Consider the following 113,229-nt stretch of genomic DNA (forward strand, 5'->3'; position numbering starts at 1 on the left):
GCCGCGACCTATCTCTGGGCCGCCGAAGTCCTCACAGGCGGCGCGATCGATCTCGGTGTTCCCTCCGACGCCTTTTCGCAGCCGGATGCGCGCGCCTATGACATGATCGCCAAATTCCCGCATCTGCCGTCGGAGATCGACGGCTCGCAGATGCAGGATGCCGTTCCCACCCTTGCCGTGCTTGCCGCCTTCAACGAGACGCCGGTTCGCTTCGTCGGCATCGCCAACCTGCGCGTCAAGGAATGCGACCGCATCCAGGCGCTCTCGACCGGCCTCAACCGCATTGTTTCAGGCCTTGCCCGCGAGGAGGGTGACGATCTGATCGTGCAGTCGGATCCCGCACTTGTGGGCCAACATCTGCCGGCGGAGATCGACAGCTTCGCCGACCACCGCATAGCTATGAGTTTCGCGCTGGCCGGCCTGAAGATCGACGGCATCACCATTCTCGATCCCGATTGCGTCGGCAAGACCTTCCCCGCCTATTGGCGGACGCTGGCCGCCCTCGGCGTGACCTATCAGGACAAAGATTGACGAAACGCGCAGCCGAGGCTGCCGGCGGGGAGACAGGGATGGGGCGTCGGTTTTTCGGATTTTGCTTTGCACTGCTGTTGATGCTCGCCGCCCCGGCGGCCTTTGCCGCCGAGGTGATCGACAGTTTTGCCTCCGACATTACGCTCGAAAAAAGCGGTGCGATGACGGTGACGGAAACGATCACCGTCAATGCCGAAGGCAATCAGATCAACCACGGCATCTTCCGTGATTTCCCGCTCTATTTCACCGATGCCGCGGGTCGCCGCCGCAGCGTCGATTTCGATATGGTGTCGGTCCAGCGCGACGGCGATAACGAGCCCTGGCACACTGAATCGATATCAGGCGGCATCCGCATCTATGCCGGTTCTGCCGACGTGACCGTGACGCCGGGCCGTCATCGATACGTCTTCACCTACAGGACCAATCGCCAGATCCGCTATTTCGACGATCATGACGAACTCTATTGGAACGTCACCGGCAACGGCTGGATCTTCCCGATCCGCTCGGCCACGGCGAGGGTGAAGCTGCCGCCTGATGTCGGCGCGACGGAGACGACCTTCTTCACCGGCCCTGAGGGAGCCACCGGAAAGAATGCCCGCGTCAGCGAGAGCGGCGCTGGCTTGGTCTTTTCCACCACCGCGCCGCTTGATGCCTACGAAGGCCTGACCTTTGCGATTCGCATGCCGAAGGGGTCTATCGATCCGCCGAGCGCGGATATGGAAAGCACCTGGTGGCTGAAGGACAACCGCAATTATTTCATCGGCTTCGGCGGTCTGCTCCTGGTTTTGGCATATTACACGCGCTCCTGGCTGAAGGTCGGCCGCGATCCTGCCCGTGGCGTCGTCGTGCCGCGCTGGGACGCGCCTGATGGTATCTCGCCGGCGCTGGTCAACTATATCGACAATAAGGGCTTCTCCGGCGAGGGCTGGACGGCGCTGTCCGCCACCGCGCTCAATCTTGCCGTCCGCGGTTACGTCAAGCTCGAAGACCTGAAGAATTCGATTGTCATCCAAGGCACCGGCAAGCCACTCGGCAAGGAGAAATTCCAGGCCGGCGAAATCGAATTGCTGAAGGTCGCCGGCGGCGCCGGTTCGACGCTGACGATCGACAAGGCCAATGGCGAGCGGGTGAAGTCCGTCGGCCAGGCCTTTCGCTCGGCGATCGAGAAAGAACATCGCGGCAAATATTACAATTCCAACCTCGGCTATACCGCCGGCGGCATCGTGCTCAGCGCCGCAGCCCTAGTGATCCTGTTCGTCTTCGGTTCGCTGGCGCCGGATACCATCGCGCTGATGCTGATCCCGATCGCCATTTCGGTCTTCGTTGCGGTGTTCGCCGCCGGCCTCGTCAGGTCGCTGCATCGCGGCAAGTCGCTGTTCGGTAAGATCATCGCCATCATCTCCGCCGCGATCGGCGTCTTCGTCGGCATCAGCATCCTGGCGACCATGGTGCTGGCGCTTGCCTCGTCGCTGGTGGAACTGCACGAAACGCCGATGCTGTTTGCCGTCGGCGGCATCGTGCTGCTCAACATCCTCTATGTCTTCATCATGGGTGCACCGACCCCGCTCGGCGCCAAGATGATGGATGGCATAGACGGCCTGCGCCAATATCTGACGCTTGCCGAGAAGGACCGGATGAACACGGCCGGCGCCCCGGAGATGTCGCCGCGGCATTTCGAGACGCTGCTGCCCTATGCGGTGGCGCTCGGCGTCGAAAAGCCCTGGTCGCGCACCTTCGAGATCTGGCTTGCGGCCGCCGCTGCCGGTGCGGCTGCAGCCTATGCGCCCGCCTGGTATGCCGGCAATTTCAACAGCGACAGCTTTTCCGATCGTATCGGTGGTTTTTCCTCGTCCATGGCCTCGACCATCGCGTCGACGATACCCGCGCCGCCGCCCTCAAGTTCATCCTCCGGTTTTTCCGGCGGCGGCTCGTCCGGCGGCGGTGGTGGAGGCGGGGGAGGCGGGGGCTGGTAAGCTTTCCCGCTTGACCTTTCGGCCCTTGGCCCTTAACCGCCAGACAGAAAAGGAAAGGGTCGCGCATGAAGGTTCTGTTGATCGGATCGGGCGGACGCGAGCACGCGCTCGCCTGGAAGCTGGCGCAATCGCCGCTGATGAGCGAATTCTACGCCGCACCCGGCAATCCCGGCATTGCCGAACACGCCGTGCTCGTGCCGGTTGACATCGAGGATCACGAAGCGGTCGTGGCCTTCTGCAAGGACAAGGCGATCGATTTCGTCGTCGTCGGCCCGGAAGCGCCGCTGGTTGCCGGCCTCGCCGACCGGCTGCGCGCCGATGGCCTGGCGGTCTTCGGTCCCTCCGCTGCCGCAGCCCAGCTCGAGGGTTCCAAAGGTTTCACCAAGGATATCTGCGCCCGCTACGGCATTCCGACGGGCGCCTACCAGCGCTTCAACAATGGACCGAAGGCCAAAGCCTATATCCGCGCCGAGGGCGTGCCGATCGTCGTCAAGGCCGATGGTCTTGCCGCCGGCAAGGGCGTGACGGTTGCGATGACGCTCGATGAAGCTTTGGCCGCGGTCGACGACTGCTTCGAGGGCGCCTTTGGTGCTGCCGGCGCCGAAGTCGTCGTCGAAGCTTATCTCGATGGCGAGGAAGCGAGCTTCTTCTGCCTCTGCGATGGCAAACATGCGCTGCCGCTTGCAACCGCCCAGGATCACAAGCGGGTGGGCGAGGGCGATACCGGCGTCAATACCGGCGGCATGGGCGCCTATTCGCCGGCGCCTGTGATGACCGCCGAAATGGTCGAGCGCACCATGAAAGAGATCATCGAACCGACGATGCGCGGCATGGCCGAGAGTGGTCATCCTTTCTCCGGTGTCTTTTTCGCCGGGCTGATGATCACCAAGAAGGGGCCGGAGCTGATCGAATACAATGTCCGCTTCGGCGATCCCGAATGCCAGGTGATGATGATGCGGTTGAAGAGCGATCTCCTGCCGCTGCTGCTCGCCACCGCCAACGGCACGCTCGATCAGGTCAAGGCCGAATGGAACGACGATCCGGCACTGACGGTGGTCATGGCCTCGAAGGGTTATCCGGGCGCCTACGACAAGAACACGCCGATCCTTTCCCTGCCGGACGCAGGCAAGGGCGAGAAGGTGTTTCATGCCGGCACGGGTCTGAAGGACGGCGCGCTGGTTGCGACCGGCGGCCGTGTGCTGAATGTCACCGCGTCAGGCGGCACGGTCGCCGAGGCGAAGAGCCGCGCATACGCGCTGCTTGACAGGGTGAGATGGGAAAACGGCTTCTGCCGGCGCGACATCGGCTGGCGGGCGATCGAGCGCGAAACTGGCTCGGTATGAGTATAAACCGGCCCGTTCTTTAAATTTTTACCCTTTCCCCTGACGGGATGGAAACAAAGCTGCGCTAATTTGCTCCCAAGATGAGACGGAGTGGCATTGATGCGTCAGATTTTCCTCGGTGCGGCAATCCTGCTGATGGCAGGCCCTGTGATGGCGTCCTCGATAGAGGTGGTCGGCAAGACCGCGCCGCGCGCTGAAAGCAGCATCGTCACCGAAAGCTGCGCCCATTGCCCGCCGCTCCAGGCCGAGTTGACCAAGAGGGACTATACGGTGCCGGAGCTGAAACCCGGCGTCCTCCAGGCGAGTGAAGTCCGCGATGTCGGCGGCGAAAAGAAGATCTATCGCACCGAAGGCTGGATGGGCGGCTCGCCGGTCGTCTTCGTCAGCAAGGCGACGCCTGAATCCATGATTGCGGCCGCGCCGCCGGCGGCGCCGGTAGACGGCATCGACATGAATGCGACGACCGCAGCCGTCATTGGCGGCGACGCCAGGCCTGTTGAAGCAGGCATGACGGAACAACCGGCAGCTCTTAACGCTTCCGAATTCAAGCTGCGTTTCTAGGAGCAACCTCCAGGAAAAGTGCGAAGCGATTTCCGTCCGGAATTGCCCAAAACAAATAAGTTCCCTGCCCCTGCCTGATCAAGTTTTCGATCGATTGGGGTTCCACCACCGGTGGACCGAATGCACCCTCGATGAGCAGCGAGGGTGCATTCTTGTTTATGCGCAATCACAAGCTGAATTATTGAAGTTGGATAGAAGAAATGCAACTTACGAAATTATTCGAGAAGTTATATTTCAATCGTCACAAGTCATGCAAATAGATGCCATGACCCGTTAAAACATAATTCAGCCATCCACTCTAATTTTACCAATCGAAAGGCCGGAGGACGCATGATTGCGCTAGCTGCGCGGGCGATATGAGACGTCCGCAGGTCGGGAGTTGCCCGATCCGGAATTGTTTCTAATTCAGCTGCTTTGCGAGGCAAATCATGAAAAAGCTCAAGATTGCGCATCAACTTTTTGCGCTGATCGGCGTCCTAATGGCTGCTTTTGCAGTCGCCACCTATTTCGAAATCCGCACCTCCGAACAGGCAATTTACGACGAGCGTTTCGACATGCTGCGCACACAGGTCGAATCGGGCATCTCCGTTCTCAATACCTTCTATGAGCGCGAGAAGGCCGGCCAGATGACGCATGAGGCCGCCCAGGCGGAAGCCTTCGAGATCCTGAAGCGCGTCAGCTTCCAGCCATCCGGTTACCTCTTCGGTTTCGACTACAACGTCGTTCAGCTTTTTCATCCGAGCCCGGTCAATCTCGGCAAGGACATGAGCGGCCAGGTCGACAAGACCGGCGCGAAATTCAGCCAGGCGCTGGTCGACAACGGCAAGGCCGGCGGCGGCCGCACCTTCTACTATTGGACCAAACCGGGCCAGCCGGAAGACCAGGTCTTCCTCAAGGGCGGTTATTCCAAGGCCTTCGAGCCCTGGAAGATCGTCGTCGGCACCGGCGTCTATCTCGATGACTTGCAGCAGAAGGTCAATGCGACGATCTGGAAGGCGCTGACCGCTTCGCTGATCGTCTTCGTCTGCGGCATCGCCGCCGCCGTCTTCTTCATCCGTGGCATCTCCCATCCGCTGAAGGACATCCACAATGCCCTGCAGTCGGTCGCCGAAGAGGATGTTTCGATCACCATCCCGCACACCGGCATGAACAACGAAGTCGGCATGATGGCGAAGGCAACGCAGTCGCTGCAGGAAAAGATCAGGGAGCGCCATGCGATGTCCGATCGCGAGGCGGCCCAGCAACTGGCGCTGGAAAGCGAGCGCGAAAACAATCTGCGTCAGCAGCAGGATGAAGCAACGCTCCAGGCACGCGTGGTGACGACGATCGGCCAGGCGCTGGAGATGATTGCCCGCGGTGATCTTACCGTCCGCTGCGCCGATCTAGGCCAGAAATACGCCGCCCTTCGCGACAACTTCAACGATGCGCTGTCGCATCTCGAGGCCGCCATGGCCAAGGTCAGCGCCAAGGGCACCGATATCGGCACCAGCAAGGAAGAGATCCGCCGCGCCTCCAACGAACTGTCGCAGCGCACCGAGCGCCAGGCCGCCAGCCTGGAAGAGACTTCGGCCGCCCTCGACGAACTCACCGTCGCCGTCCGTCAGACGGCTGACGGCGCCCATGAGGCGAGCAAGCGTGTCCATTCGGTCAGCACCGAAGCGACCCATAGCGATGCGATCGTCACCCAGGCGATCGAGGCGATGAGCGGCATCGAGAAATCGTCGTCGGAGATCACCAAGATCATCGGCGTCATCGACGAGATCGCCTTCCAGACCAACCTGCTTGCTCTCAACGCAGGCGTCGAGGCAGCCCGTGCCGGTGAATCCGGCAAGGGTTTTGCGGTTGTCGCCCAGGAAGTGCGTGAACTTGCCCAGCGCTCTGCCGCTGCGGCCAAGGAGATCAAGGACCAGATCGCCCGCTCCTCCAGCCAGGTCGACCATGGCGTCCGTCTGGTCGGCGAGGCAGGCGAGGCGCTGAAGCGGATCTCCGACCAGATCAAGGCCGCCAACGAGATCGTCGCCAAGATCGCCCACAGCGCTTCCGAACAGGATACGACGCTGCGCTCGATCTCCTCGTCGATGAACCAGCTCGACGCCGCCACCCAGCAGAACGCCGCCATGGCCGAAGAGACCACGGCATCGGCCGAGACGCTGGCCACCGATACCGACGAGCTGATCGACCTCATCCGCGGCTTCCGCGTCAGTGCGCCACAGCACCGCCAGGCCGAACCGATGCGCCGAGCCAGCTGAAAATTTGAAAACAAGCGATATTCGACCGCCGGATGAAAATCCGGCGGTTTTGCTTTGTAAGCACCCCCGGATTTTTAGGGAAATGCACGTCGCGAATAATAAAATTAAAGCTTTTTTATAGGGTGGGCATCAATTGTTACTTTACCCGGTCGCAGCATGTTTATTTTAGCAGCGGTAGACGCGTCTTCTTTTTCGGCGCGCTCGCACAGGCGGTAGAAAACCGCACCGGAATGTATTCACCCATTCCCGTTGCGAGGCGTCATGAAAAATTTGAAGATATCAAAACAGCTCATATTGCTGGTCGTCGGCCTGATGGTGGCGTTTGCAATCGCCACCTCCCTGCAGATCCGCTCCTCGGTCAATGCGATCTACAACGAACGCTATGACATGCTGCGGGCGGAGGTCCAGTCTGCGGTCTCTGTTCTCAAAATCTACCAGGCAAAGGTGACTGCCGGCGAAATGACGCTGGAAGATGCCCAGAAGCAGGCCTACGCCACGGTCAATGCAATGAAATACGACCCCGATGGTTATTTCTTCGGCTATAGCTACGACATCCAGATGATGTTCCACTACGATGCCGCGAAAATCGGTCAGGTCAACAAGGGTCAGCCGGACAGCAAAGGAAAGCTCTATCGCGAAGAGCTGGTCAAGCTCGGGCAGCAGGGCGGCGGTCTCGTCGAATATTATTCCACAGCCAAGCCAGGCCAGCCCGCCGGCGATTTTCGCAAGACGGCCTATGCACAGGCCTTCGATCCTTGGAAGGTCGTCGTCGTCACCGGCGTCTACATGGACGATCTCGATGCTCAGATAAACAGCACGATCCTGACCGCGCTCTCCGGCAGCATCGTCCTGTTCTTCCTTGCCATGGCCGCCGCCTACGTCGTCATCCGCGGCATATCGGGACCTCTCAATAACGTCCATGCCGCCCTGAAGGCTGTCGCCGAAGAGGATGTCTCCATTGCCATCCCGCATACCGGCATGAACAACGAAGTCGGCATGATGGCGAAGGCGACGCAGTCACTGCAGGAAAAGATCAGGGAGCGTCATGCGATGTCCGATCGCGAGGCGGCCCAGCAACTGGCGCTGGAAAGCGAGCGCGAAAACAATCTGCGCCAGCAGCAGGATGAAGCAACGCTCCAGACACGCGTAGTGACGACGATCGGCCAGGCGCTGGAGATGATTGCCCGCGGTGATCTTACCGTCCGCTGCGCCGATCTAGGCCAGAAATACGCCGCCCTTCGCGACAACTTCAACGATGCGCTGTCGCATCTCGAGGCCGCCATGGCCAAGGTCAGCGCCAAGGGCACCGATATCGGCACCAGCAAGGAAGAGATCCGCCGCGCCTCCAACGAACTGTCGCAGCGCACCGAGCGCCAGGCCGCCAGCCTGGAAGAAACCTCGGCCGCTCTCGATGAGCTCACCGTCGCCGTCCGTCAGACGGCCGATGGCGCCCATGAGGCGAGCAAGCGCGTCCATTCGGTCAGCACCGAAGCCACTCATAGCGATGCGATCGTCACCCAGGCGATCGAGGCGATGAGCGGCATCGAGAAGTCGTCCTCGGAGATCACCAAGATCATCGGCGTCATCGACGAGATCGCCTTCCAGACCAACCTCTTGGCGCTGAACGCCGGCGTCGAGGCAGCCCGTGCCGGTGAATCCGGCAAGGGTTTTGCGGTTGTCGCCCAGGAAGTGCGTGAACTTGCCCAGCGCTCTGCCGCTGCGGCCAAGGAGATCAAGGACCAGATCGCCCGCTCCTCCAGCCAGGTCGACCATGGCGTCCGTCTGGTCGGCGAGGCAGGCGAGGCGCTGAAGCGGATCTCCGACCAGATCAAGGCCGCCAACGAGATCGTCGCCAAGATCGCCCACAGCGCTTCCGAACAGGATACGACGCTGCGCTCGATCTCCTCGTCGATGAACCAGCTCGACGCCGCCACCCAGCAGAACGCCGCCATGGCCGAAGAGACCACGGCATCGGCCGAGACGCTGGCCACCGATACCGACGAGCTGATCGACCTCATCCGCGGCTTCCGCGTCGGTGGCGAAAGCGCTGCCCCGGCCATGCATCAGGGTCGCCGCGCCGCATAAACGGCGCGGGGACAAAAGCGTTTTTATCACCAAAATTAGCGGCCGTCGGTTCTCCGGCGGCCGTGCCTTTTGAGGCTCATTGCCCGATGCGTTCGATCAGCCGCTCGATCTCGCGATCGGAAAACACTTCAACGCCGGCTGCTTTCAGCGCAGCCGCCGTCACGCCGTTGCCGGCCTGCTTGCGGCCGGAAAACGTGCCGTCATAGATGAAACCGGAGCCGCAGGACGGGCTGCCGTCGATGAGCAGCGCATAGTGGCAGCCGGCTTGCCGCGCGAGCGCCACGGCATTTTCCGCCGCCAGCAGGAACTCTTCCGTTACGTCGGCGCCCGTCAGCTCGACAACCCGCGCCGTGCCGGCCAGCACATCCTCGCCGGTCGCCGCTTCTGCGATCTCCGCAGGCGGCCGCGGCACCGTCATGCCCGCCGACATCTCCGGACAGATCGTCACCAACCCGCCTTCGGCCCGCCAACGCTCGATCGCCGGATGAAGCAACGGCTTCGCCCGCCCGTCATAGCGGACGGCCTGGCCCATGAGACAGGCGCTGACGAGAATCTTGCTCTGCATATCTGCTTGAATACAGCCGGAGCCGCGGCAATGCCAGACCGCCGATGGCGGCCGAATATTAGCCCGAGATCTTCGAGAAATCGGCAACCGTTCCCGTCGCCTCGCGGATCAGCCGCAGCAGGGCGAGACGGTTGGCGCGGATGGCGGCGTCCTCGTCGTTGACGAGCACGTCTTCGAAGAAGCGGTCGACCGGGCCGCGCAGTTTGGAAAGCGCTTCCATCGCCGAGCGGAAATCCTCCCCGGCGACGGCGTCCGAGGCGTCCTTCGATGCGCCGGAGATTGCGGCGAATAGCTCCTTCTCGGCATCGAGCGTCAGAAGCGCTGGCGAAACGCCATCGGCGATCACGGTGCCCTTCTTTTCCTCGGCGGCAAGCAGCTGCGTCGCCCGCTTGGTGCCGGAAAGCAGGTTCTTGCCGTCTTCCGAGGTGATGAAGGCCGTCAGCGCTTCGACGCGGCGCGCCACCATCAACAGGTCGTCGGCATCTGAAGTCAGCACGGCGTCGATCAGATCGTGGCGGGCGCCCTGGTCGCGCAGATAGACCTTGAGACGGTCGTGGAAGAAGGAGAGCAGGTCGCCATCCTTGGTCGTTGCCAGCAGCGGCAGGCGGATCCTTCGCTCCAGCAGGATCCTGACGACACCGAGTGCCGCACGCCGCAGGGCGAACGGATCCTTCGACCCTGTCGGCTTTTCGTCGATCGCCCAGAAACCGATTAGCGTATCGAGCTTGTCGGCAAGGGCGATGGTGATCGCCACTCTGTCCTCCGGCACGCGGTCCGACGGACCCTGGGGCTTGTAGTGGTCCTCTATCGCTGCGGCAACGGAGGCGTCCTCACCCTGCAGCACCGCATATTTGCGGCCCATCAATCCCTGCAGTTCCGGGAATTCGCCAACGGCTTCGGTGCGCAGATCGGCCTTGGCGAGCACGGCGGCGCGATCGATGAGAGCCGCGTCGGCGCCGGTGATATCAGCCAATTCCTTGGCCAGCGTGCGGATGCGCGCAACACGCGCGCCCTGTGTGCCGAGCTTGGCATGGAAGGTCACATCAAGCGCATCGAGCTTGGCCATGCGCTGGTCGAGCGGCTTCTTCAGGTCGAGGCCGAACTTTGCTGCCGAAGCTTCCAGCGTCTCGAGATCCGGCAAGTTGCCCTGGTCGCGCTTCCAGAAATGCAGCGCATCCGAAAGCCGGGCCCGCACCACCTTGCCGTTGCCGTGGACGATTTCCTTGCCGCCGTCGCTTGCCTGGATGTTGGAGACGAGGATGAACTTGTTCGACAGCGTCTCGCTCCCGCTCGCGCGCGTCACAAAACACTTCTGGTTGGTCTTGATCGTCAGCCGGATGATTTCCGATGGGATCGAGAGATAATCCTCCTCGAAGCTGCCCATCAGCACCTGCGGCCATTCGACGAGGCCGGAGACTTCCTCCAGCAGGCCTTCGTCTTCCACCAGCTCCAGCCCGTTGGCAAAGGCGATATCGCGGGCGTCGTGCAGGATGATGTCCTTGCGCCGCTCGGCATCGAGGATGACCTTGGCCTTTTCCAGGTTCGCCGCATAATCGTCGAAGCGCCGCACGGTGATCGCCTCCGGCGCATGGAAACGGTGGCCGTAGGTGATGTTGGAGGCAGTGATGCCGTCGATCTCGAAGGGGATAACAATGGTCTCTTCATGCTCCGGGCCGAAGGTGCAGACGATCGACTGCAGCGGCCGCACCCAGCGCAGTGCGCCGGGCTTCGACGAGGCCTTGCCCCAGCGCATCGATTTCGGCCAGGGAAAATCGCGGATGATGCCGGGCATGACATCGCTGACGATCTCTTCCGTTGCGCGGCCGGGCTTGGAGATGACCGCGACGTAGAAATCGCCCTTCTTCGGATCGCTCACCACCTGTGCCTCGGAGACCGAGGAAAGCCCGGCGCCGCGCAAAAAGCCTTCGATCGCCTTCTCGTTGGCGTCGGTGCGCGGTCCCTTGCGTTCCTCACGCACATCGGCCGAGCGCGCCGTCAGGCCGTGGATGTCGAGCGCAAGCCGCCGCGGCGTCCAGTATTCGCGCGCGCCCTCGTAGGACAGACCCGCTTCGACAAGCGCATCGGTGACGAGCTTCTTCAGGTCGCCGGCAGCCTTGCGCTGCATGCGGGCCGGAATCTCTTCGGAGCGGAGTTCGAGAAGAAGGTTTGGCATGTCGAATTTCCTTGCCTCCCGCGACAGGGGAGGGATGGCATGGGCGCCGGGTCAAAACGTTGCTTCTGCTAGCAAAGAATGGCGCATCTGCACAACCGCAAAATCGCCGCCTTTCCGGCATGCTTATCCTGTGGATCGGCGCTCGGCCGTAAACTCCAACATTGCCTTGCCGCTTTTCGCCGCTATGGTCCCGCCACCTCTGACGAAACAGGAAATCCCATGGCCGCAGACCTCCGTTATCTCGCAGCCCGCATCTCCGCCGAAATCAACGCCCGGCCCGAACAGGCCAAAGCTGCCATCGAGCTGCTCGACGAAGGCTCTACCGTGCCCTTCATCGCCCGCTACCGCAAGGAAGTGACGGGCGGGCTGGATGATACGCAGCTGCGCAATCTCGCCGAGCGGCTGGTCTATCTGCGCGAACTCGAAGCTCGGCGCGACGCGATCGTCGAATCGATCACCGGCCAGGGCAAGATGACCGACGAGCTGATGACCAAGGTCGCAGGCGCCGAAACCAAGGCCGAGCTTGAGGATCTCTATCTGCCCTACAAGCCGAAGCGCCGCACGCGGGCCGAAATCGCCCGTGAACGTGGCCTCGGCCCGCTCGCCGAGACGATCCTCGCCGACCGCGCCAGGGAACCGGCGGTATTGGCGGAAGGCTTCGTCACGGCTGATGTGCCCGATGTGAAGACGGCGCTCGAAGGCGCGCGCGACATCATCGCCGAAGGCATTGCCGAAAATGCCGACCTGCTCGGCAGGTTGCGCGCCCATATGCGCCAGGCTTCGCTGTTGAAGGCGAAAGTCGTCGACGGCAAGCAGGCGACCGGCGAGAAGTTTTCCGATTATTTCGACCATTCCGAACGCTGGGCGACTGCCCCCGGTCACCGCGCGCTCGCCATGCTGCGCGGCTGGAACGAGGAGGTGCTGACGCTGACGATCGAGGCCGACGCCGAGACGACCTCTCCGAACAAGCCGGTCGAACGCATGATCGTGGCGGCCTACGAGATCGGCACGAGCCGTCCCGGCGACCGCTGGCTGATGGAGGTCGCAAGCTGGACCTGGCGCGTCAAGCTTTCCATGTCGCTCTCGCTCGACCTGATGCGGGAACTGCGCGAAAGGGCCGAAGAGGAGGCGATCCATGTCTTCGCCCGCAATCTCAAGGATCTGCTTTTGGCTGCACCCGCCGGCTCGCGCGCGACAATGGGTCTTGATCCCGGCATCCGCACCGGCGTCAAGGTCGCCGTCGTCGACGGCACCGGCAAGGTGGTGGCGACATCGACCGTCTATCCCTTCCAGCCGAGGAACGATGTGCGCGGCGCCCAGGTCGAGCTCGCATCGCTGATCCGCAAGCACAATGTCGAGCTGATCTCGATCGGCAACGGCACCGGCAGCCGCGAAACCGAAAAGCTGGTGGCCGACATGCTGGCCGAGTTGCCGGCGCCGAAGCCGACCAAGGTCATCGTGTCGGAAGCCGGCGCCTCGGTCTATTCCGCCTCGGCGACCGCCGCGGCTGAATTCCCCGATCTCGACGTGTCGCTGCGCGGCGCCGTCTCCATCGCGCGCCGGCTGCAGGATCCGCTGGCCGAACTCGTCAAGATCGAGCCGAAGTCGATCGGCGTCGGCCAGTATCAGCACGACGTCGACCAGCAGAAGCTGTCGCGTTCGCTCGATGCCGTGGTGGAAGATGCGGTGAATGCCGTCGGCGTCGATCTCAACACCGCGTCAGCGCCGCTGCTCTCGCGCGTCTCCGGCCTCGGCCCGTCGATCGCCGACGCTATCGTCCGCCACCGCGACAGCGAAGGCCGTTTCGAGACGCGAAAGGATCTGCTGAAGGTCGCCAGACTCGGCGGCCGCACTTTCGAGCAATGCGCCGGCTTCCTGCGCATCCCCAACGGCAAGGAGCCGCTCGACTCCTCCTCGGTCCACCCGGAGGCCTATGGCGTCGCCAAGAAGATCGTCGCTGCCTGCGGCCGCGATCTGCGCGCGTTGATGGGCGATAGCGCGGTGTTGAAATCGGTTGATCCGCGCCAGTTCATCGACGAGAAATTCGGCCTGCCGACGGTCAGGGACATCATTGCGGAGCTGGAAAAGCCCGGCCGCGACCCGCGTCCGAGCTTCAAGACGGCGACCTTCGCCGAGGGCGTCAACGAAATTTCCGACCTCAAGCCCGGCATGGTGCTGGAAGGCACGGTGACCAATGTTGCCGCCTTCGGCGCCTTCGTCGATATCGGCGTGCACCAGGATGGCCTGGTGCATGTGTCCCAACTTGCCGATCGCTTCGTCAAGGATCCCCACGAGGTCGTCAAGGCGGGTGATGTCGTCAAAGTGCGGGTTGTAGAAGTCGACGCCAAGCGCAAGCGCATCGCTCTTTCTATGAAACGCGATGACGGTTCTTCAGCGCCGCCGCCGCGGGGTGATTCTCGCGCGAACCAGGGTTCCCGGCCGCAGAACGAGCGCCGGCCCGCGGCCGCGAAACCGGAGAGCCAGGGCGCTTTCGGCGCAGCACTTGCCGAAGCGATGAAGCGAAAATAAGGGTTTAGCCGGCATTTCGGCAAAAATGCAACAGTTTGGCAGCGTTCTGAACAGAGTGCTAAATCCGGCGCTTGTAAGGCGAAAGAGAGCTACTAAGTTGATGTGACCATCCTGTCACATTTTCGAGGCGTCCATGGCGTCGGCATTCTTATCGATCGTCGAAAATATCATCCGCAAGGGTTCGTTGAAACTTACCATCGCCAATGGCGAAACCCACACTATCGGCGACGGCACCGGTGAAACCGTTGTCGCCCGCCTTGCCGATCAGGAGGCCGAGGACGCCATCCGGCGCGACCCGGCCATGAAACTCGGCGAAATGTACATGCAAGGCCGGTTCATTCTCGAACAGGGCAACATCTATGATTTCCTGTCGCTGGTGAAACAGAACACCACCAACGAGATTTTCGATTTCAAGATGGCGGCACTGCTCCTCGGCCGCATTGCCTGGCAGCAGCTGAAGAGCCGTGTGCCGGTCAATCGCAACAAGCACAACGTCGCCCATCATTACGATCTGTCGGCCAAGCTCTTCGATCTTTTCCTCGACGAGGACTGGCAATATTCCTGCGCCTATTTCGAGCCGCCGGGCATTGGTCTCGACGAGGCACAGCTCGCCAAGAAACGCCATATCGCCGCCAAGCTTCTGCTCGAGCCGAACCAGCGTATCCTGGAGATCGGCTCCGGCTGGGGCGGCATGGGCATGTACCTGACGGAGGCGACCGACAGTGCCGAGTTCACCGGCATCACACTGAGTGAGGAGCAGCTCAAGGTCTCGCGTACGCGCGCCGAAAAACGCGGCCTTGCCGACCGGGTGCGGTTCGAACTGCAGGACTACCGCACCATGACGGGCAGGAAGTTCGACCGTATCGTCTCGGTCGGCATGTTCGAACATGTCGGCATCGGCCACTACGGCAATTTCTTCCGCAAGGTATCGGATCTCCTCGACGACAACGGCGTCATGGTGCTGCATTCGATCGGCCGCCCGAAGCCGAGCTTCGGCACCAATGCGTTCATCGAGAAATACATCTTCCCGGGCGGCTACATCCCTTCCGTCGGCGAGGTCGTGCCGCCACTTGAGAAGGCCGGACTGCTGGTCAAGGATATCGAAATCCTGCCGCTGCATTATGCCTATACGCTGCGCCATTGGCGCGAGCGTTTCGTGGCGCGCAAGGCCGAAGCGGTGGCGCTTTACGACGAGCAGTTCTTCCGCATGTGGGAGTTCTATCTGGCCGGTTCCGAAATAGGGTTCCGCTGGGACGAGCTCTTCATCCTGCAGATCCAGATCGCCAAGAACCAGTTCGCCGTTCCCGACAATCGCAATTACATCGCGCGCAATGAAGCAAAGCTGAAGGAATTCGAGGCGGGGCGCGCTCCGCTCGAAAAGGTGACGTTCTGATCCCGCGGAAGTGCCGCTTCCGCTGGCGGTTTTGGACGGATTCTCATGAAAGGACGTGCCGATGAGCAGTGCGTTTCCCGAGATCTACCTGGTCCGCCACGGTGAAACCGAATGGAGCCTGTCCGGGCGCCATACCGGACGTAGCGATATTCCCCTGACGGCGAACGGCGAGGCCGCCGCTCGCAAGCTCGCCGACCGGCTGGCGGGCCTTAGCTTCTCCGCCGTCTGGTCGAGCCCGTCCGAGCGGGCCCGCAAGACCTGCGCGCTCGCCGGATTCGGATGGGGCGCGGTGATGAAGGACGATCTCGCCGAATGGGACTACGGCGCTTATGAAGGCATCACCACCAAGGCGATCCTTGCCGACCGCCCGGGGTGGCAGCTCTTTCGCGACGGTTGCCCGAAGGGCGAGTTCGCCGCCGATGTCGGCGCCCGCGCAGACGCCGTCATCCATGCGCTTCGCCAAACGGCCGGCACCATCCTGATCTTCTCGAGCTCGCATTTCCTGCGTGTGCTGGCCGCCCGCTGGCTTGGCCTTCCGCCGGAAGACGGCTCCCGTTTCGTGCTCGATACGGCCAGCATCAGCGTGCTCGGCTACGAGCACGATCTGACCGAGCCGGTCATCCGCCGCTGGAACCAGAGATAGCGCTGGCATCCGTCATTTTTGCCTGTGTCATCTCGCTGCCGTGGTTAACACTGGGGTAACGAGATCAGGATAAATGTAGCGAACGCCGCCCTCCGCGGCTTTGTTTTTGCGTTTTCTGGAGTGCGGATGTGTCTCATCGATCAGTCGTATCGATCTCTCTGGCTATTGCCCTTTTCTCTGCTGGATCGGCGGTCGCCCAGGAAAGCGGCCAGCACTTCTGGTCCGGCGACTGGTACCTGAGCGTCGGCGTTGCCGGCTTCTCCGCCCCGAAATTCGAGGGCTCGTCGCATAATGAATTCAAGTTCAGCCCGCTGATCTCCGTCGGCCGCCAGGGTGCTGGCCCGCGTTTTTCCTCGCGCAACGACAATCCCTCCTTCGCCCTCATCGACAAGGGCGCCTTCCGCGCCGGCATCGTCGGCAAATTCGTGCCGTCGCGCGATGACGGCGACAGCAGCCAGCTGAAGGGCTTGAAGAAGGTCAAATGGGGGGCGGAAGCCGGCGGTTTCGTCGAAGTCTACCCGACCGATTTCCTTCGCGCCCGCGCCGAAGTCCGCCAGGGCATCCGCTCGCATGACGGCATCGTCGCCGACCTCGCGGTCGATGCCTTTACCGATATTGCGCCCGACCTGCAACTATCAGGCGGCCCGCGCGCGACATTCGCCACCAGCGGCTATTACGACGCCTACTACGGCGTCAACGCCAAGCAGGCGGCGGCAAGCGGCCTTGATCCCTATAAGCCGTCGTCCGGCATCCAGTCCTATGGCGCCGGCACGGCGCTGACATGGAAGGCGACGGAAAACCTCTCGGCAAGTTCTTTCCTCGAATATAAGCGGCTGGCGGGTCCCGCCGCCGACAGCAGCCTCGTGCGCGACCGCGGCTCGAAAAACCAGGTCCTGATCGGCGTTTCGGCGACCTATAAGTTCAATTTTTCCCTGCAGTGATTGACAGCGCCGCGGGTCATTTCAGATGCGTGGCGCTGTAACCATTTGAATTGCAGTGTAATTTCATCCCGGGATCGATTCTGATCTAGGGATGATGCAAGTGGCAGCGCAATGATCGCTTCTTGACCGGATCGGCGGCCCGCCGCTAGATGAGCGGCATGCACGATACCGGCGACTTCAACGATCGCGTCTCCGACGCACCTTCCGATAACTGGGTCTACCGGATCCTGCCGCCATGGCTTTGGCCCTATGCGCAGCTGGCGCGCTGGGATCGCCCGATCGGCTGGCAGCTCTTGATGTGGCCGTGCTTCTGGTCGGCGACACTTGCCGCCAATGCGGCGATCGGCGAGGGGCTCTATTCCGGCAGCCTGCTGGTGTCTCACCTGTTCCTTTATTTCATCGGCGCGGTCGCCATGCGCGGCGCCGGCTGCACCTATAACGATCTCGTCGACCACGAGATCGATATGGAAGTGGCGCGTACGCGGTCACGTCCGCTGCCCTCCGGCCGCGTCACCCGCCGCCGGGCGAAGATCTTCATCGGCTTGCAGGCGCTGGTCGGCCTGTTCGTGCTGTTGCAGTTCAACTGGCTCAACGTCTTCCTCGGCGTGCTCTCGCTCGGGATCGTGGCATTTTATCCCTTTGCCAAACGCTTCACCGACTGGCCGCAATTCTACCTCGGGCTTGCCTTCTCCTGGGGCGCGTTGATGGGTTGGGCCGGGATTTTGGGCGGCCTCTCCTTTGCCGCCATCCTGCTCTACGCCGCCTCCGTCGCCTGGACGATCGGCTACGATACGATCTATGCGCATCAGGACAAGGAAGATGACGAGCTGATCGGCGTCCGCTCCACCGCGCGCCTATTCGGCGACAGGACGCGGCAGTGGCTGATCGGTCTTTACGGACTGACGCTAGCGCTGATGTTTATTGCTTTCGTTCTCGCCGGCGCCAATCTCATCGCCTTTCTGGGTCTGCTCGGTGCGGCCGGCATGTTCGCCTGGCAGATCGTCCGGCTCGATATCGATGATGCCGACCAGTGCCTGGCGCTCTTCAAGTCAAACAACCGCGTCGGCCTGATCATCTTCTTCGGCCTCTTCGTCTCGCTGCTGTTTGCCATTCCCTGATTGGGACGAACCGGGGCCCGGACGCCTGTCCCCAGATAGAAGGATTGGTCTAGCAGGCATTCGTGTTGTGCTTTATGGCAGATGGAAGCCATGCCTTGATCTGTTGATCCGTGAGGTTAGCACCACACAACATAGTCGCTACACGGCAGCCTTTCAGGGCAGATGCCTGCTCAAGAATAGCAGCGAGCCCCGCCGCTCCGGCTGGTTCGACGAGACGCTTCCATGTGTCATGAGCAAATCGCATTGCATCGAGAAGCTGATCGTCATCCACGAGAACGACGTCATCGATCGTGTCTTTAAGCCAGCCGACGGCCGACGGGACGGGAATCCGCACAGCAATTCCATCGGCAATCGTGCGTGCCTCCGGCGTTGAGATCACGTCACCCGCATTGTAGGACAGTGCCATGCAAGGTGCGCCCTTTGCGGCGACTGCGACGACCCTTGTTCGCGGTGATCGTGATTTGAACCAGCATCCTATTCCGGCCGCCAGAGCACCGTTGCCGAGCGGTATGAAAACGGCGTCGATATCTTCGACCTCTTCAGTCAGCTCCGCCGCAATCGTTCCTGCTCCTTCCGCAATGGCTGCGCTCGCTCCATCCTCGACGAACTGCAGCTTCCGTTCGGCGGCGTAGATTTTGGCGGCCTCCTTTGCAGCGTCAAAATCTTCTCCGGCGAGAAAGACTTCTGCCCCAAACCGGCGCATGGCTTCGATCTTCAACGGATTGGCGTTGATACTGGCGAACACGACCAGAGATCGCCGATGCCGCGCGGCATTGTAAGCAAGCCCCTGGCCGAAATTCCCGGCTGATGCCGTGACCAGAGGAGTTCTGTCTCCAACGACGTCGGCGAGAAAATACCCCGTCCCGCGCCCCTTGAAGCTGCGGATGGGATTTTCCGTTTCGTCCTTGGCGACGAGTGACAGCGCGAGCCTATCGGCACGCAACAAGTTGGTGTTCAGGAAAATCGGATCGATTTTATTGCGTGCATCGTCGATTTTGGCGGCTGAAAGAGGTGTTTGTTTTGTCATGGGCAGATGATAGGAATTTTCGGCGCGGAAAAACCGCGCTCGTGACAAATTTATAGCGGAATTTCTGCTTATGGGCTTGGTTATACGCTGTGGATGATATTGATCGAACTATTCTGTCGATGCTGCAGGAGAATGCCGACATTCCCGGCAAGGTCATTGCTGACGCGGTCAATCTCTCACCTTCGGCCGTCGAACGGCGGATCAGCAAACTGAAGCAGGATGGGATCATCGAGAGGATCGTTGCGGTGGTCAGTCCGAAAGCCGTCGACCGCACCCTGTCCGTTCTGGTTGAGCTCGAAATCCAGAACGAACATCGACACACGCTGGAGCAATTCCAGCGGTGGTTGGACCATGCGCCTGAAGTTCAGTCATGCTGGTATGTCACTGGCGACATGGACTATGTCCTGCTCGTGGCCGTCCGCAATCTTGAGGAATATAATATCTTCGTTGAGCGGCTTATGGGCGAGCAACAGGCGCTCGTGCGAAAATACAAGAGCCTGATCGCACTCAAAACGGTCAAGCACGGATTGGGACTTTCCGTCCTTGAATGAGGGGATTTTTACTGGCTACGCAGTGATCCTGTCAAAATTCATCCCGCGGTGCCGATTGAGATTGAAGCGACAGTTTGCGGCCGAGTTCGACAGCGTCGCAAAACGGGCATTCCGCGACAGATGAGTGCGCAGAATGCCCGCCAATGAGTGTCCGGTGTCGCGATTTCGGTCAGTTGCGGGCGATGATTTCCTTGCCCTCGATCTTCATGGCGACGCCCAGCCGGCCGGTGGTGCGGCGCACGAGGAAGCGCGGACGGCGATTGGCGAAGTAGGAATGACGGCGGCGCGGCTTGAGATCGCTGGTGCGTAAGGCGCCGATGTGGTCTTCGAGCGGCCGGGCAACGCCGTCGGCCTCGACCATCAGCATCGGAATGCGGAAGGCTTCCGACCAACTGCGCCAGTCGGCGGCGATATCGCTGAGATCATGGGCGACGAGCAGCGGAATGCAGAGCTCCGGATCGGTGTGGTGAAGCTCCAGCGTCACGGTGACTTCGCCGTCGCCATGGTCGATGGCGCGGGCGGCGACACCTTTGAAGACGCGCTTGGGCAGCGCAATCGAGAGCGGCAGGCCGCTGGAGGGGAGGACCTTGCGCAGGACCGCGCCGCGTTCGTCTATGGTGATATTGACGTCATCCGAACAATCATGGATGGCGTAGCTGACCTGTTGGGGAAAGCGGGACGGATCGAGACGTAACGTCGTGCCAGCCCAAGCGGGCTTCATAACGGGATTGTTCATTTCATTCTACCCTTGTCTTACCTGAGAGCCGATTTCCGGTCTTCTCCTTGGGACTTTTCGTCCTCTATGGCCGACAATAGGCAGCCGCCCTTCCGTACAGCTTAAAAATTGCGGTTAAGAAAACTTTGCCTCCTCTGATGGTTATCAAAACCGAATCCGGCAGGGTTTCCGGAAGGTGAACGGTGTGGTGTGCTGGAACGATGCATCCGGAGGTAAGCCTCAGGTAAGCTTTCCGTGGCAAAATGTGCTCACCAGCATTTCGTCGTTCTTTTAGAGATTTTGCCAAAAAGGGCGCTTTTCATGATCACGGCTTCCCTCGCTTACACGATCCTATCGCGGGATATGACGTCGAGCCTCAACAAGGTTGCGTCGCAGGCGACGGTCAAGAAGGATGCCCAATATTACGCCGACCATATCAACAAGGTCACATCCGTCGACGACTTCCTCGACGACTACAAGCTCTACAGCTATGCGATGAAGGCCTATGGCCTCGAGGACATGACCTACGCCAAGGCCTTCATGAAGAAGGTGCTCGAGAGCGATCTCACCGATCCCAACAGCTACGCCAACAAGCTTTCCGATACACGCTACCGCGAGTTCGCCGCCGCCTTCAATTTCAACGAGCCGGCCAAGGACGTGCAGACGGACGCTCAGGAGGACGATCTCATCGGCCTCTATAAGCAGTCCTTCATCGATGCCGACAAAGCCGCCAGCGCCGAGAGCAGCTATTACGGCACGGCGATCGACGGCGTGACGACCGTCGACGATCTGGTCAACAACACGCGGCTGCGCACCTATGTGCTGAAGACCTTCAAGATCGATCCGACCTATGCGTCGAAGGATTTTCTGCGGCAGGTGCTGACAAGCGATCTCAGCGACCCCACCAGCGTCGTCAATACGCAGGGCGGTGACAAGTACAAGGCGCTTGCCGCCCAGTTCAGTTTCAACGCCGACGGCACCGTCAACGGCACGGCGCAGACCGCTGCGCAGAAGGCCTCAGTCATCGAGACCTACACCCTGAATTCCCAGTCCGTCATCATCGACAATTCGGTCGGCTCGGATGTCTACTACGTCGGCAAGACAGCGGCAGACTACAACAAGGCCTATTACACGGCGAAGATCGGCACGATCACAAATGTCGACGATCTGGTCGCGGACAAGCGCCTGACCTCCTACATCACGACGGCCTACAGCATGGGCGCCGACTTCACCGCCGCAGCACTGCGCACGGTGCTGACCGACCCCGGTTATGCCCAGCTGATGGGCTTTACCAATGTTTACAATGCTTTCAACTTCAAGGCTGACGGGTCGACCTCCAGCACGGCGCGCGTCCAAACGGTCGATCAGGCAAACAGTCTGCAGGCGGCCGCATCGGGCACGAAGAACTATTATACCGTCACCTCGCAGTCGAGCGGCATCACCAATGTCGACGCCCTGCTGGCTGACAATGTGCTGGCCCGCTACATTAAGGATGCCTATGGTCTCGGCGCGAGTTTCAGCAATGCCGACCTGAAGAGCATCCTGACCGATTCGACCTATGCCGCCGCCCAGGGCCATGCCGATCTCAATGCCGACTTCAACTTCCAGGCAGATGGCTCGATCAACGGTTCCGTGATTCAGACTGCGGCGCAGCGGAAATCGACCACCGACAAGTCGGCGGCGAACGCAGCGCACTTCAACAGCATGATCGGCAATGTCACCAATGTCGATGACATCATGTCCGATGCTGTTGCGGTCAGCTATATCAGAAACAGCATGCAGATCGCCGATAGCGTCTCCGATGCGACGTTGAGGACTTTCCTCGTCGACCGCACGGCTGCCAGCGCCCAAGGCTACAGCGACGTTCACGATCTCTTCAATTTCAAATCGGATGGTTCGGTCGCGACCCTTTACGCCTCGCAAAGTGCGACGCAAAGTGCCAGCACCACCAGCAAGGCCAGCGATGCGGCGGTCTATTACCAGGCAACCATCGCCGGCATCTCAAACGTCGATCAGTTGCTGGCGGACCAGAAGCTGAACAATTTCGTGCGCAACGCCTTCGGCATCCCGTCGACCGTCACCGACGTCGCTCTTCGCAATATCCTGACCGATCAGAGCGGCACCGGCACCTATGCCGATGTCGCCGGCGCCTTCAACTTCAAGGCGGACGGCACGCTCGAAGACGGCTTGCAGGCGCAGACGGCCACCCAGATCAGCAGCACGAAATTTGCCGCCGAAGCGCGCACGGACGACTATTCCGCGCGGATGGCGACGATCGCCAATGTCGATGATCTGCTCGCCGATTCCGCCATCACCAATTTCCTGAAGAGCACCTACAATCTGCCTTTCGATATCTCGGACGCCGATCTGAAGAGCATCCTGACCGATGCGACGGCCGCTGCCGCCGCCGGCCATGCCGATCTCAATGCCGACTTCAACTTCGCCGCCGACGGATCGCTTCCTGTCGTCAGCTCGGTCCAGACGGCCGACCAGGCACAGACCACCAACGACAATTACGCGGCGCGTTATGACGACGAGCGCGACGAGGCGCTCGACGAGGTCGCATCCAACTACCAGAAGCTTATGGCCGACAGCAGCAGCCTGCTGAATTTCTCCGACGTCAAGAGCGTCAATGATTTCCTGCGCAGCAATTCGGCCGCCGATTTCAGCAAGAGCAATGACAATCTGCCGGATCTCTACCATGTGGCGCTGCAGGCCTTTGGCCTGACCGACCAGGACGTCCCGCGCTCGATGATGCGCAAGGTCCTGACGAGCGATGCCTATGATCCGGATGGCTATATCGCCTCGCTCAAGGATGAACGCATCACCAACCTTGCCCGCGCCTTCAACTTCGGCCCCGACGGCAAGGCGGCGTCACCCTTCCAGGCGCTTCCCGACGCGACCCTGGCCAAATACGCCACCGACTATAAGTCGCATATCACCATGCTGATGAAGGATGGACCGGTAAAGGACAAGGCAGCGAAGGATGCGACGGCCGAGGTCGACTATTTCGCCAAGGGCATGGCAAAGGTGAAGTCGCTCGACGATTTCCTGGATGACAGCCGCCTGACCGACCTGGTGCTGAAGGCGAACAACCTTGACCCGAAAGATTACGACAAGGCCACACTGAAGAAGATCTTCACCTCCGATCCTGACGACAAGAAGAGCTACCTCAACACCAAGGCCGATGCGCGTTTCCAGGATATCGTGGCCGCCTTCAACTTCGACAAGGACGGCAATCTGACCCGCGCCAAGATCGGCACGATCCAGAACAAGGCGGCCGAGGAGCACACCCAGGAACTCTACGTCCAGCAGACGATGGAAGCCCAGCAAGGCGAAAGCAACGACGGCGTCCGCCTGGCGCTCTATTTCGCCCGCAAAGCCCCGAGCATCACCTCGATCTATTCGATCCTCGGCGACAAGGCGCTCTATCAGGTCATCACCACAGCCTACAACCTGCCGTCGCAGATATCGGGCATGGACGTCACCAAGCAGCGTGATCTCCTCAGCCGCTTCGTCAAGCTCGAGGATCTCCAGGATCCGAAGAAGGTCGACAAGCTGCTGCGCCGATTCACCGCGATGTACGACGTCCAGAACGCTGCCCAGCAGTCGCCGGCGCTGATGATCCTGACCGGCGGCGGCACGCAGCAAAGCTGATCGCCCCAACCTGCTGCACGCAGCAGGTTTGATCGCTCTGACCGTCAACCTCACGGATCGAGGCTGACAACCTTTCCCGGGTTCATGATATTGGCGGGGTCGAAGGCGCGCTTGATGCGGCGCATCAGCTCGATTTCGATCACAGGCCGGATCGCCGCCAGTTCGTCGCGCTTCAGCTGGCCGATGCCGTGCTCGGCCGAGATCGAGCCGCCATGGGCAAGAACCCGTCCATGTACGATATGATTCATTTCGTGCCAGCGGGCGATGAAGGCGTCCTTGTCGGCACCGAGCGGTTGAGAAATATTGTAGTGAATATTGCCGTCGCCCATATGGCCGAAGGCGCAGATGCGGGCGCCCGGCATCGCCGCCATCACCGCTTCTTCGGCCTCGGCCATGAAATGCGGGATCTTCGACACCGGCACGGAAACATCGTGCTTGATCGATCCGCCTTCCGGCTTCTGGGCATCCGACATGCTCTCGCGCATGTGCCAGAGCGCCTTCTGCTGCGCTACCGATGCGGCGATTGCGGCATCCAGCACCAGCCCGGCCTCGAAACCCTGTTCCAGCACCCCGTTCATCATCCGCTCCGCCGTCTCGGCCGAATCCGACGTCGAGATGTCGATCAGCACATACCAGGGATAGGCCGTTTCCAGCGGATCGCGCACGCCGTCGATGTGGCGTGTGGTGATCTCGACCCCGAAACGCGGCATCAGCTCGAAACCGGTCAGCGAGGCGCCGCAGAGGCTGGAGGCCAGGTTGAAGAGGGCAAGCGCATCCGTCACCGAATTCAAGCCGGCGAAGGCCACCTGATGGCCGAGCGGCTGGGGAAAGAGCTTGAGCACCGCGCCGGTGATGATGCCGAGCGTGCCCTCGGCGCCGATGAAGAGATCGCGCAGGTCGTAACCGGTATTGTCCTTCTTCAGGCGGCGTAAACCGTCCCAGATCTCGCCGGTCGGCAACACCACTTCGAGGCCCAGGCAGAGCTGGCGCATATTGCCATAGGCAAGCACGGCCGTACCGCCGGCATTGGTGGAAAGGTTACCGCCGATGCGGCAAGAACCCTCCGAGCCGAGCGACAGCGGAAAAAGCCGCCCATGCGCCTCGGCTGCCTTCTGCACCTCGGCCAGGATGGCGCCGCCATCGGCCACCAGCACGTTCGCCACCGGATCGACATCTCGGATCTTGTTCATCCGCTCGAGCGACAGGATGATATCGGACTTGCCCTGACGCGGCGTCTGGCCGCCGACGAGGCCGGTATTGCCGGTCTGCGGCACGATCGCCGTTCCGGTCTCCGTCGCAAGCTTCATGATATCAGAGACCTCCTCGACCGAGCCGGGCTTCAGGAGGAGCGGGGAGGAGCCGTGATAAAGCCCGCGGTTTTCGATCAGATGCGGTGCAAGATCGGCCTCGCTACGCAGCGCGTATTTTTCGCCGACGATGGCAGCGAAGCGATCGAGGAGTTCGGTGGAAATGCTCATTCGGGCTCGGTCCTCCATCGTCATCTACAGCGCCGCGCGTCTTTTCAGACGCGCTTAGGACGCTGTAGCACTTTGAATTGCTGCATAATTCCTAAATCGATTCCGATTTAGGAATTATGCAGCAGGTCTTTTCAGTCGCGGGGTGCAGCTGCCCGCTGCAGCCGGTCGTTGATCGCCTCGCCCAGCCCCTCCTCGGGAATCGGCGAAAAGGCGATGCTCTGGGCGCCGCTGGCATCGGCCCGCTTCATGTAGTCGAAAAGGTTGGCCGCCGCCTCTGCCAGATCGCCGCGCGGGCTGAGATCAAGCACGATCCGTGCACTCTCCGCGCCGGAGACCGCAGCACTGCCGAAGGCAATCAGTGCCTCACCGGGTTCTACCGCCGTCGCATTGAGGCGCACGGACGCACCCGGCGCATAATGCGAGGCGAGCATGCCTGGCGCCTCGATCGCCGCCGATGCCGTTCTCGCCCGCAGCAGCGGTTGGCCTGCGACGCGCTCGATCTCGCGCGCCGCCAGTCCACCCGGGCGAAGCAGCCTCAGCCGGCCGCCCTCAGCCTTGACGATCGTCGATTCGACGCCGACGGCGCTTGGGCCCGCATCGAGGATCAATGGGATTCTTGCCCCGAGATCGGCTTCGACATGGGCGGCACTCGTGGCGCTGACCCCGCCTGAGGTGTTGGCGCTGGGGGCTGCGAGCGGCCGTCCGAAGGCGCCGATCAACGCGCCTGCGAAACCCTTCGGCACACGGATGCCGACGCTGTCGAGCCCGGCGGTCGCCAGCGAATGGATCGAACTCAGAGGCTTCAGCGGCAGTACCAGGGTCAGCGGCCCGGGCCAGAAGGCTCTGGCGAGCGCCCGTGAGACCGGGTCGAATTCGGCATGCTCTTCGGCCATGGCGAGGTCGGCCATATGGCAGATCAGCGGATTGAAGCGCGGCCGTCCTTTTGTCTCGTAGATGCGGGTGATGGCTGCAGGATTTGTGGCGTCGGCCGCCAGGCCGTAGACGGTCTCTGTCGGGATGGCGATGGCAAAGCCGTCGGCAAGGGCGGCGGAGGCCGCCTCCAGCGCTGCCTGCCTGTCTGCCGTGATATCGATCGTGCGTGCCATGTCCTGCCCGTGTTAGTCTTGGCAGTCATTAGGCTTTCCGCCGCCCGCGATCAATCGCTTAAAGCTGCCGGATGATTTCGCGCAGCTGTTCGTTGCGGGCGCCGAGCAAGAGGATGTTGCGGATCGCTGCCTGCGGATCATGGGTGCGGAAGAGCAGGCCGTTGCCGCGCACCGACCGGTCGATGGTCATCTTTTCGGCGGAGTTTTCGCCGGGTTTGATCGCGACGGCGAAATACATGCGGGAATAACCGACATCGATGCGCTCGAAGAAATTATCGTTCTCGCCGATGTCGGAATAGAAATTGGAGATGTAGAAGGCCCAGCTGACCTCTTCGAAATGGGCGAATTTCGTCCGCGCGGCGGTGACGTGGCAATAGCCGAGATGCGGGCTGTCCTCCAGCGTCCGGTGAAAGATCATCTTCGGAAACTGGATCGAGTGGTGAAAGCCGTTGATGTGCTGATGCGTCTTTTCGCCGGCCACCTGCAGCTTGCGGCCGGTCTTTGCCGCGACCTCATCATGGGTGAAATAGCGTTTTTCCTCGGCCAGCCAGTGCCGCCTCTCGCGGGGGATGCGGCCGGTGCGCAAAAATTCGGAATGCGCGGCAATCAGCTGCGGCTCTTGCAGTTTACCTGCTTCTTTCGCGTCGAAATAACGGAGTTTGGCCATGGTTCGCGTTCTTCGGTCGGTCTGAATCAGCAGCAGGATAGGACCGTATGCTTAAGGCGATGTTAAAAAACGGCCGCGGCAGCCGGATGCCTGAGGGGCAAATGCCGGCAGGTGTCGCAAACGCGACTGATATCGATATCAGGCAGCCGACCTCTTTGCGGAGCGGGTCTTTACGCCATGTCGCAATTGACGATAATTGCCCGGAGAGTCGGGCGATGTCATCGACGGGGATGGGCAGCCTTAAGCCTTGCCGCATCCTGTCGTCAATTTCGAAGCCGATGTCGCATTACAACCAAGCGGCAGGCAAGCTCGGTGCTTAAATGACGCCATGAACAATTCTCCCGAAGGAGAAGGAAGCGGGCGCGCTTCCGCCGGCCTTCCCACTCGAAGGCGGCACCGGGTGCACGAGGACATGAAGATGGATATTCGCAGCAACGTTTTGCGTCAGCTCAAGAGCCGCCGTGAGGGCTTCAGCCTCGAACAGCCGTTCTATATCGACGAGGATTATTTCCAGCTCGACATGGAGATGATCTATTATCGCGATTGGCTGTTCATCGGCCATGATTGCGAGCTGCCGAAGCCGGGCGCTTATTTCACCGTTCAGATCGGCAGCTATCCTGTCGTCATCGTCCGCGGCCGCGACAATGTCATCCGCGCCTTCCACAACAGCTGCCGCCATCGCGGCTCGCGCGTCTGCACCAAGGAGCACGGCTCCTCCGTGCGTCTCGTCTGTCCCTATCATCAATGGACCTATGATCTCGAAGGCAAGCTCGCCTTTGCTCGCCACATGGGCGATGATTTCGACAAGACCGGCTTCAACCTGAAGCCCGTCCATTGCGAGATCGTTGCAGGCTATGTCTTCATCTGCCTTGCCAACACCGCCCCGGATTTCCAGCCGGTGCGCGACAAGATCGAACCCTATGTCGCGCCGCACCGGATCAGTGAGAGCAAGGTCGCCTTCCAGAGCACGATTATCGAGAAGGGCAACTGGAAGCTTGTCTGGGAAAATAACCGCGAGTGCTATCACTGCGCCGCCAATCATCCCGAGCTCTGCCGCACCTATCCCGAAGCCCCGAGCGTCACCGGCACGGATGGCGGCGCCGACGATCCCGAGATCGCCGGCCATTGGGCGCGCTGCGAGGCCGCCGGCCTGCCGAGCAAGTTCCAGATTTCGCCGGACGGCCAGTTCCGCACCGCCCGCATGCCGCTGATCGAGGATGCCGAGAGCTACACCATGTCGGGCAAGCGCGCCGTCCAGCGCCAGCTCTCCGACGATATTTCGATCAGCCATATCGGCGCCATGCTGCTCTTCCACTACCCGACGACGTGGAACCACCTGCTCGGTGACCACGCCATCTCCTTCCGCGTGCTGCCGCTCAGCGCCAACGAGACAGCGGTGACGACCAAGTGGCTCGTCCACAAGGATGCCGTCGAAGGCGTGGATTATAATCTCGAAGAACTGACCCACGTCTGGACCGAGACCAACGATCAGGATCGCCGCATCGTCGAGGAAAACGCCTTCGGCATTCACTCGCCCGCCTATGAACCCGGCCCCTATTCCGCCTTGCACGAGGGCGGCGTCATGCAGTTCCTCGAATGGTATTCGAACTTCATGGTCAACCGTCTGCAGGGCGACCAGGCGAAAATCTCCGCCGTTGCCTGATCTCGCTAAAGCATTCGCGCAAAGACGTGCAGCGGTTTTGCGGCAGCGACATCGGAAAACTAGGACCTAAGGTGTGGCAGCGAATCTGAAAGATCGCGACGCGCTTTAGCTGCGCCGGTTAATCTCCGGTTCAGTTCAGGTTGTTTAAAAGGGAGAGCAGCCGGCCCCGGGCCGCTTTCGGAACCATTCCGGCGCGAAAGCGTTGCTAGGCAGGCGGTTATCGCTGTTGAATGGGAGAGAAGAATGTTCGGTTTGAGTAACAAGATCGCGACCGCAGTTCTGGCGGCCGCCGTGGTGCTGACGGGCTTTGCGCCGTCGCAGGCAATCCAGATGCCCACCGCCCCGCAGGTGGAAAAATCCTCCGCCGTCGAGAACGTGCAGTACCGCCGCTATTATCGCCCCGGTTACCGTCCTGGCTACCGGCCTGGCTATCGTCCCGGCGCCTATTACCGGCCCGGTTATTACGGCGGCTATCGCGGCTATTCCTATTACCGCCCGGGATACCGCCGTTATAACGGCTACTGGTATCCGCTCGCCGCCTTCGGCGCCGGCGCGGTGATCGGCGGCGCTATCGTCGCGCAGCCGCGTTACGTCGAGCCTGCGCCCCGCATGGGTTCGAGCCACGTCGCCTGGTGCGCCAACCGCTACCGGTCCTATCGCGCCTACGACAACACCTTCCAGCCCTATAACGGCCCGCGCCAGCAGTGCTATTCGCCGTATTGATAAACGTGCTGTTCTCAAGAAACGTCTGCCCCTCACCCTAACCCTCTCCCCGTAAAAACGGGGAGAGGGGACGTGCCCCGCGAGAGGTTGGTGGGAACGGAGATGAGGCGGCACATCCCCTTCTCCCCGCGCGCGGGGGTCCGAAGGACGGGTCGAGACCCGTGGCTCGACCCCGGTGGTGGCGGCAGCCGGATGAGGGGCTGCGCGCCCTCAGAATGCCGGAAATTTCACCCTCAAAGAATATCCACCCGCCGCAGCAGCCACCAGGCAAAGGCAATGGAAGCGACGATAAGGGCGACGGCGTATTCCGTGCCGTAATTGCCGACGGCGAAGGGCAGGTTTGCGGTGTTCATGCCGAAGAAGCCGGTCACCAGCGTCGGCGGCAGCAGGAAGGCCGTCATGATCGACAGCAGATAGAGGTGGCGGTTGGTTTCGGAGGATTGTTTCGAATCGATTTCTTCGTGCAGCAGGCGTGCCCGGTCCTGCAGCGCATAGATATCGTGGTCGACCGTTTCCAGCCGGCTCGTCAGCCGCCGCGCCACGTCGTCGAAGCCGAAGGGCATCTCGTCGTCGTCGGCCGCCGCCGCCCGGCGCATCAGCGCCAGCACGGTGCGCAGATGCCGATGCAGCCTGACCACGGTGCGCCGCACCGGCGCCAGGCGTCGGCGTTCATCGCGCTGCGCGCTGTCGTAGACGATATCCTCGATCTGGTTCAGCTCCTCGGTGAGCTCGATGACGATCGCGATCAGCGTGCGCTGGAACTCGATCACCAGCACTTCAAAGAGATCGACCGGCCGGGAAAATTTGCCCGGATTCTTCTCGATCAGCGCCCGCGCCCGCTCGACGCTGCGCAGCGGCTGCAGCCTTGTGGTGATGAGGAAGCGGTCGGACATGGCGAAATGCAGCCAGCCGAGATTGTTGGTATCCTCGGCGAAATCGCGCTGACAGTCGACGAGCGTGCCATAGAGCATCTGCTCGTCGACGGTGATGGCCGCATGCGTGTCGCGCGTCGTCAGCGCCGATTTCGCGTCCTCCGTCAGCCCCTCCAGCGTATCGAGCAGGGCCGGCACACGGGCGTCGACAAGGTTGAGATGCAGCCAATAGAAACAATTGTCGGCGGTCAGTTCCGCCACCGTCGCACTGTTGTTCAGTCGCACCGCGGTCTTTTCTTCGGGCGAGAAGCGATAGCCCCAGACGAAACCGGGTATGTTGACGGGCAATGTGTCCATTGTTCGCCGGTCCTTTGCGAAGGCGATGTCTTCCCTTAGAGATTGTTCATGACGTCCATTTGTCCAAAGGTGCAAGAGCAAAGCACCATCTCAGGCGAATTATCGCATGGCGCCTAAGGGAAATCGAAATTGACGTTTACGTAAAAATCAATTAGCCCTTGCCTCGGAGGAGCTTTGCCGCGCGCGAGGCCGGTCTGCGGAGGAAAAACCATGTACAAGGCGCCCGTCGAGGAAATAGCGTTCACGTTGAAGCACGTAGCGGGCATGGGCGAGGCGATTTCAAAAGGGCTGCTCGGCGATCTCGGCGAAGATCTGGTCGACGCCATCCTCGCCGAAGCGGGACGTTTTGCCACAGAGGAAGTGGCGCCTCTCGCCGAAATCGGCGACCGCCAGGGCGCCCGCCTGATCGATGGCGAGGTCCGGCTGCCGGATGGCTGGCGCGATCTCTATCGCCATTGGATCGCCGGCGGCTGGAACGGCCTGACGGCGCCGGAGGCCTTCGGCGGCCAGGCCTTGCCGCATATGCTGAATGTCGCAGCACTCGAAATGTGGAATTCCGGTTCCATGGCCTTTGCGCTCGCTCCGACCCTGACGATGGGCGCCATCGAGGCGGTCAGCTCCCATGGCAGTGCTGCGCTGAAAGACACATATCTGGAGATGATGGTCTCCGGCGAATGGACCGGCACCATGAACCTGACGGAGCCGCATGCCGGCTCCGATCTCGGCGTGCTGAAAGCCCGCGCCGAGCGCCGCGATGACGGCAGCTACCGCCTGTTCGGCCAGAAGATTTTCATCACCTGGGGTGAGCATGACGCGGCCGACAACATCATCCATCTGGTGCTCGCCCGCCTGCCGGATGCGCCGGCCGGCACACGCGGCATCTCGCTCTTCCTGGTGCCGAAATTCCTGGTGAACGACGACGGCTCGCTTGGGCCCCGCAATGATCTGTTCTGCCATTCGCTGGAGCACAAGCTCGGCATCCATGGCTCGCCGACCTGCACGATGATCTACGGCGACGGAAAATTCGGCAGTGAAAAGGGCGCTGTGGGATGGCTGGTCGGCGAGGAGAACAAGGGGCTGGCCTGCATGTTCACGATGATGAACAATGCCCGCCTTGCCGTCGGCATGCAGGGCGTGGCGATCGCGGAGGCCGCCACCCAGAAGGCGCTCGCCTATGCCAGGGAACGCACCCAGGGCAGGGCACCGCGTTCAGGCAGTGCCGGCATGAGCCCGATCGTCGAACATCCCGATGTCGCCCGCATGCTCCTCACCATGAAGGCGCTGACGCAAGGGGCGCGCGCCATCTCCTATGTCTGCGCCCATGCGATCGACATGTCGCACCGGGCAGGTGACTCCAGCCGCCACTGGCAGGAGCGCGCCGCCCTTTTGACGCCGATTGCCAAATCCTTTTCGACGGATGCCGGCGTCGACGTCGCCTCGCTCGGCATCCAGGTGCATGGCGGCATGGGTTTCATCGAGGAGACGGGTGCGGCGCGTTATCTCCGCGATGCCCGCATCGCCCCGATCTACGAGGGTACCAACGGCATCCAGGCGATCGACCTCGTCACCCGCAAGCTGCCGCTCTCCGGCGGCGATCAGGTGAAGGGCTTCATCGCCGAGCTTAGAGAGATCGCCGACGACGTCCGCCGCTCCAATCTCGATCGTTTCGGCGAGACCGCTGTCAGGCTCGACGCGGCGATCGTCGATCTCGAACAGGCGACCGCCTGGCTGATGAAGACGCTTGCCGAGAACAGCACCGCCGAGGCGCTCTCGGGTGCCACCCCCTATCAGCGCCTGTTCGGGCTGGTGCTCACCGGCTGTTATCTTGCCAAGGGTGGTCTCGCCGAGGCAGCCGATGGGGCAGGTGAAAACCGCATCGCGCTCTGCCGCTTCGCCGCCGAAAACCTGCTTGCCGAGACCGCAGCCCTGCGCGACCGCGTCGTCAATGGCGCGGCAAGCCTTGCTGCCGCCCGCATCCTGCTTGCCTGAGGAGACCTTATGACCGATCACATCATCGTCGAGCAGCCTTCTGCCTATCCCGGTGTCCAGCTGATCCGCTTCAATCGGCCGGAAAAGAAGAATGCGATCACCCGCGCCATGTACCGCATAATGGCCGATGCGCTGAATGCGGCCAATGCCGATCCCGGCATCCGCGCCACCGCTTTGCTCGGCACCGAAGGTTGCTTCTCGGCCGGTAACGACCTGAACGATTTTCTGGCTGCCGCGATGGGCGGCCGCGGCCTGGAGCAGGAAATCCTCGATTTCCTCTATGCGCTGGTGAATGCCGAAAAACCCGTCGTCTCGGGCGTCGACGGCCTGGCGATCGGCATCGGCACGACGATCCATCTCCATTGCGACCTGACCATCGCCTCCAGCCGCAGCCAGTTCCGCACACCCTTCGTCGATCTGGCGCTGGTGCCGGAGGCCGGTTCCAGCCTCGTCGCGCCGCGGCTGATGGGTCATCAGCGCGCCTTCGCCCTGCTGGCGGCCGGCGAAGCATTCTCGGCCGAGGAGGCGAGGGAAGCGGGCCTGGTCTGGAAGATCGTTGAACCTGGCGAGGTCGATTATCTGACTTTGGCTACGGCTGCAAAGCTCGCGGCCAAGCCGCCGGAAGCGCTGCGCATTGCCCGCGATCTCATCCGTGGCGATCGTGGCGAGATCATCGCCCGCATCGACGAGGAGGCCCGCTATTTCTCCGCGCGGCTGAAAAGTGCCGAGGCGCGGGCCGCCTTCGAAGCCTTCATGCGTCGCTGAGCGCCGCCTGGCATCGCTTCGCGGCGATCGACACCAACACCAGGAGCAAACGGATAGCGATTAGACCGCCGGCACATTGAATACCTCGCCGGCCCTGAGCGGCCGGAACCGTTCCGGGGGGATCTCGTGCTCGCTCATGGCGTCTTGCAACGCTCTTGCCGGCGCATCGACCGCTTCATTTGTCAGTTGGAAGGTGGCGAAGTGATGCCCGGCCACATAGGCCGCATTTGCCAACTTCATCCCGGCCACCGCCTCCTGCGGATTCTGGTGCTGCCCTTTCATGAACCATCGCGGCTCATAGGCGCCGAAGGGTAAAATGGCCAAACGAAAGCCGCCATGTTTCTGCTGTGCCGCTTTGTAATTGATGCCGTCGTGAAAGCCCGTATCTCCGACGTGATAAATTTTTCCGGCTGGAGTCGATAAAACGAACGACGCCCAGAGTGCCATCCGCCGATCGGCGGTTCCGCGAGCGGACCAATGGTGCGCAGGCTCCGCATCAATGTTTATTCCGGCGTGCGAAATGCGCTCGCCCCAGTCCACCGACGTCGTCTGCATATTGGGCACGGCGCGGCGAATGATCGTGTCATTGCCGAGTGGCGTCACGACACGCGGCCGATGCTTCGCACCCAACCGCCTGAGCGTTCCTATATCGAGATGATCATAATGATTGTGCGATACCAGCACGAGATCAATTGGCGGCAGATCATCGAAGGCGATGCCCGGTTGGACGACGCGCCTGGGTCCGGCAAAAGCGAAGGGGCTCGCGCGCTCTGACCACACCGGGTCGGTGAGGATATTGAGCCCAGCGACCTGCACGAGCATTGTTGCATGACCAATCATGGTCACCCTTAGATCCTCGCCGTCTACGCGTGGATCCGGCTTGGCCGCCGGGTATGGACTTGGGACCGACTGCGGCCAGCGCTCACGTCCACCGCCGAATTGCCACCGCAGCAGATCACGGAAACCAAGGGGCTCAATACCTTCGGGATTGAAGAAATGTGTCCCGTCGAAGTGATCGGACACGGGGCCGTTATAGTAGGGGTTGCGTCTTTTGGTCTTTCCGACAGGCACGCCTATTTCTCCAGCGTCGCCACCACCTCGACATGCGAGGTCCAGAGGAACTGGTCGATCGGCGTCACCCCGGTAATGCGGTAACCGCCCTCGACGAGGATCGCGAGATCCCGCGCCAGCGTCAGCGGATTGCAGCTGACGGCCACGATCTTCTTCACGCCGGAGCGCGCGAGCTCCTGGCACTGGAACTCGGCACCGGCGCGCGGCGGGTCGAAGACGACGGCGTCATAGGGCTTGAACTCCGGCGTCATCAAAGGACGGCGAAAGAGATCGCGCTTTTCGATGGTAACCGGCTTCAGCCCTTGTGTGTTGCGCGCGGCATGATCGAGTGCTGCGAGCGCCTTTGCCTCGGCTTCGACGGCGTGCACGCGGCCGATCCGCGCCAGCCGCAGCGAAAACGTGCCGGAGCCGGCAAAGAGATCGGCGATCCGCTTCGACTTGCCGGCATGGGCTATGACCAGCTCCGCCATCGCCTCTTCCGCCGGCTTCGTCGCCTGGGTAAAGCCGCCTGGCGGCGGTGAAACCTGGACGCCGCCGAATTCGACCATCGGCTTCGACGGCTCGACGAGGATTTCGCCGTTCAGCGAAACACGGGCGATACCGCGCAGGCTGAGCGCGGTCTCGATTGCCTTGCGCCGCTGCGGGTCGGAGAGTTTCTTCACGTCGTCGACGGAGATGTCGAGGCCGGAAAGCGTTTCGAGCACGGCGACGCGGAAGGGTTCGGCGCTGGTCGCCAGCGATGCCGCAATCGCCCTGATCGCCGGCAATCGGGCAATGATCCCTGCCGACGAGATCGGACATTCCTCGATGGCGACGATATGGTGGCTTTCGGCCTGGTTGAATCCAACAAGCATGTCCTTCTCGGTCTTGCGCGCCGCAAACACCACGCGCCGCCGTTCGCCCGGCCGGGCCGGAACGATCTCACCGACCTCGGGTGTCAGCCCCTTCGATTTCAGCGCATCGATGACCAGCTGGCGCTTGAAGGCGCGGTAGGCCGCATCTGCCATATGCTGCAGCGTGCAGCCGCCGCAAGTGCCGTTGACGCCATCCGGACCGAAATGCCGGCAGGGCGGCTCCTGCCGGTCGGGCGAGGGCGTGGTGATCGACATGATCGTGCCCTGGCTCTTGACCCGGGCAATCGCCACCGTTTCCCCGGGCAGGGAAAAGGGCACATAGACAGGTCCGCCGGCGCTGCTGGCGATGCCGTCGCCCTGGGCGCCGAGCTTCTCGATCGTGACGGTTTCGGTGCTCACGGTTTCAATCCTGCCAGAAGGAATTCCTGATTGCCGTCGCCGCCGGAAATCGGGGAGGGGATGAGGCCGAGGCTTTTCCAGCCCATGTCCTCGACGAACCAGCGCTCCAGTTCCGCCGCGACGGCGGGAGCAGACGAGGGGTCCTTCAGCATCCCGCCCTTGCCGATCGCCTCGCGCCCGGCCTCGAACTGCGGCTTGACCAGCAGCACGGCGACGGCGCCCGGTTCGGCGATCTCAAGTGCCGGCGCAAGCGCCAGCCTCAGCGTGATGAAGGAGACGTCGGAAACGATGAAGGTGGCGGGATGGTCGATATCGTCTGCCGTCAGGTTGCGGGCGTTGAGGCCTTCCCTGTTGGTCACCCGCGGATCGCCGGATATGCGCGGATGCATCTGCCCATGACCGACATCGATCGCGGTGACATGGACGGCACCGCGCTGCAGCAGCACCTCGGTGAAGCCGCCGGTGGAGGCACCGACATCGAGACAGTGATGGCCGGCAGGATCGAGCCGGAAATGGTCGAGTGCTGCGGCAAGCTTCAGTGCGGCGCGCGAGACATAGTCCTGCGCCGGATCGTCGATCTCGATGGCCGCGTCCGCGCCAAACAGCGCGCCGGCCTTCGTAACCACCTGGCCGCCGATCCTGACGGTGCCGCGCTGCACGGCGTCGCGGGCGCGCGAGCGGCTGGCAAAGAGGCCGAGAGAGACGAGAAGCTGGTCGAGACGTTGGGTGTTTTGATCTGACATCGGCTGTGCATGACCGGCAAAGCCGCCGGTTGCAAGCATTTTGTTCCCAAGACCGTCATTGACGCTCAAAAGCTTTCGGCGATAATCCCCCCGCGGCGATCGCGGGGCGTGCCGCAGACACGGGGGTGTTCCATGCTGAAGCTCTTCACTCTTCTTGTCGCGGCGGGGATCGCATCGCCCGCGCTCGCGAACGACACTATGGCCGAGGTCAAGACCGGCGGGCTGATCTTTGCCCAATCCGACGATGTCAGCATGGCGGAAGAGGATCTCTTCATCTCCGCTTCGGAAGTGCGTGTCGACTACGTCTTCGAGAACAGCTCCGACAAGGATGTCGAAAGCCTGGTCGCATTTCCGATGCCTGACATATCAGGTCAGGTCGACAACAATTCCGCCATCTCCGATTATGACAGCGATAATTTCCTGCATTTTTCCACCGTGCAGGACGGCAGCCCGATCACCGCCAAGCTGCAGCAGCGCGTCGTCTCGCTCGGCATCGACGTGACTGACGAGTTCACCAAGCAGGGCATTCCCGTCCTGCCCTATAGCCAGAAGACGACCAAGGCGCTTGCCAAGCTCCCCGAAACCGTCCGCAAGGACTGGATCGCCCGCGGCCTCGTCTATCCCATGGGCGCCGGCGATGCCGCCGGGGCCGATCTCGTGCCGCTCTGGACGCTGCGCTCGACCTATTGGTGGCGCACCACCTTCCCGGCAAAGAAGAAAGTCAGCGTCGCGCACCGTTACAAGCCGGCCGTCGGCGGCACCGTCGCCATCAGCTTTCTCGAAGGTGGCGAGCCGAAGGGTGAGCGCTTCGAGGAATATTCCCGCAAATACTGCCTCGACGGAGATTTCGTCAGGGTTGCCCAGCAGCGTGCGCGGGAAGCCGAGGCCGGAGGTGCCAACTATACCGAAAGCTGGATCTCCTATGTGCTGTCGACCGGCGCCAACTGGGCGGGGCCGATCAAGCGCTTCCAGCTGACGATCGACAAGGGCAAGCCCGGCAGCCTCATCAGCTTCTGCGGCAGCAATGTTCAGAAGATCGGCCCGACCACCTTCCGGATGACGGCCCAGGATTTCGATCCCGCAAAGGATTTCGACATCCTGATCCTCAATCCTCCAGAAACGGCACAATAATCCGTAGGCCCGGCCGCTGTTGCGGTGCACAAATTTAAACAAATTTAAAGCCTGGCCATATAGGTTCAGCGTGATTGTAGCGGTTCATCCAAGCCGCTCGGCGCCATGAAGGCGCAAGCGTTTCCACGCCGATCATGTTCTCAAGTTCAAACATTCCGGCGGTTGCGTCTCGTGCGACCTGCCTTTCGCCGCGTCGACTGTCGTCAGGAGAAATCACCGATGTCCGCCAAAAACATATCCTTGAACGGTAAACTTGCGGCCACGTTCGCAGCCCTCATTCTCATTTTCGTCGCCATTTCCGCTTTCGTTTATTCCAAGGCGACGGCGTCCGCGGCCGCTTCTGCTGAGCAAGAAAAGTCCGAGCTGCTCGTCAACCAGATCGACGATGCGCTGCAGGCAATGCTGGAGCAGGCCGTCAACCTGCGTGGCTTCATCCTCTTCCGCAGCGACAGCACCTATGGCGATGTCTTCACCAACCGCGAGCGCATGCTGAAGGCGATTGCCGCTGCCAAGCAGACGGCCGCCGGCGAGCCGCAGCTGGTGGAGATGATCGACGGCATGCAGAAGGCCGCCGACCTCTATTTCCACGAACTTGCCGAGCCGCAGACCAAGGCTCGCAAGGAAACCGACATGCCGATCGAAGAGGTCGTCAAGATCGGCGTCAACGCCACCAAGGGCCAGCTCGACGGGTTCCGCCAGGCCTCAGCCAAGATCAAGGCCACCGCGCGTGAAAAGTCGAACGCGCTCGCCGAGATCCGCGCCGATGCCAACAGCGATCTGAAGACGACGCTGCTTGCCGGCGGCATCCTCGCCTCGCTTGCCGCTGCCGTTCTCGCCTGGCTGATGTCGCGCACCATCGTCCGCCCGGTCGTCGGCATGACTGCGGCCATGGATCGCCTCGCCGGCGGTCAGAACGACATCGAGGTTCCCGCGACCGACCGCGGTGATGAAATCGGCCGCATGGCTCAATCCGTCCTGGTCTTCAAGCAGGCGGCGATCGAGAAGCTGCGTCTTGCCGGCGAGACCGACCGCATGCGCGACGACGCCGAACGCCACCGCCGGGCCGGCGACGAGCAGAAGGCGCGCGAGGAAGGCGAGATCCGCTATGCAATCGACGCTCTGGCGGGCGGCCTTGCCGAGCTTGCCAATGGCGATATGGCCGGGCGTCTCCAGACGCCGTTCGCGTCGCAATATGACAGCCTGCGCAATGACTTCAACCATGCTGTCGAAAAGCTGCAGGCAGCACTGCAATCGGTCGGCCGCAACGCTTCGGCGATCAATGCCGGCGCCGGCGAAATCCGCTCGGCCGCCGACGATCTTGCCCACCGCACCGAGCAGCAGGCTGCCGCCGTCGAACAGACCGCAGCAGCGCTTGAGGAAGTGACAACAACCGTCCGCGACAGCGCCAAGCGCGCCGAGGATGTCGGCAATCTCGTCGAGCGCGCCCGCCTCGGCGCTGAAAAATCAGGCGAAGTCGTCCGCAAGGCCGTCTCCGCCATGCAGCAGATCGAGAAGTCGTCTGGCGAAATCTCCAACATCATCGGCGTCATCGATGACATCGCCTTCCAGACCAACCTTTTGGCCTTGAACGCAGGCGTCGAAGCCGCCCGTGCCGGCGATGCCGGCAAGGGCTTTGCGGTCGTCGCCCAGGAAGTGCGCGAGCTCGCCCAGCGCTCGGCGAAGGCCGCCAAGGAGATCAAGGCGCTGATCACCACATCTGGCGAACAAGTCGTTGCCGGCGTCGGCCTCGTCGGCGAGACCGGCAAGGCGCTTGAGGTCATCGTCTCCGAGGTACAGGAGATCAACCACCATGTCAGCGCCATCGTCACCGCCACGCGCGAACAGTCGATCGGCCTGCAGGAGATCAACACCGCCGTCAACAACATGGACCAGGGCACGCAGCAGAACGCCGCCATGGTCGAGGAGCAGACCGCGGCCAGCCATGCGCTCGCCCAGGAGGCAAACGCCCTCGAAGAATTGCTGCGCCAGTTCAAGCTCGGCCAGGCGGCCCCGGCGCCGCGCGCTGCCGTCGCCGGCACCAACGCCCGGCCGGTCGCCTCTCCGGCCCACGCCCTGACCCGCACCGTCGCCAAGGCCTTCGGCGGAAGACAGGCGAGTGCTGCGGCCGTGAAGGAAGACTGGACGGAGTTCTGAGAGAGCGCCCTTCTTGGGGACGCTAAAGGAAGAGGGCGGTGCAGTGATGCGCCGCCTTTCTTGTTGGGCTGAGCGGCATGAGTGGGAGCAGGTGGCTGCCCCTCACCATAGCCCTCATATGCGCTAGGTTTAGCCCTGGACATAAGGAATCTGGTTGTGATTCAAGCTTTGGATGAAGATTCGTCCTGAGGTTTTGGATCATTGGCCGGAAGTGCGCGAGCGGCTTCCGGCGGGTTTTGACTTGGAAGCAACGGCGCGGTTGCGCGGTGCTTTTACGCGGGTGCGGGAAATCAAGAATGCCGAGACGCTGTTGCGGCTGGCACTTGCCTATGGCGGCCTTGGCATGTCGCTACGCGAGACCTGTGCATGGGCCGAAGCGGGCGGGATCGCCCGTTTGTCAGACCCATCGCTGCTTGAGCGGCTGTGCAAAGCGGCGCCTTGGCTTGGCGACATCGTGGCCGCGCTGATTGCCGAACAGGCCAAAGTGCCGACGGGGCGCTTTGCGGGATATCGCTTGCGTGTGCTCGATGGAACGTCGATTTGCCATCCAGGCGCTGACCGCACGACATGGCGGTTACATGTCGGCTACAACTTGGCAACGGCTCAGGTCGATCAGCTTGAGTTGACCGACATCCATGGTGCCGAGAACCTTCAGCGCCTTACCTACGCACCCGGCGATATCGTGCTGGCCGATCGCTACTATGCAAGACCGCGCGACCTGCGGCCGGTGATCGACGCCGGTGCAGACTTCATCGTGCGGACCGGCTGGAACTCGTTGCGCCTGTTGCAGACGAATGGCGAGCCCTTTGATCTGTTTGCCGCACTCGCCGCTCAGCAAGAGCAGGAAGGCGAGGTGCAGGTTCGTGTCCACGAAGGCATGACGGGGACGCCGCCACCACCGCCGCTGGCCCTGCGCCTCATTGTCCGACGCAAGGATCCGCAACAGGCCCAAGCCGAGCAGGAGCGTCTGCTCAAAGCCGCCCGCAAGCACGGCAAAAAACCCGATCCGCGCAGTCTCGAGGCGGCGAAGTACATTCTGCTGCTGACCTCGCTGCCGGCCACCACCTTCCCGCCGGCCGATATCCTCACCCTCTATCGCTTCCGCTGGCAAATCGAGCTGGCGTTCAAACGGTTCAAGAGCCTGGCCGGCCTCGACAGCTTGCCGGCCAAGAAGCCGGAACTGGCCCGGGCATGGCTCTACGCCAGACTGATCGTCGCCATCATCGCCGAACAGATTGCCGGGCAAGTCCCGGACTCTCCCCCCTCTGGATGTGGCAACCCCACTGGCTAGCCCCCCATTGGCAAGCCCATCGCGCTGGCGTCTCATGAAGATCGCCCTGGCCACCATTTGCGCCGCCATCCGCGGACCACTTCTGTGGCAGGCCGTCTGTAATCTCGTCACGCGAAGTCGTCGCCACCTCTGTGAGCCGCCGCGACGACGCCGAAAACAATGCGACGATCTACACGCTCGCTTAACCTAGCGCATATGACCCTAACCCTCTCCCCGTAAACGGGGCGAGGGGACTTGCCCTGCAAGACGTTGGCGAGGGACAGAGAGGTCGCGGCATATTCCCTTCGCCCCGTTTACGGGGAGAAGGTGCCGGCAGGCGGATGAGGGGCCATCACACGGCACCACCCTCGCAATTCACCTATCCCGCAACCCCAACCGCAACCCCGCGCCCCAGCGCCCTGAACACCGTCGAGACGATGCCGGCGCGGTCGAGGCCGGCGTGGGCGTTCATGGCTTCGGGCTTGGCCTGTTCCATCCAGATGTCGGGCATCACAAGCGAGCGCAGCTTCAGGCCGTTGTCGAGCAGGCCTTCGGTGGCGAGGAAGTGCATCACGTGGCTGCCGAAGCCGCCGATCGAGCCTTCTTCGACGGTGATCACGATCTCGTGGTGGCGGGCAAGCTGGCGGATCAGGTCGTGGTCGAGCGGCTTGGCGAAACGCGCATCGGCGACCGTCGTCGAAAGCCCGGCGGCATCGAGATCCTCGGCGGCAAGCAGACAATCGGCAAGCCGGGTGCCGAAGGAGAGCAGCGCCACCTTGGTGCCTTCCTTGACGATGCGGCCCTTGCCGATCTGCAGGATTTCGCCGCGCGCCGGCATGTCGACGCCGACGCCTTCGCCGCGCGGATAGCGGAACGAGATCGGCCCGCCATCATAGGCGACGGCCGTGCGCACCATATGCTTGAGTTCGGCCTCGTCGGCCGCCGCCATCACCACGAAGCCGGGCAGGGTGGTGAGGAAGGTGGTGTCGAAGGAGCCGGCATGCGTCGGCCCGTCGGCGCCGACGAAGCCGGCACGGTCGATCGGAAAACGCACCGGCAGTCCCTGGATCGCCACGTCATGCACGACCTGGTCGTAGGCGCGCTGCAGGAAGGTGGAATAGAGCGCTGCGAACGGCTTGTAGCCTTCCGCTGCCAGGCCGGCGGCGAAGGTCACCGCATGCTGTTCGGCAATACCGACGTCGAAGCAGCGCGACGGATAGGCCTCGGCGAGCTTGTCGAGGCCGGTACCATTAGGCATGGCGGCGGTGATGCCGACGATCTTGTCGTCGAGGGCGGCTTCCTGCACCAGCGCTTCGGCAAAGACGCTGGTATAGCTCGGCGCATTCGGCTTGACCCTTGCCTGGGCGCCGGTGATGACGTCGAACTTGTTGACGCCGTGATATTTATCGGCCGCGGCTTCCGCCGGCGGATAGCCCTTGCCCTTCTGGGTGACGACATGAATGAGCACCGGTCCGCGCCCATTGTCGCGCACGTTACGCAACACGGGCAGCAGGTGGTCGAAGGAATGCCCGTCGATCGGGCCGATATGATAAAAGCCCATCTCCTCGAACATCGTGCCGCCGGTGACATAGCCGCGCGCATGCTCGACGGCGCGGGTGATCGCCCGGTCGATATTCTTGCCGAGATAGGCCGTCAGCTTCTTGCCGAAGTCACGGAAGCCCATATAGGTGCGCCCCGAGGCGAGACGGGCAAGATAGGCGCTCATGGCGCCCGTCGGCGGCGCGATCGACATGTCGTTGTCGTTGAGGATGACGATGAGGCGCGCATCGAGTGCGCCGGCATTGTTCAGCGCCTCATAGGCCATGCCGGCCGACATCGCCCCGTCGCCGATGACGGCGATGACGCGGCGGTCTGATTTGTCGAGGTCGGCGGCAATCGCCATGCCGAGGCCGGCCGAGATCGAGGTCGAGGAATGTGCCGCACCGAAGGGGTCGTATTCGCTCTCCGCCCGCCGGGTGAAGCCGGACAGCCCGTCTTCCTGGCGCAGCGTCCGGATGCGGTCGCGCCGACCGGTGAGAATCTTGTGCGGATAACATTGATGGCCGACATCGAAGATCAGCCGATCATCAGGTGTGTCGAAGACGCTGTGGATGGCGATCGTCAACTCGACGACGCCAAGACCGGCGCCGAGATGGCCGCCGGTGCGCGACACCGCATCGATCATTTCGTCCCGGACTTCGCGGGCAAGCTGCGGCAGGTCGCGATCCTCGAGCTTGCGCAGGTCGGCGGGATAGATGACCTGGTCGAGCAGGGGGGTCTTCGGCAGTTGTGTCACGGGCGGGCGCTCTTTCTTGCTTTTCCTTGTTCCGCTTTATTCGATTAGATTGCGGCAAAACAAGTGCATTTCAGGAACCGAAGGTTTTTACCTTAGAGCATGATGCCGAAAAGTGTGAGCGGTTTTCGGATAACATCATGCTCCCACTGTTAAAGCATGGTGCCGAAAAGTGTGAGCGGTTTTCGGCGGAGATCCAGCTCTATTTCTCGATCCGATCCGGAGGATTCGGATCATCGGGATCCATTTAGCCCTCCGGCAAAGGCACGAATTCCTCTTCGTCGCCAGGAACGATATCGAAGCGGCCGGTGCGCCATTCCTCCTTGGCCTGTTCGATCCGCTCCTTCGAGGAGGAGACGAAATTCCACCAGATATAACGTTTCGAATTGAGCGCCGCCCCGCCAAACAGCATCAGGTGACAGCCATCGCGGCCGGCTTCCAGCGTGATCGCATCGCCCGGCCGGAAGACCAGCAGCTGGTCGGCGGCAAAACGATCGCCTGATATAACGACCTCGCCCGACAACACATAAACGGCGCGCTCCTCGTGGCCGGCGCCGAACGGAAATTTGGCGCCCGCCTGCAGGTCGAGATCGACATAGAGCGTGTCGGAGAAAACGCCGACCGGCGACGTCATGCCTTCGAACGAGCCGATGACCACGCGCCCGCGCACACCTGCCGTCTCGATCAGCGGCATGGCGGACTTTTCCGTATGGGCGAAGGCGGGGTCGATTTCCTCCTTGTCGTCGGGCAGAGCCAGCCAGGTCTGCAGCCCCGACATTAGCAGCGGATGGCCACGCAGATTGTCGGGCGTGCGCTCGGAATGCACGATGCCGCGGCCGGCCGTCATCAGGTTGATATCGCCGGGACGGATGACCTTTTCGGTGCCGAGGCTGTCGCGATGGCGGATCTCGCCGTCGAACAGATAGGTGACCGTCGACAGCCCGATATGCGGATGCGGCTTGACGTCGAGCGCCTCGTCGGGCTTCAGGATCGCCGGACCCATGCGATCGAAGAAGATGAACGGCCCGACCAGCCGCCGCTGCCGGCTGGGCAGCGCGCGGCGCACCTGGAAACCGCCGATATCGCTGGTGCGCGGGATGATCAGGTTCTCGATCGCATCGCAGGCGAAGGCATCGCCGGGCAGGGGATCTTTACCGGGAAAGAAGGACATTGGGATCTCCGATCGCTACAGGGCCGCGCGTCATCGCCCACAGATAGCGCCTGGAGCGCCGCGCGTCCAATCGGACGCGCAAAGGACGCTCCAGCACTGGAAAGTGCGCCGCGCGTCCAATCGGACGCGCAAAGGACGCTCCAGCACTGGAAAGTGCGCCGCGCGTCCAATCGGACGTGCACCTGCTCAGATCGCGGTAAAACCATTGTCGACGAAGAGATGGGCGCCATTGACGAAGCTCGATTCGTCGCTGGCCAGATAAAGCGCGGCCCGCGCGACGTCTTCGGGCTCGCCGATCCGCCCCTGCTGCGCGGCAATGGCGGCATCCGAAACGTCGACGCCAAGCGCCTGCAGGTCGGCCACCTCGCGCAGGCCATGCGGCGTGCGGATGAAGCCGGGGCAGACGGCGTTGCAGCGGATGTTGCGGTCGCGGAATTCGACCGCGATGGCGCGGGCAAACATATGCACGGCCCCCTTGGTCGTGTCGTAAAGCACTTCCATCGGCGTGGCGGCGACCGCCGAGATCGACGAGGTGCAGACGATCGACCCGCCGCCGCTTGCAATCATCTTCGGCAGCACCGCCTTGGTCATCAGAAACATCGAGCGCACATTGACGGCGTGCAGCCAGTCCCATTCCTCGACGGTCGTTTCCAGGAAAGGTTTGATGACGATCGTGCCGGCGTGATTGAAGAGCACGGTGACTGCGCCGTAGCGTTCTTCGGCGCCCGCGACGGCGGCATTGACGGCGGCTTCGTCCGAAACATCGGCCGTCCAGCAATCGGCCTCGCCGCCGGCATCACGGATCTGCTTCACGGTCTCGGCGGCTGCATCGCCATTGCGGTCGATGATCGCAACACGCGCGCCTTCCGCCGCAAAAAGCTTCGAGGCGGCACCGCCCATGCCGGTCGCGCCGCCCGAGATAATGGCGACCTTGCCCTTCAACCTGTCCGTCATTTCCTTGTCCCCTCATCGGTTTGGATGAGGATCATAGATCGGTCTGAAGCCGATAGCCAAGCGCCTTCGAAAGGGAGTTTGCTGCCTCAGGCGCCGTCCAGCGGCTCGACGCCCTGCGCCTTGCCGGCGCGGTCGAGCCTGATCTTCTCGATGCGGTTCTCGGCGGCCGAAAGCAGGGTCTCGCAATGTTTCTTCAGCGCTTCGCCGCGCTCATAGATCTCGATCGATTCATCCAGCGCCACATCGCCGCGTTCCAGCCGGGCGACGATACTTTCGAGTTCGGCAACCGCCTTTTCGAAGGAAAGGCCGGACACCTCCGGCTTGGCGCTGTCAGTCATTCTCAACCCTTCATCATTCTCAGAATATGCATGCCCGCCGATTCGGCGAGTCCCTCGAGATCATAACCGCCTTCGAGCAGGCTGACGACCCGGTTCTTCGCGTGCCGGTCCGCGAGTTCGAGCACGCGCCCGGTCGCCCAGTCAAAATCCTCACCGGTCAGATTGATCTGCGCCAGCGGATCGCGGTGATGCGCGTCGAAGCCGGCGGAGATGATGATGAGGTCCGGCCGGAAATCGTCAAGGGCGGGCAGCACCCGCGATTTGAACGCCTCGCGAAAATGGTCGCTGCCGACATTCGGCGACAGCGGCGCATTGACGATGGTGTTGTGCTTGCCCTTCTCATCCTTGGCGCCGGTGCCGGGATAGAGCGGCATCTGATGCGTCGAGCAGAACAGCACCGAAGGATCGTCCCAGAAGATATCCTGCGTGCCGTTGCCGTGGTGCACGTCCCAGTCGACGATGGCGATGCGCTCGGCGCCATGCGTTTTCTGCGCATGCCGGGCGGCGATCGCCGCATTGTTGAAGAAGCAGAAGCCCATCGCCGTCATCTTCTCGGCATGGTGCCCCGGCGGGCGGGCGGCGACGAAGACATTGTCGGCCCGGCCGGTAAAGACGTCGTCGACCGCCGCCATCGCCCCGCCAATGCCGGTCAGCGCCGCCTGCAGGCTCTTGCTGCTGGCATAGGTATCGGCTTCGATCTGGTTGATCTCACCCTCTTCCTCGGGGATTTCCCGCATGACGGCGATGAGATGTTCTTCTGGATGGGCCAGCAGCACGGCATCCTCATTCGCCTGCGGCGCCTGCCGGCGCTCCAGCCGCTCGAAATTCGGATGTTCCAGCGCGACATTGATGGCGCGGATCCTGTCCGATCGCTCCGGATGGCCGGCGGGCGTGACATGTTCCAGGAAGATCGGGTGTTCATAAAGACGGGTGCTCATGAAGACACTCTATCGGTCGCTTATGTCATGTGCCACAGCAGATGGGGCATCGCCTGACGATTTCAACAAGCGCTCTTGCCGCGCCGTCCGACCGTTGACCTATCACACTGTCCCATTTGCGCCGTTTCCGTCGAGCCGGTCCATTGCAATGGCACCGCATCCTTTCAGGCGCGTGGAGGACACTGTAACACTTTGAACTATTGCGTAATTTTATCCTTAAGCAGGTTCCGGTATAAGCAATTATGAAGTAGTGTTGCGATGGGAACTCTGTAAGGCAGATCTGTTGATGAGTCAGTCGAAACGTCCTGATGTGGCGGAAATACGCGTGCCGTTTCGCGATGTCGATATGACCGGCCGGATGTTTCTGGCATCCTATATTTCCTATGCCGAGTCCGTGCTTGCGAGCTTCTGGTCCTCACGGCCCGATGTCGATGACGAACCCGTCTATAGTCCCAGCAAGGTTTCCTGCTTTCTCCACCGTCCGCTCCACTACGACGAGCCGGCAACCTTCACCGCCACTATCGACAAGATCGGCATGCATTCCATCGGCTTCCTCGTTTCGATCGACACCGGGGAGGAGCGTGCCGCCGAGGTCGAGATCATCTGGCAGGCCCGCACCCGCGAGGACCAGTCGCCGGCCTCGCTGCCGGAGGAAACTCGCGACTGGCTTTATCGGTTTTTGGATTAGGGCCAAAGCAGAGCTGCTCGATCAACCAGAATTGCCATTACGTGCTCTTGCCCCGGAGCAGTGGCTCGCTGAGTATATTGATCTCGACGCTTGGATAAACACGCTCTTCCAGCAATTTAAGGGATCCGACCTTCAATCCCGTGGGCAATAGGCCTGCGTCGAAGTTGACTGCCGGTAGCCTGTCTTCTGCAGAAAATCTGAACAGTGTTATGTGCGCTATTCGGGGCGGGGTTGGACGCCACTGTTCGAAGCAGATGGCATGTGAGATGGCCGAACGAAGCCTGCGCAATTCCGGCGGCTCCTCTGCCTTTACGAAGATAGCGGCTTCCGAAGCAGCCACCTCATGAAAATGGAGATCAAATGGCGGGGTTTCTTCGACTCTATCCGCGACCTCCTTCCATCTTCCTCCATTCAGCCTCCAGACCTGGTCGTTTGGAATACTGAGTTGGGTCGCTGCGCTGACCAAAGTGACGACGGTCATGTGCAGGCTTGTAGACGGGACGCGTAAAAGCGGCGCTGTGCTGTCTCGTTCGATACTGCCCTGCAAGCCGCAGAGCTTTGACAGTGCCTCGCGATCGGGAAAAAACTGCAGGTGAAACGCACAGCACCGCTTAAACCACAGTGTGTCGACCTTTGTGCGGATCACAGCAGCAGGCCCTCCACCTAGCACGGGCACGCCGCCCCGAGAGCGTGCAATTCCCATGTCTTGCTGTCACATCGCGAAATCGGTCGCCAATGATGGCAGGAGCTTGCCAGGCGTTCGCATGGTGATGAAGGTCTTGGAACGCTCTAGTTGTCCCGCCGTCCTCATCACGGGCCTCTATTCTTCAACGGCAAGGGTTACGTCAGTACGCGCTTTATAAGCGCAATCGCACCGCTAGGTGACGGTTCTCCCATCTATGCGGGTGCCAAGCCGGGGGGCGGAAAGGTACTCGCAGTGCTGCACTCAGAGCCTGGTCCAGGAGTTCGTGCCGTTCATGTCCTTCCGAATGAAGACATCGTGATAGCGGTGATCGCGCCGAAGCGCACCGGTCTTATAGGATGGAAGGGCTGGATCAGATTTGCGGTTGTGACCGAACGCTTTCCGGACGGAAACGAGGTCTCTCGGACGTTTCCAGCCTTCCTCGAGAAAGTCGACAGCAAGTAAGCCGATTCTGGAGTTGCTCCCGGTCTGATCTCCGAAGCGACTGGATGAGCCAGAATCCGCGCAAAGCTAAATAAGGGATCGTGCAGCGGTCTTAATTCTCCGTCACTGGCAGCAAATCAACGCGATCCTGCTTATGTCACGCGGTCCAATCATCTGACCGCCATGCTTGCGACCAGGTCACTGAATCTCTCTCCCTGAATGCCGACATGGGTCCGCAGCAAACGGCGGGCTTCATCTCCGTCTCCGGCAAAGATCGCATCGACGATGGCGCAATGTTCTGAGAAGGATGTCGACAGGCGGTTGCGCACGCGCAGCTGGAGGCGGCGATAAGGCCGCAGGCGGCGGTGCAATTGCACACATTGCTCCTCAAGGAAATCGCTTCGGCCGGCTGCATAGATGGCCTTATGGAATTCCTCATTGTCGTAATAATAAGCATCGCTGTCACCGGCAGAGGCTGATTGCTCGCAGCGGCCGTGGGTGGCCGTAATCGCTTCCCGGGAGACCTTGTCCAGCCGTCGTGCGGCGAGCGACCCGGCCAGGCCCTCCAATTCGGCCATCACCTCGAACATCTCATAGACGCGGTGCGGCCCCGCATCGATGACGATTGCGCCTCTGCGCGGTCGAATTTCGATGAGGCCGATCGCATCGAGCTGCATCAGCGCCTCGCGCACGGGTGTGCGGGAAACGCCGAAACGCGTCGCAAGCACCATTTCGTCGAGCCGCTCACCGGGGGAGAACTCGTTGGAAAGAATTAATTTTTCAATCTCATCGCGAAGCCATCGGCCGACATTCTCGGACATTCGTTTCAATTCCCTCATACATAAAAGCACTTCTTGTATACACGATCATTGACCTCGTGTACGAAGAGTGGCATTCTACATACTACCGGTGAAACCCGACGATGGGAAGCAGCCGTCAAAAACGGTCCGCACCCAGCCGGCCCAACAGAAAATACCAGCAGAAGAGAGGAGAATGGCATGTCTGAGGCTTCCTTCTTCACCGACATGCTGCAGAGCATCACGGATCGCGGACGCCAGCTTCTGTTTTCCGGCTCGCGCGCCACGCAGGTCGCAGCCAAGGCCGATCTCCAGACACTCTGTGAAATGCTGCTATCGAGCCGGGGCGAAGCCTCGGGCATGGCGCTTGCGGCCGAGATACTCGATCGCTGGGGCGCGCTCGAGAGCGAGGGCGCGCAGGCATTCCTCGATATGCTGCATGAAAAGTTCGGGCCCGACACGGCCAAGCTCGACCAGGCGATTGAAAATTACCGCACCGACAAAAGCTCTGCCGCGATCATCGCGCTCCACCAGGCAGCTGAGCCGCGGCGACAGGAGCTTCTGCGCCGATTGAATCACGCGCCGAACGGCACCGCCAAGCTTGTCCGGATGCGTGAGCAACTGCTTGCTTCCAAAGACCAATCCGCAGGATATCACGCGCTTGATGCCGACTTCACGCATCTGTTCGGCTCCTGGTTCAATCGCGGCTTTCTGACATTGCGACCCATCGACTGGTCGACGCCGGCCTACATCCTTGAAAAGATCATCAAATACGAGGCCGTGCACGAGATCGCAGGCTGGGAGGAATTGCGCAGTCGCTTGGCGCCGGCCGACCGCCGATGCTTTGCCTTCTTCCACCCCCGATTGGCCGACGAGCCGCTGGTGTTCGTCGAGGTGGCGCTGACACGATCCGTGCCCAGCGCGATCGGAGATGTGCTCGTCGAGGGGAGGGAACAGATCAATGCCGACGAGGCGACGACGGCTGTCTTCTATTCGATCTCCAACTGCCAGGATGGCTTGCGGGGAATCTCGTTCGGCAACTTCCTGATCAAGCAGGTCGTGGAAGACCTGCGTAGAGACCTGCCCGGCCTCAAGAATTTCGTCACGCTGTCGCCCGTTCTAGGCTTTGCCCGTTGGCTTGCCAAGGCGCGTGCCCCAGCCGCCGACCGGTTGCTGCCGGAAGCGGCCCGCGAAACGCTGATGCTGCTGGACGATCCGAGCTGGCCTGACAACGAGAAGACGGCGGCTGAACTGGAGCGCGTGTTGCTGCCGCTTGCGGCGCGCTATTTCCTGACCGAACGGACGCCGGAGGGCCGGCCCATCGATCCTGTCGCCCGCTTCCATCTCGGCAACGGCGCTCGACTGGAAAGATTGAATTTTCTTGGCGACCGCTCGACCAAGGCGATGCAGCAGGCACACGGCCTGATGGTCAACTACCTCTACAAGCTCGACGATATCGTGGCCAACCATGAGGCCCTGGCGCAGCGCGGCGAAGTGATTGCCTCGCCTGCAGTCAAAAGCTTGCTCAACCAGAACGACGAAGGCCGCAGCGGCGGCAATGCCCAGCAAGGCTCCCGGCCATTCGCAAACATCATGAACTCAACGCTTGGAGGAGGGCGAAAGTGAGCAACCATCTTTTCGACGCCATGCGGGCTGCCGCACCCGGTGACGCACCGTTCATCCGGATCGATAGTACGCGCACATGGACCTATGATGACGCCTTCGCTCTTTCTGGCCGCATTGCCGGCGCGATGGACACGCTCGGCATTCGCCCCGGCGACCGGGTGGCGGTGCAGGTCGAGAAAAGTGCCGAGGCACTGATCCTCTATCTCGCCTGTCTTCGAACCGGCGCGGTCTACCTGCCGCTCAACACCGCCTATACGCTGGCTGAACTCGATTATTTTATCGGCGATGCGGAGCCGCGTTTGGTGGTGGTTGCGTCGGCTGCGAGAGGGGGCGTGGAGACAATCGCCAAGCCCCACGGCGCAATCGTCGAAACGCTCGACGCTGACGGCAGCGGCTCGTTGCTGGATCTCGCACGCGATGAGCCGGCCGACTTTGTCGATGCCTCGCGTTCCGCCGATGATCTGGCTGCGATCCTCTACACGTCGGGAACGACGGGACGCTCCAAGGGGGCGATGCTCACGCATGGGAACCTGCTCTCGAACGCCCTGACCTTGCGAGACTATTGGCGCGTCACCGCCGACGATCTGCTGATCCATGCCTTGCCGATCTTCCACACACATGGGCTGTTTGTCGCCACGAATGTGACACTGCTTGCCGGCGCCTCGATGTTCCTGCTGACGAAATTCGACGCCGACGAGGTCGTTTCGCTGATGCCGCAGGCAACGATGCTGATGGGCGTGCCGACCTTCTACGTGCGCCTGCTGCAAAGCCCGCGCCTCGACGAGCAAGCGGTCGCCAATATCCGCCTCTTCATTTCCGGATCGGCTCCCCTGCTTGCCGAAACCCACACCGAGTTCCAGGCCCGTACCGGTCACGCCATTCTCGAGCGCTACGGCATGACAGAAACCAATATGAACACGTCGAACCCCTATGAGGGGAAACGGATTGCCGGAACGGTCGGTTTCCCGCTGCCTGATGTGACGGTGCGCGTCACCGATCCCGCCACCGGGCTGGTGCTGTCGCCTGAAGAAACGGGCATGATCGAGATCAAGGGACCGAATGTCTTCAAGGGTTATTGGCGCATGCCGGAAAAGACGGCGGCCGAATTCACCGCCGACGGTTTCTTCATCAGCGGCGATCTCGGCAAGATCGACCGGGAAGGCTATGTCCACATCGTCGGTCGCGGCAAGGATCTGGTGATTTCGGGTGGATACAACATCTATCCGAAAGAGGTCGAAGGCGAGATCGACCAGATCGAGGGTGTGGTTGAGAGCGCTGTGATCGGCGTGCCGCATCCCGATTTCGGAGAAGGCGTAACGGCCGTCGTCGTGTGCAAGCCCGGCGCCGTCCTCGATGAAAAGACCATCGTCAGCGCCCTCCAGGACCGTCTCGCCCGCTACAAACAACCCAAGCGCATCATCTTCGCGGACGATCTGCCGCGCAACACCATGGGTAAGGTTCAGAAGAATATCCTGCGGCAGCAATACGCCGATCTTTACACCAGGAGGTAAGGCGACCGCGCCCTCTGGGAGGAGGTGCGTCGACATCCCGCATCAATCTTGAACACAACAACTACGGCGCTGGAGGCGTCGGAGGGAGGGGAATCATGGGTATTGAACTATTGGCCATAGGCCTGCTGGTCGCGATGTTCATCATTGCGACGATCCAGCCGATCAACATGGGCGCGCTCGCCTTTGCCGGCGCCTTCGTGCTCGGCTCGATGATCATCGGGATGAAAACCAGCGATATTTTCGCCGGCTTTCCGAGTGATCTGTTCCTGACGCTCGTCGCCGTCACCTACCTCTTCGCCATAGCGCAGATCAACGGCACGATCGACTGGCTCGTCGAATGTGCCGTCCGCCTGGTGCGCGGGCGGATCGGCTTGATTCCCTGGGTGATGTTCCTGGTCGCCGCCATCATTACCGGTTTCGGTGCGCTTGGACCTGCCGCGGTCGCCATTCTCGCACCCGTCGCGTTGAGCTTTGCCGTGCAATACCGCATTCACCCGGTCATGATGGGCCTGATGGTGATCCACGGCGCGCAGGCGGGCGGCTTTTCGCCGATCAGCATCTATGGCGGTATCACCAACCAGATCGTTGCGAAGGCCGGCCTGCCTTTCGCGCCGACCTCGTTGTTTCTCTCCAGCTTCTTCTTCAACCTGGCGATCGCAGTGCTGGTCTTCTTCGTTTTCGGCGGCGCAAGGGTGATGAAGCAAGATCCCGCATCATTTGGCCCGTTGCCCGAACTGCATCCCGAGGGCGTATCGGAGTCGATCAGAGGTCACGGTGGCACGCCGGCAAAACCGATCAGGGAGCATGCCTATGGTACGGCGGCTGATACCGCGACGTCGTTGCGCCTGAACAATGAGAGAATTACCACCTTGATCGGCCTGACGGCGCTCGGCATTGGCGCCCTGGTCTTCAAGTTCAACGTCGGCCTCGTCGCCATGACCGTGGCTGTCGCACTGGCGCTCTTGTCACCGAAGACGCAGAAGGCAGCAATCGACAAGGTCAGCTGGTCGACCGTGCTGCTGATATCAGGCATCATCACCTATGTCGGCGTCATGGAGAAGGCCGGGACTGTCGACTACGCGGCGAACGGTATATCCAGTCTCGGCATGCCGCTGCTGGTGGCGCTCCTGCTTTGCTTTACCGGTGCCATCGTCTCGGCCTTTGCATCCTCGACCGCGCTTCTCGGCGCGATCATCCCGCTTGCCGTTCCATTCCTCCTGCAAGGACACGTCAGCGCCATCGGCGTGGTCGCGGCGATCGCGATCTCGACGACGATCGTCGATACCAGCCCATTTTCCACCAATGGCGCGCTTGTCGTCGCCAATGCACCGGACGACAGGCGTGAGCAGGTGCTGCGACAGCTGCTGATCTACAGCGCCCTGATCGCGATCATCGGCCCGATCGTCGCCTGGTTGGTGTTCGTCGTGTCCGGGTTGGTGTGACGGCGGGCTGCGAGGAAGCATCGCTTTCCGCTGCAGGGTTCCGGATCGCTGCGGCCAACGCATCCGGATCGAAGAGTGCGCTTGTCCAAAACGGCTCTTGATGCTAGGAAAATTGCATGGACAACACCCTGATCAGCACTTTTGTGATGATGATGCCGCGCTCATAAGCGTGGCGGGTTTCGTGCGTCCAGAATGCACCAGCGACCGCCCTCGAGGCGGTCTTTTCATGGGTCGATCCGTCTCGCGGGGCAAACAGCCTTCGAAAGGAAACGCCGATGAACACGATCTACATCACCACCTCGATCCCCTATGTGAATGCCGCACCGCATGTCGGCTTTGCCCTCGAACTGGTCCAGGCCGATGCCTATGCCCGCCATTTCCGGCTTCTCGGTCAGGACGTCCGCTTCCAGTGCGGAACCGATGACAACAGCCTGAAGAATGTCAGGTCGGCGGAAGCCGCGGGATTGCCCGTGAAGGACTTCGTGGACGCAAACGCCGACAGGTTCGAGCGCCTTGGCGGCCTGCTCGATATCTCCAACGAGGAATTCGTCCGCACGTCGCGCGATCCGAGGCACATCGCCTGCGTCCACGCCTTGTGGAGGGCATGCGCCGGACATGGCGACCTCTATCGCAAGGCCTATGAGGGCCTCTATTGCGTCGGTTGCGAGCAATTCTACGAGCCGTCGGAACTCGATGACGGGCGTTGCCCTGAACACGGCATTGCCCTTGAGACCATCCGCGAGGAGAACTGGTTCTTCCGTCTCTCCCGATACGGCGACCGGCTGCTAGAGCTTGTCGAGACCGGAAAGCTTCGCATCGTTCCGGCCCATCGGCGCAACGAGGTCCTTGCCCTGTTGCGGCGCGGCCTGACCGACATCAGCGTGTCGCGCAGTGCGGAGCGGGCGCGAGGCTGGGGTGTTCCCGTGCCCGATGAAGATGAGGTCGTCTACGTCTGGTTCGATGCCCTGGCGAACTATCTCACCGGTCTCAGCCACGGGTCCGATGAAATCCTCTTGCCGCGCTATTGGAACGGCGGCCAACGCATCCATGTCGTCGGCAAGGGCATCTCCAAGTTCCACGCCATCTACTGGCCGGCCATCCTGTTATCCGCAGGCCTGCCGCCGCCATCGTCGATCCTCGTGCACGGCTACGTCACGGTGGATGGCAAGAAGATCGGCAAGTCGGCCGGCAACGGCATCGATCCGGAACGCATCATCCAATCCTACGCAACGCCGGACGCCCTGCGATATTACCTGCTCCGGCATATACGCTCGGCAGACGATGGCGACTTCTCGGCCGAGCGTCTGGAAGCCGCATGGTCGGGAGAACTTGCAGGACAGCTCGGAAATCTCGCCAACCGGGTGCTTGCGCTTCTGTCCACGTCGTTCGACGGGATCGTTCCGCCCGTGCCGGACAGCGCGTTCGTGGAGGAGGCTGCCCGCCTTCCGGCGAAGGTGGCTGAAGCGTTCGATGCCTACGAGCTCCATGTCGGCCTCGCCGATATTTTCGCATTCATCGGCGAGGCGAACAGGCGGTTTACAAAACGCGCACCATGGGCGGATGCAAAAGCGCTGCTTGCCGATCTCACGCCGGAGGATCGGAAGGCGACCGCCGCCCGTCTCGGCTCCTCGTTGGCCGAGCAGGTCTACGGCCTTGCGATCATCGCCCGCTGCCTCCTGCCGTTCCTGCCAAGCTCGGCCGCAAAGCTGCATTGCAGGCTGGGAATACCATCACCTCGCCTCTATCGGGACCCCTTGATCGTGGCTGGAGTCAAAGCCGCCCCGCAAGCCGTGCTCTTTCCGCAAAGAACGGCGGCTTGAACCCACGGCAAAATACTCTGCGCTGCTATCTAGGAAGCGCAGAGTTTCGATGGGGCGATAATTTCAGCCGACAGCGAGATCGGCGTGGCGGAACGTATCTCATGGGAGAGTGGACGATCTAACTGGTGGGGCTTCAGCCGATCCTCTCGTAAGCCACCGATGTCGCTCAGAACCTGTCCGTTCTATTCACGGAGTAATTGCAAATATGTAGAATGCAACGTTAGAACCTCATCATCACTAGTAACTTAAAAGTCACGCAGATTCCGAAAAAAGTTATGCCCCAATGCAATTAAACATCCAATTGACTCTTCAAAAATCGAGATGTAATGCTGGTTAAATTTATTCATGCAAGCAGAATACATGCATCATCTCGGTGGAAATGTTATAAAGCGCCAAAAAGAAAACTTGGTTAATTGCGTAAAGAAATTTCTTACGAGGGGACAGCCGTACATTATAGCGGACTTTCCATCAAGCAAAGATCCCGGACATCATGCATGTTGGCTTGGATTGGCTAAAGTGTTACACGAAGTCGCTGGCCGTCTACCCGTGCTTGTTGGCAGCACTCCGCAGAGTATTGACGAGATAAAATCCACTCCCGGCGATGCTCCAATATTCATTTGTGGATGGGCCAATTTCGGAGACGCACGCGCTGGCAGGGATGACATTCGTTATCGCTTGATGTGGAAATATCCAGATCGAACGATCATTCAGATGCCGCAAACGATTCATTTCGCGAACGAGTCGCTCAAGGAATACGCGAAACAGACGATTGGGAGGCATCGCAATTTTTTTTGTATGACGCGCGATGGTCAGAGTTTCGAGCTAGCAAAAGCCAACTTCGATTGTGATGTTGAGGCTTGCCCTGACACGGCATTTGGCATGGAAACGCTTAAACCGTTCGAAGCTGATCCTCTCCGGGTATTATATGTCATGCAGCCTCTTGGAGAGGACGACGTTGATATAGCTAAAGCGCGAGCGATTATTGACGGACCTCTTACCAATTGGATTAACGGTCCAAATAGTTTGTCGCGCATGCGCAAGTCGAGCGTAGTCAAGTCAGCGTTGCGACATGGCTTTAGCCGCACAGAGATGATGGCCCAACATCATGAGGATGTCGCTGCTCGATATGTTGATTATGGCGTGAAGATCCTGTCCGGCGCGCAACGGATAATCACCAACCATCTACACGGTCATATTCTCTGTCTTTTGTTGAATAAGCCGCATATCGCGGTTGCGAGGGAGGGAAGCAAACTACACGACTTCATCGGTAGCCAGACTGGCGACAGCCCTCTCGTGGAGAAAGCGGCAAATGCCAATGAGATTTTAGCAGCAATGTCTCGCCTGCCGTATGAGATGGGCGGAACTTGGTACAAGTCAAGTAAACCCATGAATCTAAACGCCACTATTCCGGTCCCAGATCTAGTACCTCACCCCTCCATAGTCTGATTCCCGGTAGGAGCTCAGTTTGTCGGTTTTACAAGACGACGATATTCTATTCAGCCATGTCAGTGAGAACCGATCCGCAGCAGCCGTAACGGGTGCCTTCTGGTCGGCGCTGAGTACGCTTATTCCGACAGTCCTTACCTTCGCTGTCTTTGTGGTGACTTCTCGCGTTCTCCAGCCTCAGGATTTCGGTCTTGTCGCGCTGGCATTCAGCATTGTGTCGTTTGCAGGCAGCTTTGGACCAACGGCATTTGGCGAAGCGATCATACAAAGAGCCGAAATCAGGCGCAGCCATCTGGATACCATATTCCTACTTTCGCTCGCTTTTTCATTTTTGATCTATGGCGCTTTGTGTATCGCCGCTTCGCCAATCGCGGCGTACGTGGGACATGAGCAAATCACACCTCTTATTTACATAATGGGATTGAAAGTTTTCTTCGACTTCACGGCAGTCGTTCCGAATGCAATTGTTAATAGGAAGATGTCATTTCATTTGGTGGCCGTCCGCACTGTGATTGCTACCATCACTTCTGCTTGCATTTGCCTTGTTTTGGTTTTGGCAGGTTTCGGCTTGTGGGCTCTTGCGATTGCACAGATCGCGGCCACAGCGGCATCATGTGGCGCCGCCTTCTGGGGCGCTGGGTGGTTGCCCGGGCTTCACTTGAAGAGATCAAGCCTGAACGACCTCCTTCACTATGGCTTTTTTGCATCTGGTACTCGGTTCTTACAGACGATGAGCTTGGACAACTTGCTCATAGGCGTGCTCTTGAGCCCGTCGGCGCTTGGTATCTATAATTTTTCGAAGCGTTTGTTTGATATGATCAATAACGTCATCGCCGGAGGCTTAACATCTGTCACGCACGTCTTGCTTTCTTCATTGCGGGCCGATCCGAAGAAAGTTCGAGAAGCATTTCTAATGGCAACGTTTGGTTGCGCTCTGGTTTCGTACCCCGTATTCATTGGCCTTGCCGCAGTTGCCGATGATGCGATCACGACAATTTTCGGTGCGCATTGGATCGAGGCCGTTTGGCCAGTTCGGTTCTACTGCGTTATCGGGTTGATGGCTGGGATCGGCTACGTGCAGGCATCCTTGATAAAGAGCCAAGGGGAGATGGATTGGTGGTTCTACTACCAGCTGGCACGCAATCTTCTCACGCTCTTGACCATCGCAATTCTTTATCCCTATGGCGTCACAACAATCGTTTTCGCGATAATGATCGAAGTTCTGTTGTTCTGGCCGATCACGAGCTGGAAGGTCTCTCGGCATATAGAGCTGAGTGTCGGGGCCTATTTGAGGCAATTCCTCCGACCGAGTATAGCCTGCGCAGGAATGGTTGCTGTCGTTTTCCTCCTCCACGAATTGCTAATTCATTGGTCCCCGTATCCACGTTTGGCCGCGGAAATCCTTGCAGGTGGCATTGCTTACTGCGGCCTGATATTCGTTCTGTGCAGGGCTCGTTTAAATGTCTTGATCGCTGGTATAAGGCAGGCGCGGAAGCGCAAAAACAACAAGGACGTGATTGTCAAAACAGTAGAGCGGCAATAGTCTGAAATAATAGGATAATCTGTAAGATGACTAGTCTCGATCGCGGTTATTCGCCACCGGCAATTGACAATGTAAGAGTCTCGATTGCCGACCGCAGCCGTTACTACTCTCTAGATGCAATGCGCGGGTTCGCGGCTATTTGTGTTGTCGCTACACATTTCCGGGAGAGCTATGCCCCCTCCGCTTATCTTGCAGTCGACTTTTTCTTCGTTCTCAGCGGATTTATCATCGCGGAGATCTATGGAAAGCGGCTTTCGCGTGGTCTGCTATTCCAGACGTTTATGGCCGCTCGAATCAAGCGTCTTTATCCGCTCTATCTCATCGGAATCTTGGTCGGTCTCGTGCAGATCATCCTGTTAACAGGTTGGGGGCTGAGAAGTCAAAGTGTCAGTGACCTGGTGCTCTCGACAGCAGCCAACGGATTTTTTCTGCCTAGCCCAATGTATTTCTTTCAATCGAACGCGATGCAAGGAATGTTTCCAATCAATGGTCCTGCATGGTCAATGTTCTGGGAACTGTTGGTGAATATAGTGTTCGCACTATGGCTTTTTCGGCTCCCTATCCGCGCCCTTTGCCTAGTTGCGTTGGCTTCGGCTGCATTTTTAGTTTTCGTGGGGCTTGAGTACGGAACGTTGAATATTGGCTGGGAGTGGCCATCAGCGGTAGGTGGACTCCCAAGGGTAATGTTTTCATTTACGGCAGGGGTCGTGATTAGCCGTCTATTCGGCGGCATGCCCGCGTGCAGGAAAGGCTGGATCGCCATCGTGCCATGCCTTCTTCTGATGATTTGCATTGCGGCGCCGGTTCCTATGGTGCTGCGGCCTTACTACGATTTGATGTTCGCGATGGCCTTGGCGCCGCTCATCGTGATGCTTGGCCTCTTTTTGGAGATGCCTGCAAAAGCAGAGGCGTTGGCGACCTGGATTGGCTATATCTCCTACCCGATCTACATCTTACACCGAGGTGCGATCGGTGTGTTCAAGCCAGTCGCAGGATCGATTGGATTGAATGGTCCTCTCGCGTTCTTCATGTTTCTCAGCGCAGTCGTATGTTTCGCTTATGTGACGGCTCGTCTCGTTGACAAAACTATGGCTACAGGAGCCCAGCGAGCTCGATAAAGGGGTGCAGCGCTTTCGGCCAGCGCTATTTTCGACGTTATGCGGCCGTCTCGCTCATCCGACAGTGCCCGATCTTCAATCCAACGGCATTACAAAGGTGAAGCGCGTCTCCTTGTCATCGGAACTGACCGTGATCGTCCCGCCGTGGGCGCGGGCGATTTCCGAAGCGATGTGCAGACCCAGCCCCAATCCTCTTTGACTTGTGCCGGCTTCGCCTGTGAAGAAAGGCTGAAAAAGCCGTGTCATCGCGTCGCTGGAAATCGGAGCGCCGCCATTGGCGATCCAAAGCTCCAACCTTCCGTCGACAGTTGCCGCCGAGAGCCGCACCGGTTCGTCCGGTGTGCCATGGGTCAGGGCATTTCCCAGAAGATTGGACACCAGCTGGCCGATCCGGCCGCTGTCGCAGTTTATCGGCCCATCGAATTCGATCGTCACCTCAATCCCGCGGTCGAGGTGACTGAAGCGAAGTTCTTCGATGACCTGCCGCAAGAGCGGCTCGAGATGCTCCGCCCGCCTCTCGAGCGTGATGCCGCCACCCAATCGTCCGCGCGCGAAGTCGAGGACGTTATCGATCAGGGCTGACATGCGAACGACGCTGCCCTGCATCAAATCGAGCACTTTAATCGCCCGATCGGTCTGCTTCTCTTTTCGCAGCATGCGCGCCGCGGCTGCAATCGAGGCAAGCGGGTTGCGCAGGTCGTGGCCGAGAACAGCAATGAATTCTTCCCGCAACTCGGCGGTTTGCTGTTCAAAGGCGAGTTTGGACTTGATCGTGGCGCCGGCAGCATCGGCGGCTGTGCGCGCATCGACCAGCTCCCGTTCATAGCGGCGACGCTCGGCAGCCTGGAACATCGTCACGCGGGTGAAAAGCAGGGCACCGTCTTCGGCACGTCTTTCCACGGCATTGGCGAGCACAGGCAGCTTTCTGCCGTCCACGGTGACAAGATCGAGGGCCACCTCGTTGAAAAACCCTTGCATGCGCAGCAAAGGCGCAAAATGGGTCTCGTAGAATATACGGCCCGACGTGTTGAGCAGGTCGTGAAGTCGTTTGCCGAGGAGTTGCTCGGCAGGGATGCCGATCCAGGTCGACAGCGTTCGGTTGACCTTGACGATGCGCCCGTCCGGCTGCAGCGAAAGATAGCCGCATGGCGCGTTTTCGTACAAGTCCTCGAGGTCCTCAGCCGGCATGAAGATTTGCGTATCGGCACCGGTCATCGGACGAACCGCCGGATTGCAGATATGACCTCGTCGGGAGCGCTGAGGTTGGGACAGTGGCCACTCGCATTCAGCACGACCAATTGGCTGTTTGGGACCTGCCGATGGACGAATTCGCCGACCTCTTCAGAGGCGATGATATCATCGCGGCATTGAAGGATCAGCGTTCTGGCGGTGACTTCAGGAAGGTCGCTGCGATTGTCCGACGTGAATGTCACCCGTGCAAATGCTTTGGCGATCTCAGGATCGGTGCGGCAGAAGCTATTGGTCAGCTCTTCGCCGAGTTCCGGTCGATCCGGATTACCCATGATGGCGGGCGCCATGGCGGCAGACCACCCCATATGGTTGTCGTCCAACGATTCGAGAAGTTCGTCTATCTCAGCCGCGCTGAAGCCGCCGAAATAGTCATCGTCGTTGATATAGCGCGGCGACGGCCCGACAAGGATCAGGCTTTCAAACAGTTCCGGCGCCTCCAATGACGCGATGACGCCGATCATTGCGCTGACCGAGTGCCCGACGAAGACAGTTTGCGTCAGGCCGAGCGCGCGGCAAATTTCGACGAGGTCATCTGCATAGCCCGCCAATGAAGAATATTTCCGGGCATCATAGGCCGTGAGATCGGATCGTCCTGCGCCGACATGATCGAACAGCACCGTCTTGAAGTCGGCCTCAAAAGCCGGCGCCACGAAGCGCCACATATTCTGGTCGCACCCGAATCCATGCGAAAAGATCATCGCACGCTGGCCATCGCCCCGGACTTGAACATGATTTCGATCGATGACGGTCATCTCGCCCTCTTCCCTGCTTTCATAACATGTTCCGCCTGTTTTGGATCGAGGAAAGATCAGCCCGGCAACGGTTCGATGGCTCTGTGCCGCGATTTTCCTGAGGCGGCCGCCCGGCCATTTGCGGCATGCCTAGTCCATCACTTTCCGGAGTTCGAAGAAGAATCGCCGAGGGTCGCCGCGCAGGCACATCATTCCGGCAATCCCGTCATCGTCAATCCTCCGAAAGTAGTCCACGATCGGCTGTTTGTCGTAGATCATCGCAGCCGTTTCGATGCCGTCGAGCGCCTGAAGCCGCAACGAAGCGGTCGTGCCTCTCGCTCGAAGCACCTTCTGCAGGTACGAGAACCCGTGGCGGGCGACGAGCGTCCGGCCAAGGGGCGCCATCTTGATCGCCAGCTCAACAGGGAGGAAATTTGGCTCGATCGCCACGAGCCGGCCCGGTCTCCAGTTGAAGAGCAGGGCGTCCGCCCGCATGTCGGAATGGAAGCGCTTGCCAAACCAGTTGAGATTCTCGAGCACGCCGTCCAGTGGATGGCCCGACTGAATACCGACGCCGCTCCAAAGGCCGACCATGTCCTTCGGCTGGACGGGCTCCAGCGAGCGGAACCAGGCAGCCATCTCCTCCTGGTCGCCTCGCATGGTTTCTCCTTCAACGACGTTCATTGTGGAAAATGAAAAGAAGGTTTGGAAAGTTCCCGTTCATGCGGACCGGTCGAAAGCGCAACGGCCCCCGAAGGGGCCGTTGGGGTATTCGCCAGACAAGACCGGCCTATGCGTCAGGCGCGCGACGGCAGCAGGGGATAGCCGACCATGACGGCGCGGCCAAGCAGGGCTGCGACGAAAGCCTTGATCACATCGCCGGGAATGAAGGCCATCGAGCCGACGAAGGCTTTCGTGAAGCCGAGGCCGGCGACGGTGGCGAGATAGGTGATGCCGAAGGCGTAGAGCACGACGATGCCGCCGGCCATGGCGGTGAGGAAGAAGCTCACCGTCTGCACCAGGCCGGATTGCTGATGGTTGACCAGCCGTTCGCTGAGATAGCCGGTGACGAAGGCGGCAAAGATCCAGCCGATCAGGAAGCCGGCCGTCGGCGACGCGAAGATGGCAAGCCCGCCGCGGCCGCCGGAAAGCACCGGCAGGCCGATCGCCACCAGCACCAGCACGATCAGCACGGCAATCGCGCCACGCCGGGCGCCGAGCACGACGCCGGCCATCATCACGCCGAGGGATTGGGCGGTGATCGGCACCGGAATGAAGCCGAGCGAGATCGGCGGCAGCAGGCCAAGCGCCACGATGATCGCGGCAAAGAGGGCGGTAAGAACGAGGTCGCGAGTGCTCATCATGAATTCCGTATTTATCAATCGTTAACTCACATGCCGCCGAATGCCGCGCGCGTCAATCGCCGCGGCGATATTATCCGCATCCTTAAGGGTCAAGATGATCAACGGCGCAAGCAGCGTCGTCGGCCGGACCTTCAGCCCGCGTGCCTTATGCGCCTCGCGGATCGCCTGATAACGCCCGACGATCTCAGGCACAAAACGCAGCACCAGCCCGAGCGCCAGGCCGATATCGTCGGCCTGCACCCAACCGGTGCGTTCGAGCGGGCGGGCAAGCGCCGTCACCTCGTCGATGAACTCGGTGATCGACGTCGTCGCCGTCACGGTGGCGGCAAGCAGCATCAGCGCCGTCAGCCGCAGCAGGGGCACGAGCGCTTCCTGCCAGGGATTGAAGATGAGGTTGAAGAGTGCGACGACCGCGATCGTCAGGAAGACCGGCCGCAGCCGCCGGAGCCCATCCGCAAACGGCAGGCCGATCATCCGGTAGAGAACCGCCGTCAGCAGCACGGCGATCGACAGCAAGACGAGGTTCCCGCTGATGAACAGCACGACGCCGAAGACCGTTAGCGACAACAGCTTTACCCGCGGCGAAAGCCGGTGCATCACGCTGTTGCCTTCGACATAGAGCGACTGCATCAGGCGGCGATCTCCTTGTAGCGGGCGATCGCTTCGGCAGCCGGTGCATCGGCGGCAAGCCGCCCTTCATGAAACAGCAGCACTCGCTCGAAATCGGCGATCAGCTCCAGATCATGCGTGATGATGATGGCGCTTTCCGGGAGCCCGGCGATAATCCCTTCGACCAGCGTCCGGTTCTTGAGGTCGAGCTGGTTGGTCGGTTCGTCGAGGATCAGAATGCCGGGCCCCGTCGCCAGCACCGAGCAGAGCGCCGCCACCTGCAGCTCGCCGCCGGAAAGCTCGTGCGCGCGCCGATCGGCCAGCGCCTCGGCGCCGAAGCGGGCCAGCACGCCCTCGACCTTCGCCTCGATCTCCGCCTTGCTGAAGCCACGCCGCTTCAGCCCGAAGGCGATATCGTCTTTGACGATCGGCAGGATGATCTGGTTCTGCGGCGACTGGAAGATGAAGCCGACATCGGCCACCGCAGTCTTTTCGTCGTTCGTATCGCAGCCGTTGACGGTGACGCGGCCGACCGATGGTTTGTTCAATCCGTTGATCAGCCGCGCAAACGTCGTCTTGCCCGAACCGTTCAGCCCGATGACGCCGATGCGTTTCCCACTGATGTCAAGCGTCAGCGGCTGCAGCGCCACTCGTGCCCCGAAACTGACCCCGGCGCCTTCGAAACGAATATCCAAACCAATCCCTCGCATTTTTCACCGGAGGAGATTGCCGATACCGGCCCCTCATCCGCCTGCCGGCACCAGCCGGGGTCGAGCCACTCGTCTCGACCCGTCCTTCGGACCCCCGTAAACGGGGCGAAGGGGTTAGACCGCGACCTCTCCATTCCCCACCAACCTCTCGCAGGGCACGTCCCCTCTCCCCGCGAGCGGGGAGAGGGTTAGGGTGAGGGGCAGCCATTGGCGCCAACCTGACAGCAGTGCTTCTACACGGGGAATCGAGGATGATGAAAGCGCAAATCTTGCTGTCGATATTGGGTCGATATCGGGTGGCTAGGAAGATTTTCCGGATTATGATGCAGCTATGACGAATCTGCTTTCCAATTCCGATGCCCGCCGTGTCTTCCTTGCCAAGCAGGGCCTCAGCGCCCCGCCGAACCGCGCCCTGACCAAGGCCGGCCTGCTACAGCTCATCCATGAACTGGGTTTCGTCCAGGTGGACAGCATCCAGACAGTGGAGCGGGCGCATCATCAGATCCTGTTTTCCCGCAACCAGACCTACAGGCGCGAGCATCTGACGGCGCTGCTCGAAAAGGACGGCGCGCTGTTCGAGCACTGGACACATGACGCCTCGATCCTGCCGAGCGCCTTTTTCGTCTATTGGAAGCACAAGTTCCGCCATCAGGAGCAGGTGATCGTCGAACGCTGGCGCAAATGGCGCGGCGAGGGCTTCGAGGCGGCGTTCGCGGAGACCTATGAGCGCGTTGAGCGCGACGGCGCGATCCTGGCGCGCGACATCAAGGCCGATGGCCACGTTTCCGGCGGCTGGTGGAACTGGCATCCGAACAAGACGGCGCTCGAATATTTCTGGCACACCGGCAAGTTCGCCATCGCCGGCCGCTCGAATTTCCAGAAGATCTATGATCTGGCGGAGCGCGTCATCCCGGCCGAATTCCGCGAGCCGGAGGTGAGCCGCGAGGAATTCGTCGACTGGGCATGCCGCAGCGCGCTCACCCGGCTCGGCTTCGCCACCCATGGCGAGATATCAGCCTTCTGGAACCTGGTCTCGCCCGATGAGGCCAAGGTCTGGGTATCAGCCCATCGCGACGAACTGATCGAAGTGCTGATCGAATCGGCGCTCGGCGGCAAGGCGCGCCCATCCTGGGCTTTTGCCGATTTCCTCTCGACACTCGACGATTATCCCGGCGCGCCGCCGCGCATCCGTGTGCTCAGCCCCTTCGACCCGATGATCCGCGACCGCAACCGCACCGAACGCCTGTTCGGCTTCTTCTACCGCATCGAGATCTTCGTGCCCGAGCCGAAGCGCGAATACGGCTATTACGTCTTCCCGCTGCTCGAAGGCGACAGGCTGATCGGCCGCATCGACATGAAGGCGGATCGGAAAAAGTCGACGCTCGATGTCAAGCGGCTCTGGCTGGAGCCGGGTGTGAAGCCGTCGGCCGGGCGGCTGGAGAGGTTGGAAGCGGAGCTGGAGCGGCTGGCGCGGTTTGCGGGTGTGGAGAAGGTCGTGTTTCTCGAGGGGTGGAGAGGATAGTCGAACTACCCTCACTCCCTCATCCCTGTGCTTGTCACAGGGATCCAGCGCACCCAAGTCCTTGGGTGCGGGAAACTCTATTCGTAGAAGCAAATGAGTCATTCACGGCGCGGACGCGCCGTGGCTGGATTCCTGTGACAAGCACAGGAATGAGGGATGGCGAGGGTCCAAGCCCACGCCCGATCAGCAGATCTCCGTCGTGCTGATCTTGATGCCGAAACCTTCGAGGCCGACATAGTGGCGCTCGCGGCTGGTGAGCAGCTTGATCGAGCTGACGCCGAGATCCTTGAGGATCTGTGCGCCGAGGCCGATTTCCAGCCATTCGCTGTCGCGCGTCTGGGCTTCGGCATGGGCTTCGCGGCCCTGGTTGCGGGCCTTGCGGCCATTATCGTGGTGGCCGACGCCGACCGAGCCTTCGCGCAGATAGACGATGACGCCGCGGCCTTGCTCGGCAATCTTCTGCATGTAGAAATCGACCGGGCTGTTCTTGCCGAAGAGATCCTCGGCGACATTTTCCGGATGCAGGCGGACCGGGATGTCGACGCCGTCGCGGATATCGCCGAAGACGACGGCGAGATGCTGCATCGGATCCCAGGGCAGCGAATAGGTATGGGCCTTGGCCTTACCGAACGGCGTCTCGATGTCGAAGCTGGTGCCGAGTTCGATCAGTGTTTCCTTGCGCTGGCGATAGGCGATCAGATCGGCGACCGAGACGAGCTTCAGCCCGTGCTGTGCGGCGAAATCGACCACCTGTGGGCCGCGCGTGACGGTGCCGTCGTCGTTGACCAGCTCGGAGATGACGCCGATCAGCGGCAGGCCGGCGAGCTTGCAGAGGTCGACGGCGGCTTCCGTATGGCCGGAGCGCATCAGTACCCCGCCTTCGCGGGAAACCAGCGGGAAGATGTGGCCGGGACGGACGAAATCGGAAGCGCCGACATTCGGATTGGCGAGGTTGCGCACCGTCAGCGTCCGGTCGTCTGCCGAGATCCCAGTCGACGTGCCGTGCTTGAAATCGACCGAGACGGTGAAGGCCGTCGTATGGGCCGAATCGTTTTCCGCCACCATGGCGTTGAGGTTGAGGCGCTTGGCCTCTTCCTTCGGCATCGGCGCGCAGACGATGCCGGAGGTGTGGCGGACGATGAAGGCCATCTTCTCCGGTGTGCAATGCACGGCGGCGACGATCAGGTCGCCTTCGTTCTCGCGGTCATTGTCGTCCATGACGACGACCATCTCGCCGGCCTCGAAGGCCCGGATGGCGTCGACGACGCGCTTCTGGTCATAAGACATGGGCGAGCGCTCCTATTTCAGACGGCCGGTCTGGCCGCGGTCGCGAAGATAATGGTCGGCGACGGCGCAGGCGACCATCGCCTCGCCGATCGGCACGGCGCGGATGCCAACGCAGGGATCGTGCCGGCCCTTGGTGCGGATATCGACATTCTTGCCCTCCGCATCGATCGACTGGCGTTCGGTCAGGATCGAGGAGGTCGGCTTGACGGCGAAACGCGCCACCACCGGCTGCCCGGTGGAGATGCCGCCGAGAATACCGCCGGCATTGTTGGAAAGGAAGATCGGCGTGCCGTCATTGCCCATGCGCATCTCGTCGGCATTGTCTTCGCCTGACGTTTCGGCGGCGGCAAAACCATTGCCGATCTCGACGCCCTTGACGGCGTTGATCGACATCAGCAGCGAGGCGATGTCCTGATCGAGCTTGGCATAGATCGGCGCGCCGAGGCCGGCCGGCACACCTTCGGCAATCACCTCGATGACCGCGCCGATCGAGGAGCCCTTCTTGCGGACGCCGTCGAGATATTCCTCCCAGACCGGCACGATCGCCGCATCGGGCGAGAAGAACGGGTTCTGATCGACCTGGTCCCAGTCCCAGTTGCGGCGGTTGATCTTGTACTTGCCGATCTGCACCAGCGCGCCGCGCACGGTAACGCCTGGTACGACAAGGCGGGCGATGCCGCCGGCGGCAACCCGCGCAGCGGTCTCGCGCGCCGAGGAGCGGCCGCCGCCGCGATAGTCGCGAATGCCGTATTTGAGGTCGTAGGTATAATCGGCATGGCCGGGGCGGTATTGTTTCGCGATCTCGCCGTAATCCTTGGAGCGCTGATCGGTATTTTCGATCAGCATCGAGATCGGCGTGCCGGTGGTCGTCATCGTCTCGCCGTCGGCGTCGAGCATGACGCCTGATAGTATCTTCACCAGATCGTCCTCGCGCCGCTGCGTCACGAAGCGGGATTGGCCGGGCTTGCGCTTGTCGAGCCAGACCTGCAGGTCCTTGAGCTTGAAGCTGAGCCCCGGAGGGCAGCCGTCGACGACGCAGCCGAGCGCCGGACCATGGCTTTCGCCCCAGGTGGTTACGCGGAAGAGGTGACCGAATGTATTGTGCGACATGTGTTCCGACCGGTGGCGCGCCAAAGCCGGTCGCGCCATTGCTTGAATAGGCGCGACACTCATAGGCCAAAAAAACGCCGAGGCAAAAGCCTTTCTTTGCGCCAAACCGGCAGCTCAGGGAATGCTGTTTCCGTTCGTTGTCGGGGATGGGCGGCGCATCCGGCCGCCACTCTCTTTGCGCAGGCGGGGAGGGGGCAGGGCGAGGGCGATCGGCAGGCGCCGATCAGGACGCCAGCCGCCACCCCGCTCCTGTGGCTTCATTGGTGAAGTCGTCAAAGGAGAGCGGCCGCGAGAAGGCATAGCCTTGCAGGATGTCGCAGCCGAGATCGCGCAGCAGCGCGGCATGTGCTGCCGTCTCCACCCCTTCGGCCACCGTCTCGACGCCGAGTGAGCGGGCGATCTCGATGATCGAGCTGACCAATGCGCGCTCCTGCGAGGCATTGACGATCGGCTGCACCAGCTGGCGGTCGATCTTCAGCCGCTTCGGCTTCAGCTTCAACAGGCTGACGATCGAGGTATGGCCGGTGCCGAAATCGTCGATCTCGATATCGATGCCGAGCGCCTTGATGCGCTCGAGATTCTGCGAGACGACGTCCTCGCTCTCGTCGAGGAATATCGATTCCACCAGTTCGAAGGAGAGCTCGCCCGGACGGATATGCAGGTCGGCGAGCGATTCCAGCAGGCTGCCGTCATGTAGCCGTCGGGCCGAAACATTGACAGAGACCTTGGGCACCACAATGCCGCGCGCCGTCCAGCGCATCTTGTCGTGCAGCGCAGTTTCCAGCACGATCCGGTCGAGCATCTGCACGACATTGATCTCGTCGGCGATGCGCAGGAACTTGTCAGGCGCGAGCCACCCCTTGGAGGGGTGCTTCCAGCGCACTAGCGCCTCGACGCCGGTGAGTTCCATCGTCCGGGCGCAGAATTGCGGCTGATACCAAGCGGTGAATTCGCCATTGTCGATGCCGGCGAGGATCTCGTCGGCCGTGCGCTTGGTGTTGATGATATCGGCCTGGAGATTGTGATTGAAGAATTCGAAGCGGTTGCGGCCCGTGCTCTTGGCGCGGTAGAGCGCGATATCGGCATTGATCAGCACCTTGCGCGCATCGACATGGATGCCGTTGGCAAGCGCAATCCCGATCGACACGCCGCAGCGGCAGGAAAAACCCTGGAAATCGATCGGCTGGCGCATTTCCTCGATGATCCGCGTCGAAAGCTGCGCCATCTCCTTGTCGCCGACGTCGACGCCGAGGATGACGAATTCGTCGCCGCCGATGCGCGCGACGATGTCGCTGCCGCGGACATTCTTGGCGAGCACCTTCGAGGCGTGTACCAACATCGCATCGCCGGCGGCATGGCCGAGCGTGTCGTTGATGTCCTTGAAGCGGTCGAGGTCGATGTGCAGGATCGAGAATTTCTGCCGCTGCTGGCGGCCGTCATGGGTCAGACTTTCGAGCGCGATGTCGAGCTTGCGGCGGTTGGCGAGTGCGGTCAGCGGGTCGTGCAGTGAATTGTGCTCGATCCTGTTTTTGACAAGCTCGAGCTCGATATTCTTGGCGACCGCATCGTCTTTGGCGGCTTTCAGCCGGATCGTCATCAGCACGTCTTCGGTGGCGTCGAAGGCGATGCCCATGATCTTCATCTCGCTAGTCCCCGTCTGGTGGACCTTGCCGACCGAGCGCACATAGCGCACCGAGCCGTCGTCGACGATCACCCGGCAGACGAGGGTGTGCGTATCGCCGTTGTGCTTGAAGTGACGCGCGCTTTCGAGCGCCAGGCTCCTGTCCTCGGGGTGGATGCGGCTAAGCCAGATCTCCTCGGTCATGAAGCCGTTGCGCGGTGTAAGCCCATAGAGTTCGTGCATCCGCTCGTTCCAGATCGAGCCGCCGAGGCCAGGCCGCGCCTCCCATATGCCGCACTGATAGGAATTGAGCGCCAGGTCGAGCCGGCTGGAAAGCTCGGCGAGCTCGCCCTCGCGGCTCGAGAGCTCGTCAAGCGCCAGCTCCAGCTCGGCATTCTTGACCTCGCTCATATCCTTGGCCTTGCGCAGCGTGTCGGTGATCTCCGCATCGGCGGTCACGTCCCAGACGATGCCGATCGTCTTGCTGACGCCGGCTGCATCTGTATAGAAGGCGCCGACCGAGCGCAGATGGCGGATGCCGCCGTTGCCAAGCAGGATGCGGTACTGCGCCGTGCAGGCAGCGCCGGCAATGCTGCAGCTGAAGAAATGCACTTCGGCGGTTTCACGATCTTCGGGCAGGATCGCCGCCAGCCATTCGTCGAGCACCCGGCTTCCTTCTTTCGCCGCTTTGCCGTGCAGAGCCGCGGCACGGGCATCCCAGAGCAGACTGCTCGAATGATCCTCCAGCTCCCAGATGCCGATATTGGAGGATTCCAGCGCCAGGTTGAGCCGCTGCGACAGTTCCAGCAATTTTGCCTCGCGGGTCTCCAGCGCGGTGATGTTGCGATTGCGCTCGCCGAGCAACAGGGTCGCGAAGAAGATCGGCACGATGATGATGAAGCCGGCGGCAAGGATGATCAGACGCAGCTCGGTGCGGTTTTCGGGTATCGCGTTCCAGCCGCTATTAGGGACCGCGGAAAGCTCCCACTTGCCGCCGGCAAAGCCGATCTTCTGGCGCATCGGATTCTTGTCATCGATATCGGACGAACCGAAGAACGGCGGCGGCAAAGCGGCGTTGGTCGCGGCCGCCGCGCCGATATCGCGGATGGCGATCGAAAGATGGCCGAGATGCGGATAGCGCTCCCGGTTTTCGCGGTCGCGCGCCGGCATCAGCCCGGTCGCCTGGTAGAACATTTGCTGGTCGATGGCGACTTCGACCGCCCCCCAGATCCGCCGCTGGCCATTCTCCTTGACGTAAACCGGGAAGAAGATGGCAAAGGCGTCGCGGCCGTCGGTGCTGATCGGGCCGTAGAAGCGCGCCGACTGGTCGCCGGCTGCGCGGGTCATCACTTGGCGAAAGAAGAGAGTTTCGCGCACGTCGCGGCCGATCCGCTCATTGCCGGATTGCGGTGGGTGGATGTCGCGGATGATGAAATCAGGCGCGACGGCGATATGAATGAAAGACGGGTTCTGGATTAGCAGCCAGTTGATCTGGCGCTCCATCTCCTCTCCGTTGGCCGCGCTGACGGAGATCAGGTTCGTCAGATCGCGCACGACGCTGAGGTCCAAATTGATCTCGGCCATCACCCGGGCGCGGATCAGGTTGGTCTCGTTTTCCGTGCGGATATGAAGTTCGCGCACATGAGACGCAGTATTGGCCCGGTCGAGCCCGAAGCCGACCATGATGACGACGAGGGCGACGAGCGACGAAACCAGAAACGAAACGCGGGTATTCTTCAACACGCGCCGCAACTGCTTGCTGTCGCTGAGCCTGGATAGCAAAATGAAACTCCCCTGTTGGCGAGCAACTGTAGGACGCGCGGGTTAATTTACGATTGCCCGCCGGCGATGCCGAAAAATCGTGTGAAGGGAAAAACCGCGGGTTAACGCGGCATCTTGATTATATTTAAAATCCTATTCATCAATTGGGCGGGAAAAGCCTTTCTTACGGGCAATTTTCGCCATATTCAGGAGCTTATCTGTGGCCAGTCATTTTTTCGTGCAGCTTATCGTGCAGCGTTTCAAAAGGATTGTCGCCATGCGTTTCGTCGTCGCCACGCTTTTGGCAACAGCAAGTTTCCTGTCACCGATGAGCGGTTTTGCCGAGAGCGCCGATGTCGAGGCGACGATCAAGAAGGTCGACACGGCCAACCTCGTGCTGACGCTCGATGACGGCAAGACCTATCAGGCGCCCGAGGAATTCAATTTCGACGGCCTCGAAGCCGGCGTGAAGGTGATCGTCTTCTACACCGAGGTCGACGGCAAACGCGTCATCAACGATCTCGACATCGTTAAATAGGCAGTTCTCTGGAGAATGATCGAGTGAGGTACGCGCAGTGGCTGCCCCTCACCCTAACCTTGCCGGGGTCGAGCCACTGGTCTCGACCCGTCCTGCGGACCCCCGTAAACGGGGCTAGGGGCCGTGCCCTGCGAGAGGTAAGCGAGGAACCGAGAGGTTGCGCCTATCCCCCTTCGCCCCGCGCGCGGGGAGAAGGTGGCGGCAGGCGGATGAGGGGCTGGTCTCGGCAATCTCCCTGGGCAGCTCGTTCGCATCCCCAATGCGACCTAGCGCCCTGCAATACCTACAGCCAGACGATCGTCCGCTCCGTGGTTTCGATCCGGATGATCCGGTCCTGCGGGATCGCGCCTTCGGCAGCCGTGCTTTTCGGCAGGTCGGCGATCGTCTGGAATAGCGTACGGATGACGCCGCCATGGGTCACGCAGACCGTCGGACGGTCGACCGAGTTCAGCCATGAGCCGGTGCGCCAAGAGAGGATTTCGTAGCTTTCCGCATCATCGCCGGGTGGGATGAAATCCCATTTGGAGGCATTGCGTTCCGCCACCCGCTCGCGCTGCGTCGCCTTCAGCTCCTTGATCGTCGAGCCTTCCCAGTCGCCGAAGGAAATTTCAACCAGCCTTGGATCGGTGCGATAGGCGAGCGGCGGCAAGCCCATGGCAGTGCGCATGATTTCCATTGTCGCGCGCGTGCGCTGCAGCGGGCTTGCGACGAAATCGAATTGGTCGACCGTGTCGCCGAGGATCCCGGCAAGCGCGATGCCGTTCTGCCGGGCCTGTTCCAGGCCCGTGGCATTCATCGGGATGTCCTTCTGACCCTGCAGGCGGCGCTCGGCATTCCAGGCGGTCTGGCCGTGTCTGATCACATAGATAAGCACGGTCTCGCATCCATATGGATAAATTAGTCCTTGATGACGGAAATGTCGGGCGCGTCGACCGCCTTCATGCCGATGACATGATAGCCACTGTCGGCATGGTGCACTTCGCCGGTGACGGAGCGCGACAGGTCCGACAGGAGATAGAGGCCGACATCGCCGACTTCCTCGATGGTGACGGTACGGCGCAGCGGCGCGTTATATTCGTTCCACTTCAGAATATAGCGGAAATCGCCGATGCCGGAGGCGGCAAGCGTCTTGATCGGTCCGGCCGAGACGGCATTGACGCGGATGTTCTGCGGTCCGAGGTCGACGGCGAGATACTTGACGCTGGCTTCGAGCGCGGCCTTGGCGACACCCATGACATTATAGTTCGGCATCACCTTTTCGGCGCCGTAATAGGTCAGCGTCAGCATGGCGCCGCCATCCGTCATCAGCTTCTCGGCGCGGCGTGCGACCGAGGTGAAGGAATAGACGGAGATCTGCATCGTCTTGGCGAAGTTGTCGGCCGAGGTGTCGACGTAGCGGCCGGTCAACTCGTCCTTGTCGGAAAAGCCGATCGCATGCACGAGGAAATCGATCTTGCCCCACAGCTTCTCGACGTTCGCGAAAACCTCATCGATGGTGGCTTCATCGGCGACGTCACAGTGGCCGACGAGCGTCGCGCCGATTTCGGCGGCGAGCGGCTCGACACGCTTCTTCAGCGCATCGCCCTGATAGGTAAACGCAACTTCTCCGCCGTGCGCATGAATGGCCTTGGCAATACCCCACGCAATCGAACGATTGTTGGCGACACCCATGATGACGCCGCGTTTGCCTGCCATGAGGCCGGATGCTTGAGCCATATTTCGCTCCCTAGGATTCTGATCGATCCTGCCTATGGCATAGGCCGTTAATCGGTTCAAGCTTGGCCGGGATCATCAACTGTTAGGGATCGTAATAAAGGGTGCGAATGTCATAAAAATTTCATAGGAACAGGCCTTCGCGCATGCTCCGCATGAGATCGGTGACTTTGTCGTCGGGTTTTTCCCACAAGATAATGCGCAATTCGACGACCAGATCGCCTCTGCCGCCCTCTTCGCGGGGCAATCCCTGGCCGGGAATTCTAATCGTCTTGTCCGAGCCCGACCATGCGGGGATCGTCACGTTCAGCGGCCCGCTCGGTCCTTCGATACGCGCCTCGGTGCCGAGCACGGCATTTTCGATGCTGAGCGGCAGCACGGCGTGCAGATCGAAACCGTCGACGGTGAAGCGCGGATCGGACGCAATGCGAATGTTGATGACGGCGTCGCCGCGCTGCATGCCCGGCAGTTTGAAGCCCTGTCCCTTAAGCCGCACCTCGTGGCCGTCGGTCGTGCCTGCCGGCAATGTAAAGCCGATTTCGCGGCCCTCCGGCAGCGACGCGGTGATCCAGCCGCTCTTCAACACGTCGTCGATCGTGACCGTCGCCGTCGTCACCTCATCCGGTGCCTTGTCCAGGCCGGTATCCTTGGCGCCGGTGAAACGGCGCACCAGGTTTGTCAGGATGCTGAGCGGCAGCGACAGGTTGGCGGCGGCATTTGGCCCAACTTCGCCCGATTCCTCATCGCCCTTGACCTCGGCCTCGGCGGCATCGCCATCCATGCGCCTGCCGGGATCGGCCTGGGCGTTTTGGGTCTGTTGATTTTGCGCCTGCTGATATTGCGCCTGCTGGGCGCGAGCCTGCGCCTGGCCGCCGGCCGCAGCCCGGGCCTGGGCACCGAAAATGCGATCCACCATCTCGTCGGCGGCCTCAACGGAACCTGCCTGTTGTCTGTTGCCGTCGGCGGCAGCCTTCTGGGCGGCGCGCGCCAGCTCTTCCATCACGCGCTCGGCATTGGCCTGTGCCGCCTTGGCGCGCACGGCCGCCTCGCGGGCGGCCTGGCGCTGCTGCATGATCGTCTGTTCGTGTTTCTTGGCTTCGGCCATCCGCAGGGCATTGTCGAACAGGCTGCGTTTGCGCGGGTCTTTCAGCGTTTCATAGGCGCGGCCGATCTCGGCGAACCGGGCCGTCGCCGTCGGATCGTCCTGATTGTGGTCGGGATGGGCTGATTTGGCCATGTTGCGCCAAGCCGCCTTGATCTCGTCTACTGCCGCGTCGCGCTTGACGCCCAGAATTTTATAAGGATCGCGCATGTTAAAACCGCCGGTGTTGCGATGCGGCAAGCCTCGTCCTTGCCCGGCATCCCCGTCCAATAAAACGTGTGTAGCGCCACCCGCCACAAAGGCAGGAACAGCCACTCTCAACGCCGATCCTGCGGCGGAGTTGCTAATCACTTGTTATTTCTGGGCAGAGATGTGGGGTGTTTCGCGGTAAATGGTTAGCTCTTTGCTAAGCATTCGGCAGAAAGCGGTCGCGCGTTAACCTGTTGGTGACGGCGCTGCGCGTCTTTTCGAACGCGCAAAGGGACGCTGTAATATTTTGAACGACCTTGGGAGGATCAGCTCTCGGGCTGGAAGCTCAGAAGCTGCCAGTTGCCGCCGCCGACGAGGCAGGTCTTGCCGTAGAATTTGGCGATGCCGACATAGGAATGCCGGGTGGTACGGAACTGGCGGCAGACCTGGCCGGACTCATTGTTCTCGACGATCGTATCGATGACGCCGGCACTGCCCGTCGATGCGTTCGCCCAGGGAAGCGGCTGGCCCTCGAGCCTTTGCACGTCGGCCGAGGTCACGGCGTTGCGCACGGTCATTTCGTCGGAAAGCGTGTCGGTGCTCGGCGGCGTCTGCGGCACGGTGCCGGTTGCCACCGACCGGTCGACCTTGGCGTCACTCAAGAAATCCATACCGCCGCCGACGCAGCCGGAAAGCGACAACATCGCGGTGCCGATGACAAACAACGCGCGGCTGCGTCGCCGCAGGCCCTTTGTATGGCGAGATGACTTTGTTATGACTTCCACCCTGCATCCTGTCCAGTTATCAAAAGCTGGGCGAGTTTTGAATAATCCGGGGCATTTGAACCAATATGTCGGCAAACGAGTTAACAAGCGGTGACTTTACCGAAAGTGGCGAACCCTTCAAGCTCTTTGCCGAATGGCTGAAAGAAGCCGAGGCTTCCGAGCCCAATGACCCCAATGCGGTGGCGCTGGCAACGGTCGATGAGGATGGTCTTCCCAATGTCCGCATGGTTCTCCTGAAGGGATTCGACGATGACGGTTTCGTCTTTTACACCAATTTCGAGAGCCAGAAAGGCCGCGAAATTCTTGGCCAGAAAAAGGCTGCCATGTGCTTTCACTGGAAAAGCTTGCGTCGCCAGGTGAGGCTGCGTGGCCCCGTCGAGATCGTTACCGATGCCGAAGCGGACGACTATTTCAAGACGCGGGCGCGCGGCAGCCGCATCGGCGCCTGGGCTTCTAAGCAATCCCGTCCGCTGGAAAGCCGTTTCGCGCTGGAAAAGGCGGTGGCCGAATATACCGCGCGTTATGCCATCGGCGAGATTCCGCGCCCCGCCCACTGGTCGGGCTTCCGCATCCGGCCGACCTCGATCGAATTCTGGAAGGACCAGAAATTCCGTCTGCATGACCGTGTCGAATTCCGCCGGCCATCACCGGAAGGTGAATGGGACAAGGTCCGGATGTATCCGTAACGGGCTTATCGGCCCATCAGCTTCAGCGGTATGCCGGAGGCGAGAGCCGAGACGTAACGTCGCTTCTGGTAGAATCCGTTGAGCGAAATGCGCGGGAGATAGCCGGTCAGCTTCGCTGCCGGCAACCCGGGCTGCGTGGTGACCGCAAGGGTAAAGCCGAGATTGCGAGCGATGCGCGCCTCGCGGGCGGTCGCAGCCGCAGGCGTGCCGTAAGGATAGGCGATCGTCTCGGGACGAATACCGGTCACCGCCTCGAGGTAATCCGCCGAAGCTTGCATTTCGATTCGCGCTTCGGCTTCCGGCAGCCGGGCGAGCGCCCGATGGCTGATCGTATGGGCGCCGAGCGTTGCGAGCGGATGTGCCGCCAGCCATTGCAATTGGCCAGGGCCCATCACCAGCTCGCGGACGATATCCGTCGGCTCGATGCCGTTTTCGCGCGCTAGCAGATCGATGGCGGCAACGGCGCGCGCCTCGTCGGAGCGGTGGACGTAGGCGGCAAAGCGATCGAAGGCGTGCCATTGCTGTTGCGGACTATCGAGCACAAGGCGCTCCATGCCGCGGCCGAAATCGAAACGGATTTCGGCCGCCCGGCGCAGGAGGATCGCCAGCGTTTCCCACCAGATGCTGTGAGAGCCTTCGGCAAAACCCTTGGCGACGAATACCGTGAACGGCGCCTGATGCCGCTCGAACACCGGCAGCGCATGTTCCAGATTGTTGTTGTACCCGTCGTCGAGCGTGAAGGCCGCGAAAGGCTTTGCGCCTTCCGGCTCCGCCAGCAGCGCCGGCACCTCGGCGAGCGGCACGAAGCGATAGCCCTCTCGCCTCAGCCGCCGCAGCGCCACGTCGAGAAACCGCGGGGTGATTTCAAGATGCGCATTCGGCTCGAAGGCTTCGGCCACGTGCGGGCGGACATGATGCAGCGTGAAGACCACGCCGCGCCCGCGTGCTTCGCGCATCAGCCCGGCCGAGGCCAGCAGCCAGGAAAACTCGAGCCCGGCGCCGATCGCCAGTCGCTTGCCCAATCGCTTGAATTGTCCCGTCATGCGGCGCCCCGTCCCCTGCCTTTTCCGGAAACTAGCAAGTGCGACTTAAGCCTTGCTGAATCCCGGTTCAGCACAGGTCTTTGATTTCCTGTTAACCAAAACGATGAAAAGACTAGAAAAATGATAGGCGTTGCCTCAAAGTCGCGCCAAACTTACGGCTTCTGTCACATTACGGGACAAAACGCCGATCCTATCGCGGGCCAATGCATGAAGGGCCTGCGCATCAGGGCCAGCATATGAGGGGAAGTGCATGAGAAAGCTTTGGGCCGCTGTTTTGACCGTAACGCTTGCCGTTTCGGCGCCTCTTGCGGCTCTTGCCGGCAACGCTTCGCTAATCCTCGATGCCCGGACCGGCAAGGTTCTCGCCGCTGAAAACGCCGATACGCTGAACCATCCGGCCTCGCTGACGAAGATGATGACGCTCTATCTCACCTTCGAGGCGTTGAAACGCGGCAAGATCGCCTGGGATACCCCGATCAAGATGTCGAAATACGCCGCCTCCCGGCCGCCGACCAAGCTTGGCGTCAAGGCGGGCGGCACGATCACCGTGCGCGAGGCGGTCTATGGCATGATCGTCAAATCCGCCAATGATGCCGCCTCCGCCATGGGTGAGAAGCTCGCCGGCTCGGAAAGCGGCTTTGCCCGGGTGATGACGGCCAAAGCCCGCCAGCTCGGCATGAGCCGCACCGTCTTCGTCAACGCATCCGGCCTGCCTGATGGCCGTCAGGTGACGACGGCGCGGGATATGTCGACGCTCGCCATCGCGCTGATGAAGAACTATCCGAACGAATACCGGCTGTTTTCGACGGCCAGTTTCAATTTCCGCGGCCGGACGGTGCGCGGTCACAACAATCTCATGTACCGCTACCAGGGCATGGACGGCATCAAGACCGGTTATACCAATGCGTCCGGCTTCAACCTCGTCAGTGCCGTCAGAGACGGCAACCGCCGCGTGGTCGGCGTCGTGCTCGGCGGCCGCACTGCCCGCAGCCGCGACGCCAAGATGGCTGGTTTGCTCGACCATTATCTCGGCCGCGCCTCGTCTTCCGGTGGCGCAAGGCTGGTGGCGAGCGTCGGGGCGAAAGAAACGGTCGAAGTCGCCTCCGCCGCTGACGCTTCCGATGTTCCGGTGCCGTTCAACGCACCGCGGCAAGTCGACGATCTCGCTGCGAAAAGCCTGGCCTATGCCGATGACGCCGTCGTGCCGTTGGAACGTCCGGTCGCGATGGACGAGATCCTGAACGCCGGCAAGACGCCGAAGACATCAGCAGAGAAGACCAATGGCGATTGGCAGATCCAGATCTCGGCCGCTCCCAGCGCCGATGCGGCGCGTGCGCTTCTCGCCCAGGCAAAGTCCGAAGCCGGCGCGCCGCTCGTGTCAGCTTCGCCCTATACCGAGGCGGTCGGGCAGGGGGCCAACAAGATCTATCGCGCCCGCTTCGTCGGCTTCGCCAGCAAGGATGCCGCCGTCTCGGCCTGCGATGCGCTCAAGCAGCGCTCCTATGACTGCATGCTGCTGCCGGATCGCGGCTGATCGCCGCCCGGCACTCTGGGCAATCCCGTTCTGGACAATTGTTGGGAATCAGCGTCTCCTCCATAAACAAAAGGAGAACGCCCATGCTGCGCCGTCTCGCCGACCAGTTCGAAACCTCATCCGCGGCCTATGCCGCAGCCAACGGCATCGAGCGGGACCCCGACTGGTTTTTGTTGAAGCTGCAGGAGGAGGTGGGCGAACTCACCCAGGCCTGGAACCGCCTGACCGGCCGCGGGCGCCGCAGGGACCGGACGCCGGAGGAACTCGACCGCGATCTCGCCGACGAAACCGCCGACCTGCTCGGCCACATCCTGCTCTTTGCCCGCCGCAACGATATCGACCTTGCCGCCGCCATCGAGCGGAAATGGCGGTTCCAGCCGGCGCTGACGTCGAAGGGCTGATGCAATGCCGCCCAATGGTTTAGGCAGGGCTACCCGTCTTCGGAAAATCCGGCTGCGCTTCCGGCCTTGCTGATCGGAAGGCGTCGAGCGTCACACACCGCTCCTCGACCGCAAGCAGCAGCGGGTAGGCTAAGAGATCATGGCCGAGACGGCGGGCATTGCTCATCTGCGGGATGAGATGCAGATCGGCCCAGCCGGGACGCTCGCCGAAACAGAAGGGCGACGGGCTTCGACGCTGCGCAAGCGTCTCTTCGAGCGCTGCAAAGCCGAGCCCCAGCCAATGCTGCAGCCAGCGTTTCACCTCCGCCTCGCCGCCGCCGAGTTCGTCGCGCAGGAACTGCCGGACACGCTGGACGGTCAAAGCGTGCATCTCCGACGCGATATGGGCGGCAAAACCTCTCGCCTCTGCGCGCAACGCGGGATCCTCGGGCAGGAGGCTCGGATCGGGATAGGTCTCTTCGATATAAGCGAGAATGGCTGACGATTGCGGCACGATATGGCCGCCGATATCGAGCGCTGGCAGTAGCCCTTGCGGATTGAGCCGGCGATACTCGCCGGGCTCTAGCGAGCTCACAGGCACATAGCGATAGGTAATACCCTTGAGGTTGAGGGCGATCCGCACCCGTTCCCCCGCCGAATTCTGCCATCGCGAAATCAGCCGCATCATGATCTTCCCGAGGTGGAGTCAGCCGACCTTATGGCGGTAGAATTTGCTGTCCACCGCCATCAGCGGGAAGGCGCGGGGCAGGGCGCTCTTGGCAATCTCGGCAAAGCCGTTCTTTTCGTAGAAGCGATGCGCGGCGACGAACTTGTCGGTTGTGCCGAGGAAGATATCGGTCAGGCCGGCCTCCCTGGCATGGGTAAACAGGCGATCGAGGAGCCGCGCCGCCACGCCATGCTCGTGGCCGCGAACCTCAGCAGCGACGAACATCTTGCGCAGTGCCGCCTGGTTGTTGCCGATATCCTTGAGCCCGACCGTGCCGACGATGGCGCCCCCCTTGACGGCGACCCAGAACTGCCCCTTGCCGGACTGATAGAAATCCGGGATGACCCTGAGATCCGGCTGCGCATCCGCGGTGATGTCGATACCGAATTCCTCGCGCTGGATCGGCAGGATCACCGAAAGCACGGCATCGGCGTCATCGGCCGTGAAGGTCCTGATTTCGATGTCCGCCATCACAGAATCCTTTTGCCTCAGGTCTGGGTGCCGCCGACCGTCACCTGATCCATGCGCAGATGCGGCTGGCCGACGCCGACGGGAACCCATTGGCCGGCCTTGCCGCAATTGCCGATGCCGGTATCGAGCTTCATGTCGTTGCCGATCATCGACACCCGCTTCATCGCATCCGGGCCGTTGCCGATCAGCATCGCGCCCTTGATCGGCGCGCCGACCTTGCCGTTTTCGATCAGATAGGCCTCGGTGCAGCCGAAGACGAACTTGCCGGAGGTGATATCCACCTGGCCGCCGCCGAACGAGACGGCATAGATGCCCTTCTTCACCGAGGCGATGATTTCCTCCGGCGTCTTGTCGCCGCCGAGCATATAGGTGTTGGTCATGCGCGGCATCGGAACATGGGAATAGCCCTGGCGGCGGCCGTTGCCGGTGGGCGCCATGCCCATCAGCCGGGCATTCTGCCGGTCCTGCATATAACCGACGAGTTTGCCGTTTTCGATCAGCACGTTGTAGGCGGACGGCGTGCCCTCGTCATCGATGGTGATCGAGCCGCGGCGATTGTCGATCGTGCCGTCATCGACGACGGTGACGCCGGGAGCGGCGACCATCTGGCCGAGAAGGCCTGAAAAGGCCGAGGTTTTCTTGCGGTTGAAATCGCCTTCCAGCCCGTGGCCGACAGCCTCGTGCAGCATCACGCCCGGCCAGCCGGAGCCGAGGACGACGTCCATCGTGCCCGCCGGCGCATCGATCGCCTCGAGATTGACGAGCGCCTGGCGCAGCGCCTCGTCGGCGCCGTATTGCCAGCTGCCCTCGGCGATGAAATCGCCGAAGCCGATGCGCCCGCCATGGCCATAGGAGCCGCTCTCCTGCCGTTCGCCGTCGCCGACCATCACCGAAATGTTGATCCGCGTCATCGGCCTGATGTCGCGCACACGGTGCCCGTCGGCGCGCAGGATATCGACGACCTGCCAGCTTGCGGCGACCGAGGCCGTCACTTGGCGCACCTTGTCATCCTTGCCCCTGAGATAGGCGTCGATGTCCTGCAGGACCTTGACCTTCTCCTCGAAGCTCGGCTGGCCGATCGGGTTCTCGTCGCTGTAGAATTTCTTGTTGGTGCCCTGGGGTGCTGCCGCATAGGAGCCGGAATAGCCGCGTGTCACCGCGCCGACGGCATCGGCCGCCCGCTTCAACGCCGCCACCGAGAGATCGCCGGCATGGGCATAACCGACCGCTTCGCCGGCAACAGCGCGCAGGCCGAAACCCTGTTCGGTGTTGAAGCTGCCGCCCTTCAGCCGGCCATTGTCGAAGGTCAGCGCTTCCGCCTGCGCATGCTCGATGAACAGTTCGCCGTCATCGGCACCGGACAGGGCCTCGGCCACGTGCTTGCGCATCGTCGCTTCATCGGCATCGAAAAGCGTCAGGAGATCGGTGGTCATGGTATGGCTCCAAGCATGCGTTCAGGAGTGCACTTACTCCCTAGATAGGGCTCCACATAATAAGGAGTGAAGCCCCGCCGTCGAATTATTCTTTTTTTAAAGGGATGTGAGCATTCCCATCGCTTTGCGCTGTGTGGCGACGCGGCTTTTTTACATAGTCCGCTTGGGAGCCGATTTGTTCGAGATGGCGAGCAAACAATTTCCCCTCACCCTAACCTTACCGGGGTCGAGCCACCCGTCTCGACCCGTCCTCCGGACCCCCGTAAAAACGGGGCGAAGGGACGTGCCCTGCGAGAGATGGGCGGGGAACGGAGAGGTCGCGATATGCCCCCTTCGCCCCGTTTACGGGGAGAAGGTGCCGACAGGCGAATGAGGGGCGGACCCACGGAAGCTGCCAATTGACCTCACGGCAGAGCGTCAAAACCTTCGGCGAAGCCCTTGAGGTCGACGGGGATGCCGATGCCTTCTTCCGGGGTCTGGAAGACGATGAAGGTTGCCTGCGCGCCGCTGCGGAAGGTCTTCAGCAACTCATCCTCGAGCACGACCTCGGCGTAGCAGCCGTCGGCAAAGCAGCGGACGAAATAGGCGCGGCCGATATCCTTGCCGTCGACATTGAGCCCGAGGCCGTTCGGGAGCAGCACGCCAAGTGGTGCCAGCACGCGGAGAATCTTCGACTTGCGGTCGGCTGTTTTCAGCACGACGACGGAAAGCCCGACCTCCGGCCGATCCTCGGCGATGACGTTTTGCATCAGCGCGCATTGTTCGGTCGAAGCGCCTGCCGGTTTGTCGCAGACGACAGACCATGCGCCGTGATTGGACTTTACCGTGCCGGGCGCCGGCGGCTGCGTCTGGCCGGGCGTCACCTGTTCGACATTCGGCTTGGCGGCACTCGGCTGCTGCGGCGCCGGAGCAGGGGTCGGCGCCGGCGTGGAAGCGGGCGGCCTGGTCTGCGACGGGGCGGGTTGCTGTGCGAAAACGGGCGTTGTCGCTGCGGCCGCGATGCTGGCAGTCACGAGAAGCGACTGCGCGAGGGAACGGAAACCCATGGAAACCTCTGGATATCGAATCATTGCGGCTATTGTTGAAGCTGCCCACCAAAAATGAAAAGCCCCACCCCGTCAAAACCGGGGGACTGCGGCGGAAATTGGACCTTTGCGAAATAATGTGTCGCGCGCGGATTGGCCGGAAAGCCGATTTTTCATATGCTGATGAAAAACTTGGGATGTTTTGCCGTTCTGACCTGCCTATGCTTTGAGCAAAAATGCCGCATAGACAATTGCTCTGACCTGTTGCGGCAAATGCCAAACTGTGGTTTGAAGCGCTGAAGATGGCAAGGATTCTGCGTTCTATTTTGCAGGTCAAGCGCTCGAGGGAGATAATAAGGTGATGAAGAAGGCTTATGCAGCCCTGACCACGCTGGTCTGTCTGCTTTTTGCTTCCGGCACATATGCCGACCAGCCCATGCCGTGGCAGGCGACGCTGCAGCCGGCGGCAACGCCGATCATGCGGGAAATCCACTGGTTCGAACAATATACCCTGTGGTTTATCGTTCCGATCACGCTGTTCGTTCTGGCCCTGCTCATCGTCGTCTGTTTCAAGTTCCGCGCCAGCGCGAACCCGGTTCCCTCGAAGACGAGCCACAATACGCTGATCGAGATTGCCTGGACCGTGGGGCCGGTCCTGGTGCTTCTTCTTCTCGCCATTCCTTCGTTCAACCTGCTGACGGCGCAGCTGACGCTGCCTGAAAACCCTGACGTGACGATCAAGGCGACCGCCACCCAGTGGCAGTGGAACTACGAATATGAAGGTTCGGGCGAAAACCCGCTGGCTTTCGATTCCTACCTGCTGAAGGATCAGGACCGCGCCGCCGCCGGCAAGGAAGACAAGTCGGTCTATCCGCGTCTTCTCGCCGTCGATAACGAACTGGTCCTGCCGGTCAACAAGACGGTCCGCGTTCTCGTGACTTCCGCGCCGACCGACGTCATCCATGCCTTCGCCATGCCTTCCTTCGGCGTCAAGATCGATGCCGTGCCGGGCCGCCTGAACGAGACCTGGTTCAGGGCCGAACGCGAAGGCCTGTTCTACGGCCAGTGTTCCGAGCTCTGCGGCAAGGACCATGCGTTCATGCCGATCGCCATCCGCGTCGTCTCCGAGGACAAGTACAAGCAGTGGCTGACCGCAGCCGCCAGCGACCTGCCCGGCGCCTACAAGACACTCATGGCCGCAACCGATGGTCCCGCAAAGACCGTCAACGTCGCCGAAGCACAGTAATTAAGGGGATCGGGACAATGGCTGGACCTTCCGCTCACGACGATCATTCTCATGATCACGCCGCCCATCATGACCACGCGCATGACGATCACCATGATCACGGGCACAAGCCGAGCTTTGCCAATCGCTGGCTGTTCTCGACCAACCACAAGGACATCGGCACGCTCTACCTGATCTTCGCGATCATTGCCGGCATCATCGGCGGCGCGCTGTCGGTTGCCATGCGCATGGAGCTGCAGGAGCCTGGCATCCAGATCTTCCACGGCCTGGCCTCGATGGTCTACGGCTATGAGGGTGACGCTGCGATCGACGGCGCCAAGCAGATGTTCAACATGTTCACGACCGCGCACGCGCTGATCATGATCTTCTTCATGGTCATGCCGGCGATGATCGGCGGTTTCGCCAACTGGATGGTGCCGATCATGATCGGCGCGCCCGACATGGCTTTCCCGCGCCTCAACAACATCTCCTTCTGGCTGATCGTTCCCGCCTTCGCGCTGCTGCTGCTGTCGATGTTCGTCGAAGGCCCGGCAGGCGCTTATGGTACGGGCGGTGGTTGGACGATGTATCCGCCGCTGGCGACAACCGGCACGCCGGGACCGGCGGTCGACCTTGCGATCTTCGCGCTCCACATTGCCGGCGCCTCGTCGATCCTCGGTGCGATCAACTTCATCACCACGATCCTCAACATGCGCGCTCCCGGCATGACGCTGCACAAGATGCCGCTGTTTGCCTGGTCCGTGCTGATCACCGCCTTCCTGCTCTTGCTGTCGCTGCCGGTTCTGGCAGGCGGCATCACCATGCTGCTCACCGACCGTAACTTCGGCACATCCTTCTTCTCGCCGGAAGGCGGCGGCGACCCGATTCTTTACCAGCACCTGTTCTGGTTCTTCGGTCACCCCGAGGTCTACATCCTCATCCTGCCGGGCTTCGGCATGGTCAGCCACATCATCTCGACCTTCTCGAAGAAGCCGATCTTCGGCTATCTCGGCATGGCCTACGCCATGGTCGCGATCGGCGCCGTCGGCTTCGTCGTCTGGGCTCACCACATGTACACGGTCGGCCTGTCGCTCGACGCACAGCGCTACTTCGTTTTCGCGACGATGGTCATCGCCGTTCCGACGGGTGTGAAGATCTTCTCCTGGATCGCGACGATGTGGGGCGGCTCGATCTCGTTCCGCACGCCGATGCTCTGGGCGATCGGCTTCATCTTCCTGTTCACGGTCGGCGGCGTCACCGGCGTCCAGCTCGCCAATGCCGGTCTCGACCGCTCGCTGCATGACACCTATTACGTCGTGGCCCACTTCCACTACGTTCTGTCGCTCGGCGCCGTCTTTGCGATCTTCGCCGGCTGGTACTACTGGTTCCCGAAGATGACCGGCTACATGTACAACGAGCTGGTCGGCAAGCTGCATTTCTGGATCATGTTCATTGGCGTCAACCTGGTGTTCTTCCCGCAGCACTTCCTCGGTCTCGCCGGCATGCCGCGCCGCTACATCGATTATCCGGATGCCTTTGCCGGCTGGAACTACGTTTCCTCGATCGGCTCCTACATCTCGGCCTTCGGTGTGCTGATCTTCCTCTACGGCGTCTTCGAAGCCTTCGCCAAGAAGCGTGTGGCCGGCGACAATCCGTGGGGTGAGGGTGCAACGACGCTCGAATGGCAGCTGCCTTCGCCGCCGCCCTATCACCAGTGGGAACAGCTTCCGCGCATCAAGTAGTTTGCGCGGACATCAGGACGCCGCTTTCGATATGGCGTCCTGATGGTAAGACATTCAGGACGGAATGATGACTGTCATCGACAATCACGAGGTGCTTGCAAAGGACGGCGAATTGTCGGAAGCGAGTGCGCGCGATTATTTCGAATTGCTGAAGCCACGAGTGATGTCGCTCGTGGTCTTCACTGCCTTTGCCGGTCTCGTGCTGGCGCCGGGCCACATCCATCCGGTCCTCGGCCTGATCGCCATCCTCTGTATCGCCGTCGGCGCCGGCGCCTCCGGCGCGCTGAACATGTGGTATGACGCCGATATCGACGCCATCATGAGCCGCACCGCCAACCGTCCGATCCCGGCCGGCCGCATCGCACCCTCCGAGGCACTCGCCTTCGGCCTGGTGCTTTCAGGCTTCTCGGTGGTGATTCTCGGCCTGGCGGTCAACTGGCTCTCGGCCGGCATCCTCGCCTTCACCATCTTCTTCTATGCCGTCGTCTACACCATGTGGCTGAAGCGCTCGACGCCGCAGAACATCGTCATCGGCGGTGCTGCCGGCGCCTTCCCGCCGATGATCGGCTGGGCCTGCGTGACCAACAGCGTGACGATCGAGAGCACCGTTCTCTTCCTCATCATCTTCCTGTGGACGCCGGCGCATTTCTGGGCGCTCGCCCTCTTCAAGATGCGCGACTACGAGGCCGTCGGCGTGCCGATGCTGCCGAACGTTGCCGGCGAACGGGTGACCAAGCATCAGATCGTCGCCTATGCGGTGCTGACCGCCGTCTGCGCGGTATTGCCGTCCTTCCTCGGTTTCGCCAGCTTCGGTTATGGCCTCGTCGCCGCCGCCCTCGGTGCGATCTTCATATACTGTTCCATCGCCGTCTGGCGCATGCCCGATGGCGATTTGAAGATGATCCCGGCGAAGAAGCTTTTCGGCTTCTCGATCTTTTATCTCTTCGCCGTGTTCTCCGCCTTGATGATCGACCGGCTGGTCTCGCATGCGGGAGGTTGGTTCTGATGGAATTGGTCAAGCTCACGGAAAAGCAGCTCAAGTCGCGCCGCAACCGCAACGTCGCCCTCGGGCTGGTGCTTGCCGGCCTCGTCGTTCTCTTCTACGTGATGGCAATCGTGAAGATCGGCGGGGGAACGGCCGGATGAGCGATAACCCCGCCGCACCGAAGAAGCAGGTCCGCAACAACGGCGCCGTCGTCATGATGTGCCTGAGCTTCGTCTTCGGCATGGGCGCGATGAGCTATGCCGCCGTGCCGCTCTACCGCATCTTCTGCCAGGTGACCGGCTATAACGGCACGACGCAGCGCGTCGACCAGGTGTCGAGCGTCGTGCTCGACCGCACGATGCGCGTCACCTTCGACGCCAATGTCGCCCCCGGGCTGCAATGGGACTTCAAGCCGGTCCAGCGCGAGGTCAATCCGAAGATCGGCGAGACCATCCAGGTCAATTTCACCGCCGAGAATCGTTCGAACGAGACCCAGCGCGGCCAGGCGGTTTTCAACGTCACGCCGGGTGAAGCCGGCGTCTATTTCAACAAGGTGCAATGTTTCTGCTTTACGGAAACGGACCTGAAGCCGGGCGAGAAGCTCGACATGCCTGTCGTGTTCTACATCGATCCCGAAATCGTCAAGGCCGTGGAATCCAGGGATATCCACACGGTCACGCTGTCATATACGTTCTACCCGAAAGAGGGTCCGAAGCCGGTGGCTTCGAATGAGGGTGGAGCGGAAAAGATTGAAAAGAAACTTTGATCAAGGCTCGTTTCCGGCTATGCCGGGAGCGGAGTGAAGGAAGACATCCGGGGATAACGACATGGCCGATGCTCACCAGAAGAATCACGACTATCACATCATCGATCCGAGCCCGTGGCCGATTCTCGCCTCGCTCGGCGCCTTCATCATGGCGATCGGCGGCGTCTGCTACATGCGTTATCTCAACGGCGGTTCGTTCAAGGTCGCCGGCGCGGAGCTCGCCAATCCCTGGCTCTTCTACATCGGCTTCGCGCTGGTGCTCTACGTCATGTACGGCTGGTGGGCCGATACGGTGAAGGAAGCCCACGAGGGCGCCCACACCCGCGTCGTCTCGCTGCACCTGCGCTACGGCATGATCATGTTCATCGCTTCGGAAGTGATGTTCTTCGTCGCCTGGTTCTGGGCCTATTTCGACGCCAGCCTCTATCCGAACGAAGCCATCCAGGCCTCGCGCCTGCTCTATACCGGCGGCACCTGGCCGCCGAAGGGCATCGAAGTCCTCGATCCCTGGCACCTGCCGATCTACAACACCGTCATCCTGCTCCTGTCGGGCACGACGGTGACCTGGGCGCACCATGCGCTGCTGCACAATGACCGCAAGGGCCTGATCCAGGGCCTGACGCTGACGGTGGTGCTCGGCGTGTTGTTCTCCACCGTCCAGGCCTATGAATATGCCCACGCGCCCTTCGCCTTCAAGAATTCGATCTACGGCGCGACCTTCTTCATGGCGACCGGCTTCCACGGTTTCCACGTCCTCGTCGGCACGATCTTCCTGGGTGTCTGCCTGATCCGTGCGCTGCGCGGCGACTTCACCCCGAAGCAGCATTTCGGCTTCGAGGCGGCCGCCTGGTACTGGCACTTCGTCGACGTCGTCTGGCTGTTCCTGTTCTTCTGCATCTACGTCTGGGGCGGCTGGGGCGCACCCGTCGCAGCCGGATGATCGGAACGAAATTTGAGAAAAGGCGGGCCTGGTGCCCGCCTTTTTTGTTGGTGGGATCCGCGACAGCCCGCACCTTTCCGGAGACGAGGGACGTGCCATGCGAGAGCGGGCGAGGAACGGAGAGGCTGCGGCATGTGTCCTCTTCTCCCCAGCGGGGGTCCGAAGGACGGGTTGAGACCGGTGGCTCAACCCAGGCAAAGGTGGCCCGAAGGGTCGGATGAGGGGGCCACGCGGCAGGCCCTCTCATCTCAACTATCCCGCCATGCCGACGCGAGCGCGGTCGAATCGCGCATGAATGTTGTTGGAAAGACCGGCTTCGCCGGCCCCCTCATCCGCCCTACGGGCACCTTCTCCCCGCTGGGGAGAAGAGGGAATCGAGAGGTTGCAGCATATTTCCTTCGCCCCGCGAGCGGGGAGAAGGTGCCGGCAGGCGGATGAGGGGCTGCCATCGGCAACCTCTTCGGCCGAGGTAAGGGCTCCCGCTTTTCATCGCCTCAGCGCGCGCCGGCAATCCGTTCGAACGCCGAAGGCTGGGGGATGCCGAGATCCAGCTGGTGGCGGATCGCCTCGGCGCATTCGAGCGGTGTCAGCACTGAGGTATCGACCTCCATGTCGTAGATGCCGGGCCGATGCACCTCGTCCTGCCAGCGTTGCACCGGTTCAGGAACGGGCACGTCCTCCGTGGCGCTGAGATAAAGCGTCTCGCGCCCCTCCTGGACAATGTCGCGCCGCTGCATGATCGTCTCGATCGGACAGCGCACGCCGACGAATAGCACGGGAAAGTCTTCCAGTCGCCGGGCGCAATCGCCGAGGATGCCGAGCGGCTGCGAATAGCTGTCGTGGTGGCCGAGATCGGCGATGACATTGAGCCCCAGGCTGGCATGGATGGCGATCGATTCGTAGAGTGCCGCATAAAAGAACGGCACCAGTTCCTCCAGGTCCGGCCGTTCGCCGCCCGGCCGCAGTCCGATGCCCGGAAGGTAGCGCTTCGGTGTCATGGCATTGTAGCTGTCGACGCCGAGGTTGATCCACTGCCCCTCGAAGTGTTCCTGTACCGCGCGCGCGATGCTTGATTTGCCGCTCCGCGGCGCGCCGTTGAGGATAATGATCTGCACGGAATGGCTATCATTGGTCATCAGTCTTCTTCTTCTGTTTGGCGCGAATCATTACAGCGCCGCGCGACTTTTCAGACGCGGCAAGGACGCTGTAACACTTTGAATTGCTGATAGTTCCTCACATCGATTCCGATGTGAGGAACTATCAGCGGGACGAAATCACGCAGGCATTTCCCTTCGTCCTGCGAATAATTTATGGGAGAGTTAAGGCAGCATCGAAAAAGGCCGCGGCCGCCAAGGCTGCCAGAAGGAATGGAATGAACGAGGACAGCGCCCATTTTCCGCCCGTCGATCCGGTGAAAACAGGCATCAAGGGCTGCTGCCCACGCTGCGGCCAGGGCAAACTCTTCGACGGACTGCTCGGAGTAAAGCCGCGTTGCGCCGCCTGCGGCCTCGATTATTCCTTCGCCGATTCCGGTGACGGCCCGGCCGTCTTCGTCATCCTCATCGTCGGCTTCATCGTCATCGGCATGGTGCTGTGGCTGCAGGTGAATTACGGGCCGCCGATCTGGGTGCATATCCTGCTCTTTGCTCCGTTGACGATTATCCTGTCGCTACTGACGCTGCGCTGGTTCAAGGGCATCCTGATCGCCATGCAATACCGCCATAATGCCCGCGAAGGACGCCTGAGTGACTGATATCGACCATGCCGCGCCGCGCCGCCGGCTGCCGGTTTTCACCGGCATCCTGGTGCTGATTGCCCTTGCCATCCTGATTTCGCTCGGCACCTGGCAGGTGGAGCGCCTGCACTGGAAGGAGGGCCTTATCGCCGATATCGCCGCGCGCCAGGCAGCAAGCCCCGTGCCGCTTGCCGATATCGAGGCGATGGCGGCTGCAGGCGGCGATATCGAATACCGCAAGGTGACCGCCACCGGCCGCTACATCAACAACAAGGAGCGGCACTTCTTCGCCACCTGGCGCGGCCAGACCGGCTATTACATCTATACCCCGCTGGAGCTTGCCGACGGGCGCATTCTCTTCGTCAATCGCGGCTTCGTTCCCTTCGACAACAAGGAGCCGGAAATGCGCATGCAGGGCCAGCTGACGGATCAGCAGACCGTCACCGGCCTGGCGCGCGAAAAGCTTCCCGGCAAGCCTTCCTGGGTGGTGCCTGACAACGACGTCGCCAAGAACATCTTCTACTGGAAGGATCTCGACGTCATGGCCGAGAGCGTCGGGCTGGAGAAAGCGATCGTCATTCCCTTCTTCGTCGATGCCGATTCCACCCCCAATCCGGCCGGCCTGCCGATCGGCGGCGTCACCCAGGTGGATCTGCCGAACGACCATCTGCAATATGCTTTCACCTGGTACGGGCTGGCCGCCGTGCTCGTTGTCGTGGTGGCGATCTCCTGGTTTCGCAAGGGTGCCAAGGCACCTCAGCAATAGTATCACTTCAATTCTCGACCATATTGGGCTAGAGGTCCCTTAGCCCCACGCGGGACGTTGCTGTTGAAGCTGGACGTTGCCGAGTTCTCCCTCATTCCTGTGCTCGTCACAGGAATCCAGTGCGCCCAAGTCCTTGGGCGCGGTAGGTGGACTTGGATGTTGACAGTCATTCACGGCGCCGACGCGCCGTGGCTGGATTCCTGTGACGAGCACAGGAATGAGGAATTTGACGGAACAGACATGAATATTGCGGCGAAACCTCCTTTGACGATTAGGCTCTGCGGCCCGCGCGGCTTCTGCGCCGGCGTCGACCGCGCCATCCAGATCGTCGTGCTGGCGCTGAAATCCTATGGTGCGCCGGTCTATGTGCGCCACGAGATCGTCCACAATCGCTATGTCGTCGAAGGGCTGGAAGCCAAGGGCGCCGTCTTCGTCGAGGAGCTGGACGAGATCCCGGCCGAACATCGCGCCCAGCCGGTGGTCTTTTCCGCCCACGGCGTGCCGAAATCCGTGCCCGAGGATGCGGCAAGCCGCAACCTCTTCTATCTCGACGCCACCTGCCCGCTGGTCTCCAAGGTCCACAAGCAGGCGATGCGCCACAATCGCCTCGGCCGCCATGTCGTCCTCATCGGCCATGCCGGCCATCCCGAGGTGATCGGCACGATGGGTCAGCTGCCGGAGGGATCGGTCTCGCTGATCGAGACGATCGAGGATGCCGACGCCTATGTCCCCGTCGATCCCGACAATCTCGGCTATGTCACCCAGACGACGCTGTCGGTCGACGATACGGCCGGCGTCATCACCCGCCTGCACGAGCGCTTCCCGAACCTGACGGCGCCGGCAGCGGATTCGATCTGTTATGCGACGACCAACCGCCAGGAAGTGGTGAAGCAGGCAGCGCCCGGCTGCGATCTTTTCATCATCGTCGGCGCGCCGAACTCCTCCAACTCCAAGCGCCTCGTCGAAGTGGCGCTCAGGGCAGGGGCGAAGAAATCCATCCTCGTGCAGCGCGCCGCCGAGCTCGACTGGGACGAGATCGGCGCGATTTCGACGCTCGGCCTCTCGGCCGGCGCCTCGGCACCCGAGGTCATCGTCAACGAGATCATCGAGGCTTTCCGCGCCCGCTTCGACGCCCGCGTCGAACTGGCCGAAACGGTGCAGGAAACCGAAAATTTCCTCGTCAACCGCGAACTGCGCAATATCGAGCTGACGGCAGCCGACATGGCCTTCGTCAACGGCTAGATCGGCCTTTCGGCCTGGCGTCCACTCCGGCAAATCCAATATCAACAGGCATGAAGGCGAGACCTCACTTGGCAGTCTATACCGATATCGCCGAAGACGATCTGAAATGGTTCCTGACGGAATATGACGCGGGCACGCTGCTCTCCTACAAGGGCATTGCCGAAGGCGTCGAAAACTCCAACTTCCTGCTTCACACCTCCAAGGATCCGCTGATCCTGACGCTCTATGAGAAGCGGGTGGAAAAGAGCGACCTGCCTTTCTTCCTCGGTTTCATGCAGCATCTTTCCGCCCGCGGCCTGTCCTGCCCGCTGCCGCTGCCGCGCCGCGATGGCGCGCTGCTCGGCTCACTGTCCGGCCGTCCGGCGGCGCTGATCTCCTTCCTCGAAGGCATGTGGCTGAGAAAGCCGGAGGCAAAACACTGCCGCGAAGTCGGCAAGGCGCTGGCCGAGATGCATGTGGCCGGCGATGGTTTCGAGTTGAAGCGGGCGAATGCGCTGTCGATCGACGGCTGGCGGGGGCTGTGGGAAAAATCCGAAGCGCGCGCCGGCGAGGTTGAGTCCGGCCTACAGACCGAGATCCGCAGCGAACTCGATTTCCTCTCCGCCGCCTGGCCGAGTGGCCTGCCGGCCGGCGTCATCCACGCCGACCTCTTCCCCGACAACGTCTTCTTTCTCGGCGACCAGCTCTCCGGCCTGATCGATTTCTATTTCGCCTGCAACGACCTGCTCGCCTATGACGTCTCGATCTGCCTGAATGCCTGGTGCTTCGAGAAGGACGGCGCCTATAACATCACCAAGGGCACGGCGATGCTCGAGGGCTACCAGAGCGTCAGGCCGCTGAGCGAGGCCGAAATCTCAGCCCTACCGGTGCTGTCGCGCGGGTCGGCGCTGCGGTTCTTCCTGACCCGGCTCTATGACTGGCTGACGACGCCTGAGGGCGCCATGGTCACCAAGAAGGACCCGCTCGAATATCTCCGCAAGCTGCGGTTCCACCGCCAGATCAAAACGCCGGCCGAATATGGATTAAGCCTATGAAACACGTCGATATTTTTACCGACGGCGCATGCTCCGGCAATCCCGGCCCCGGCGGATGGGGCGCCGTGCTGCGTTATGGCGACGTCGAAAAGGAGCTTTGCGGCGGCGAGGCGGACACGACCAACAATCGCATGGAGCTGCTGGCGGCGATCTCGGCGTTATCGGCCTTGAAGAGCCCTTGCGAGGTCGATCTTTATACCGACAGCGCCTATGTCAAGGACGGCATCTCCAAGTGGATTTTCGGCTGGAAGAAAAATGGTTGGAAGACCGCCGACAAGAAGCCGGTGAAGAATGCCGAACTCTGGCAAGCGCTGGAGGCGGCCCGTGACCGCCACAAGGTGACGCTGCACTGGGTCAAGGGCCACGCCGGCCACCCGGAAAACGAACGCGCCGACGAACTCGCCCGCAAGGGCATGGAGCCCTTCAAGAAGGGCAAGGCGGTTTCGTTTTAGGTAGCGGCTGTTTCCTCGATGCGCTGCCACCCACCTCTTCTCCCCAGCGGGGAGAAGATGCCGGCAGGCAGATGAGGGGGTGAGCGGCAAAGCCGCGAATGCGCTGAGCGTTAGCGAAGGGCAATGAATGGTGTGCCGTGCGGCCCCCTTGCATGTTCAATTTGCACTGATTGTTGGATGATCGGTGCGCACTCCGGCGGATGGCCATCCGCCGGAGTGCGGACGGCCGGGACCGCAGGCCCCTTGGCTTGAACCGGGGATGAGATTGGTCCGGCCGTCCTCGCGTTTGTCCTGAACAGATGATGGGGAGCAAGTCCCGCATGCAAGGCAAGGTTTCGTTCCAAGAAGACGCGATGCCGGTAGTTTATGCCGGTGTGGACGTGAGTAAAGAGTGGCTCGATATTCATCTGCATCCGCTGGGCGAAAGCCGGCGGTTTAGCAATGACAAGACCGGCATCCGCCAGCTGAAACGGCTGCTGGCCAGGCATCGGCCCAAAAGCATCGTGATGGAGGCAACCGGCAAGTTCCATCGCCCCGCCCATCGCTCGCTTTGGCTCGATGGCTTTGCCGTCGCCGTGGTCGATCCGCTGCGCGCCCGCATGTTTGCCCGTGCCTGCGGCTATCTCGCCAAGACCGACCGTCTCGATGCCCGTTTCCTGGCGCTCCTGGCCGAGAGCCTGCGCCCGCCGGCCGACACGCCACCAAGTCCTCACGTTGAGGCCTTGCAGGAGCTGGTCAATGCACGATCGGCAGCCAAATGCGACATCACCGCCCTGCAGAACCGCAGCAAGACTGCCACCACCGCCCTTCTGCGCGGCGAACTCAACCGTCTCGTGCGTCGGCTGGAACAGCATGTCGAACGTCTCGACAAAGAGATCGAGCGACGTGTCGGCGAGGATCCGCAGCTCTACCGCAAGGCCGAGATCCTCACCTCCATTCCCGGCATCGGCCGCGTCACGGCCCTGGCATTGATGGCCGGCATGGACGAGTTGGGCAGTTGTTCGGGCAAGCAGGCCGCCATGCTGGCAGGGCTTGCCCCAATCGCTAACGACAGCGGTGCCCGAACCGGACGTCGTTCCATCCGCGCCGGCAGGCCCGCACCCCGGCGCGCGCTCTACATGGCCGCCTTGTCTGCCTGTCGCTACAATCCCACCCTTGCTCGTTTCGCAGACACACTCAAAGCCGCAGGAAAACCAGCGAAGGTCATCTTGGTCGCCGTCATGCGTAAATTGCTCGTTCTGGCAAACTGCCTTCTATCTCAGGATCGCCTCTGGACCCCAAATCCCCCTTGACAACCAACACAGATTCTCATCCGACCCTTCGGGCCACCTTCTCCCCGCTGGGGAGAAGAGGGAGCAAGCAGCGAGCCCGAACCTCTTTCAAGCCGCCCGTTGCTGCGGCGCCGTCGCCGCGCCCTGGATCAGCCGGTGCAGATATTCGAGTTTTGCCACGACCGGCGTGGACAGCACGAAGGGGTAGGAGTCGGGCTGGCCCATGCTGCGCTGGATGGCGTTGATCGCGATGCTGAGCGGCACCCAGGCGCTGACCAACTGTTCGGCGCTTCTTGCCCTGTAGGGGATGAAATCCACCTCGCCTGATATTTCCTCATGGCCGCGCGGATCGATGGCGATGCCGAAGGCGCGCGCCGTTTCGAGCGTATCGACGATATGGAGGTAATGCGCGAAGCATTCGGCGAAATCCTCCCAGGGGTGTGATGCCGCATAGGCGCTGATGAAATCGTCCTGCCATCCCAAGGGCGCGCCGCCGGCATAGTGGGTCTGCAGGGCTGTCGCATAATCCTGCCGTTCGTCGCCGAAGACCCTGCGGAAATCGGCAAGGCCGCCCCGATCGCGCACCAGCTTGTTCCAGATGAAATGGCCGGCCTCGTGGCGGAAATGGCCGAGCAGCGTACGATAGGGTTCGTTCATCGAGCTGCGCGCCTGTTCGCGCGTCGCATCGTCGGCCTCTGCGGCGCGAATGGTGATCAGGCCTTCCTCATGGCCGGTCATAGCCGGCACGACATAGCCGTTGCTCTCTATCGAATCCTCGAGGAAATCGAAGACCAGGCCGCCTTGCGGGTCTTGCGCCCGATCCGGATGCGGCAGCTTCCAGCGCAGCAGCGAATAAAACAGATGACGCTGGGCCTGGCTGATGCGCCGCCAGCGATCGATGCCGTCCTGGGTGTCGGTGTTCGGAACCAGCCGGTTGTGGCGGCAGGCAACGCAGAATTCACTCTCGCCGTCGCCGTCCACCAGCCAGTTGCAGATATCGAGACTGGCATTGGCGCAGAAGCGAACGTCGCGGTCGGGATTGGAAACGAGCTGCCAGAGCGTCTCGTCGCGCGGTTCCAGCGCATGCATGGCGAGATCGCCGGGCAGGAAGCCGAGGCGATGGTTGCAACGCACGCATCGACGGTTGTCGAAGTGGACGACCTGATCGCAGTTGTCGCAGGCAAAAAGCTTCATTGGGTCAATCTCTGCAGAGCATGAGGGTGGCAGACTAAAAATGCCTGCCGCGCGAGGGGCGCAACAGGCATGGTGATAAAGGATGAGCGTCTACTGCGCATTCCTTAAATCGGAAGCACAGCGTCCTTTGGGCGTCTTAGTGCTGTCGCTCAGAGCCGGTCAACGGCGCCCTTGAGCTTGTCCTTGACCTTGCCGGTTGCGACCTGTCCCTTGCCCTTGGCTTCCTGGACAGCGCCCTTGGCCTGCATTTCGCGATCGTCCGCGGCCTTGCCGACGGCCTGCTTGGTCTTGCCGGCAATTTCGTTTGCCTTACCGGAAATCTTGTCGCTGGTGCTACCCATATGTGATGTCTCCTTGGTCGGCATGGGCTTCTTGTCCATGCTTGCCGAAATGAAACGTCACTCGCGGCTATTCGTTCCCGCTGCCGTCAGGTCAGCGATCGTCAGGCCAGTCTCTTAAGCGTGGCCGGCTTCGGCCGAAAGCATCGCAGCGGTCACGCCCATGCCGGCGAGCGCCCGCTCGTATTTGTCGTCGAGACTGCGGTCGAAGATCAATTCCTCATTGGCGGGGCAGGTGAGCCAGCCATTGTTGACGACTTCGCTTTCGAGCTGGCCGGCCGCCCAGGAGGAATAGCCGAGCAGCATCGTTGCCCGCGTCGGCCCATCGCCCTTGGAGATGGCGCGCACGATATCGAGCGTCGCCGTCAGGCAGATGTCGTCGCTGACGGGGATCGAGGAGTCGCTGGCATAATCGTCCGAATGCAGCACGAAGCCGCGGCCGCTTTCCACCGGGCCGCCGGTCTGGATCGGGAAGTCGCGCGCCCGCTTCGGCAGCACGATCGAATCTTCCTGCTTGATCATGTCGAGATGCAGCAGCACATCGGTGAAGGTGAGGCTTTGTGGCCGGTTGATGACGAAGCCCATGGCGCCGGCATCCGAATGCGCGCAGATGTAGATGACCGTGCGCGCAAAATTGCGGTCTTCCATGCCCGGCATGGCGATGAGGAACTGGCCATCGAAGAAGCCACGTTCCCGTCTGTTCTTCAGCGTCAATAAGGACATCGTTCCTCCTGCTGCTAGACCGCACCAAGGCCTCGACAAGAGAAACATGGGCCAATGTCACACATCAATCAACTGAAAATGAAGATTTAAATCGCCGCGACTTCTGGCGGCCAAACGGCACATTCGGTAAACCTTTGTTCCATGATGGTTATTTCCTCAGGCCCGCGCAGGCTTTTGATCGTGGTTGTGTCAGCGGTCGCAGCCCTTCTCCCGTTTTATTCCGCCCATGCGGAAATGAGCGCCTGGGCGGACAACGAGGGCGGCCGCATGCGCCTCGTGGCGCTCGCCCCCGATGCCGCCGGCAAAATCCGCGCCGCCCTTCAGATCGAGCCGAAGCCCGGCTGGATCACCTATTGGAAAGAACCCGGCGGCAATGGCATTCCGCCCCAAATCACTGTCGCGGCGGAAAGCGGCGTCACGCTCGATGCCATCGCCTATCCCGTTCCGAAGCATTTTTTCAACGGCGCGATCGAGGATATCGCCTATGACGCGCCGGTGACGCTGCCGCTGTCGCTGACGGCGGCCGGCAAAGGCCCGGTTACGATCGATGCTGCCGCCTTCATCGGCATCTGCAAGGATATCTGCATTCCCTTCCAGGCGAATTTGCAGCTGAAGCTTGGCCCCGCCATCCAGTCGCACCCGCAAGAGGAGGCGATCCTTCAGGCCGCCGATGCGAGGCTGCCGAAGCCGCCATCGCCGGATTTCGACGTGACGGCGCATGCGATGTCGCCCGACAGGAAGACGCTGTCGCTGACACTCGCTCTGCCGGGCGGGGGGCCGGGCGAGGGGCCTGGCGAGGGGACGGACGCGCCGGATATCATCGTCACCGGCCCGAGCGGCTATGCCTTCACCAAGCAGATCGGCGGCAAACGCGACGGCGCCACCTTCAAGGTCGATGTCGCTATCGGTAAGCTGCCGAAGAATTACGACATATCCGGCAAGCGCTGGAGCGTGCTGGTCATCGACGGCGAAAGGGCGATGGAGACCACACTTGCCTTTCAATGACGGGCTCCTATAGTCGCCTCCGATCCCCTGCGGCGCCCGCCGCCGCCAAGCCGGAATTCCCAAAGCCAGAACTCCCAATCCAGAACTCAAGGAGAAAACCATGACCATCGCGATCGGCGACAAGCTTCCTGCCGCCACCTTCAAGGAAAAGACGGCTGACGGCCCGGTCGAAATCACCACCGATCAGCTCTTCGCCGGCAAGCGCGTCGTGCTCTTTGCCGTGCCGGGCGCGTTCACGCCGACCTGCTCGCTGAACCACCTGCCGGGTTATCTCGAAAACCGCGACACCATCCTCGGCAAGGGCGTCGACGACATCGCCGTCGTCGCCGTCAACGACTGGCACGTGATGGGCGCCTGGGCGCAATCATCCGGCGGCATGGGCAAGATCCACTTCCTCGCCGATTGGGATGCCGGTTTCACCAAGGCCGTCGGCCTCGACGCCGACCTCTCCGCCGGCGGCCTCGGCCTTCGCTCCAAGCGTTATTCGATGCTGGTGGAGGACGGCGTGGTGAAAGCCCTCAACGTCGAGGAAAGCCCCGGCCAGGCAACCGTCTCGGGCGCTGCCGCGATGCTGGAACAGCTCTGAGCGTTCACTCCTGATGGATGAAGGGGCGGCCGTTCGGTCGCCTCTTTTCGATTGTGTGATCGGCTCGCTCTCGGGCGGCCCCTGCTGCCGGATGCGGGCATCATCCTGCTCGCCTCATCGTCAGAACAGCGACGAGCCCGCAAAAACCCAGCACCACCAGGGGCGGAATTGCATGAGCATATTCGCCGTGGAACAGAACCGTGCCCGCGGCGGCCAGCATCACCGCACTTCCGAGCAGTGAACCGTAGAGGCGGAGCGGTTTGAAGATGAGCATGACCGCGGTCGTGAATTCACAGATGGCGGTCAGATAGTGAAAGCTTTCCGGATAGCCCCAGCGGGCGTAGTCCGCGGCAATTTCGGGGCTGACGAAAGTGTTGCCATAGGCGCCGACGAAGAAGAAGGCTGCAAGCAGCCAGGCAATGACGTTTGCCAGGGATAGGTTGACGAGAGACATAGGGGGCGACCTCAATGCGACGGCGCTTGGAGCGCGAGAGTGCGGCGCGCCAAACGCCAGCCCTCCGGCGTCCGCCGCAGCCGGTCGGTATAGGTCACGCTCGCCACTGCCCCGTTCGACAACAGACCAAGGCCCTTCGAGACGGCGACGATTTCGTCGCCCGCGCCTTCCTGAACGTGCACATTCGTCGTGTGATGGGCCGTCGCATGGCCGTCCTGGCTGGCCATATGGCAGATCGCTGCAATGCCTGTGACCGGCGCAAAGCCGAAAACGCCCGCGTCGAAATGTGCATCCTCGGTAAAGACTTCACCGAACCTGTCCCACGCATGATTGTCGACGAGGTGTGCCCAGAGCGAGAGGATCTGGTTGATCTCGACGATGTCATCGGTCGTTGGTTTCATCTTTCATGGTCCTTGAAAGGGGAAGGGGTGCGAATTCGCGATCGCGGCGAAAAGGCGGATGCCGCGTTCTCAGGACGCAACATCCCCCGTGTCGCTGAACGGTCCTGCGCAGGCCGGGTCGGCACGCGCCCGGCCGCGGGCCGTCACCAGTTGATCGGGCCATTGGTGTTGAAAAACTGGCCGGTCGGTCCGGCATCGTCAAGCAAAGCATATTTGACCGGGGCCCGAACGCCGTCTTCGATCGTGATGTAGCCGCCGCCTCTGTTCAATTCGGTCATGACATAGCCGGGGCAGACCGCGTTGACCTTGATCGGCGTATCTTTCAGCTCAAGGGCAAGCTGCACGGTCAGCATGTTGACCGCCGCCTTGGAGGCGGCATAGCCAAGCCATTTGACGTCGGGGGACGGATTGTTTGCATCGCCCGTCCACCAAAGCGAACCCACGCTGCTGGAAAGGTTGACGATGCGCCCACTCACCGCCTTGCGGATCAGCGGCAACAGTTTCTGGGTCACGATCACCATTCCGATGAAATTGACCTCATAGGATTCGCGCAGGGTTTCGATGGAGGCCATACTGGGGAAATCGTCGGTGTCGAGCAGCAGGATTCCCGCATTGTTGATCAGGATGTCGAGCCTGCCGAACCGCTCGCCGATCGATGATGCGGCAGCGTCGATCGTCTCAGGGCGATTGAGGTCGATCTCGATCGCTTCGATCGCCAATCCCTCTGCACGCAATGTTTCGGCCTTTGCTTGGCCTGCGGCAAGATCGCGTGCGCCGAGAAGGACGAAGACGCCTTCCCGGCCGAGCTGTCGAGCCGTTTCAAAACCAAGGCCGCGGGTCGCGCCGGTGACGAGCGCGATTTTTTGATCTGTGGACATTCTATCTCCCAAGCAGGCGCGCTTGCAGGGCGAGGCTGTTTGCAATGACGTTGCTCAGCAACGCATCGTGAAATTGCATGGGAAATTATGTCTGTCAACGACAAATGACACTAAGTGACATTTTGCTCGAAATGGACGATACCGGCGGCGCGATCGAAGAGATCGGCGAGTGACATTGCCGCTCCGCCATCCACCCAACTGTTTATCGATGCCCGAATGAGCGCGAAAACCGTTCCCGCCACCGTATAGGCGACAACATCAGGGAGCGGAGACCGCCTGTCCGGCGAGGCGAGAATATGGGCGACTTCGTCGATCAGTTCGGCGATCATCTGTTCTTTTCGCGCAGAAATGCTCCTGTTGGAGCGGATCGCCGTCTCGATGGCGAGAAAGAAACGCGACTTTTCGTCGAACGCCAAAAGCATCGCCCGCGCAGCAGCAAGAAGGGCGACAACCGGCGGCTCCGAGGCGAGCCGCTCCGTCAGTTCCGCACGGACGATCGTCATACCATCCTGCACCCAGCTGACGATCACATCCTCCTTTGTCGGGAAATAGCGAAGCAGGGTACGGGGCGACACGCTGACGGCGGCCGCGATGTCGGCGACCGTCGTTTCCTCGAATCCACGCTTGTGGATCAGATCCAACGCGGCCTCGAGCAACTGGGCTCGCGTGCGATCCTTCTTATCTTCCCGAAGTCCCAAGATTGTCTCCACGCTGACATGCGGCGGGCTTCTTTTGACACATCATGCCATTTGTCGTCCAGCGACAGAAATGCGCGAATGTCGCGCAAAACGACATGCGGAAAACCAAAGATCTAAAGCGTGTGACGCGCTTTAGTCCTTCATCGGCTCGCCGAGCGTATGCATCAGACGGTTCGCCCAACCGAAGATCGCCGACGAGAGGACGAGATCGAGAGCCTCCAGCTCGTCGAGCCCGACGTCCGCCAGCGCTTGCGCGTCGGCCGCGACCGCCTCGGGCGGCGTGGTCGACAGTCGGGCCGAAAAGTTGAAGATTTCCTGGAGGTGCTCGTCGAGCGTCGCCTCGAGACCATCGGCGAACACGGCGTCGATGACATCCGTGCGTTTCGTCAGATTGTTGAACCGCGATGCATGGACGGCGGCGCAGTAGACGCAGCGGTTGACGACGGAGGCGGCGACTGCACCCAGTTCGCGCTCGCTGGCTGCCAGTCCGTCCTTGCCGTACATGATCAGGTTGAACAGCGGCGAGCGGACCGCGAGCGTCTCGGGGTCGTGCGCCAGGGTCAGCACATAAGGCGAGATGCCCTTGTTCGACGGCGTCGTCTGCATCGCTGCATGCTGCTCGTCGGTGGCGGTCGCGAAATCGACCGGAACGACATAGGGCTGCCAGCGCGGCACTGTGGTGGTGAAGGTGTGGACGACCTCGCTCATCGCATCTCTCCCAGCAGCTTCAGGCCGGCGAGAACCCGCACCTGGTAATTGACGAAAGCCGCAAGCTCCGCGAGCCGGACGATGTCGGCGTCGGTTACGCCGACCTGACGCAATGCCTCCACATCAGCGCGCGTGGCATCGCGCGGCGCGACCGTGAGGCGGTCGGCATGGCGAACGATCTCGGCGGTGCGCGGATCCGACACGTTCGTGTCCGGCTCGGCGAGCAAGGCTGTCGCCTGTTCGTCGGCACGGGCAACGAGCGTGTCGTAGTGACTTGCGAGCGCCGGGCTGCGGTTGTGGCGCGCCATGCGGGCGGCGAGCGCAGCCCTCAGGCCGTGCGACAACCCGCCGGGATCGTGTGGCAGAAGCACTGCGTCGTGGGCCGCTTCACTGAGGCGCAGGATCTCCTCGCGTTTCCCCATGGCTTCCGCGAGTGCGGAACCCGACCTCACAGAGGCAAGAGTTTCGATGAGTGTCAAAACAAGCTCCTCAATACGTCGCGGACATAAGCTCTAGGTAGGCCGGACCTCTCATTATGTCAAACTGGAATGATAAACAGACTTTGATATGAATTTTTTATCTACGGCTAGTCGTCAAATGAGAATTGTCATGCTTTACTGACATGAAGGAGAGTGTTTGATGTCCATTATGCATTCTAACTCTTTCGATATCCGGCAACTTGAAGCCTTCGCAGCGGTGATGTCCGCCGGCAGTGTGACCGGGGCGGCAAGGCTGCTCGGCCGGTCGCAGCCGGCCGTAACGCGGCTCATCCAGGATCTGGAGGCCGATATCGGTTATGCGCTTTTGCATCGAAGCGGCCCGCGCATCAGCCCGACCGCGCGCGGTCTGCTGTTTCACGCCGAAGTGGAACGCCATCTCGCGAGCCTCGCCCACATCCGCGAGCGGGCGAATGCCATCGGTCTCGATGAGCCGCCGTCGCTGACGATCGCCGCCACGCCTTCACTTGCGGCCGGCGTTCTGCCCCAGGCGATCGCGGCCGTCGCGCCGGACTTGATACCGCGTCATCTCCATGTGCAGGCGCTGGCGGCCGAGAATGTCGTGCAGGCCGTGCTCGCCCGCTCGGCCGACTTCGGGATCTCAAGCCTGCCGCTGGAACATCCCGGCCTCGACGTGCACTGGATTGCCGAAGCGTCGTGTGTCGTCGCTCTCGCCGCCAACGATCCGCTCGCCAACGATGACGTGGTGCGTCTCTCCGATCTCGCCGAGCGCCGCATCATCACGCTCGCTAATCCTTACCGCCTGCGGCACCGCATCGACGAGGCCCTGGAGCGGGCGGGTGTGGCGCCGCAACGGATGATCGACGTCAACGCCTCGCTGACGGCCCTGACGATGGTCCGGGCCGGACTGGGTGTCGCCATCGTCGAGCCGGCGACGGTCTGCGGCGTTCCGCTCGAGGGGATCGTGATGCGCGTCCTCGACCACACCATCCCCTTCCTGTTCGGCGCCATCTCGCCTGCCGCGATGCCGCTGACCCCGACAGTTGCCGCCGTGATCGATGCGGCCCGCGCCGTGGCGCTCGCGATGCCCGGTTGCCGGCTGCATGACGCAGGCGGCGTCGAAGCATTGGCCGACACCGTCTACGGCGGCAGCCCGATGACCGAGGACGTGCCGTCATGAGCGACCTCTCGACGTTTCCGAACAGTCTTGAAGCGCTCGAGGCACGCCTGCGCCAGGACCTTGCCTGGCTGGAGCTGCCGGCCAAGTCATGGGTTCCGCCCCGCATCGTCGATGGCCATGGGGTCGTCGACGTTGTGATCATCGGTGCGGGCATGGCCGGGCTCGTGGCTTCCGCCATGCTGAAGCGGCTCGGCGTCGCCAACCACATCCTTCTCGACAAGGCGCCTGCAGGAAGCGAGGGGCCGTGGGTCACCTTCGCCAGGATGCGGACCCTTCGCTCCCCCAAGCAACTGACCGGGCCCGCAATGGGCCTGCCGGCCCTGACGTTTCGCGCCTACTACGAGGCGCGTCATGGCCGCGATGCCTGGACCGCGCTCGACCGGGCGCCGCGTCAGACATGGATGGATTACCTGGTCTGGTACCGGCGCGTGCTTGACCTGCCGGTACGCAATGGGGTCGCCGTCGATGCCATTCGTCCGCGCGCCGACGGCCTGCTCGACCTCGTCTGCCGTCATGATGGCCGGTCCGAAACGAAGATCGCGCGCCATGTGGTGCTGGCAACGGGCCGCGACGGTCTCGGCGGTCCCTTCGTACCGTCGATCGCCCACGGCATCGAGCGCAAGTTCTGGGCCCATACCGCCGACCCTATCGATTTCGCCGCATTGCGCGGCAAGCGGGTCGGCGTCGTCGGAGCCGGCGCCTCGGCGATGGACAACGCCGCCACCGCGCTCGAGGCAGGTGCCGCCCGGCTTGACCTGTTCGTGCGCAGGACCGACCTGCCACGGATCAACAAGTTCACCGGCATCGGCAGCCAGGGCGTGGTGCATGGCTTCGCCGGTCTGCCGGATGACTGGAAGTGGCGCTTTCTCGACTACGCCATGCGCTCGCAGACGCCGCCTCCGCGCCCGAGCGTCTTGCGTGTCAGCGCATTCCCGCAGGCCCATCTTCATCTCGGAAGCCCGATCGATCGATTGCAGCAGCAAGGCGACCATACCGTTGTGACGACGCCGAAAGGCAGCTATCCCGTCGATTTCCTGATCTTCGGCACCGGCTTCAGGGTCGACCTGAAGAACCGGCCGGAACTCGCCGCCGTCGCATCCCATATCGGCCTCTGGCGCGACCGCTTTCCTGTGCCCGCGGACATGCGAAACGACGAGCTTGAAACCTCGCCCGACCTCGGAGAGGCGTTCGAGTTCCTCGAGGCCGAGCCCGGCGCTTGCCCGGCGCTGGCCCGCATTCACTGCTTCAACTTCCCGGCCACGCTCAGCCACGGCAAGCTCACGGGCGATATTCCCGCCATCAGCGAAGGTGCCGACCGGCTCGCGCGCGGCATCGTCAGGGCGCTGTTCGTCGCCGACCGCGAGCGTCATTTCGCCGATCTCCAGGCCTTCGATACGCCCGAGCTGCTCGGAGACGAGTGGGCCGACGACGAGACCGCGACGTTTTCCGACCTATCTGCCGAAAGGACACCGACCCGAAATGCTTGAGATCAAAAACCTAAAGCTGTCCTACGGAAACACCCAGGTCCTCAACGGCGTCGATCTCTCGGTGAACCGCGGCGACGTGGTGTCGATCATCGGCCCCAGCGGCACCGGCAAGACGACGTTGCTGAAGTGCATCAACTATCTGGCCAAGCCGGCCTCCGGCACGATCGCCTTCGATCAGGTCAGGATGGACTACCAGAAACCGGACAACACTGCGGTCCAGGCGATCCGGCTGCGGACGGCGATGGTCTTCCAGCAGTTCAACGTCTTCAAGAACATGACCGTCATTCAGAACGTGATGGATCCGCTCGTGGTCGTGCAACGCAAGTCGAAGGACGCGGCGCGTTCGATCGCCTTGCAGGAGCTTGAGCGGGTCGGCCTTTCGAACAAGATCGACAGCTACCCGTCCCAGCTTTCCGGCGGCCAGCTGCAGCGGACCGGCATTGCGCGTGCGCTGGCCGTGAAGCCGGATGTCATGCTCTTCGACGAACCGACGTCGTCGCTCGACCCCGAACTCGTCGGCGAGGTTTTGAAGGTGATCAGGGACGTCACGTCGTCCGGCATCACCTCGCTCCTCGTCACCCACGAGATGCAGTTCGCAAAGAACATCTCGAACCGCATCGTCTTCATGGATCGGGGCGTCGTCGCCGCTCAAGGCAGCCCTGCCGAGATCTTCGACACGCCCTCCAACCCGCGCCTTGCCCAGTTCCTGAATTCCGAACACTCCATCCAGTAAAGAAAGGATGCCTGACATGTCTTCCATCAAGTCGACTTCCCGCCGCACCTTCGGCCTCGCTGTCGCCGGCGTTGCCTTTGCCCTCGCAACCGCGGGCCTATCGCATGCCGAGGACGTGCGCACCATCAAGATCGCGACGGCTGCCGAATCCAAGCCGCTCTCCTGGGGTGCCATCGGCGTCGAGCCGCAGGGTTACGAGCCCGACGTCCTGAAGGCGATCAACGCCAAGCTGCCCCAGTACAAATTCGTCATGGAGGGTGCTGCCGACATCGCTCAGGAGACCGGCCTCGCCACCGGCAAGTACGACATCGCGACCGGCGGCTACTACCGGGCGCCCGCTCGCGAAAAGCAGTTCCTCCTTCCGGAGAGCCCGATCGGCGCCAGCCTGATCAAGATCTACAGCCGCAAGGACAGCGGCATCAACGAAATGAAGGATCTCGTCGGCAAGAAGATCGTGCCCGTGACGGCCGGCGGCGGCATCTACAAGTTCGCCACTGCCTGGCAGGAAAAGAACCCCGACTTTAAAATCGAGATCACCGCATCCAGCGCCGGCATTCCCTATCCGGATCGCCTGAAAGAGGTCGAGAACGGCAAATATGACGCGCTGGTTCTGCCGTCCAACCTCGGCGAGCAGACGGTCATCGACCAGCAGAAGCTCGACGTCAAGGCGAGCGAGCCGGTCGCGATCAACAACACCTTCGTCCTGATCCATCGCTCCGAGGAGAACAAGGCGCTCTCCGCAGACATCGACAAGGCTCTGAAGGAGCTCAAGGCCGACGGCACGCTGGCCAAGCTCTCGCAGAAATGGTTCGGCGAGGACATCACTACCTACATGAAGTAAACGCCGGCCAACGATACCGGCGATCAGGCCCAAGACGTAAACAAGGAGTGTTCCGAAGTGGACCTATCCATCATGATCCCCGAGCTGCTCAAGGCGCTGCCGCTGACGCTTGCGATCACGTTCACGGCCATGATCGCCGGCTTCCTGCTGGCCCTGATAACGACGACGTTCCGGGTGCGCAGGATACCGATTGTCAGCCAGCTGGCCGACCTCTACGTCTCCTATGCCCGGAGCGTCCCCGTCGTGCTCCAGTTGTTCGTTGCCTTCTACGGGCTGCCGCTGGTCGTCGCTTTGTTCGAGGTCGAGGACTTCGTGTCCCCGAACGTCGCGGCGATCGTCGGTCTCAGCCTCTACCATGGAGGCTATCTTTCCGAGGTTCTGCGGCCAGCCTACCTCGCCGTGGAACGCGGCCAGCACGACGCCGCCGACAGCCTCGGATACACCTTCCTTCAGAAGATCCTTCGGGTCGTCGGACCCCAGGCGGTGCACATCGCCCTGCCAGGTTACGGCAACTCGATCATCTACCTCATCCACAACGTCGCACTCGTCATGTACATCGGCGCCGCTGATGTCATGGCCACCGCCCATCTGGTCATGGAGCGTGACTACAACCAGTACCAGTTCGAGACCTACCTTGTGCTGGCGGTGATCTATTCGCTGCTATGCCTCGTGGCATGGATCGTCGTGCGCTTTTTCGAAACGCGAAACGCAAAGTTTACGCCCAATACCGCACCGGCCAAGGCCACCATGATGGCAAGCGTCTGATCGAATAGGAGGTCATCACATGTTCGATTCCGAAGTCCTTCTTCCCGATCTCTGGGACATCCTCGGCGCGGTCCCGGTGACGCTCGCCATGGCGCTTGGCATCTTCGTCTTCTCTACGATCGTCGGCAGCCTTTTCGCGATGGTGGAATATCGGCGGGTCCCGCTGCTTCGGGAACTGGTCGTCGCCTACAAGGTCGTCTTCAAGGGCGTTCCGATGGTCATCGTGATCTTCCTCGCCTATTACGGCCTGCCGCCGACGCTGCAGTTCCTGACCTCGCTCGTCGGCATCGACTATAACGGTCACTCGACGCCGAACTGGATCACGCTCATCGTCGCCCTGACCGCCTGCGTCGCAGCCTTCCAGGCGGAAGTCGTCAAGGGCGCCCTCAACTCCTTCGACAACGGTCAGGCCGATGCGGCCTATTCCCTGGGCTACAAGCGCAGCCAGGTATTCCGCCGGGTGATGCTGCCTCAGGTCATCGTCGCGGCCATCCCGGATCTTGCCAACTCCATCATGGTGATCATGAAGGCGCTGTCGCTGGGATTTGCAATCGAGGTCGTCGACATCTTCGCGCAGTCGCAGCTGACCGCGGCGCTGAACTTCTACTATCTCGAAGCCTTCCTGATCGCGGTCGTCATCTACATGGTGATCGCCTATATCGTCACCTACGCCGCCGACCGGATGGAACGGGCTCTGAGGGTATGGGCCTAGGGCCCGTTTGCCCAGGATCGGGATTTCCACAGTCGTTTTCGGCATGTAGCGGCCAGAGGCTTGGCCTCGTTCCTGTGACGAGCACAGGAATAGGGTGGGCAACGGCACGGTATGCCGATCAGCCCTCATGGTGAGGAGGCCCGAAGGGCCGTCTCGAACCACGGGGGCGGGTGGTTGGACGCCTGCGATATCCGCATTTGTGAGGGGCGGTGGCCAGCCCCGTCCTTCGAGGCCCCTGCGGGGCACCTCAGGATGAGGCTGGAGAGAGGGCGCGCCCTGGGCTGGCGGCTATTCGGTCGCCCCTTTTCAATTGTGTGAATAACTGCCAAGCCCCGCCTCAATCTCGCCGCAATCGTTATAACATAACCGTAATGTTATTACATTGTAGGATGCGCCATGCCCCCGAGCCCCGACCGCCCCTCCGTCAGCCTGCTGGGACAGTCGGCTTTTTCAAGGGTGATCGGCATGGCGCTGGTCATTGCCGTGCTTTGGCTGGCGATCCACTGGGCGGTTCTCTTGCCATGACGCCGCTGATCCGTCTCGAGAATCTGACCGTCGCCTATAACCGGCACCCCGCCGTCCATCATGTCTCCGGCGCCTTCGCCTCGGGCAGCCTGACGGCGATTGCCGGGCCGAACGGGGCGGGCAAGTCGACGCTGCTGAAGGCGATCATGGGTGAGCTTCGTCCCGCCGAAGGCAGGGTCGAGCATCGGCTGGGGCGGGCGGAATTCGGTTATCTCCCGCAGGCGGCCGAGATCGACCGGCGCTTTCCGATCTCGGTGATCGACACCGTCATGTTCGGCGCCTGGAAGAAGACGGGCGCCTTCGGCCGCATCGCGCCCGCCGAGGTGAAAAGGGCAGGCGAGGCGCTCTCCGCCGTCGGCCTCGACGGCTTCGGCCGCCGCCATGTCGGGTCGCTCTCGGCCGGCCAGTTCCAGCGCGTGCTCTTTGCCCGCCTGCTGGTGCAGGATGCCGGCATCATCCTGCTCGACGAGCCGTTTACGGCAATCGATGCCCGCACCACCAGGGACCTCGTCGATATCGTCACCCGCTGGCATGGCGAGGGCCGCACAGTGATTGCCGTCCTGCACGATTTCGAGCTGGTTCGCGCCCATTTCCCGCAAACGCTGCTGCTCGCCCGCGAACTGGTCGGCTGGGGTGCGACCGCCGACGTCATGTCCTCAGTCAATCTCCTGAAGGCGCGCGCCATGGCCGAGCGCTGGGATGAGGATGCAAATGCCTGCGCACCCGAAGAGGCGCCAGCGGCATGACGGCTTACGATCTCTTCCTGGCACCCTTTGCCGATTACGGTTTCATGCGCCGGGCGCTCGTCGCCTGCCTCTGCCTCGGGCTGGGCTCCGGCCCGATCGGCGTCTTCCTGATGCTGCGGCGCATGAGCCTGATGGGCGACGCGATGAGCCATGCGGTGCTGCCGGGGGCCGCCATCGGTTACCTCGTCGCCGGCTCCCTGTCGCTGACGGCGATGGGCCTTGGCGGCCTCATCGCCGGCCTCTCGGTGGCACTGCTTTCCGGCGCCGTCAGCCGGATGACCGTGCTGCAGGAGGATGCGAGCTTTGCCAGCTTCTATCTCGCCTCGCTGGCGCTCGGCGTGCTGATCGTCTCGCTGCGCGGCTCGAATATCGATCTGCTGCATGTGCTCTTCGGCACCATCCTGGCGATCGATGCTCCCGCTCTTTATCTGATCGGCGCGATCACCTCGCTGACCCTCGTCATCCTCGCCTTCATCTACCGGCCGCTGGTGGCCGAATGTTTCGATCCGGGGTTCCTGCGCGCCGTCGGCGGGCGCGGGCCGGTCTATCACGTGCTCTTCCTGCTGCTGGTGGTGCTGAACCTCGTCGCCAGCTTCCAGGCGCTCGGCACGCTGATGGCGGTCGGCCTGATGATGCTGCCGGCGGCCGTCGCTCAACTCTGGTCGCGCAGTCTGCCCGTGATGATGGCGATAGCAGCCGCAAGTGCTGCCGCCTCCGGCTATCTCGGCCTGATCGCCTCCTACCATCTCGAACTCGCCTCCGGCCCGACGATCATCATGACGGCGGCGGTCCTCTACGGCTTTTCTATTCTTTTCGCGCCCTCCGGCCTTGCCCGGCGCTTTTTTCCCCGCCCGCATTTGAAGGGCTGATCCCAAGGAGACTTCAATGACACCGCACAGACTGCTTCTCTCCGCAGCTATCCCCGCTTTAATGGCGCTGTCGGCCGTGCCCGCTTCCGCCGAAACGCTGAAGGTGGTCGCCTCCTTCACCGTGCTTGCCGATGTCGTCAAACAGGTCGGCGGCGAACACGTCAAGGTGACGAGCCTCGTCGGGCCGAACGGCGATCCCCATGAATTCGAGCCGTCGCCGGCCGACGCGAAGAATTTGAACGCGGCTGAAGTGACCTTCGTCAGCGGCGAGGGGCTGGAAGGCTGGATGGACCGGCTGATCACCGCCTCGGGCTATAAGGGCAAGCCGGTCACCGTTTCCGAAGGCATCAACACCCGCACCATGGAAGAGGACGGCGAAAAAATCACCGATCCGCATGTCTGGAACAGCCCCGTCAACGTCAAGATCTGGGTCGCCAATATCGAAAAGGCGCTGTCATCGGCCGATCCCGCTGACGCCGCCGCCTTCAAGGCCAATGCCGAGAAATACACCAAGACGCTGGATGAACTGAACGCCTACGCCCATGCGAAATTCGACAAGGTCGCCGACGATCGCCGCAAGGTGCTGACCAGCCATGACGCCTTCGGCTATTTCGGCCGCGAATATAATGTCAGCTTCCTGGCGCCGCTTGGCCTGTCCACAGAAAGCGAGGCCTCGGCAGCCGACGTCGCCAAGCTGATCGAGCAGATCAAGGGCGAGCACGTGAAGGCCTATTTCTTCGAGAATTCCAACGATCCGCGCCTCGTCAAGCAGGTCGCCAAGGCAACCGGGGCCGAGCCCGGCGGCGAGCTCTATGTCGAATCCCTGTCCGACGCCAAGGGGCCGGCGCCGACCTATGAGAAGATGTTCAAATACAATGTCGACCAGCTCGCCGCCGCCATGGCGAAATCGAGCTGAGCTGGAGCAATTCCAGGCAAAGCGCGAAGCGGTTTTGCCGAGAAATGCGCAAAAACAAAAAGTCAGAGCGGTTCTGCGCTTACATGAAAAGCTGAACCGCTCTAGCGAGCGATCAGGCTGCAGCCCGGTGCTCGTCACGGGCTGCGGTCCACACCTCGCGCGCCGCATCGGCATTGATGATCGCGATGCCGACTCCGACGATCAGATCGGGCCACGCCGACCTCCAGAAAAACGCGGTGATCAATCCGGCGCCGACGATGGCGATATTCGCGACCGCGTCGTTGCGGGCAGACAAGAAGGCCGCTTTCGTCAGGCTTCCACCGTCATGACGAAAGCGGGCGAGCAGCAATGCACAACTCAGATTGACGACGAGGGCGCCGAGGCCAGTCAAGGACAGCGCAACGGGCTCCGGTGCGACGGGCACGGTGAACTTCTGCCAAGCGGTCCAGATCGTTGCGATTGCCGGTGCCAGCAGAATTGCAGCGAGCGCCATGCCTACGCGTGCCCGGGAGCGAGCCGACCAACCGAGCGCCATCAGGATCAGGAGATTGACCGAGGCGTCTTCGAGGAAATCGACCGAGTCCGCAAACAGTGAGACCGACCCGATCGAAAGGGCGACGGCGAACTCGACCCCGAAATAGCCGAGGTTTGCGAGCGCGACGGTCGTGACTGCGCGGCGGAGGGCGGAGCTATGCATGTCCCTTTCAGCCTTTTCGATAAACCCGCCGCCATCGCCGAGGCTGATCCCGTTTTAGCGCGGCCGGCCAACAGCCTCACAAATTGAGGTCGAAGACCAAGATGCCGGCAAGGCCTCCATCCGTCGACGAGACGATGCGCTCGCCCACGGTCACATGCTCGGGATGGATGAGATAGGCATCCCGGGCCTCGGCGCTTTCAAAGGTCACGGCAAACCCGTCGACGAAGCCGCCATGCAGTCCCTCGGGCGAAACATTCGGCCCGTATTTGATATCCACTATGCCGGGAATGAGCTGTTTCAGGGCGACGATCGCCGCAAACAGCGACTGCTTGTCTTCGCTCGTCACCGCGGTCTTCAGCCGCAGGAATACGCAGTGCAGGATCATCAGTGGTCCTCCCGATTTCTTTGGCCGATTTCTTTGGCCCGATTTTCTTTGGCTGGAGAATAGCGGCGAAAGC

106 protein-coding genes (1 of these 106 only partly in view) are annotated in these 113,229 nt (G+C 61.5%); 58 read left to right on the plus strand and 48 right to left on the minus strand.

Annotated features, from left to right (window positions below; translation table 11 throughout):
• From AC245Y_RS03040 to AC245Y_RS03065, 6 genes are all read left to right on the plus strand, one after another.
• A protein-coding gene (locus tag AC245Y_RS03040; protein ID WP_017993107.1) for a 3-phosphoshikimate 1-carboxyvinyltransferase crosses the window boundary here: on the plus strand, positions 1-531 show its end. 732 nt of this gene lie to the left of the window's left edge; the window shows 531 of its 1,263 coding nt (coding positions 733-1,263); its start codon lies beyond the left edge, outside the window; it ends in the stop codon at positions 529-531.
• A gap of 38 nt (positions 532-569) precedes the next feature.
• Positions 570-2,504 carry a DUF2207 domain-containing protein gene (locus AC245Y_RS03045; protein WP_017993108.1) on the plus strand — a complete coding sequence of 645 codons (1,935 nt, stop codon included), beginning with the start codon at positions 570-572 and terminating at the stop codon, positions 2,502-2,504.
• Between the two features lie 65 nt (positions 2,505-2,569).
• Entirely contained in the window at positions 2,570-3,847 is a 1,278-nt protein-coding gene (gene purD, locus AC245Y_RS03050) for a phosphoribosylamine--glycine ligase (RefSeq protein WP_017993109.1), read from the plus strand.
• A 99-nt stretch (positions 3,848-3,946) separates the two neighbouring features.
• Positions 3,947-4,408: a plant virulence effector HPE1-like domain-containing protein gene (locus AC245Y_RS03055; RefSeq protein WP_017993110.1), complete on the plus strand. Its 462-nt coding sequence runs from the start codon at positions 3,947-3,949 to the stop codon at positions 4,406-4,408.
• 428 nt (positions 4,409-4,836) lie between these two features.
• A complete protein-coding gene (locus tag AC245Y_RS03060) occupies positions 4,837-6,657 on the plus strand; it encodes a methyl-accepting chemotaxis protein (protein WP_017993111.1) in 1,821 nt (606 codons plus the stop codon).
• A gap of 261 nt (positions 6,658-6,918) precedes the next feature.
• Positions 6,919-8,742: a methyl-accepting chemotaxis protein gene (locus AC245Y_RS03065; RefSeq protein WP_017993112.1), complete on the plus strand. Its 1,824-nt coding sequence runs from the start codon at positions 6,919-6,921 to the stop codon at positions 8,740-8,742.
• Between the two features lie 76 nt (positions 8,743-8,818).
• On the opposite strand, the gene AC245Y_RS03070 is transcribed toward AC245Y_RS03065, so the two are convergent.
• The gene (locus AC245Y_RS03070) at positions 8,819-9,307 is read right to left on the minus strand and encodes a 2-thiouracil desulfurase family protein (protein WP_017993113.1); all 489 of its coding nucleotides are present in this window, start codon (positions 9,305-9,307) and stop codon (positions 8,819-8,821) included.
• Between the two features lie 58 nt (positions 9,308-9,365).
• The gene (gene glyS / locus AC245Y_RS03075; RefSeq protein WP_017993114.1) at positions 9,366-11,480 is read right to left on the minus strand and encodes a glycine--tRNA ligase subunit beta; all 2,115 of its coding nucleotides are present in this window, start codon (positions 11,478-11,480) and stop codon (positions 9,366-9,368) included.
• A 219-nt stretch (positions 11,481-11,699) separates the two neighbouring features.
• Between glyS and AC245Y_RS03080 the strand changes: the two genes are divergently transcribed.
• The 5 genes from AC245Y_RS03080 (at position 11,700) to ubiA (ending at position 18,104) form a co-directional block, all read left to right on the plus strand.
• The gene (locus AC245Y_RS03080) at positions 11,700-14,009 is read left to right on the plus strand and encodes a Tex family protein (RefSeq protein WP_017993115.1); all 2,310 of its coding nucleotides are present in this window, start codon (positions 11,700-11,702) and stop codon (positions 14,007-14,009) included.
• Positions 14,010-14,142: 133 nt separating this feature from the next.
• Positions 14,143-15,402, plus strand: coding sequence for a cyclopropane fatty acid synthase (locus AC245Y_RS03085; RefSeq protein ID WP_017993116.1), 1,260 nt, complete (start codon positions 14,143-14,145; stop codon positions 15,400-15,402).
• 61 nt (positions 15,403-15,463) lie between these two features.
• On the plus strand, positions 15,464-16,045 hold the full coding sequence (locus tag AC245Y_RS03090) for a histidine phosphatase family protein (RefSeq protein WP_017993117.1): 582 nt from the start codon (positions 15,464-15,466) through the stop codon (positions 16,043-16,045).
• Between the two features lie 128 nt (positions 16,046-16,173).
• Positions 16,174-16,986 carry a MipA/OmpV family protein gene (locus AC245Y_RS03095; protein WP_017993118.1) on the plus strand — a complete coding sequence of 271 codons (813 nt, stop codon included), beginning with the start codon at positions 16,174-16,176 and terminating at the stop codon, positions 16,984-16,986.
• A gap of 158 nt (positions 16,987-17,144) precedes the next feature.
• The gene (ubiA, locus tag AC245Y_RS03100; protein ID WP_020486917.1) at positions 17,145-18,104 is read left to right on the plus strand and encodes a 4-hydroxybenzoate octaprenyltransferase; all 960 of its coding nucleotides are present in this window, start codon (positions 17,145-17,147) and stop codon (positions 18,102-18,104) included.
• Positions 18,105-18,153: 49 nt separating this feature from the next.
• Here ubiA and AC245Y_RS03105 read toward each other — a convergent pair whose 3' ends face one another.
• Complete coding sequence (locus tag AC245Y_RS03105) at positions 18,154-19,131, minus strand: threonine ammonia-lyase (RefSeq protein ID WP_017993119.1); 978 nt, start codon at positions 19,129-19,131, stop codon at positions 18,154-18,156.
• 119 nt (positions 19,132-19,250) lie between these two features.
• On the opposite strand from AC245Y_RS03105, the gene AC245Y_RS03110 reads away from it, so the two are divergent.
• Entirely contained in the window at positions 19,251-19,682 is a 432-nt protein-coding gene (locus AC245Y_RS03110; protein ID WP_017993120.1) for an Lrp/AsnC family transcriptional regulator, read from the plus strand.
• A 169-nt stretch (positions 19,683-19,851) separates the two neighbouring features.
• Here the strand turns inward: AC245Y_RS03110 and AC245Y_RS03115 are convergent, their stop codons facing one another.
• Positions 19,852-20,418, minus strand: a complete 567-nt coding sequence (locus tag AC245Y_RS03115; RefSeq protein ID WP_003556960.1) for a DUF6101 family protein — start codon at positions 20,416-20,418, stop codon at positions 19,852-19,854.
• A gap of 300 nt (positions 20,419-20,718) precedes the next feature.
• On the opposite strand from AC245Y_RS03115, the gene AC245Y_RS03120 reads away from it, so the two are divergent.
• A complete protein-coding gene (locus AC245Y_RS03120; protein ID WP_017993121.1) occupies positions 20,719-24,054 on the plus strand; it encodes a DUF1217 domain-containing protein in 3,336 nt (1,111 codons plus the stop codon).
• A gap of 50 nt (positions 24,055-24,104) precedes the next feature.
• Here AC245Y_RS03120 and AC245Y_RS03125 read toward each other — a convergent pair whose 3' ends face one another.
• The 3 genes from AC245Y_RS03125 to AC245Y_RS03135 form a co-directional block, all read right to left on the minus strand.
• Positions 24,105-25,532: an FAD-binding oxidoreductase gene (locus AC245Y_RS03125; protein ID WP_017993122.1), complete on the minus strand. Its 1,428-nt coding sequence runs from the start codon at positions 25,530-25,532 to the stop codon at positions 24,105-24,107.
• Between the two features lie 131 nt (positions 25,533-25,663).
• Positions 25,664-26,638 (minus strand): L-threonylcarbamoyladenylate synthase, encoded by a 975-nt coding sequence (locus AC245Y_RS03130; RefSeq protein ID WP_017993123.1) that lies wholly within the window; start codon positions 26,636-26,638, stop codon positions 25,664-25,666.
• A gap of 58 nt (positions 26,639-26,696) precedes the next feature.
• Positions 26,697-27,305, minus strand: coding sequence for a DUF6656 family protein (locus tag AC245Y_RS03135; RefSeq protein ID WP_017993124.1), 609 nt, complete (start codon positions 27,303-27,305; stop codon positions 26,697-26,699).
• Between the two features lie 47 nt (positions 27,306-27,352).
• Between AC245Y_RS03135 and AC245Y_RS03140 the strand changes: the two genes are divergently transcribed.
• The 3 genes from AC245Y_RS03140 to AC245Y_RS03150 all read left to right on the plus strand — a co-directional run bounded on the left by AC245Y_RS03140 (position 27,353) and on the right by AC245Y_RS03150 (position 29,691).
• Complete coding sequence (locus AC245Y_RS03140; protein ID WP_017993125.1) at positions 27,353-27,625, plus strand: hypothetical protein; 273 nt, start codon at positions 27,353-27,355, stop codon at positions 27,623-27,625.
• Between the two features lie 98 nt (positions 27,626-27,723).
• Positions 27,724-28,968: an aromatic ring-hydroxylating oxygenase subunit alpha gene (locus AC245Y_RS03145; RefSeq protein WP_012756275.1), complete on the plus strand. Its 1,245-nt coding sequence runs from the start codon at positions 27,724-27,726 to the stop codon at positions 28,966-28,968.
• A 243-nt stretch (positions 28,969-29,211) separates the two neighbouring features.
• Positions 29,212-29,691 carry a BA14K family protein gene (locus AC245Y_RS03150; protein WP_017990466.1) on the plus strand — a complete coding sequence of 160 codons (480 nt, stop codon included), beginning with the start codon at positions 29,212-29,214 and terminating at the stop codon, positions 29,689-29,691.
• 233 nt (positions 29,692-29,924) lie between these two features.
• Here the strand turns inward: AC245Y_RS03150 and AC245Y_RS03155 are convergent, their stop codons facing one another.
• Positions 29,925-30,920: a transporter gene (locus AC245Y_RS03155; RefSeq protein ID WP_026157263.1), complete on the minus strand. Its 996-nt coding sequence runs from the start codon at positions 30,918-30,920 to the stop codon at positions 29,925-29,927.
• Positions 30,921-31,130: 210 nt separating this feature from the next.
• On the opposite strand from AC245Y_RS03155, the gene AC245Y_RS03160 reads away from it, so the two are divergent.
• Positions 31,131-32,909, plus strand: coding sequence for an acyl-CoA dehydrogenase family protein (locus tag AC245Y_RS03160; RefSeq protein WP_017993128.1), 1,779 nt, complete (start codon positions 31,131-31,133; stop codon positions 32,907-32,909).
• 9 nt (positions 32,910-32,918) lie between these two features.
• Positions 32,919-33,674, plus strand: a complete 756-nt coding sequence (locus AC245Y_RS03165) for a crotonase/enoyl-CoA hydratase family protein (protein WP_017993129.1) — start codon at positions 32,919-32,921, stop codon at positions 33,672-33,674.
• Positions 33,675-33,734: 60 nt separating this feature from the next.
• Here AC245Y_RS03165 and AC245Y_RS03170 read toward each other — a convergent pair whose 3' ends face one another.
• From AC245Y_RS03170 to AC245Y_RS03180, 3 genes are read right to left on the minus strand one after another with little or no spacing between them, the layout of a single operon-like run.
• Complete coding sequence (locus AC245Y_RS03170; protein WP_017993130.1) at positions 33,735-34,745, minus strand: MBL fold metallo-hydrolase; 1,011 nt, start codon at positions 34,743-34,745, stop codon at positions 33,735-33,737.
• A gap of 2 nt (positions 34,746-34,747) precedes the next feature.
• Positions 34,748-35,998: a class I SAM-dependent RNA methyltransferase gene (locus AC245Y_RS03175; protein ID WP_017993131.1), complete on the minus strand. Its 1,251-nt coding sequence runs from the start codon at positions 35,996-35,998 to the stop codon at positions 34,748-34,750.
• Entirely contained in the window at positions 35,995-36,780 is a 786-nt protein-coding gene (locus AC245Y_RS03180) for a TlyA family RNA methyltransferase (protein ID WP_017993132.1), read from the minus strand. Before AC245Y_RS03180 ends, AC245Y_RS03175 begins: the two co-directional genes overlap by 4 nt.
• Before the next feature lie 93 nt (positions 36,781-36,873).
• Here AC245Y_RS03180 and AC245Y_RS03185 point away from each other — a divergent pair, with 93 nt between their 5' ends.
• The 3 genes from AC245Y_RS03185 (at position 36,874) to AC245Y_RS03195 (ending at position 41,317) form a co-directional block, all read left to right on the plus strand.
• Complete coding sequence (locus tag AC245Y_RS03185) at positions 36,874-37,872, plus strand: DUF4424 domain-containing protein (protein ID WP_017993133.1); 999 nt, start codon at positions 36,874-36,876, stop codon at positions 37,870-37,872.
• Between the two features lie 219 nt (positions 37,873-38,091).
• Entirely contained in the window at positions 38,092-40,026 is a 1,935-nt protein-coding gene (locus tag AC245Y_RS03190) for a methyl-accepting chemotaxis protein (RefSeq protein WP_017993134.1), read from the plus strand.
• A 172-nt stretch (positions 40,027-40,198) separates the two neighbouring features.
• On the plus strand, positions 40,199-41,317 hold the full coding sequence (locus tag AC245Y_RS03195; RefSeq protein WP_017993194.1) for an IS4 family transposase: 1,119 nt from the start codon (positions 40,199-40,201) through the stop codon (positions 41,315-41,317).
• Positions 41,318-41,675: 358 nt separating this feature from the next.
• On the opposite strand, the gene dxs is transcribed toward AC245Y_RS03195, so the two are convergent.
• The 5 genes from dxs to AC245Y_RS03220 form a co-directional block, all read right to left on the minus strand.
• On the minus strand, positions 41,676-43,592 hold the full coding sequence (dxs, locus tag AC245Y_RS03200) for a 1-deoxy-D-xylulose-5-phosphate synthase (RefSeq protein WP_017993136.1): 1,917 nt from the start codon (positions 43,590-43,592) through the stop codon (positions 41,676-41,678).
• A 244-nt stretch (positions 43,593-43,836) separates the two neighbouring features.
• Positions 43,837-44,760, minus strand: coding sequence for a pirin family protein (locus tag AC245Y_RS03205; protein ID WP_017993137.1), 924 nt, complete (start codon positions 44,758-44,760; stop codon positions 43,837-43,839).
• 186 nt (positions 44,761-44,946) lie between these two features.
• The gene (locus AC245Y_RS03210; RefSeq protein ID WP_017993138.1) at positions 44,947-45,714 is read right to left on the minus strand and encodes an SDR family NAD(P)-dependent oxidoreductase; all 768 of its coding nucleotides are present in this window, start codon (positions 45,712-45,714) and stop codon (positions 44,947-44,949) included.
• Between the two features lie 86 nt (positions 45,715-45,800).
• Positions 45,801-46,052: an exodeoxyribonuclease VII small subunit gene (locus tag AC245Y_RS03215; RefSeq protein ID WP_026157264.1), complete on the minus strand. Its 252-nt coding sequence runs from the start codon at positions 46,050-46,052 to the stop codon at positions 45,801-45,803.
• A gap of 2 nt (positions 46,053-46,054) precedes the next feature.
• Entirely contained in the window at positions 46,055-46,990 is a 936-nt protein-coding gene (locus AC245Y_RS03220) for a histone deacetylase family protein (protein WP_017993140.1), read from the minus strand.
• Between the two features lie 286 nt (positions 46,991-47,276).
• On the opposite strand from AC245Y_RS03220, the gene AC245Y_RS03225 reads away from it, so the two are divergent.
• Positions 47,277-47,678 carry an acyl-CoA thioesterase gene (locus AC245Y_RS03225; protein WP_012756289.1) on the plus strand — a complete coding sequence of 134 codons (402 nt, stop codon included), beginning with the start codon at positions 47,277-47,279 and terminating at the stop codon, positions 47,676-47,678.
• Positions 47,679-47,715: 37 nt separating this feature from the next.
• Here AC245Y_RS03225 and AC245Y_RS03230 read toward each other — a convergent pair whose 3' ends face one another.
• Both AC245Y_RS03230 and AC245Y_RS03235 read right to left on the minus strand, forming a co-directional pair.
• Positions 47,716-48,324, minus strand: a complete 609-nt coding sequence (locus AC245Y_RS03230; RefSeq protein WP_017993142.1) for a 2'-5' RNA ligase family protein — start codon at positions 48,322-48,324, stop codon at positions 47,716-47,718.
• 650 nt (positions 48,325-48,974) lie between these two features.
• A complete protein-coding gene (locus tag AC245Y_RS03235) occupies positions 48,975-49,625 on the minus strand; it encodes a GntR family transcriptional regulator (protein ID WP_026157265.1) in 651 nt (216 codons plus the stop codon).
• A 177-nt stretch (positions 49,626-49,802) separates the two neighbouring features.
• On the opposite strand from AC245Y_RS03235, the gene AC245Y_RS03240 reads away from it, so the two are divergent.
• The 7 genes from AC245Y_RS03240 to AC245Y_RS03270 all read left to right on the plus strand — a co-directional run bounded on the left by AC245Y_RS03240 (position 49,803) and on the right by AC245Y_RS03270 (position 60,107).
• Complete coding sequence (locus AC245Y_RS03240) at positions 49,803-51,227, plus strand: malonyl-CoA decarboxylase (protein ID WP_017993145.1); 1,425 nt, start codon at positions 49,803-49,805, stop codon at positions 51,225-51,227.
• Positions 51,224-52,738, plus strand: coding sequence for a malonate--CoA ligase (locus AC245Y_RS03245; RefSeq protein WP_017993146.1), 1,515 nt, complete (start codon positions 51,224-51,226; stop codon positions 52,736-52,738). The genes AC245Y_RS03240 and AC245Y_RS03245 overlap by 4 nt, the downstream gene beginning before the upstream one ends.
• 95 nt (positions 52,739-52,833) lie before the next feature.
• Positions 52,834-54,180: an SLC13 family permease gene (locus AC245Y_RS03250; RefSeq protein WP_017993147.1), complete on the plus strand. Its 1,347-nt coding sequence runs from the start codon at positions 52,834-52,836 to the stop codon at positions 54,178-54,180.
• Positions 54,181-54,455: 275 nt separating this feature from the next.
• Positions 54,456-56,000 carry a methionine--tRNA ligase gene (gene metG / locus AC245Y_RS03255; protein ID WP_017993148.1) on the plus strand — a complete coding sequence of 515 codons (1,545 nt, stop codon included), beginning with the start codon at positions 54,456-54,458 and terminating at the stop codon, positions 55,998-56,000.
• Positions 56,001-56,360: 360 nt separating this feature from the next.
• Positions 56,361-57,446: a polysaccharide pyruvyl transferase family protein gene (locus AC245Y_RS03260; RefSeq protein ID WP_026157266.1), complete on the plus strand. Its 1,086-nt coding sequence runs from the start codon at positions 56,361-56,363 to the stop codon at positions 57,444-57,446.
• Between the two features lie 19 nt (positions 57,447-57,465).
• Complete coding sequence (locus tag AC245Y_RS03265) at positions 57,466-58,989, plus strand: lipopolysaccharide biosynthesis protein (protein ID WP_017993150.1); 1,524 nt, start codon at positions 57,466-57,468, stop codon at positions 58,987-58,989.
• A 26-nt stretch (positions 58,990-59,015) separates the two neighbouring features.
• On the plus strand, positions 59,016-60,107 hold the full coding sequence (locus tag AC245Y_RS03270) for an acyltransferase family protein (protein WP_017993151.1): 1,092 nt from the start codon (positions 59,016-59,018) through the stop codon (positions 60,105-60,107).
• Between the two features lie 75 nt (positions 60,108-60,182).
• Here the strand turns inward: AC245Y_RS03270 and AC245Y_RS03275 are convergent, their stop codons facing one another.
• From AC245Y_RS03275 to AC245Y_RS03300, 6 genes are all read right to left on the minus strand, one after another.
• Positions 60,183-61,322 (minus strand): PAS domain-containing sensor histidine kinase, encoded by a 1,140-nt coding sequence (locus AC245Y_RS03275; protein WP_012756296.1) that lies wholly within the window; start codon positions 61,320-61,322, stop codon positions 60,183-60,185.
• A complete protein-coding gene (locus tag AC245Y_RS03280) occupies positions 61,319-62,110 on the minus strand; it encodes an alpha/beta fold hydrolase (protein WP_017993152.1) in 792 nt (263 codons plus the stop codon). Before AC245Y_RS03280 ends, AC245Y_RS03275 begins: the two co-directional genes overlap by 4 nt.
• 129 nt (positions 62,111-62,239) lie before the next feature.
• Complete coding sequence (locus AC245Y_RS03285) at positions 62,240-62,773, minus strand: GXWXG domain-containing protein (protein WP_017993153.1); 534 nt, start codon at positions 62,771-62,773, stop codon at positions 62,240-62,242.
• Between the two features lie 113 nt (positions 62,774-62,886).
• Positions 62,887-63,450: a biotin transporter BioY gene (locus AC245Y_RS03290; protein WP_012756299.1), complete on the minus strand. Its 564-nt coding sequence runs from the start codon at positions 63,448-63,450 to the stop codon at positions 62,887-62,889.
• A 24-nt stretch (positions 63,451-63,474) separates the two neighbouring features.
• A complete protein-coding gene (locus AC245Y_RS03295) occupies positions 63,475-64,083 on the minus strand; it encodes an energy-coupling factor transporter transmembrane component T family protein (protein WP_017993154.1) in 609 nt (202 codons plus the stop codon).
• The gene (locus AC245Y_RS03300) at positions 64,083-64,757 is read right to left on the minus strand and encodes an energy-coupling factor ABC transporter ATP-binding protein (protein ID WP_020486921.1); all 675 of its coding nucleotides are present in this window, start codon (positions 64,755-64,757) and stop codon (positions 64,083-64,085) included. The genes AC245Y_RS03295 and AC245Y_RS03300 overlap by 1 nt, the downstream gene beginning before the upstream one ends.
• 346 nt (positions 64,758-65,103) lie before the next feature.
• Between AC245Y_RS03300 and AC245Y_RS03305 the strand changes: the two genes are divergently transcribed.
• Positions 65,104-66,294: a winged helix-turn-helix domain-containing protein gene (locus tag AC245Y_RS03305; RefSeq protein ID WP_017993156.1), complete on the plus strand. Its 1,191-nt coding sequence runs from the start codon at positions 65,104-65,106 to the stop codon at positions 66,292-66,294.
• A gap of 183 nt (positions 66,295-66,477) precedes the next feature.
• Here the strand turns inward: AC245Y_RS03305 and ribB are convergent, their stop codons facing one another.
• The 3 genes from ribB to AC245Y_RS03320 form a co-directional block, all read right to left on the minus strand.
• A complete protein-coding gene (gene ribB, locus AC245Y_RS03310) occupies positions 66,478-67,581 on the minus strand; it encodes a 3,4-dihydroxy-2-butanone-4-phosphate synthase (RefSeq protein ID WP_012756303.1) in 1,104 nt (367 codons plus the stop codon).
• Positions 67,582-67,593: 12 nt separating this feature from the next.
• Complete coding sequence (gene aroC, locus AC245Y_RS03315; protein WP_012756304.1) at positions 67,594-68,691, minus strand: chorismate synthase; 1,098 nt, start codon at positions 68,689-68,691, stop codon at positions 67,594-67,596.
• A 223-nt stretch (positions 68,692-68,914) separates the two neighbouring features.
• Entirely contained in the window at positions 68,915-72,094 is a 3,180-nt protein-coding gene (locus AC245Y_RS03320) for a bifunctional diguanylate cyclase/phosphodiesterase (RefSeq protein ID WP_017993157.1), read from the minus strand.
• Between the two features lie 256 nt (positions 72,095-72,350).
• On the opposite strand from AC245Y_RS03320, the gene AC245Y_RS03325 reads away from it, so the two are divergent.
• The gene (locus AC245Y_RS03325) at positions 72,351-72,611 is read left to right on the plus strand and encodes a DUF1344 domain-containing protein (RefSeq protein ID WP_003569889.1); all 261 of its coding nucleotides are present in this window, start codon (positions 72,351-72,353) and stop codon (positions 72,609-72,611) included.
• Positions 72,612-72,894: 283 nt separating this feature from the next.
• On the opposite strand, the gene AC245Y_RS03330 is transcribed toward AC245Y_RS03325, so the two are convergent.
• The 4 genes from AC245Y_RS03330 to AC245Y_RS03345 form a co-directional block, all read right to left on the minus strand.
• Complete coding sequence (locus AC245Y_RS03330) at positions 72,895-73,485, minus strand: histidine phosphatase family protein (RefSeq protein ID WP_017993158.1); 591 nt, start codon at positions 73,483-73,485, stop codon at positions 72,895-72,897.
• 23 nt (positions 73,486-73,508) lie between these two features.
• Positions 73,509-74,327 carry an enoyl-ACP reductase FabI gene (fabI, locus tag AC245Y_RS03335; protein ID WP_012756308.1) on the minus strand — a complete coding sequence of 273 codons (819 nt, stop codon included), beginning with the start codon at positions 74,325-74,327 and terminating at the stop codon, positions 73,509-73,511.
• A 121-nt stretch (positions 74,328-74,448) separates the two neighbouring features.
• Entirely contained in the window at positions 74,449-75,666 is a 1,218-nt protein-coding gene (locus tag AC245Y_RS03340; RefSeq protein WP_017993159.1) for a J domain-containing protein, read from the minus strand.
• Positions 75,667-75,941: 275 nt separating this feature from the next.
• Positions 75,942-76,400 carry an RT0821/Lpp0805 family surface protein gene (locus AC245Y_RS03345; protein WP_012756310.1) on the minus strand — a complete coding sequence of 153 codons (459 nt, stop codon included), beginning with the start codon at positions 76,398-76,400 and terminating at the stop codon, positions 75,942-75,944.
• A gap of 65 nt (positions 76,401-76,465) precedes the next feature.
• On the opposite strand from AC245Y_RS03345, the gene pdxH reads away from it, so the two are divergent.
• Positions 76,466-77,086, plus strand: a complete 621-nt coding sequence (pdxH, locus tag AC245Y_RS03350) for a pyridoxamine 5'-phosphate oxidase (RefSeq protein ID WP_012756311.1) — start codon at positions 76,466-76,468, stop codon at positions 77,084-77,086.
• Between the two features lie 5 nt (positions 77,087-77,091).
• Here the strand turns inward: pdxH and AC245Y_RS03355 are convergent, their stop codons facing one another.
• Positions 77,092-78,129: a polysaccharide deacetylase family protein gene (locus tag AC245Y_RS03355; protein WP_017993160.1), complete on the minus strand. Its 1,038-nt coding sequence runs from the start codon at positions 78,127-78,129 to the stop codon at positions 77,092-77,094.
• Between the two features lie 250 nt (positions 78,130-78,379).
• On the opposite strand from AC245Y_RS03355, the gene AC245Y_RS03360 reads away from it, so the two are divergent.
• Both AC245Y_RS03360 and AC245Y_RS03365 read left to right on the plus strand, forming a co-directional pair.
• Positions 78,380-79,663 carry a D-alanyl-D-alanine carboxypeptidase family protein gene (locus tag AC245Y_RS03360; protein ID WP_017993161.1) on the plus strand — a complete coding sequence of 428 codons (1,284 nt, stop codon included), beginning with the start codon at positions 78,380-78,382 and terminating at the stop codon, positions 79,661-79,663.
• An 83-nt stretch (positions 79,664-79,746) separates the two neighbouring features.
• The gene (locus AC245Y_RS03365; RefSeq protein ID WP_012756314.1) at positions 79,747-80,064 is read left to right on the plus strand and encodes a nucleoside triphosphate pyrophosphohydrolase family protein; all 318 of its coding nucleotides are present in this window, start codon (positions 79,747-79,749) and stop codon (positions 80,062-80,064) included.
• Between the two features lie 19 nt (positions 80,065-80,083).
• Here AC245Y_RS03365 and maiA read toward each other — a convergent pair whose 3' ends face one another.
• The 4 genes from maiA to AC245Y_RS03385 form a co-directional block, all read right to left on the minus strand.
• On the minus strand, positions 80,084-80,731 hold the full coding sequence (gene maiA / locus AC245Y_RS03370) for a maleylacetoacetate isomerase (protein ID WP_032996244.1): 648 nt from the start codon (positions 80,729-80,731) through the stop codon (positions 80,084-80,086).
• 18 nt (positions 80,732-80,749) lie between these two features.
• Positions 80,750-81,241: a GNAT family N-acetyltransferase gene (locus AC245Y_RS03375; protein ID WP_017993163.1), complete on the minus strand. Its 492-nt coding sequence runs from the start codon at positions 81,239-81,241 to the stop codon at positions 80,750-80,752.
• A gap of 17 nt (positions 81,242-81,258) precedes the next feature.
• Positions 81,259-82,674, minus strand: a complete 1,416-nt coding sequence (gene tldD, locus AC245Y_RS03380; protein WP_017993164.1) for a metalloprotease TldD — start codon at positions 82,672-82,674, stop codon at positions 81,259-81,261.
• Between the two features lie 404 nt (positions 82,675-83,078).
• Positions 83,079-83,744 (minus strand): invasion associated locus B family protein, encoded by a 666-nt coding sequence (locus AC245Y_RS03385; protein ID WP_017993165.1) that lies wholly within the window; start codon positions 83,742-83,744, stop codon positions 83,079-83,081.
• A gap of 316 nt (positions 83,745-84,060) precedes the next feature.
• Between AC245Y_RS03385 and coxB the strand changes: the two genes are divergently transcribed.
• The 6 genes from coxB to AC245Y_RS03415 all read left to right on the plus strand — a co-directional run bounded on the left by coxB (position 84,061) and on the right by AC245Y_RS03415 (position 89,357).
• A complete protein-coding gene (coxB, locus tag AC245Y_RS03390; RefSeq protein ID WP_012756319.1) occupies positions 84,061-84,945 on the plus strand; it encodes a cytochrome c oxidase subunit II in 885 nt (294 codons plus the stop codon).
• A 17-nt stretch (positions 84,946-84,962) separates the two neighbouring features.
• Entirely contained in the window at positions 84,963-86,666 is a 1,704-nt protein-coding gene (gene ctaD, locus AC245Y_RS03395) for a cytochrome c oxidase subunit I (RefSeq protein ID WP_012756320.1), read from the plus strand.
• Between the two features lie 67 nt (positions 86,667-86,733).
• Entirely contained in the window at positions 86,734-87,672 is a 939-nt protein-coding gene (locus AC245Y_RS03400; protein ID WP_020486922.1) for a heme o synthase, read from the plus strand.
• Positions 87,672-87,812, plus strand: coding sequence for a hypothetical protein (locus tag AC245Y_RS03405; protein WP_012756322.1), 141 nt, complete (start codon positions 87,672-87,674; stop codon positions 87,810-87,812). The genes AC245Y_RS03400 and AC245Y_RS03405 overlap by 1 nt, the downstream gene beginning before the upstream one ends.
• Positions 87,809-88,417: a cytochrome c oxidase assembly protein gene (locus tag AC245Y_RS03410; protein WP_012756323.1), complete on the plus strand. Its 609-nt coding sequence runs from the start codon at positions 87,809-87,811 to the stop codon at positions 88,415-88,417. The genes AC245Y_RS03405 and AC245Y_RS03410 overlap by 4 nt, the downstream gene beginning before the upstream one ends.
• Before the next feature lie 61 nt (positions 88,418-88,478).
• On the plus strand, positions 88,479-89,357 hold the full coding sequence (locus AC245Y_RS03415; protein ID WP_017993168.1) for a cytochrome c oxidase subunit 3: 879 nt from the start codon (positions 88,479-88,481) through the stop codon (positions 89,355-89,357).
• 494 nt (positions 89,358-89,851) lie between these two features.
• On the opposite strand, the gene AC245Y_RS03420 is transcribed toward AC245Y_RS03415, so the two are convergent.
• On the minus strand, positions 89,852-90,493 hold the full coding sequence (locus tag AC245Y_RS03420) for a chloramphenicol phosphotransferase CPT family protein (protein ID WP_017993169.1): 642 nt from the start codon (positions 90,491-90,493) through the stop codon (positions 89,852-89,854).
• Positions 90,494-90,729: 236 nt separating this feature from the next.
• Between AC245Y_RS03420 and AC245Y_RS03425 the strand changes: the two genes are divergently transcribed.
• The 6 genes from AC245Y_RS03425 (at position 90,730) to AC245Y_RS03450 (ending at position 95,878) form a co-directional block, all read left to right on the plus strand.
• Positions 90,730-91,110 (plus strand): DUF983 domain-containing protein, encoded by a 381-nt coding sequence (locus AC245Y_RS03425; protein ID WP_003545995.1) that lies wholly within the window; start codon positions 90,730-90,732, stop codon positions 91,108-91,110.
• Entirely contained in the window at positions 91,103-91,858 is a 756-nt protein-coding gene (locus AC245Y_RS03430; protein ID WP_017993170.1) for an SURF1 family protein, read from the plus strand. The genes AC245Y_RS03425 and AC245Y_RS03430 overlap by 8 nt, the downstream gene beginning before the upstream one ends.
• 240 nt (positions 91,859-92,098) lie before the next feature.
• Positions 92,099-93,100 (plus strand): 4-hydroxy-3-methylbut-2-enyl diphosphate reductase, encoded by a 1,002-nt coding sequence (ispH, locus tag AC245Y_RS03435; RefSeq protein ID WP_011650764.1) that lies wholly within the window; start codon positions 92,099-92,101, stop codon positions 93,098-93,100.
• Positions 93,101-93,168: 68 nt separating this feature from the next.
• A complete protein-coding gene (locus AC245Y_RS03440; RefSeq protein WP_017993171.1) occupies positions 93,169-94,134 on the plus strand; it encodes a homoserine kinase in 966 nt (321 codons plus the stop codon).
• Positions 94,131-94,586 (plus strand): ribonuclease HI, encoded by a 456-nt coding sequence (rnhA, locus tag AC245Y_RS03445; protein ID WP_011650766.1) that lies wholly within the window; start codon positions 94,131-94,133, stop codon positions 94,584-94,586. The genes AC245Y_RS03440 and rnhA overlap by 4 nt, the downstream gene beginning before the upstream one ends.
• Positions 94,587-94,906: 320 nt before the next feature.
• Entirely contained in the window at positions 94,907-95,878 is a 972-nt protein-coding gene (locus tag AC245Y_RS03450; RefSeq protein ID WP_017992870.1) for an IS110 family RNA-guided transposase, read from the plus strand.
• An 87-nt stretch (positions 95,879-95,965) separates the two neighbouring features.
• Here the strand turns inward: AC245Y_RS03450 and AC245Y_RS03455 are convergent, their stop codons facing one another.
• The 3 genes from AC245Y_RS03455 to AC245Y_RS03465 form a co-directional block, all read right to left on the minus strand.
• Positions 95,966-97,051, minus strand: a complete 1,086-nt coding sequence (locus AC245Y_RS03455) for a zinc-binding metallopeptidase family protein (RefSeq protein ID WP_012756332.1) — start codon at positions 97,049-97,051, stop codon at positions 95,966-95,968.
• A 149-nt stretch (positions 97,052-97,200) separates the two neighbouring features.
• The gene (locus AC245Y_RS03460; RefSeq protein WP_003584739.1) at positions 97,201-97,392 is read right to left on the minus strand and encodes a CsbD family protein; all 192 of its coding nucleotides are present in this window, start codon (positions 97,390-97,392) and stop codon (positions 97,201-97,203) included.
• A 114-nt stretch (positions 97,393-97,506) separates the two neighbouring features.
• Positions 97,507-98,112, minus strand: coding sequence for a YqgE/AlgH family protein (locus tag AC245Y_RS03465; protein WP_012756333.1), 606 nt, complete (start codon positions 98,110-98,112; stop codon positions 97,507-97,509).
• 141 nt (positions 98,113-98,253) lie between these two features.
• Between AC245Y_RS03465 and AC245Y_RS03470 the strand changes: the two genes are divergently transcribed.
• Positions 98,254-99,117 (plus strand): protein-disulfide reductase DsbD domain-containing protein, encoded by an 864-nt coding sequence (locus tag AC245Y_RS03470; protein WP_017993173.1) that lies wholly within the window; start codon positions 98,254-98,256, stop codon positions 99,115-99,117.
• Between the two features lie 100 nt (positions 99,118-99,217).
• On the plus strand, positions 99,218-99,703 hold the full coding sequence (locus tag AC245Y_RS03475; RefSeq protein WP_011650769.1) for a peroxiredoxin: 486 nt from the start codon (positions 99,218-99,220) through the stop codon (positions 99,701-99,703).
• 100 nt (positions 99,704-99,803) lie between these two features.
• On the opposite strand, the gene AC245Y_RS03480 is transcribed toward AC245Y_RS03475, so the two are convergent.
• The 6 genes from AC245Y_RS03480 to AC245Y_RS03505 form a co-directional block, all read right to left on the minus strand.
• A complete protein-coding gene (locus AC245Y_RS03480) occupies positions 99,804-100,157 on the minus strand; it encodes a DoxX family protein (protein ID WP_012756335.1) in 354 nt (117 codons plus the stop codon).
• 11 nt (positions 100,158-100,168) lie between these two features.
• Positions 100,169-100,558, minus strand: coding sequence for a nuclear transport factor 2 family protein (locus AC245Y_RS03485; protein WP_017993174.1), 390 nt, complete (start codon positions 100,556-100,558; stop codon positions 100,169-100,171).
• 143 nt (positions 100,559-100,701) lie between these two features.
• Positions 100,702-101,436, minus strand: a complete 735-nt coding sequence (locus AC245Y_RS03490; protein WP_017993175.1) for an SDR family oxidoreductase — start codon at positions 101,434-101,436, stop codon at positions 100,702-100,704.
• A gap of 110 nt (positions 101,437-101,546) precedes the next feature.
• Positions 101,547-102,134, minus strand: coding sequence for a TetR/AcrR family transcriptional regulator (locus AC245Y_RS03495; RefSeq protein WP_017993176.1), 588 nt, complete (start codon positions 102,132-102,134; stop codon positions 101,547-101,549).
• A gap of 132 nt (positions 102,135-102,266) precedes the next feature.
• Positions 102,267-102,842: a peroxidase-related enzyme gene (locus tag AC245Y_RS03500; protein WP_017993177.1), complete on the minus strand. Its 576-nt coding sequence runs from the start codon at positions 102,840-102,842 to the stop codon at positions 102,267-102,269.
• Entirely contained in the window at positions 102,839-103,321 is a 483-nt protein-coding gene (locus AC245Y_RS03505; RefSeq protein ID WP_017993178.1) for a CMD domain-containing protein, read from the minus strand. The genes AC245Y_RS03500 and AC245Y_RS03505 overlap by 4 nt, the downstream gene beginning before the upstream one ends.
• A gap of 160 nt (positions 103,322-103,481) precedes the next feature.
• Here AC245Y_RS03505 and AC245Y_RS03510 point away from each other — a divergent pair, with 160 nt between their 5' ends.
• From AC245Y_RS03510 to AC245Y_RS03555, 10 genes are all read left to right on the plus strand, one after another.
• Complete coding sequence (locus tag AC245Y_RS03510; RefSeq protein WP_017993179.1) at positions 103,482-104,480, plus strand: LysR family transcriptional regulator; 999 nt, start codon at positions 103,482-103,484, stop codon at positions 104,478-104,480.
• Positions 104,477-105,967, plus strand: coding sequence for an NAD(P)-binding domain-containing protein (locus AC245Y_RS03515; protein ID WP_017993180.1), 1,491 nt, complete (start codon positions 104,477-104,479; stop codon positions 105,965-105,967). The genes AC245Y_RS03510 and AC245Y_RS03515 overlap by 4 nt, the downstream gene beginning before the upstream one ends.
• Positions 105,960-106,700, plus strand: a complete 741-nt coding sequence (locus AC245Y_RS03520; protein WP_017993181.1) for an amino acid ABC transporter ATP-binding protein — start codon at positions 105,960-105,962, stop codon at positions 106,698-106,700. The genes AC245Y_RS03515 and AC245Y_RS03520 overlap by 8 nt, the downstream gene beginning before the upstream one ends.
• Before the next feature lie 16 nt (positions 106,701-106,716).
• Positions 106,717-107,541 carry an amino acid ABC transporter substrate-binding protein gene (locus tag AC245Y_RS03525; RefSeq protein WP_012756344.1) on the plus strand — a complete coding sequence of 275 codons (825 nt, stop codon included), beginning with the start codon at positions 106,717-106,719 and terminating at the stop codon, positions 107,539-107,541.
• A 57-nt stretch (positions 107,542-107,598) separates the two neighbouring features.
• Positions 107,599-108,306, plus strand: coding sequence for an amino acid ABC transporter permease (locus tag AC245Y_RS03530; protein WP_017993182.1), 708 nt, complete (start codon positions 107,599-107,601; stop codon positions 108,304-108,306).
• Between the two features lie 19 nt (positions 108,307-108,325).
• The gene (locus AC245Y_RS03535; RefSeq protein WP_012756346.1) at positions 108,326-109,018 is read left to right on the plus strand and encodes an amino acid ABC transporter permease; all 693 of its coding nucleotides are present in this window, start codon (positions 108,326-108,328) and stop codon (positions 109,016-109,018) included.
• Between the two features lie 396 nt (positions 109,019-109,414).
• Positions 109,415-109,543, plus strand: a complete 129-nt coding sequence (locus AC245Y_RS03540) for a hypothetical protein (RefSeq protein WP_003557119.1) — start codon at positions 109,415-109,417, stop codon at positions 109,541-109,543.
• Positions 109,540-110,289: a metal ABC transporter ATP-binding protein gene (locus AC245Y_RS03545; RefSeq protein ID WP_012756349.1), complete on the plus strand. Its 750-nt coding sequence runs from the start codon at positions 109,540-109,542 to the stop codon at positions 110,287-110,289. The genes AC245Y_RS03540 and AC245Y_RS03545 overlap by 4 nt, the downstream gene beginning before the upstream one ends.
• A complete protein-coding gene (locus AC245Y_RS03550; protein ID WP_003557122.1) occupies positions 110,286-111,158 on the plus strand; it encodes a metal ABC transporter permease in 873 nt (290 codons plus the stop codon). The genes AC245Y_RS03545 and AC245Y_RS03550 overlap by 4 nt, the downstream gene beginning before the upstream one ends.
• A gap of 16 nt (positions 111,159-111,174) precedes the next feature.
• Positions 111,175-112,074: a metal ABC transporter solute-binding protein, Zn/Mn family gene (locus tag AC245Y_RS03555; protein ID WP_012756350.1), complete on the plus strand. Its 900-nt coding sequence runs from the start codon at positions 111,175-111,177 to the stop codon at positions 112,072-112,074.
• Positions 112,075-112,186: 112 nt separating this feature from the next.
• Here the strand turns inward: AC245Y_RS03555 and AC245Y_RS03560 are convergent, their stop codons facing one another.
• Positions 112,187-112,771, minus strand: a complete 585-nt coding sequence (locus AC245Y_RS03560; RefSeq protein WP_017993183.1) for a cation efflux transmembrane domain-containing protein — start codon at positions 112,769-112,771, stop codon at positions 112,187-112,189.
• Positions 112,772-112,847: 76 nt separating this feature from the next.
• Positions 112,848-113,156: a Dabb family protein gene (locus AC245Y_RS03565; protein WP_012756352.1), complete on the minus strand. Its 309-nt coding sequence runs from the start codon at positions 113,154-113,156 to the stop codon at positions 112,848-112,850.
• Positions 113,157-113,229: the final 73 nt, after the last annotated feature.

The sequence above is a fragment of the Rhizobium sp. SRDI943 genome (assembly GCF_057653695.1).

Bases quoted from the DNA above. Each gene is read 5' to 3' on its own strand.
- ispH (WP_011650764.1), top strand. From the start codon at position 92,099: ATGAATATTGCGGCGAAACCTCCTTTGACGATTAGGCTCTGCGGCCCG.
- AC245Y_RS03490 (WP_017993175.1), bottom strand. From the start codon at position 101,436: ATGTCCACAGATCAAAAAATCGCGCTCGTCACCGGCGCGACCCGCGGC.
- AC245Y_RS03055 (WP_017993110.1), top strand. From the start codon at position 3,947: ATGCGTCAGATTTTCCTCGGTGCGGCAATCCTGCTGATGGCAGGCCCT.
- AC245Y_RS03535 (WP_012756346.1), top strand. From the start codon at position 108,326: ATGTTCGATTCCGAAGTCCTTCTTCCCGATCTCTGGGACATCCTCGGC.
- AC245Y_RS03365 (WP_012756314.1), top strand. From the start codon at position 79,747: ATGCTGCGCCGTCTCGCCGACCAGTTCGAAACCTCATCCGCGGCCTAT.
- AC245Y_RS03060 (WP_017993111.1), top strand. From the start codon at position 4,837: ATGAAAAAGCTCAAGATTGCGCATCAACTTTTTGCGCTGATCGGCGTC.
- AC245Y_RS03215 (WP_026157264.1), bottom strand. From the start codon at position 46,052: ATGACTGACAGCGCCAAGCCGGAGGTGTCCGGCCTTTCCTTCGAAAAG.
- AC245Y_RS03105 (WP_017993119.1), bottom strand. From the start codon at position 19,131: ATGACAAAACAAACACCTCTTTCAGCCGCCAAAATCGACGATGCACGC.
- AC245Y_RS03485 (WP_017993174.1), bottom strand. From the start codon at position 100,558: ATGAAACCAACGACCGATGACATCGTCGAGATCAACCAGATCCTCTCG.
- metG (WP_017993148.1), top strand. From the start codon at position 54,456: ATGAACACGATCTACATCACCACCTCGATCCCCTATGTGAATGCCGCA.
- AC245Y_RS03285 (WP_017993153.1), bottom strand. From the start codon at position 62,773: ATGAACGTCGTTGAAGGAGAAACCATGCGAGGCGACCAGGAGGAGATG.
- AC245Y_RS03460 (WP_003584739.1), bottom strand. From the start codon at position 97,392: ATGGGTAGCACCAGCGACAAGATTTCCGGTAAGGCAAACGAAATTGCC.
- AC245Y_RS03190 (WP_017993134.1), top strand. From the start codon at position 38,092: ATGTCCGCCAAAAACATATCCTTGAACGGTAAACTTGCGGCCACGTTC.
- AC245Y_RS03550 (WP_003557122.1), top strand. From the start codon at position 110,286: ATGACGGCTTACGATCTCTTCCTGGCACCCTTTGCCGATTACGGTTTC.
- AC245Y_RS03145 (WP_012756275.1), top strand. From the start codon at position 27,724: ATGGATATTCGCAGCAACGTTTTGCGTCAGCTCAAGAGCCGCCGTGAG.
- ribB (WP_012756303.1), bottom strand. From the start codon at position 67,581: ATGTCTTATGACCAGAAGCGCGTCGTCGACGCCATCCGGGCCTTCGAG.
- AC245Y_RS03155 (WP_026157263.1), bottom strand. From the start codon at position 30,920: ATGGACACATTGCCCGTCAACATACCCGGTTTCGTCTGGGGCTATCGC.
- coxB (WP_012756319.1), top strand. From the start codon at position 84,061: ATGAAGAAGGCTTATGCAGCCCTGACCACGCTGGTCTGTCTGCTTTTT.
- AC245Y_RS03045 (WP_017993108.1), top strand. From the start codon at position 570: ATGGGGCGTCGGTTTTTCGGATTTTGCTTTGCACTGCTGTTGATGCTC.
- AC245Y_RS03405 (WP_012756322.1), top strand. From the start codon at position 87,672: ATGGAATTGGTCAAGCTCACGGAAAAGCAGCTCAAGTCGCGCCGCAAC.
- AC245Y_RS03355 (WP_017993160.1), bottom strand. From the start codon at position 78,129: ATGACGGGACAATTCAAGCGATTGGGCAAGCGACTGGCGATCGGCGCC.
- AC245Y_RS03465 (WP_012756333.1), bottom strand. From the start codon at position 98,112: ATGTCCTTATTGACGCTGAAGAACAGACGGGAACGTGGCTTCTTCGAT.
- AC245Y_RS03240 (WP_017993145.1), top strand. From the start codon at position 49,803: ATGTCTGAGGCTTCCTTCTTCACCGACATGCTGCAGAGCATCACGGAT.
- maiA (WP_032996244.1), bottom strand. From the start codon at position 80,731: ATGATGCGGCTGATTTCGCGATGGCAGAATTCGGCGGGGGAACGGGTG.
- AC245Y_RS03085 (WP_017993116.1), top strand. From the start codon at position 14,143: ATGGCGTCGGCATTCTTATCGATCGTCGAAAATATCATCCGCAAGGGT.
- AC245Y_RS03260 (WP_026157266.1), top strand. From the start codon at position 56,361: ATGCATCATCTCGGTGGAAATGTTATAAAGCGCCAAAAAGAAAACTTG.
- AC245Y_RS03185 (WP_017993133.1), top strand. From the start codon at position 36,874: ATGCTGAAGCTCTTCACTCTTCTTGTCGCGGCGGGGATCGCATCGCCC.
- AC245Y_RS03235 (WP_026157265.1), bottom strand. From the start codon at position 49,625: ATGTCCGAGAATGTCGGCCGATGGCTTCGCGATGAGATTGAAAAATTA.
- AC245Y_RS03290 (WP_012756299.1), bottom strand. From the start codon at position 63,450: ATGAGCACTCGCGACCTCGTTCTTACCGCCCTCTTTGCCGCGATCATC.
- AC245Y_RS03385 (WP_017993165.1), bottom strand. From the start codon at position 83,744: ATGATTCGATATCCAGAGGTTTCCATGGGTTTCCGTTCCCTCGCGCAG.
- AC245Y_RS03295 (WP_017993154.1), bottom strand. From the start codon at position 64,083: ATGCAGTCGCTCTATGTCGAAGGCAACAGCGTGATGCACCGGCTTTCG.
- AC245Y_RS03250 (WP_017993147.1), top strand. From the start codon at position 52,834: ATGGGTATTGAACTATTGGCCATAGGCCTGCTGGTCGCGATGTTCATC.
- AC245Y_RS03360 (WP_017993161.1), top strand. From the start codon at position 78,380: ATGAGAAAGCTTTGGGCCGCTGTTTTGACCGTAACGCTTGCCGTTTCG.
- AC245Y_RS03400 (WP_020486922.1), top strand. From the start codon at position 86,734: ATGACTGTCATCGACAATCACGAGGTGCTTGCAAAGGACGGCGAATTG.
- AC245Y_RS03160 (WP_017993128.1), top strand. From the start codon at position 31,131: ATGTACAAGGCGCCCGTCGAGGAAATAGCGTTCACGTTGAAGCACGTA.
- aroC (WP_012756304.1), bottom strand. From the start codon at position 68,691: ATGTCGCACAATACATTCGGTCACCTCTTCCGCGTAACCACCTGGGGC.
- AC245Y_RS03280 (WP_017993152.1), bottom strand. From the start codon at position 62,110: ATGACCGTCATCGATCGAAATCATGTTCAAGTCCGGGGCGATGGCCAG.
- AC245Y_RS03525 (WP_012756344.1), top strand. From the start codon at position 106,717: ATGTCTTCCATCAAGTCGACTTCCCGCCGCACCTTCGGCCTCGCTGTC.
- AC245Y_RS03415 (WP_017993168.1), top strand. From the start codon at position 88,479: ATGGCCGATGCTCACCAGAAGAATCACGACTATCACATCATCGATCCG.
- AC245Y_RS03475 (WP_011650769.1), top strand. From the start codon at position 99,218: ATGACCATCGCGATCGGCGACAAGCTTCCTGCCGCCACCTTCAAGGAA.
- AC245Y_RS03080 (WP_017993115.1), top strand. From the start codon at position 11,700: ATGGCCGCAGACCTCCGTTATCTCGCAGCCCGCATCTCCGCCGAAATC.
- AC245Y_RS03545 (WP_012756349.1), top strand. From the start codon at position 109,540: ATGACGCCGCTGATCCGTCTCGAGAATCTGACCGTCGCCTATAACCGG.
- AC245Y_RS03565 (WP_012756352.1), bottom strand. From the start codon at position 113,156: ATGATCCTGCACTGCGTATTCCTGCGGCTGAAGACCGCGGTGACGAGC.
- AC245Y_RS03480 (WP_012756335.1), bottom strand. From the start codon at position 100,157: ATGTCTCTCGTCAACCTATCCCTGGCAAACGTCATTGCCTGGCTGCTT.
- AC245Y_RS03425 (WP_003545995.1), top strand. From the start codon at position 90,730: ATGAACGAGGACAGCGCCCATTTTCCGCCCGTCGATCCGGTGAAAACA.
- AC245Y_RS03150 (WP_017990466.1), top strand. From the start codon at position 29,212: ATGTTCGGTTTGAGTAACAAGATCGCGACCGCAGTTCTGGCGGCCGCC.
- AC245Y_RS03065 (WP_017993112.1), top strand. From the start codon at position 6,919: ATGAAAAATTTGAAGATATCAAAACAGCTCATATTGCTGGTCGTCGGC.
- AC245Y_RS03115 (WP_003556960.1), bottom strand. From the start codon at position 20,418: ATGAACAATCCCGTTATGAAGCCCGCTTGGGCTGGCACGACGTTACGT.
- AC245Y_RS03110 (WP_017993120.1), top strand. From the start codon at position 19,251: ATGCTGCAGGAGAATGCCGACATTCCCGGCAAGGTCATTGCTGACGCG.
- AC245Y_RS03120 (WP_017993121.1), top strand. From the start codon at position 20,719: ATGATCACGGCTTCCCTCGCTTACACGATCCTATCGCGGGATATGACG.
- AC245Y_RS03520 (WP_017993181.1), top strand. From the start codon at position 105,960: ATGCTTGAGATCAAAAACCTAAAGCTGTCCTACGGAAACACCCAGGTC.
- AC245Y_RS03135 (WP_017993124.1), bottom strand. From the start codon at position 27,305: ATGGCCAAACTCCGTTATTTCGACGCGAAAGAAGCAGGTAAACTGCAA.
- ctaD (WP_012756320.1), top strand. From the start codon at position 84,963: ATGGCTGGACCTTCCGCTCACGACGATCATTCTCATGATCACGCCGCC.
- AC245Y_RS03515 (WP_017993180.1), top strand. From the start codon at position 104,477: ATGAGCGACCTCTCGACGTTTCCGAACAGTCTTGAAGCGCTCGAGGCA.
- AC245Y_RS03555 (WP_012756350.1), top strand. From the start codon at position 111,175: ATGACACCGCACAGACTGCTTCTCTCCGCAGCTATCCCCGCTTTAATG.
- AC245Y_RS03325 (WP_003569889.1), top strand. From the start codon at position 72,351: ATGCGTTTCGTCGTCGCCACGCTTTTGGCAACAGCAAGTTTCCTGTCA.
- AC245Y_RS03125 (WP_017993122.1), bottom strand. From the start codon at position 25,532: ATGAGCATTTCCACCGAACTCCTCGATCGCTTCGCTGCCATCGTCGGC.
- AC245Y_RS03450 (WP_017992870.1), top strand. From the start codon at position 94,907: ATGCAAGGCAAGGTTTCGTTCCAAGAAGACGCGATGCCGGTAGTTTAT.
- AC245Y_RS03500 (WP_017993177.1), bottom strand. From the start codon at position 102,842: ATGAGCGAGGTCGTCCACACCTTCACCACCACAGTGCCGCGCTGGCAG.
- AC245Y_RS03510 (WP_017993179.1), top strand. From the start codon at position 103,482: ATGTCCATTATGCATTCTAACTCTTTCGATATCCGGCAACTTGAAGCC.
- fabI (WP_012756308.1), bottom strand. From the start codon at position 74,327: ATGGCTCAAGCATCCGGCCTCATGGCAGGCAAACGCGGCGTCATCATG.
- AC245Y_RS03305 (WP_017993156.1), top strand. From the start codon at position 65,104: ATGACGAATCTGCTTTCCAATTCCGATGCCCGCCGTGTCTTCCTTGCC.
- tldD (WP_017993164.1), bottom strand. From the start codon at position 82,674: ATGACCACCGATCTCCTGACGCTTTTCGATGCCGATGAAGCGACGATG.
- AC245Y_RS03090 (WP_017993117.1), top strand. From the start codon at position 15,464: ATGAGCAGTGCGTTTCCCGAGATCTACCTGGTCCGCCACGGTGAAACC.
- AC245Y_RS03205 (WP_017993137.1), bottom strand. From the start codon at position 44,760: ATGTCCTTCTTTCCCGGTAAAGATCCCCTGCCCGGCGATGCCTTCGCC.
- AC245Y_RS03420 (WP_017993169.1), bottom strand. From the start codon at position 90,493: ATGACCAATGATAGCCATTCCGTGCAGATCATTATCCTCAACGGCGCG.
- AC245Y_RS03130 (WP_017993123.1), bottom strand. From the start codon at position 26,638: ATGGCACGCACGATCGATATCACGGCAGACAGGCAGGCAGCGCTGGAG.
- AC245Y_RS03470 (WP_017993173.1), top strand. From the start codon at position 98,254: ATGATGGTTATTTCCTCAGGCCCGCGCAGGCTTTTGATCGTGGTTGTG.
- pdxH (WP_012756311.1), top strand. From the start codon at position 76,466: ATGTCGGCAAACGAGTTAACAAGCGGTGACTTTACCGAAAGTGGCGAA.
- AC245Y_RS03540 (WP_003557119.1), top strand. From the start codon at position 109,415: ATGCCCCCGAGCCCCGACCGCCCCTCCGTCAGCCTGCTGGGACAGTCG.
- AC245Y_RS03140 (WP_017993125.1), top strand. From the start codon at position 27,353: ATGCTTAAGGCGATGTTAAAAAACGGCCGCGGCAGCCGGATGCCTGAG.
- AC245Y_RS03275 (WP_012756296.1), bottom strand. From the start codon at position 61,322: ATGACCGGTGCCGATACGCAAATCTTCATGCCGGCTGAGGACCTCGAG.
- AC245Y_RS03195 (WP_017993194.1), top strand. From the start codon at position 40,199: ATGAAGATTCGTCCTGAGGTTTTGGATCATTGGCCGGAAGTGCGCGAG.
- purD (WP_017993109.1), top strand. From the start codon at position 2,570: ATGAAGGTTCTGTTGATCGGATCGGGCGGACGCGAGCACGCGCTCGCC.
- AC245Y_RS03375 (WP_017993163.1), bottom strand. From the start codon at position 81,241: ATGGCGGACATCGAAATCAGGACCTTCACGGCCGATGACGCCGATGCC.
- AC245Y_RS03270 (WP_017993151.1), top strand. From the start codon at position 59,016: ATGACTAGTCTCGATCGCGGTTATTCGCCACCGGCAATTGACAATGTA.
- ubiA (WP_020486917.1), top strand. From the start codon at position 17,145: ATGCACGATACCGGCGACTTCAACGATCGCGTCTCCGACGCACCTTCC.
- AC245Y_RS03225 (WP_012756289.1), top strand. From the start codon at position 47,277: ATGAGTCAGTCGAAACGTCCTGATGTGGCGGAAATACGCGTGCCGTTT.
- AC245Y_RS03210 (WP_017993138.1), bottom strand. From the start codon at position 45,714: ATGACGGACAGGTTGAAGGGCAAGGTCGCCATTATCTCGGGCGGCGCG.
- AC245Y_RS03180 (WP_017993132.1), bottom strand. From the start codon at position 36,780: ATGCTTGCAACCGGCGGCTTTGCCGGTCATGCACAGCCGATGTCAGAT.
- AC245Y_RS03220 (WP_017993140.1), bottom strand. From the start codon at position 46,990: ATGAGCACCCGTCTTTATGAACACCCGATCTTCCTGGAACATGTCACG.
- AC245Y_RS03455 (WP_012756332.1), bottom strand. From the start codon at position 97,051: ATGAAGCTTTTTGCCTGCGACAACTGCGATCAGGTCGTCCACTTCGAC.
- AC245Y_RS03560 (WP_017993183.1), bottom strand. From the start codon at position 112,771: ATGCATAGCTCCGCCCTCCGCCGCGCAGTCACGACCGTCGCGCTCGCA.
- AC245Y_RS03070 (WP_017993113.1), bottom strand. From the start codon at position 9,307: ATGCAGAGCAAGATTCTCGTCAGCGCCTGTCTCATGGGCCAGGCCGTC.
- rnhA (WP_011650766.1), top strand. From the start codon at position 94,131: ATGAAACACGTCGATATTTTTACCGACGGCGCATGCTCCGGCAATCCC.
- AC245Y_RS03165 (WP_017993129.1), top strand. From the start codon at position 32,919: ATGACCGATCACATCATCGTCGAGCAGCCTTCTGCCTATCCCGGTGTC.
- glyS (WP_017993114.1), bottom strand. From the start codon at position 11,480: ATGCCAAACCTTCTTCTCGAACTCCGCTCCGAAGAGATTCCGGCCCGC.
- AC245Y_RS03410 (WP_012756323.1), top strand. From the start codon at position 87,809: ATGAGCGATAACCCCGCCGCACCGAAGAAGCAGGTCCGCAACAACGGC.